The organism is Terrirhizobium terrae (assembly GCF_030323265.1).
Taxonomy (GTDB): domain Bacteria; phylum Pseudomonadota; class Alphaproteobacteria; order Rhizobiales; family Rhizobiaceae; genus Neorhizobium.
The window spans coordinates 742305-857647 of record NZ_CP104992.1 but is presented as its reverse complement, the minus strand read 5'-3'; the positions used below and the strand labels follow the sequence as shown (position 1 = coordinate 857647).

The following is a 115343-nucleotide window of genomic DNA, read 5'->3' as shown; positions in this document are numbered from 1 at the left end:
GACATGACCTTCTACGGGCTGGGCAACGGCTTCGTGCGCGAGCAGGATCGCTGGGGCGTGACGCAGGTCTGGAGCAGTCCGCTCGGCCGCGGTCGCACCAGCAAGCAGTGGCACGAAGCCTATACGGTCGGGCGCGATGCCGGCAGGCTCGTCCTTTCCACCCCCACTGCCGTCTTCGAGGGCGATATCCTCGCCGACACGGTCGAGGGGAATATCAGACAGACAAGCGCGACGGCGCCATAGCCGACGGCTACAAGGCGGCAATGGGCACGGTCGCCAAGAACGGCACGCTCACCTTCGGTCGGTACGGAGCGCTGGGCCGCATTGGCGTGACGGATACCGAGATCCTCATCGGTGATGTAGCCGGCGTGACTGAGGGACTTGATGCCGACGCAGCGCTGCCGAGCGAGCGGACCAATACGCTCCGGCTCGATTCCGCCTGGCTCAGCGCGCAGCAGCTCGGCGAGATCGATCTTGCCACCGGCGGTGACATCGCGATCGACGGCGACGTCTCGCTTGCGAATGGCGGCGCCGTCAAGCTGACGGCGGCCAATATCGACATTCGCGGCGACATCGTCGCGCGCAGCGGCAGCGTGACAACCAGCAACGTCTTCACCGCCGCCGGCGGGACCGGAACCTCGGTGCTCTTGAAGGATGGAACGTCGACGACGACACTGCATGCCGGCGCAACGATCGATCTTCGCGGCAACTGGATCAACGGCTTGCTCGGTGCGGATGTCTCCGGCAGGAATGCCTATCTCGATGGCGGACAGGTCAACCTGTCTTCGAGCCGCGACATCAGGATCGAAGCCGGCAGCGTCATAGACGTCTCGTCAGGGGCCGGGATTCTGGCTGACGGATCACGCGAAGGGGGCCACGGCGGCGACGTGACGCTCGAGGCGGACCGCGCGGTCTCGAGTGCGAGCGCCAATGGCCGGCTCACGCTCGACGGCACGATCAAGGCTTACGGCACCGAGGGCGGAGGCACGCTGAAGATTGCCCACGGCCCGGAGATCATCATTTCGGATCGCGCGGAAGAAGGTGCCGGCGACGGCGACACGGGCTTGCGGCTCGGCACGGCGTTGTTCCGCAGCGGTTTTTCCCATTACGATATCACCGGCAATCGCGGACTGACGGTAGCGGACGGCACCGTTCTGGACGTCGCCATGCCGGTCTATCGCCAGACGCCTGAAGCTTTCGGCAGCACCGACATCGACACGGCATTGACCGTGTGGACACCGCCGCTGCATGAGGAGGATCCACGTACGGGGCTCCTGACCCGACGCGAGGGCGCCAGCCTGGCGCTGCGGGCGGGAGCGGACATCTCCTCGCCTACCGACACCAGCACACCCAGCCTGCGCATCGGCGCCGGATCGGTCATCAGCGTCGATCCCGGCCAGAGCATCGAGATTGCCGGCGCCGGGCAGATCACGATCGACGGCAGGCTGAATGCCTGGGGCGGCGAGATCGCGGTACGCGGCACCGGTCTTGCCAGCAACAGCCAGAACGGGACAAACACGGCGGGTCATGGCCGTTCGATCTGGATCGGCGAGCATGCGATGCTGGACGTGGCTGGCCGGGCCTATACCGCGGTCGATCTGCGGGGCCGCCGTTATGGCGAGGTTCTGGCGGGCGGCGAGATCACGATCGGCGGCGAACTCGATAGCGCAACCGGTCAGGCGACCGCGCCGAACCTGTTCGTGGTCGTGCGTGACGGCGCCGTGCTCGATGCGTCGGGCACTGCGGCGATGCTCGATCTGCGGGAGGGCGGCGAGACGCTGGTTGCCGGCAATGGCGGTACGATTTCGTTTGCGAGTTCCAACGGCTTCGATCTCGGTGGCACCTGGCTGGCGCGAGCCGGCGGGCAGGGAGCTGCAGGCGGTACGCTCACCGTCGCTCTGGAGACGCCGATCTATGCGGGCAATGCGACGTCGCGCGTCATGCAGGCGCGTGAACTGGTGCTGACACAGACCCGCAACGCCAGCGCAATCGCGGCTGGCGCAACACCCGAAAGCGCCGCAAGCCAGCTGATCTATGGGCGCGGCAGCGTCAGCGCGGAGCAGATCGCGGCCGGCGGCTTCGACAATCTCAACCTGCTCAGCCACGGCACCATCGGTTTCGGCGGCAACCTGTCGCTGACCATGCGGCAGAATCTGCAGCTGTTTTCCAATACATTCGGCCTCACCGAGGCCGCGCGAGGCGACAGTCGCGTCACGCTCGCGGCCCCTATGTCCGGATCGCCGGCATCACCCGTCGCATCGTCACGGAAGGCCTGGCTGCCCCGGTCAGCTATCTCGACGCGCCGTCCGCGCGGGCAAGCGAGGCGCTGTTTGCGGTGAATGCGGATCTGCTCGATGTCCAGCGCGAGGTGCGTTTCGGCATGGCGTCGACTTTCGGCACCGCTTCATCGGGTGGCGTCGTCACGGTCGATCGCCGCGGCTTCGATGATGTCGAACTGACCAGCAGCGGCGACCTGCGCTTCCTGCCGGGCGCCGACAGCAACGGCACCTCGCTGCGGACGCGCGGTGATCTGGTAATGTCCGCGCGCCAACTCTATCCTACCACGGGGGCTAACGCGACGATCCGTGCCGGCGTCCTCCGCGGCAACGGCGCCAATATCACGTTCGATCCAGCCCGCGCGCTTACCATCCGCAGCACCGGCGCGGCGCCCGACCAGCAGCCTCATTCGGTGTTCGGCTCGCTGAGCATGGAAGCCACCACGATCAATCAGGGCGGTACGATCCGGGCACCGCTCGGCCTCATCCAGCTAGGCTCGGGCAACTCTTCCGCCACCGCGGAGATCAATCTGCTGCCGGGCAGCATCACATCGACTTCGTCTCGCGGGCTGGTGATGCCCTATGGCGGCACGGTGGATGACATCGACTGGTTCCACGCGGGCAAAGAGATCGCGCTGGAAGGCGTCGTCTCGAGCAACCAGGGCGTGGTGCTGAGCGCCGGGCGCATCGATATCCAGGGCGGCGCACGGATCGATCTTTCCGGTGGAGGCGACCTGCTCGGCGCCGGGTTCATCTCCGGTCGAGGCGGCTCGGTGGATGTGCTGGCCACCGCGCTCGCCAATGCCAATCCGGCTTATGCGGCGAGCCGCGACGGCAATGCCGTCTATGCCATCGTGCCGGGCTATACTGCCGGCCAGGCGCCGGTCGGCGGCAGCTCTGCCGCGCCGCTCACCGGTCAGCAGATCACGCTGGACCGCGGCCTGCCGGGTCTTCCGGCCGGCACCTATACGCTCATGCCGGCAAGCTATGCGCTGATGCCCGGCGCATTCCGCATCGAGATCGGGGCCGCCGATCCGCGCGGCGTCACCGGTGGTGTCACCATGGCCAACGGCTCGACGGTCGCCGGCGGCACGCTCGGCTATGCCAATAGCCAGGTGCGCGAGAGCCTGCAGCGCCAGGTAATCCTGACGCCAGCCGATACCGTGCGAAAGATCTCGCAATATAACGAGACGACCTATGCCGAGTTCGCGCTCGCGGATGCCGCACGGATCGGCGTGCCGCGCGCGATGATCCCGCTCGACGGCAAGACGCTGACGCTTCGCTTGACCAGGAACGGTGTCTCCGATGCGTTCAGTTTCGACGGGAAGGTCGACTTCACCGCCGCCAAGGGCGGTTTCACCGGATCGGCGGCGGTGATCGGCAGCTCCGGTGGTGCGGCGTTCGAGGTCCTGGCGACGGGGGCTATGCCGACAACCGGCTTCGATGGCGTGTCTCTCCATGCCGGCGACCTCAACGCGCTCGGTGCCGGCCGGCTGGTGGTCGGCGGACGTCCGCAGGTCAATTATGGCCAGCAGGGCAATTACTTCACTTTCAATCCAGCTGGGCTGAGCAGTTCCGCAAGCATCACCCTGCGCGAAGGCGCTGTGCTTCGCGCTCCGGAGGTGATGCTGCTCACGGCGTCGGCGTCGGGCGCGATCACCATCGAGGCCGGCGCGGGCATCAACACGCTTGGCATGGGCGCGACCCCATTCGATTCCCGCGACGGGTTCATCTATTCGCCGCAGCCGAACAATCTCATAGGCGCGTCGATGCTGGCGATTTCGAATGGCTGGCTCGACGTGCTTCCCGCGGATGCGACCGTGACCTCTCAGGGTGCGATCCTGATCGGCGCCTGCGGCGCCAGCGGCAATTGCGCGGCGCCGACGACGCTCTATTCCGAAGGCACCATCGCCTTCGCCACCACCAATCGTTTCGAACTTGGCGACAATGTCCGCTACGGCACCCGCAATCTGTCCTTCGGCGTCGGCGCGGTGAATATCGGCACAGAAGCTGCGCTCGCCGCAGCCAGTGCGAGCAGTGCGCTGCCGTCCGGCCTCACGCTCAACCAGGCTGTCCTCGACCGCCTGCTGCGCGGCGACACGTCCACCGGCGCGCCTGCGCTGGAAAGCCTGATCCTCAACGCCAGCGAAGCGGTCAACATCTTCGGCACGGTGACGCTCGACACCTATGATGCCTCGGGCAAGTCGCGCATCGCCAATCTCGTGCTCGGCACGCCGGCCATCTATGGTGCCGGCACCGCATCCGACGTTGCAACGATCCGCACCCAGAACCTTGTCTGGAGCGGTTCGACACGGGCGCCGGGCGCTATCATCACCGGCGGCGCCGGCAGCGGCAGCGGTTCGCTCACCGTCGATGCCGAGCGCATCACGCTCGGCTACGGGCCGAGCGTGCAGATCAGCGGCATCGACACTGTCACGCGCCTCGCGCTCGGTTTCGCCAATGTCACCTTTGATGCCAGCGATCGCATTACCGCCAATCACAAGGGCAGCATCGTCGTCTATCAGAGCCGGGGCGCCTATGCGCCGGCGACCGGCTACAGCTACACAGGCGGCAATCTCACGCTTATGACGCCGATGCTGACCGGCGAAGCCGGCTCCAACAGCAGCATCAAGGCAGGCGGCACGATCACGGCCGTCACGCCGGGCGGCGCGGCACCCGCCAAGCTCACCGACAACAAGGGCCTCGGCGCGGAACTGAAGCTGGAAGGTCAGGCGATCACGCTTGCCACCACCGTGGCGCTGCCGAGCGGCCGGTTTACGGCAAGCGCGGAGGGCGACGTCATCCTGACAGATGCGGCGCAGCTCGATCTTGCAGGCCGCAAGATCACCATGCACGATGTGGCAAAATACAGCTGGGGCGGCGAGGTGATCCTCGAGAGCCGCAGCGGCAACGCGCGCCAGTCGGCGGGTTCCGCGATCGACCTTTCGGCGCAGCACAACCATGCCGGCCGGCTCTCGGTGGCGGCGCTCGGCGCAGGCGCGGGCACGGTCGACCTGCAGGGACGCATCCTCGGCTCGACGTCGGGCGAATATGATGCAGGCGGCACGATCGTGCCCTATCTCGGGGGCTATATCGACCTGCGGGCGCAGAGGCTGGGCGACAGCGGCACGCTAACGGATCAGTTCGCGGCCCTCAATGCACGGCTCAACGCGAACAGCATGTATGGCGGTCGCAGCTTCCAGTTCAAGCAGGGCGATCTCGTCATAGGCGACGGACTGAAGGCGGGCGAGATCGGGGTTTCCGTCGATGGCGGCAGCCTTACCGTGACCGGCACGGTGGATGCGAGCGGCGCCGAAGTCGGCGTCATCCGTCTTGCTGCGAAGCAGGGGCTTACCATTGCCGGCACGGCGCTGCTCGATGCCCATGGCAAGCGCCTGCGCGTCGACAGCTATGGCAAGATCATCGACAGCCCGAACCGCGCGGTGGTCGAACTCAATTCCGGTGACGGGCTGCTGACGCTCGGCTCCGGCATGCGCGTCGATCTTCGCCACGGCACCGATGTGCCGGTCGGCACGAGAGCCGGCATGAATGACGGCGCGGCGCGCGGTACGCTTGATCTTTATGCGCCCCGTCTCGGCGGCGCCACGGCCGGCGACATCGCGATCGATGCGTCGGGCACCATCAACATTACCGGCGCCCGCTCGATCGCGGTCAATGCGGTGCAGCGCTACGAGGATGCACCCGACGGCACCGATCCTGCGGCAAGCGGCCGGCCCTATCAGGTCATCGACCAGGCCTATCTCGATGCCAAGCATATTGAAAGCACGGCCTTCATCGGCAATGCGCTCGCCAATGGCGGGCTGATGAACGGCAAGCTTGCCGGCCTCAACAACGCCACCTATCGCGATGCCTTCCATCTGCGCCCTGGTGTTGAAATCGTCAGCGCCACGCCGGATGGCGATCTCGTGGTGCAGGGCGATCTCGATCTGTCGGGTTATCGCTACCAGAGCGTCAATCCCAATTTCCCGCGCACTGGCGTTATCGGTTCGGGCGAAGTGGGGTCGCTTGCCATCCGCGCCGGCGGCAATCTCGCCATCCACGGCTCGATCAATGACGGTTTTGCGCCTCCGCCCGAGACGCCGGATGACGACGGCTGGATGTTGCGCGAGGGGTTGTTGTCCTACGGCAGCGACGTTGTTGCCCCGCGCCGGCTGACGCTTGCCGACGGTACCGGCTATCCTGACGGGCGCGCGGTCAATTACGACCTGCCGCTAAAGCAGATGCAGGCTGCGGCCGGCACGCTGCTTCCGGTCGAGGCAGTCACCGCCACAGTGGTGACACTGCCCGCCAACACCATTCTCGGCGGCGATATCCGCGCCGCCGACGGCACTCTGCTGTTTGCGGCCGGCACGCGGCTCGCCGAAACGAAGACGCTGCCCGCGGGCACACGGCTCGGTGCCGGCTTCGTGCTGCCGGTCATGACCACGCTGAACGCCCTGACCTGGCCGAAGGGTGTGCCGTTGCCCACCGTCATGGAATACAACGAGTATAACGTCCTGGTGGTCGGCAAGGTCAGGATCGCCGGCAGCGTCGATGTGCCGATGGGCGGGCTGATCCCGTCACAAGCCGAGATCGAGCTGCCGGGAAATGCCATCTCGTTGCCGCTGCGGCCTGTCGATGGCAATGGCAGGCAAGGCGCCAACTGGGCAGTCGCCTCGATGCTGCCGGCCGGCTCGCAGAGCTGGTCGATGCGCATGGTCGCAGGCGCCGACACCGCCGCCGCCGACCAGCGTGCGCTGCGGCCGCGCGATGCCAACGGCAATCTCACGCTCGCCGACACGCACTTCACCGTATTCGACAAGCGCGAGGTCATTGTCATTCCCGGCACGCCGGAAGTGCCGGGCTTTGTCTGGTACTGGTCCGAAACAAATGAGTTCGGGATGCCGGCCGGGACCGAGATCACGCCGGATTGGGGGCCTGACAGCCTCTGCGCGGACGTACCAGACTGGTGCGTCAAGGTCAGCTTCGTGTGGGATGAGTTGGGTGCCGAACTGGGCATGACACCAGGCACGCCCGTATCCGCAGATTGGGAAATCATCTGTGCCGATCCCGGCTGGTGCATCCGGTTGCGCGATCCTATCCCGGGCACGCCGCCGACGACCATCATCGGCGATGTGATCGAGAAACAGCCCGCCAATCCGATCTTCAGCGTGCTGCGCACCGGCACCGGCGATCTCGACATCGTCGCCGGCGGCAATATCTCGATGCGCTCGCCCTATGGTGTCTACACCGCCGGAACCCAATCGCAGAACGTTCAGTCCGTCTTCAACCAATCGCGCGCGACGACAACCGATGGCACGGTGCTCGGATCAGCCGGCGCCGACTATGAGGCGATCGTCAAGGGAACGAACAGTACCTATCAGGCCTGGTACCCGACCCTTGGCGGCAATCTTCTGCTGCGGGCCGGCGGCGATATCACCGGCGACGCCTGGACTTCGGGCAACAGCTCTGGCACCGATGGCAATCGCAACGTGCAGAAGACCAGCGCCGATCCTGCCAACTGGCTGTGGCGCCAGGGCGATGTCGCTGACAGCGCCAATGGCGCGGCATGGTGGATCAATTTCGGTACATACGTCCGTTCGGATACCTATCCGACCAACGACGTCGACAGACTGCCTTATCTCGTCGGCTTTACCGGCTACGGCACGCTTGGAGGCGGCGATCTTCGTCTCGAGACCGGCGGCAATGCCGGGACCGTCGATGTGCTCAGCCCCGGCGGCTGGGGCAGCGGCAAGTTCCCGCGTAGCCAGGCACTGACTTTGGCGGTAGCCTCGACTGGCCGTGTCGGTGCCGATGGCAACCTCACCCTGACCGGTGGCGGCGACATGGATGTCCGCATCGGCGGCGCGCTCAATCCCGCACGGGACGCGACGATCACCGTCAGCTTCGAAAATCGGGAGCAGAATCTCGGTCTGAATGGTCTGGTCGCCAATCTGCGCGGCCATACCGGGATCACCGCCGCCAGCCAGGGCAGCATCGAATTGCGTTACGGACCCTTTGCCGCCCATCAGGATGCAAAGGAGGTGCGGGCCTATGATGCCTTCACGTCCACCTCGTCTTATGCCGGCGGCGGGCTGATGCTGATGCCGGGCGATTCGACTTTCAGCCTGGCCGCGCGCGGTGATCTCGTGCTGGGCGGTGTTCGCGACGGAGGTCGCACCAACAGCATCGATCCGAACATAGTCGATGCGACGGGCAATCTATTGGCGCCCTGGTTCACACTGTGGACCGACCGCACCGCGATCGACCTGTTCGCGGCCGGCGGCGATCTCACTCCGAGCACCCAGCTCGGCCAGACCTCGGGCAGCGGCGATGGCATCACGCCTCAAGCCGATACCGGCGCTACTGGCGGTCGCTTCGTCTATCCGTCCATCCTGCGCGCCGCAGCGCCGGCCGGCAGCATCTATATGGGACCATCGGCGGTCTATCAGAACAGCGCCGCAAACCAATACTCGCTGCTGCTGGCGCCGTCGGCGAATGGCCAGCTCGAGCTCTTGGCCGGCAATTCGATCTATGCCGGCGGCTACGCGGTGACGCGTTCCGGCGCCGATCCGGCGGTAATGCCGACGCCGTTCAACCCGGCGACCATGAACAATCTGAGCTCGCTCGCTTTCCAGGTGGCGAACAATCTCTTCGCCTTCGGTACGAATACGGCGTCCGGACTCTACGATCTCGCTCCGGCGCGCTACTACGCCGTCAACGGCGATATCGTCGGCCTGCGCACCGGTGAGGTCCTGTCGAACTTCTCCAGTGTCAGCAGTCTGGCCGGCCGCACCATCTACGAAGCAGGTGGTCCGGTCTGGATCAGGGCCGGCCGCGATATCGTCAACAGTGGCACCAACCTGTCTCAGTTCACCCATCTGCCGAACAATGGCGGCGCGGGCGGGCAATCAACCGGCAACCTGATCGTCCATTCGTCAGAGACCGACGTGTCGGTGGTCTCGGCCGGGCGCGACATTCTCTACAGTTCCTTCAGCATTGCCGGCCCCGGCTCGCTGGAGATCAGCGCCGGCCGCAACATCCTGATGGAAGACCGCGCCGGGATCGTCTCGCTCGGCGCCATAATCCCCGGCGATACCCGCCCGGGCGCCAGCATCCACATGCAGGCCGGTGTCGGTGCCGCCGGGCCGGATTATGCGGCGATCGCCAAGCGCTATCTCGACCCGGCCAATCTCGCCGCGCCGGATCTGCCGCTTGCCGACCAGCCCGGCAAGACGGTCAAGGTCTATGCCGAGGAACTGGCCGAATGGCTGGAGGCACGCTACGGCTTCGAAGGCAGCGGAACCGAGGCGCTCGCCTTTTTCGGCACCCTTGCGCCGGAACAGCAGGCGATCTTCCTGCGGCAGGTCTATTACGCCGAACTGACCGCGGGCGGCCGCGAATACAATGATGCCGATGGCCCGCGCTACCTGTCCTACCTGCGCGGCCGTGAAGCGATCGCGACGCTCTTCCCGGAGAAGGATGCCGATGGCGCCACGATCGCCCGCGGCGGCGACATCATCATGTATGGCGGCGCCGGCGTGCGGACCAATTTCGGCGGCGACATCAGCATGCTCGCCCCTGAAGGCCGCATCGTCATCGGCGTCGATGGCACCGTGCCGCCGTCGACGGCGGGCCTCGTCACCCAGGGCGCCGGCAATATCCACCTCTATTCGAAGGGTTCGCTGCTGCTCGGCCTGTCGCGCATCATGACGACGATGGGCGGCGACGTTCTCGCCTGGTCGGCGGAAGGAGACATCAATGCCGGCCGCGGTGCCAAGACCACGATCGTCTACACGCCGCCGCGGCGCGTCTATGACAATTACGGCCTCGTCACCATCTCGCCGGAAGCGCCGAGCTCCGGCGCCGGCATCGCCTCGCAGAGCGCCGTGCCGGGCATTCCCGGCGGCGACATCGACCTGATCGCGCCGCTCGGCACGATCGATGCGGGCGAAGCCGGCATCCGCTCGGGCGCCAATGTCAACGTCGCGGCGCTGCATGTCGTCAACGCCGCCAATATCCAGGCGCAGGGATCGACGACCGGCGTGCCGCAGATCCAGGCGCCCGATATCGGCGGGCTGACGGAGGCATCGAATACGTCGGGTGCGGCGGCCCAGCAGGCCACCGGCCAGACGCAGGAGCGGGAGGCCGGCCCCGTCTCCGTCATCATCGTCGAGGTGCTCGGTTTCGGCGGCGGCGACACCGGCGTGGCCGGCGAGGACGACGAACGGGACGACGACGATGACAGCGCCCTCTGATCCCGGCAGTGGGCCGAGGTCTTCGGCGGGGTGGCTGGGCGTTCTCGCCGCATGTCTCGGGATCGCGGCGGGACCGTCGTCCGGCCGCGCCGACGAGACCGCATTCCATCGCGCGAATGCGGCGCCACAGGCCTGGAACGCCTTCGCGATCCGCCTGCAGCAGGATCTGCAGGCGCGTCTTACGCAGACGGTGTCGAAGGATGCGGCCGCCGCGCGGATGCTGAGCGAGGCGGGTGGCGGCCCCCACGGGCGCATCCTTGCCGAACTCTGGGTGTCGCCCCGAGGACGGATCGACAGGGTCGTCGTCACAGGCACGGGACAGGCGCTCGGCTCGGCCTTGCACGGGGCGCTTTTCGGGCAGGAGATCACCGCCATCCCGCCGGCCGACATGCCGCAGCCGATACGTCTGCGGCTGTTGCCCGACGAGCCCGCAAGGGTTCGATAGCAATGCGGCAGGCAGTGACGATCGGCATGGCACTGGTTATATCCGCGCTCGCGGCAGGGCCGGCCATGGCCGAGCCCGTCGCCTCCGCCCCGGCCGAAGCGGCGCCCGGTGTAGGGCAGGCGACCGGCCGCGACGCGATCGTGGCGCTGATCACGCAGGAGGCCAACAGGCAGGGGCTGCCGCCCGAGATCGCCGAGGCGGTGGTCCATACGGAGAGCGGTTTCAATGTGCATGCGGTCGGTGCCGATGGCGAGATCGGGCTGATGCAGGTGATGCCATCGACGGCGCGGATGCTTGGCTTTTCCGGCGGCCTCGACGCTCTCGCGGTGCCCGAGACGAATATCAGCCTCGGCGTCACCTATCTGGCCCAGGCCTGGCGGCGTGCAGGGCGCGATCTCTGCACCACCGTGATGAAATACCGGGCGGGGCACGGCGAGACGCGGTTCTCGCATCTCTCGGTCGATTACTGCCTGAAGGTCCGTGCCAGGCTGAAGTCCAGAGGTTTTGCGGTCACCGGCTCGGTGCCCGCCGCTACCTTCGGCAGGCCGGGGACGCCTGGCCACTGTCGCGGAACCTGCCTTGCGGGATCCGGCGGCACAGCGGACATCGAGGCCTTCAACCGGCGCATCAACGAGATCGTGCTCAAGGTGACGGTCAAGCAATTGCCCGGGCGATGACCGCTGCAGACGACCAGGGACGGGGCTGCTCGGGATCATCCCTCGCTGCCGTCCTCTCACACCCGCGGGCCTTGCTTGAGCGTCAAGCATCGCGAGATCGAGATATCCGGAAGAACAGGAGAGCCTGATGCGCATTTTGATCCTCGCTTCGCTCGTCATGGTCGCGACGGCAACAATGGCGCAGGAACCGCCGCCGCTTCTGTTGGGCCCGGATGAAGAGGCGGGCGCGGTCCTGCCGGAAATCACCATCGGGCGGAGATCTTTATCGGAAGATGCCGGATACGAGCGCTGCGTCGATGTGGAGATCGGCGGAAGCCGAGCTTATAATTGCCTCAATGACAGGATCCGTCGCGCCGTCGACAAGGTTGCTCCCACCGCGACGGTTCCGCCGATCGATGCCCGTTCGGCCGACGTGCGTCTCGGCATCGTCAATGTGCCGGCGGTGCAGCAGCAATATGGCCGCAATTTCGGCGTCTCCGTGCGTCCCTATCGCCCGCCACCGGCATCGTTTACCTCGCCCCTTACGCCGCGATGAGCCCGGCTTACGAGCGGGCGACCAGATGGCAGAGGTGGACATGTTGAGACGATGTCGGAGGAGGCAGTCAGGGCCGCTGCGATTCCAGCCTTCTGTCTTGGCTGCGACAAGCCTTGCCGACGACTGAAATCCCCATGTCTCCGCAGCCCGCGGCTTGTCCGGAGCAACGGTTACACCTCGTCTCCGAGCGCCTCCCTACCTTTGCAACCGGAAATCGTCAGCAGGTCGTACTTGCCGCATCATGTCTCTATTCGCGACGAAGAGGACGTGGTATGGTCTTTTGGCTTAATAATTTTCTTTTTTATACAAGATATTGCTTTGTTATTGTTGCGGAATATGCGCTCACCGAATAACTGCTCCCTCTTATTTCAGGACAGTGACCACTGTCGCAGGCAAGCGGCAGGCGGGCTTTTGCTGGCCGATGCAAAACGGATAACCATCCGGCTCTCTGACCATTGGCGGTTACCAGCTCTTGCCGCCTGCGCCTTTCTGGCAGGCAGCCTTGTCCTTGCAGATTCCCGACCTGCTCTTACGCCTACCCTGGTCTTTGATATCGCAGAACAGCCTCTCAGCAATGCACTCGAGGCCTATAGCGCAGCGAGCGGCGTTGCCGTGCTCTACGAAAGCGATGTCGGCACGCACCATGTGTCGGTCGCGGTCAAGGGCGAGTTTTCGCGAGAATCCGCCCTGCGCCAACTGCTCGGGAATACAAGTCTCGTTCCGCGCTTTTCGCGTGCCGATGCCGTGATCCTTGCCGATCCGTCGGCCGTGGATCCAGACGAACCGCCGGCTGATCTGCAACGGCAGGCGGATATGGAACTCGACACGCTTCTGGTCGAGGGAAACTCCGCCAAGCGCACGGACCGGTCTGCGATCACGGCCTATATTTCCGCTATTCAGATCGACATTCAGGAGGCCCTGCGCAAATCGATGGTTGCGCGGGGCAACGGTTTCCGCGTCGGCCTTGATATATGGGTGGATGCGTCCAATGCCGTTACGCGTACGGAAGTTTTTCGTTCAACCGGCAATCCCCAGCGGGATGGAGCGGTCATGTCCGCCCTGCAGGGCATTCGCTTCCGGCAGAACGCCCCGGCGGACACACCCAGGCCAGTTCGCGTGATGATCGTCGCGATGACGATGTGAGGAAGTCACTTGAGCTCGGATGATAACGACAAATGGGAGAAGGCCCGCAGCCTGACGGAAGGGCCGCAGGCGGCGCCGCTGCCGGTCTTGAACACGAGATGGCTGTGGGGTGTCGTCGTCGTCGTTCCAATGTTCCTGTCTGCCGGCGTATACTGGCTGCATTCGGTGCCGGCGGGACAGGAAACGAAATTTCAGACGACGACCGTAAATCTGATGCTTGTCGACGGCGCGGATGCGGATGTTCCGGTTCCCGTTATGCCCGAGGCGAAGGCCGAGTTCAGTGAGGGCATCGACGAGCCGCTTGTCGACGCGACCTACCGGGCCATTCCCGAGGAGGCAAAGGCCGCTTCCCATCCGCCCGCGATCGAGCCTCAGGTGGAGCAGGAGATTGCACCCACGGCCGCACCGAGCATTCCGCGGCAGACCGCTGCCGGAGCGTCTTCGTCGGTCTTTCGTCAGAAGCTGCTCAGCCATATTGCCCGGTATCGCCGCCACCCCGGCACAATTGTATCGAAACAGCGGCAGGTCGTGCAAGTCATGTTCGCGATGCGGCGCGATGGTGCGGTGAGCAAGATCTGGGTTCGGCAAAGCGCGGGCTATGCAGCGCTTGATCAGGCGGCGATGGAAACCGTCCGTCAATCCCAGCCTCTACCGCAAATACCGAATGACCTGCCTGGCGAATTGACGGTCATGATCCCGATAGCGTTCGATCCCAATTGAGCCGGATAATTCAGTCTTTTCAAATATGATTCAATGTCATGTTGACGTCACGGAGATGGTTTAGCGGTACCGTCGGCGCCGTGGGGACGGCATTATCAGGGCAAGTTGTGGGGCAGGGTCGTGAGCGCGTCTAACCGCAGCATTTTACAGGCCGTTCTGGCTGCCGACTACGATGGGCTGGTGCGCCGGCTGACCCGCAGATTTGGCTCATCCGACTTCGCAAGCGAAACGCTGCACGAGGCTTATGCCCGTCTCGAAACGGTCTCCGACGGTATCGAGGTCCGAAGCCCGCACAACTATCTCTTCCGCACGGCCGTGAATGTCGGCAACAATCGGCTTCGCGCCGAACGCCTTCGAGCTTCTGCGGCAGACATAGAGGCAGTCTTCGACATTCCCGACGAACAACCTGGTCCTGCGCACATTGCGGAAGCCAGATCGGAGATGCGCGCCTTGCTCAAAGCTATCGAGGAATTGCCGTCCCGGTCACGACAGGCGTTCGAGGCAGCCCTGTTCGAAAACACGCCCTATAGCGTCATCGCAACGGATCTCGGCGTATCTCTCCGCACCGTCGAAAGAGATATTCAGCTTGCGATAGAGCACTGTGCCCGGCGAGTGGGCAAGGGCGTGCTGCAGTCTTAGACATTCATGATCAGTCGCTTGTCCAAGCGTGACTTCTCGCGACTGGGAATGGAAAGGCATCCATTCGCAGGTTGCTTTATGCCTGGACATTGCTGACCGGCAGTTTGTCGATTTCACCCATTCATCTCCAGCATCATGGCGGATTACCCGTTGCCCAGGTGTCTTCTTCTCAGAAGAATATTCACCGACGGTCATGAGCTGCGCACCTCACGCGATGAGCTCTCTATCGGGGCCGGGGGATGCGAATGCGCGAACTACGCCTGACAGACGATGTTAAGGCGGGGATAAGGTCAAGACAGATGTTCCAACCCTTGCCTGTTCATCCGACACAGGCAACGGTAATCGAAGTCAGAATCATATTTGGCCGCATGGGCGGCGCGATGCCTGTCGAGAGATGGATCCGTGACTGAGCCGGACGACGAACACTCCGATTTGAGCCCGCTGATGCGGGAGGCTCTGGCATGGGTCGTTCGGCTTCGATCCGGATCCGCCACGAAAGCGGATGTCAATGATGTCACCGCCTGGCGTGCTCGCAGCCCCGATCACGAGGCGGCTTTCCGGCAGGCCGTGAGCCTGTGGCGTGACCTGCAGGCGACGGAAAGCCAGACCGTTGTGCTCGATCATGTCGGGCACCCGCGGATCTCGAGACCAGGCCTAACGCGGCGGGCTCTGATCGGCGGCTCAATCGCTGCCTCGGCGGCGGCTTACCTCATCTACCGGCCGCCACTGGACTTATGGCCGTCCCTGCCGGAACTGCAGGCCGACTATCGGACAGCGAAGGGAGAGCGGCGCGAAATCAAGGTGGCCGAGGGCGTTGCGATCACCCTCAACACGTTTTCGAGCCTATCGATCCTTTCGAGCGACATTCACAGGCCTGAAATCGAACTGCTGAAGGGCGAGGCGTCCATCAAGACCGCGAGGTCCCCCGACAGCCCGCTCGTGGTCCAGGTTCTTGATTTGAAGATCCAGGCGTCCAGTGCGGCATTTACGGCGCGATGCGTGGACGGCAGGGTTTCTGTTACCTGCCTCGAGGGCTCGGTTGATGTGGAAAACGGGGCGAGAATGGTCGCGCTCGATGCAGGACTGGAAGTTGCCTTTGAACAAGAGGAAGGGCTGGGTACGCCCTTGGCCGTGGATTCAGAGCAGGCCAGTGCATGGCAACGCGGTCTGCTGATCTTCCATAGCAGACCACTACGCGAGGTCGTCGCCGAGGTGAACCGCTACAGGCCCGGCAAGATCATCGTAACCGACGACCGGCTTGGAAACAGACTTGTCAACGGCACGTTCCATCTGGACCGTCTCGATCTTTTCCCAGGTCAGGTGCAGCAGCTTTTCGGAGCCTCGTTGCGCACATTTCCGGGCGGCATTGTTTTCCTGAGCTAACCCGCAAAGTACGCGGCTGTCGAAACCGCCGCCCCGCTCTCCCCGAACGCGCAGAAATATTTCTTCAGATTCTTTGGCGGCTTTCGTCGCGCTGAGGTGTCTTCCAGACAGAAGACCTCCAGCGCGTCGTCCCGCCGCGTCCGAGGCATCAGTGCGTTTGTGGACGGAGAGTGTTCTTGGCGATTTTGGAAACCAGTAGGGTGGCTGCGGAAAGTCCACGGCCGGACCTGTCGAAGCGCGCACCGCTCGTCGCATTGGTGGCAGGCGTGCTGGCTCTCACGTCCCCGGCCTCGGCACAATCACCAGAGCCTGCACCGGCTGAAACCGCCGATCCTGCTGCATCTGCTCCGGCGCCGGCCGCGACGCCATCGAAATTCGATATCGACGAGTTTCGCGTCGATGGCGCGGAACGGCTGCCGCAGATCACGCTCGAAGAAGCGATCTATCCCTTCCTCGGCCCGAACAGAAACGCCGAGGATGTCGAGAAGGCGCGTGTGGCACTGGAGAAGGCCTATCACGATCTTGGTTACCAGACGGTTAACGTTGCCATTCCGCCGCAGAACGTCGGTGAGGGTCTCGTGGTCCTCAGCGTCACCGAAGGCACGGTCGGGCGCCTTCGCGTCACCAATGCGCGCTATTTCGACACCGACAAGATCAAGAAGGGCGCGCCCTCGCTGAAAGAAGGCGAATTGCCGAATTTCAACAAGGTTACCGCGGATCTCGTCGCGCTGAACCAGATGTCGGATCGGCGGGTCACGCCGGCTCTGCGGGCCGGGGTTACGCCCGGCACGGTCGACGTCGATCTCAATGTCGAAGACAAGCTGCCCTTTCACGGAAGCCTTGAGCTCAACAATCGCCAGTCGCCGAATACGACGATGACCCGGCTCAATGCGAACGTGCGCTACGACAATCTCTGGCAATTGGGTCATTCCGTCAGCCTCGGATTCCAGGTGGCGCCGGAGAGACCCGATGATGCCACAGTTTTCTCGGCATCCTATCTGGCGCGCCTGACGGATTGGACAAGCGTGCTTGTTTACGGCGTCGATTCATCGAGCGACCTGGCGACCGTCGGCGGCATGAATGTCGTTGGTCCGGGCGAAGTGCTCGGCATCCGTGCCATCATGACGCTGCCGTCGCGCGAAAACTATTTCCATTCCCTGTCGGTCGGGATGGACTACAAGCATTTCGGGCAGACCGTCCGGCTCGGTGAAGACGCGTTCGACACGCCGGTCACCTACTATCCTCTTACGGCCAGCTACGACGCAACCTGGCAACAAGAAGATGCGCTTACGCAGTTCAGCGCCGCCCTGACCGGAAGCCTCAGAGGACTGGGCAGCGGCTTCAACGAGTTCAGCGACAAGCGGTACAACGCCAACGCCAACTTCTTCCATGTCAATGCGGACATCTCCCACACCCGCGACATCGTGAAAGAACTCCAGCTGTTCGGCCAGGTTCGCGGTCAGCTGGCGTCGGGGCCGCTTGTCTCGAGCGAGCAATTCAGCATCGGCGGCCTGGACACCGTTCGAGGCTATTACGAATCCGAAGCAATCGGCGATTCCGGCCTGTCTGCGACCTTCGAATTTCGCAGCCCTGACTTCGGCGGCTGGCTTCAGGAACGTGTTGCCCAGGCCCATGCGCAATCCGACGCGCCCTTCACGGTCGTCAATGAATGGCGGGTGTTCGGCTTCATCGACGCCGGCTTCACCAGCATAGACGACCCTCTCGCGGATCAGGATTCGACATCCAACCTCGCCAGCTACGGGGTGGGAACGAACTTCAAGTTCTTCGACCACCTCAACGGGGCGGTCGCGCTCGCCGTACCCTTGATCACGCAGGGCGATACGGATCGCAACGACCCCCGCTTCCTTTTCAAATTTACCGGAGAATTCTGATGACCTCTCAAACCGGCCATCTTGCGGGGCATGGTCCTTCGCGACGATCCGACGCGCGCCGCTCGCTACGTGGCAAGATCGCGGCTTTCGGCTTCACCATGGCGATTGCTACCCTTTCGCTATCTTCCAATGCACTGGCATGGTGGAACGAGGAATGGTCCCTGCGCAAGCAGCTTACCCTCGACACGAGCGCGACGGGAGCGAACGTTACCGACCCGATCGGCACCTCGCCGCTTCTCGTGCGGCTGCATTCGGGCAATTTCCGCTTCGAGGCCGCCAAGCCGGATGGCAGTGATCTGCGTTTCGTCGCCGGAGACGACAAGACGCCGCTGGAGCATCACGTCGAGCATTACGATTCTGCTTCTCGGAGAGGCGCTGGTCTGGGTGTCCGTGCCGGATATCCAGCCCGGTGCCACGATGAACCTGTGGATGTATTACGGCAACGAAAAGGCGCCGGCCCCTCAGATCCCTCGGCAACCTATGACGGCAGCACGCAGCTCGTCTACCATTTCGCCGAACGCGGCACGCCCGCCATCGACGTATCCGCATGGAAGAACAATGCCCAAAGCGCGGGGCAGGCGGCCGAAGGCGCCATCATCGGCACGGGCCTGCGTCTCGACGGCCAGACGCCGCTCACCCTGCCGGCATCTCCTTCGCTCGCAATCGCGGAAAACAGCGCTCTCACCTGGTCTGCCTGGATCAGGCCCGCCAACCTGCAGCGCAATTCGGCAATCTACAGCCGCCGGGAAGGACGCAACGCGCTGGTGATCGGCCTTGATGACGGTTCGCCCTTCGTCGAGGTGACAGTCAATGGCGCAAGCCAGCGCACGACGAATGGTGCGCCGGTCGCGCCGGGCGGCTGGCACCACCTTGCCATGGTCGCAACGCCAGGGCTGGTGACGCTCTATCTCGACGGGGCCGCCTATTCGACATTGAACACATCGCTGCCGGCGCTCAACGCCGTCGCGTTTCTCGGAGGAGATACGGCGCCGGCGGCGCAGCCTGCTCCGCCTGCACCCGTAGCGCCCGCTCCGGATGCCGGTGTGGCAACCACGCCCGGCGCCGAAGGGACATCCGCTTCCGATCCGGCGGGCTCCGCCGTTACTCCCCCAGCAGCGGCACCGCCTGTCGCTGCACCCGTGCAGGCCGTATCGGCCCGTCCAGGCTTCGTCGGAGAAATCGACGAGCATTCGATCTCCAAGATCGCGCGCAGTGCGGGCTTTGTCCGAATGGCTGCGGTCAGCCAGGGACTGGAAGCCTCCAAGCTCATCGCCTTCAGTGTCGATGAGGAGACCGCAAGCTGGCTATCGGGCCATTTCGGCGTGCTGATCCGTGCCGTCACGCTCGACGGCTGGGTGGTCATCGGCATCCTGATGATCATGGCTCTCGCCAGCTGGGTCGTGATGGTGGAGAAGCACGGCTATCTCAAGAAACAGAAACGCGCCAATGACGCATTCCTGCCGGCTTTCAGGGCCCTTGATCGTGACCTGACGGAACTGGCGGATGCCGGGACCGCGGCCGAAGAGGGCGTGGACGCCGCAAGGCGGACAAGACGCAAAGCCGAATCCGCCGATACTCGTCGCATTATCGCATCTATCAGATCGGCGCCCAGGAAATTCGCCGCCGCTTTCCCGATGATGCGACGGGCGGGTCGCATGTGCTCCACGCCGAGGCGATTGCGGCGATCCGCGCAGCTCTCGATGCCGGACTGGTCCGCGAACTCCAGGCGCTCAACCGTCTGATGGTCATCCTGACCATATCGGTCTCGGGCGGACCGTTCCTCGGTCTCCTCGGTACGGTTATCGGGGTCATGATCACATTCGCGGCGATCGCCATGTCTGGTGACGTCAACATCAATGCGATCGCGCCTGGCGTGGCCGGCGCTCTCGTGGCCACAGTGGCGGGTCTCGCGGTCGCGATCCCGGCCCTGTTCGGCTACAACTGGCTGACCCTGCGCATCAGGGACCTGACCAGCGACATGCAGGTCTTCGTCGACGAATTCACGACGAAGATGGCGGAAGTCTACAGCAGCGAACGGCCGGGTCCGGCGGTTCATCGCATGGCGGCGGAGTAAGCACGATGCAGCTCCAGGCCGACAACAAGCCCTATGACGATATCAATGTCACCCCGATGCTCGATCTTGCCTATGTGCTGCTGATCATCTTCATCGTGATGACCACGGCGACCGTGCAGGGCATGAAGGTGAACCTGCCGCGTGCATCCTCTGCACCAAGCCTTGCCGAACAGACGACGAAGGCGATCACGGTCGGAAACGACGGCCGCATCTTCCTCGACACGATGCCCGTCTCGCTGGCCGAGCTCGAGCAGCTTCTCATCCAGCAGAAAGCGATAAGCCCGGATTTTCCGGTCGTCCTGCGCGGCGACGCTCAGACGCAGTATCAGAACGTGATGGACGTTCTCGACCTGTTAGGACGGCTGAGCATCACCAAGGTCGGGCTCGCGACCAAGGCTCTGGTCAAGTGATGGTGGCGGCCGTGTCCAAAGACATCCTTCGCTGCAGCCTCGCCTTCGGGCGGTCACAGCGTTTGTCGCAGGGGTGATGCGTGGCAAGGCGCTGACCGTGCTGCTGCCCGTGAGCGTCCTCTTCGTCCTCCTCGCCTTGCTGGCAGACGGCAAGATGAAGCGCGACGCCGAAGGCCGCGACGTCCTCGCCACCGTCAGCAGTGCCCCCGGCCAGGGTGACGACAATAACCGGCAGCCAGTGCCATGACGAAACAGCTGACCGCAACCCCGGGAGACATCGGATGAACCGCGCGGCCAACCGCCAGTCGACTTCGCCGGGTGACACCGATTTTCTCCAAAAAACACGGCGTGGGAAACGATCGAACGGCAAGACGAAACCGAGGCGCCGGGGCTGCTGCGCCGTCATGGTCCGGCACTTGCGGCCGGTGCCGCCGCAGTTCTGCTCATTGCCGGGGGCGTTTTCCTGGTGATGTCAACCAATGCCGCGCCTCCGACCAAGCCCGCGCAGGAATTCCAGTTCGTCCAGGTCATACCTCCTCCTCCGCCACCTCCGCCACCGCCAGAGGAGCAGCCGCAAGAGCCTGAGCCCGAGCCGGAAGAGGAGATGATCGAACAGCCCGAGGTCACCGAGACCGATGTCAAGGAAGAGGCTGAAGCCGAAGAACCGGAGGAGGCACCGCCTGCGGAAGCCGATGAGCCACCTCCGGGGCCGCTTGGCCTTGATGCGGAAGCGGAAGGGCCTGGAGACAGCTTCAACCTTGCCGGCCGTCCCGGCGGCCGCGGGATATTTTCCGGCGGGGGCGGCGGCGGCAGTCGTTGGGGTTGGTATGCGTCGATCGTGCAGCAGCAGATTGAGGCCGCGTTGCGGGCTAACCCGAAGACACGCAGCGTCGTCATGCAGATACAGGTGCGGCTTTGGGCGGATAGTTCCGGTCGGGTCACCCGCGTCCAGCTCGTTTCGTCGACGGGCAATCCCGAAGTCGACGCTGCGATCAGAGGCGAGGCGCTCGCCGGCATAAGGCTAAGAGAGCCGCCTCCATCGGACATGCCGATGCCCCTCGTCGCCCGTGTCACCGCACGACGGCCGGGGTGAGGCCGATGATTAAGAGCCCTGGAACATCCATCCGAACAAATTCGAGCAGCAGCAAAAGAGGCTGGAGACTGATGTCTAAATTTTCATGTGTCGCGTATTTCCAATCAGCCAATCTTGCCTCGGCGTCGCTTCTTGCGCTTGCCGTCATGATCTCGGCTTCATCATCACCTGCGCTCGCTCAGAGCGAGGAGGAGGAGCGGCCGACCGTTTCCCGTGAGAAACCGGCCACATCGAATTCGACCATCGGTCTGGTGAACATTCTTGTCGAGCAGGGTATCATCAGCAGCGAGCAGGGCGAAACGCTGATCCAGCAGGCTGAGGACGAGGCCTATGTGGCACGGGAGGCCGCACGCGAGGCGACCGATGCTGCGGGCAAGGCGACGACGGCGGCCTCCGCCGCTGCCGCGGCCGCTGCACCATCCGGCTCGCGGCGCGTCACCTATGTCCCGGATATCGTCAAGCGCGAGCTTCGCGACGAGTTGCGCAAGGAAGTCATGAGCCAGGCTAAGGACGAGGGATGGGCCTCGCCGGGCAAATATCCGGAATGGGCTTCGCGCGTTCGCTTCTACGGCGATGTCCGCGGGCGATTCGAGGGGCTTTATCACCCGAACGGCTATAATTCCGGCTATAACCTCTGGAATTTCAATGCCATCAACAGCGGCTCCCCTATGATGTCAACGACATCACGAACCCGTTCTGGGCGCCGAGCTACAACACATCCGAGGACAGGAACCGCGCAAGACTGCGTGCGCGCCTTGGGCTGGAAGCCGATCTCTATGACGGCTTCACCGCCGGTCTGCGGATCGGCACCGGCTCGGACAATTCGCCGGTATCCACCAACCAGACGCTTGGTGGCTCGGGCGGCAATTTTTCCAAATACGCCCTGTGGCTCGACCGGGCCTATCTGGAATGGGAGCCGCTCAAGAACCCGTATTTCGGTAGCCGCGTTCCGGAGACCTCGCCTGATGCGCTTTCTCTGACCCTCGGACGGTTCGACAACCCGTTCTTTTCCACCACCGATCTCGTATGGGATGCAGATCTCGGCTTCGACGGCATTGCCGTCAAGGCACGCCGCGAGGTGTCGCCGGGTGTGACGCCCTTCGTCTCGGTCGGCGCGTTTCCGATCTTCAATACCAGCCTCGATTTCGCAACGACGGAGCCGGTCAAATACGGCAGCGAGGACAAGTATCTTATCGGCGCACAGGTGGGGATGAACTGGCAGGCCAGGCCCGATGTCGGCGTTACCTTCGGTGCCGGTATCTTCGAATTCTCCAACGTGGAGGGCCGCCGCTCCAGCCCATGCGATCTCAGCATTCAGGAATCCTGCGATACGGATCACCTGAGGCCTTCCTATGCCCAGAAGGGCAATACCTACATGTATCTGCGCGACGTGATGCCGCCAGCGGGCTGGAATGGCGTCGATCCTTATCCGAACGATCAGTATTTCGGCCTCGCCACCGAATATCGGCCGGTCGTGCTTTCGGGTCGCGTGGATCTCGGGCAGTTCGATCCGGTTCACGTTGCCCTCGACGGCGAGTTCGTCTGGAACTCGGCCTTTGACAAGAGCGAGGTTCGGAAGAAGGCCATCAACAACCTCGGACCGGATGGCGCCGACGGTTCTGCCGGCTCCTACGAGGGCGGCAACATTGGCTGGATGACCAAGCTCACCGTCGGCCACAAGAAGCTCGACGCATTCGGCAAGTGGAGCGTCAATGTCGGTTACAAGTATCTGCAATCCGATGCCGTGCTGGATGCTTTTGCCGACAGCGACTTCGGCCTCGGCGGCACCAATCTCGAAGGCTATTTCCTCGGCGGCGATCTGGCTCTGTCCGAGAATGTCACCGCCTCCGCCAAGTGGATGAGTGCCGATTCCATCGCGGGTGCTCCCTATGCGGTGGATACGTTCCAGCTCGATGTCACGGGGAGGTTCTGATGCCGCGATTGAACTCGGTCGCCATCATCATTCTCGCGGCCACGCTGTTCGGCGCATTTCCCGCCGGCGCCCAGGAAAAGTCCGAGGCGGATCGCCTGCGCGACGCTCTGCGCACGATGACGACGCAGGTCCGGGCGCTGGAAGACGAGCGGACGGGCCTGCGCGCCCAGATCGCCGAGGTGACCGGCGCTCGGGACGCGCTCATCGTGGAAGTCGAGCAGGCGAAGGCCGAGGCCAAGAAATCCGAGGCGGATTACCGAACGGCGGTGCGCGAGTTCAATGCACGCCTGGAAGAGCGTAACCAGGTCCTGGAAAGATGGCGCGACGCCTATGCGGAGGCAGCCGACGTTGCCCGCACGAAGGACGCCGAAACGGCACGCCTGGAGACGCAACTCGCCAGCGCCAAGGCCAGCACGAATGCCTGTACCCTCAAGAACCAGGAGCTGGTGAGGGTCGGGCGTGATCTTCTGACGCGCCTGGAGGGCGTGACCACGGGCGACAAGGTCGCGGCGCGTGAGCCTTTCACCGGCATCGGCCGGGTCAAGGTCCAGAACCTTCTCCAGGAATACGGCGACAAGATCCTCAACCAGGTCGTCCAGCCCGTCGAACAGAAACAGTGAGTGAGAGAGCAAGATGAGCACTTCACCCAGCGATTATCATCAGAATATCGCGAAGCCAGCGGACAAAAATGCCGGTAATCGGCGGCGGCGGTATGTCTCCGGTGCCGCGCTCGGGCTGGTCCTGCTCGGCGCCGGTGTCGCTGCCGTTCCGGTCATCAAGGCAAGTCCGCAGTTTCAAACACTGATGCCCAAGGCAAGCGACCTTCTGCCTGTGACGAGTGCCGAGGCGGCCGAGGTGGATGATGTCGTTGCGCGGGTGGGCGACAAGGATGTCAGCATTTCCGAAGTGCGCGCCTTTCTCGGCGGTCTGACACCCCAAGAGCAGTCAGCCCTGGCGCGTGACCCAGCGCTCCTCAGCCAGACGCTGCGCATGATCCTTGCAAACCAGCTTGTGCTCAAGGAGGCCAACGGCAAGAACTGGCAGAACGAGCCGGCCGTCAAGGCTCAGCTCGAGCAGGTGAGGGATGCCGCGATCGTCGAGACCTATCTGCAGTCCGTATCCCGCCCGCCGGAAGCCTATCCTGCCGAGGCCGAGCTTCGTTCTGCCTATGAGGCAAACAAGACCGCCTTTCTCGTGCCACGCCAGTACAGGCTGGCGCAAATTTTCGTAGCATCGGGAACCGACGAGGCCACAAGGAAGGCGGCCAGCGCCAAGCTTGCGGAGATCAAATCCAAGCTCGGCAAGCCCGGCGCCGATTTCGCCAAGATCGCGGCAGAAGCCTCAGATCAGAAGGAGACTGCCGCGCAAGGCGGTGAACTGGGCTGGCTGGCGGAAAGCCAGGTGCGGCCCGAGATACCGTCCCGGGTCACAGGGCTTGGCCCGAACGAGGTGAGCGAGCCGGTTCAGCTCGACGACGGCTGGCATATTCTCCGCTTGCTGGAGACAAAGCCTGCCGAGACGCTGCCCATGGATAGCGTTCGCCAGGTGCTCGTCCAGCAACTGAGGGCGCAGCGCGCGGACCAGCTCAAGCGCGCCTATCTCGCGCAGCTTCTCGAGCATAACCCTCCCGCCATCAATGAACTGGCGCTCGGAAAGGTCCTGGACCCAACCGATGCCAAGCCGGGGAAGTAGTGGCCGGATGAAATCATTCCGGTCGTCGCATGTCTTTATTCCAGGCGGGGCCGGCTGCTGCCGTACCCGGAAACGTTTTTAGTCAACCAGTCGAGGTCGTCATGTCTAGTGAAACCATAACCACCACGCCCGAAGCCAATGCGGCGCCTGCAGCCGCAGCCGAAAATGCGCCGCGCCCATCCGTTACCTCGCCACCAGCGCCAGCGCCGAGGTCCGAACTGGTAGCGGAAGCGACGATCGAAAACTTCCGCGATCTGGTTCAAAGCTGTGGCTACAGGGTCGAGATCATTCGCGATGGCAAATTGACCTACCTGCGTTCCGCCACCAACGGTCTGTCATTCGACATTCGCCCAGGCAATCTCGCACCGAACTTCACCAGCCGCTATGCAGACATGGCGTTCATGACATTCTTCAACGTGCGGGGAACGCTGCCACTCGATCTCCTCAATCGCTGGAATGGGACACGTCGCTTCAGCAGGTTGTTCCTCGAACAGGCATCGCCCGATCAGCAGTTTCTGGTCTTTGCCTTTGACGTCTCGATGATCGGCGGCGTCAGCCGCAGCCACCTTCGCGCCAATCTCGAAATATGGGACAACCTCATCCAGCAGTTGGTGCCTTGGCTGCGCGAAGAACTCTCCCGCCTATCGCCGGAGATCGATACGTCGAGTTCGGCAGGCAATCCACCTGTGCAGGCGCAGCAAAGCTGAGGCAGGTCGAAAGGGCCGCGTCGACACGCGGGCGCGGCCCTTGCGATGCCCGTGAGTGGAGTGCTCTCGGGCCGAAACAGATTTGGTCGACGCGTGCCACCAAATCGAGGATATATTCAGGTACGCGAGCGGAGCGGGTATGTTTTATCTCGCCAAACGGTCGATGGCGGGGAGCCGGCAAGGCTGATGCGGGTTCCGGCTCATAGGCATGCCTTATTCTGGACCGACACTGGCAAACGCGTGCGAGCAACTTCGAAACGGGTCAAAGCGACGATAGGTCTAGCCGGTTCAAGGCGCAATGTTACAAGTCCCGTACATCCAGGCGCCTCGTAACCACCCCCGTTTTCCTCATATCACTTCAGGAACCCCTCGGAATCGAAATCGTCCCAACCGCGTAGCGGCGACGCGCTCGATGTCTTTTTCTGCGCAGGCATTTTCTTACCCGCGCGAAGAGATCTCGTCAGTTTTGCCTTCATGGCCGACTGACGACGTTTCTCTGCTGCAGTCGCAACATCGTCTTCGCGCCATTCGTCGACGGCGCCCTGATCAAGGATATCCTTGACCACTGCGGGATCGAACACGTGGAAGGTGATCTGACGCGCCCGTCCGCGAAGTTTCACGGTGCGTGTGCCCGCGGAAGGGAGACGGCCGTCCTCAAGCCAGCGGCGTCGTTCCCCGCTGGTGATCGTCAGGATGTCCTCGATTTCCCGGGGGATTACGGGGAGAGTCTCCATCTCGCCGAGCATGTCGGTGATCGAGGCCGATGTCGCGCGGAAGATCGCTCTCGATGTCTCAGGCATTGCGAGCGTCAGGACACCAGTTTCGAGATCCAGCGCCTTGCGAAACGCAAAGGGAAGTCGGGCTCGGATCTCCTGCAGAACTCCCTTCGCACGGACCGCCGATCCTAGCGTTACCGACACGGGCAGCGACCAAGTCCTGATCAGTTCCAGACCGCTTTCTTCCGTTTTTTCTTCATGAGCAGGTAAATGGATGTGTCTTCCGGAAACTGCAACTGCACCCGGCACTCTATTCAGCGGATCATTGTGCAACCAGTTCTCCATATCCGCCGGCGACTTGTCCAACAGTTCGCCGGAGCGTCACCACGTGTGGTCGCGGTTGCGCGCTTTGCCACTTATACGGCGCCTCCCGCTACGGCATCTATCGCGGCCAGCTCCATACGTCCGTTATCCTCACCGTCCCAATATTCGATCGCGCGCGCCGACACCTTGATGAGGATCAGGCCGGGCGTATCGATCCCTTCTGGAAACCAGCGCTCGAGATCCTTGGCCCAATGCTTTTCAAACTGGGCCTTGTCTCGGATCAGGTCAGCTTCTCCATCCACGGCTATGAAAATGCCCGGCTTGCCAAGCAGGCTGGGTGGTGCGGTGAAGGTCAAGGTGACAGCATTATTGCGATTGATGTCGCCTACCTTCTTCGTGTCCTCGTAGGAGAAGAACCAGGAATCGCCGTCATACTCGACATCGCCGTTATTGCTCATTGGTCTACTGACAATGCTTCCGGGACCACTCGTGTTGAACATGCAGAAATCGATCTTGCCGAGCTTCTTCGAAAGCTCTTCCATTGCCATCGTCGCCATTGGGATCTCCTGGAGCTGACACAGCCCCCAACCTTTCGGGATCGACTTGGTTCCTCCCAAGCGCAGAGGATTGCGACCCGGTTCAATGGCTCTACACGGATCACATTCACGCAAATGTGGTCGATCGCGAGTGATTTATATCTACTTTCCTCTGTCGGGACCCGATTTGCGACTTGGTGTCAGTTGCAAGCGACGATCGCAGACCGTAGCGTGCGGAATGCGCGGAAGATTACCAGCAGACGTTCCACTTCGTCCTCAGGACCTGGCAATGCTCGAAAGGGTCTTCGCCCAGGTGATACCTGAGCATGACACGCATCCCGATGAGCTGGCCATGCTGCTGGTCAGGCTGTTTCAGGATGGGGTCGATGATGAACGCGAACTACTCGCTGCCGCGGAGAAGTGGTTTCGCTGAGCCGCCGCTCCGGTCTTGAATATCCGTATCGCCATCCTCATCTATTGCTTACCACCCACAGTGACGACGGCCTGCAGCGACCATGATGGTCGCGCGTTTGCTGTCGCGGGTGACGAGGGCGCTCCCCATGATGGGTTGAGCGCCCTCCGTTTTTTCCGGAAAACGGTTTTTAGGCGAAGTCCCCAATAGTACCCACGCTCAAAAAAAGACCTCGGCCTTGAGCGGCGTTTGCGGCCGGGATGCTCCCCGGCCGCGGTTTTGTCCTATGCAAAGGCAACATTTAGGCTGATCGGAACGGCCGAAAGCGCCTTCGATACGGGGCAGGCGGATTTTACCTGCTCGGCAATTCCGACAAACGTTGCTTCATCCGTTCCGGGAACCGATCCGCGCAGATTCAGCTCGACACCCGTGATTTCGAACCCGTCGCCGACCTTATCAAGGGAAACGACGGCCTTGGTCTCAAGGCTTTCAGCCGTCAGGCCAGCCTCTCCAAGCGACTTGGAGAGCGCCATCGTGAAGCAGGCCGCGTGTGCGGCACCGATCAGCTCTTCCGGGTTAGTGCCCGGCACGCCTTCGAACCGCGTGTTGAAGCCATAAGGCTGCGACTTCAGTGCGCCGCTTTCCGTCGAGACCTGCCCCTTGCCGTCTTTCAGTCCACCGACCCAGTGTGCAGAGCCATTCTTGTTGATCGCCATTGTGTGTCTCCTCGTCTTTTCGTTGCGATGGGCCAACGGACCGTCGACGCACAACGTTCCGGACGATCCGACAAAATCTCCGCGCCGGGACATGTCGACGGCTGTAACTTTTCGACCTCTCGCGCGTTGGGCAGCACGCCAATGCGAGAGGAACAAAATGGAAAGACTGGTTCACACGATGATGGAAACGCTTGGGCCATTCGGCATTGCGCTGCTCATGTTTCTGGAGAACATCTTTCCGCCTATCCCGTCGGAACTGATCATGCCGCTTGCCGGCTACCTTGCGACGCGTGGCGACTTGAATATCCTGGTGGTCATCGCCTCGGGCACCGTCGGCTCGCTGCTAGGGATCCTGCCCTGGTATTTTCTTGGCAAAAAGCTCGGTCATGAAGGAGTGAAGCGGTTTGCTTCGCGCCACGGTCGATGGCTTACCATGTCCCCATCGGACGTAGATGCGGCGGCGGAACGTTTCAAGCGCCACGGCAAGGTCTCCGTCCTCGTCGGCCGTCTCATTCCAACCATACGAACACTGATATCCGTGCCGGCTGGCATCGAGTCCATGTCGCTCGGACAATTCCTCGCGCTGTCGGCCATCGGCACATTCATCTGGACCACGGGGCTTGCCATGGCGGGATATTTGCTGGGGCAGGCCTACAGCGTCGTCGCGGACTATGTCGATCCGGTTTCGACGGTGGTCCTTGTCCTCCTCATCGCCATCTACATCTACCGGGTCGCAACCTACAAGCATGAGCACGCGTGAACGATTGGTCCGCTGCCTCAGGTGATGCTGGAGATGTGGTCGGTCAAGATAGCATTCTTCTCAACCACAGGCTGCGTCGTTGAAAGCTGAATCCACGCTATTCTTCGGTACCTGCGGCAGCGTCACTTTGGTTCGATTGCGGCCGGCGAGTTTGGCTTCGTAGAGCAACGTGTCTGCCTGCCGATAGAGTTCCGCGAACCCCATTTCGGCATCCAGCGGCGAGCCCGCTATGCCCATGCTGGCCGTGACAGGATGTCCAAGGCCTGAAACGGCGTTCGCGACCGCGGCGGGGATTGCCTGACGCCGGCGCTCGGCCCGCAGATGAGCATCCTCGCCGCGCACAAGCAATACGAATTCCTCGCCGCCGAGGCGGAATGCATGAACCTGCAGGTCAGCCTGAAGGACTTGCGCCACGGCAACCAGCACGGCGTCGCCGGTCCCGTGGCCGTGCAGGTCGTTGATGGTCTTGAAATGATCAAGGTCGAGAACCGCCAGGGTGTGATAGCCATCGGCCTGGTACTTTTCGAAGTTCTGTTCGATCGCCCGCCGGTTCAGCAGCCCCGTCAACGGGTCGCGCTCGGACAAGCGCTTCAGGACATCGGCTTCGAAACGCGCATTGTCGCGCTGATGCTTGATCGTCATGAAACGGTCGGCCACGCCGAGCGTGGTGAAGAGCACTTCGCAGGCGCAGCCTGCATAAAACAGGAGCATGGCATCGTTGCTTTCCAACCATGGAACCACGCCGGTGACGAGACGGACCAGCCCTGTAATGATTATCGGTATATAGCCGACCGCCTGGAATTTGGCTGCGCGGCTTCCGCGCCACAGGGCATCGGTTACCGCCAAGAGGAAGATCGCGAGAATTGGCGCGAAGGCCGCCGTATATACGGTCGAATGCATCGGGCGCGCGACGAAGGGAAATGCCGCGTGAAATGTGCTCAGCAATATCGCCCAGCAGGCACAGTAAGGCAGTGCCCTGCGCAGCAAGGGATGCATGCGGCCGGGTTCAATGAAGCTGTAGGTGAACATCGCCCCCGATGCGACCGTCAGGCCGAAGGTCACCGTCGTCATCCAGCTCAGCGTCATTGCCGGTGGATCGAAGAGAACGACGGCAAGCGCGGATGAGATGAAAATCGTCAACAGCAACGAGATCGTCAGCGCCGAATGCCAAAGCACGAATGGTTCGCGCAGGATTCTGGTAAAAGGCCGCGTTGAAGATGAGCGGCATGAATAGCATGCCGGCGAGCATGGCAAGGATCAGCAATGGACGCAGGAAATTCGAGCCGAGGGCGAGATCCGTTGGCGCCAGATAGGCTCTTTCAAGCGTCATCCGATGGCTCGGCAGATCGAAGGCCACGACGACCTGACGCGTGTCGCCTGTCACACCAGGCAGGTGGGCCTTGAAATAGCCCCCGCGCAGGGAGCTTTGCAGGTCACCAGCGGGCAGACTGTTCTGTCGCATGGCGCCGTCCTGATCGATTGCCAGCAGATGTATGGCCTCAAGCGCGCTTCGTCTTGAGAAGAGGTATTGGGGAGACGTCTCACCGCCCGCTATATCGAAACGCAGCAGCACCCGCTCGCCTGAGAGCGAATAGGTCTGATCCCCGCAGATCCAGCGCTCGGGCGTCCGGGCGACCGCGGTGACATCCTCCGACAAACGGCTGGATGCCCAGCAGGAGCTTCCAATGCTCACGGGTTCGGCGGCGGCAAGCGGCGTGGCGGCCAGAGACGCGAGTATCGCAAGGCCCAGCACGGTCGTCAAAATTGCTTTTTGTAAATCGTCCCAAAACATGGGCCGACGCTACACGGCAAACGTTGCAATGCAGTTACAGGAAAATGTGGAGATCGAACGGATCGCAGTGAGGCTTCGGCTCTGTCAGGCGATGGCAGAAAACTGCAAGAAGCCGGCCTGGTCTTGAGCGTCTGCTCCGTGTCGTCGAGGGGCTTATGCGCCGCCTAGGCTTCGTGACCGGATAACGCGGTCTCAACAGGCTGAGGGGCGTCGGGCTTCGATTGGTTTCCCATACCGATGCGGCGATAGCGAAATTGATCCCCGTCCGTGGCGAGGGATTTTTCAATCAGGCTTTTCATGCGGTTATGCAGCGGGGATTTGATGCAAGCCGGGTCCGTGGCAGCGGCATTGCCGGCAATCGCCATGGCCTGGCAGCGACAGCCGCCCCAGTCGATCTCCCTGCGATCGCAGCTACGACACGGCGCAGCCATCCAATCCGTACCGCGGAAGGCATTGAAGGCTGGTGAATGGCGCCAGATGTCGGACAGGCTTTTTCGCCGTAGCGATCGAAGGTGAGGTTCGGGATGGTTCCCGCCGCATGGCAGGGAAGGACCGTGCCATCCGGGGCCACCATGAAGGCGTCGCGTGCCCAGCCGCCCATGCAGGGTTTCGGGTAAATGGCGAAATAGTCCGGCGGGACGAAATCGACGGTGAGAATGCCATGCAGTTCCTCCTGCGCCTGCTGGACGATCTCGACCTCTCGCTCCACCGTCTCCCTGTCCGGCATCAGTGCTTCGCGGTTGAGCAGCGCCCACCCGGCATATTGGACATTGGCGATCTCGATCCGTTCGGCATCAAGCTCAAGAGCAAGCTCGATGAAGGCAGGGATTTCGGCGATGTTGTGCCGATGGATCGGCGCATTGATGGTGAGTGGCAGGCCGGCGGCGCGGATTTGCCGGGCAGTCCGGATCTTCTTCTCGTGGCTGCCGCGGTTATTGCCGATCTTCTCCGTGGTAGGCGCATGGGCGCCCTGAAAACTGATCTGGACGTGATCGAGCCCGGCATCCGCCAGTGCCTGAATGCGGCCCTCGGCGATGCCCACACCCGCGGTGATGAGGTTGGTATAGACGCCGCGCCGGGCCAAGGTGGCGACAAGCAACTCGAGATCGGACCGCAATGTCGGTTCACCACCGGAAAGGTGGATCTGCAGCACGCCGAGATCGGCAGCCTCCTCGAAAAGCGAAAGCCATGCCTCGGTCGGCATTTCCCGGTTGGCCTTCAGGAGTTCGATCGGATTGGAGCAATAAAGGCATTGCAGCGGACAGCGATGCGTCAGCTCGGCCAACATTCCGATAGGGGTAGAATTGCCGTGCTCATAGGGTCACCAGCGCCCGGTCGGACCATTCCTGCAGGAATATCTCGACGTCTTCGGCGATTTCAGCGACGGGTGCATCGTATTGGCTGGACAGGTCCTGCAGAATGCGGTCGAGCGGCGTTCTGCCGTCGCAGAGTCTTAGAATGTCGAGGCTTACCTCGTCCGGCCAGAACACCTTTTCCGGTGAAAGGACGGCCCAGGCTCCGCGCACGGGATCGAACTGCAGCCGCACATGGGGCTTCAATGCGGGTGTGGAGTGGGGTGATACGATGTGCCGTGTGCGGTTCAGATTTCTCATACCTACCAGCCCCTATTCTGCGCAGGTGGCTGCCAGCCACCACCGCATGTGGCGCAGCTTTTGAACCGCACGTGCACCGATTTCATGGGGCGTCCGGATTGCAGCCACTACAATACCTTCCCGCCTTCGTGGCAGTTGATATAGTCGCGCTCGCCGTGGGTGTGCCGCCCCATCCGATATACCGGAGAGGACGGCGGACAGTGCCTATTTCTTCGCTGGCAGCTGAGCAGGAAAGTAACGGGACATTTCCATGCCGACGGCCACGGTGCACATTGCAGGCTTCTTCCAGGTCTTTTTCATGGGGCTCCTCCTTCCTCATAAAAACATTCTGACAAGATCATCCTACTCCAATATTTCTCATATCCAAGATCAGAACGCCACCATCGCGCGAATTTGAGCGAAGGCCTCTGTTTTCAGGTTGAAATTTCGATCGTCTTGGATAGGCTGACCTAGGCACCGAATGAAACGTACTGATCCGGCCCCGCGTCGGAGCTGCTGTACGATGTCCGCCGGAGGATGGGTCGCGGTGCTTTATGTGTTTGTTCTATCCGTTTCTTTCTTTCTTACTCTTCTCATTGGCGGCAATGCGGTCGCCCAGCGACCTTCCAAAGGCGAGCCGCCTGTTGAGTTGAGGCTCGGCTATATCAGGGCCTATGAACCTCAGCTGACGCTCTCCGTACTAGATGTAGCGCCCCGCGACGAAGGCGTTGCGGGCGCCGAGGTGGCAATCACCGACAACAACACGACCGGCCGTTTTCTCGGGCAGGCATTCTCGCTCGATGTAGTCGAGGTGAAGCTCGATGCGGATGTGATCCCGGCATTCGAGGACCTGCGGAAGAGAGGCGTTACCACCATCGTCGCGGATGTCTCTGCCCGCCAGCTTCTTTCCATCGCAGATGCGGCCAAGGCCAAGGGTATCTTAGTCTTCAATGTCGGTTCAGCTGACGACAGTTTGCGCGAGGAGAACTGCCGCGCCGATGTTTTTCACGTCGCGCCGACGCGCAGCATGCTGGCCGACGGGCTGGCGCAGTATCTTATCTGGAAGCAGTGGCGTCGCTGGGCGCTGATCTATGGATCGCATGAGGGAGACCGGCTCTTTGCCGATGCCCTGAGACGCGCGGCTACCCGTTTCGGCGGCGAGATCGTTGCGGAAAAAGAGTTCACAGACACGGGTACTGCGCGGCGGACCGATAGTGGCGTGGTGCAGATCCAGCGGCAGATGCCGGTTTTTACCCAGAGCCTGCCGGACCACGATGTCCTGCTGGTAGCTGACGAAAGCGAGGTTTTCGGTACCTACGTGCCGTTTCGCACCTGGCAGCCGCGGCCGGTGGCGGGCACGGCGGGGCTGATCCCGACCGCATGGCACCCCGCCAGCGAACAATGGGGCGGCACGCAGATCCAGAACCGGTTTGCCAAGGCCAACGGCCGGCGCATGCTGGCGAAGGACATGTCGGCCTGGACTGCCGTGCGCATCATCGGCGAGGCGGCGACGCGGACGCGCAGCACGGATGTTGGCCAGATTGCAGGGTTCATCCGCTCGGAGGACTTTTCGATCGCCGCCTTCAAGGGGCAGAAGCTGACCTTCCGGCAATGGAACTGGCAGCTCAGGCAGCCGATCTTTCTCGGCGATGGGCGATCGGTCGTGTCGACCTCACCGCAGGAGGGGTTTCTGCATCAGTTTTCCGAGCTCGACACGCTCGGCATCGACCAGCCGGAGACGAAATGCGTGCTGAAATAGGGTGATTGCGAACGAGCCTTGGGAGGGGCCGACATGTCGAACAGAACGACCTTTGCTGCCATCGCATTTGCTGCCGGGATTACCTGCACGGCGCCGGAAGCGGAAGCTTTCATGGCCTATGTCTCGAACGAGAAGGATAATTCGGTCACGGTGGTGGACACGGCGACCGGCGCGGTGGTGAAGACGCTTCCCGTCGGCCAGCGGCCGCGCGGCATCACCATCTCTCATGACGGCAAGTTCATCTATCTCTGCGCCAGCGACGACGACACGATCGAGGTGATCGATACCGAGACCCATGAGATCGTCGGCCAACTGCCTTCGGGGCCGGACCCGGAACTGTTCGTTCTCTCGCCCGATGGCAAGACGCTCTATGTCGCCAACGAGGACGACAATCTGGTCACCGTTATCGACATCGAAAGCAGCGATGTGCTGGCTGAAATCCCGGTCGGTGTCGAGCCGGAAGGCATGGGTATCAGCCCCGATGGCAAGACCATGGTGAATACGTCGGAGACGACGAACATGGCGCATTTCATCGATACGGACAGCCACGAGATTACTGACAACGTTTTGGTCGATTCACGGCCGCGGTTCGCCGAATTCAAGCCGGACGGGTCGGAAGTCTGGGTTAGCGCTGAGATCGGCGGCACGGTCTCGGTGATCGACAATGACAGCCGCGAGGTGAAGCACAAGATTACCTTCGAGATCGCCGGCCTGAGATCGGAAGCGATCCAGCCGGTCGGTGTGCGCATCACCGCCGACGGCAAGAAGGCCTATGTGGCGCTCGGTCCGGCAAACCGCGTGGCGGTGGTCGATACCGCTACCTACAAGGTGGAGAAATACGTGCTGGTCGGCCAACGGGTGTGGCAGCTCGCCTTCACCCCCGACCAGAAGACCATCATCAGCACCAATGGCGTCTCCAACGACATCACCTTCATCGACGTGGCGACCGACGAGCCCGTGCAGTCAGTGACAGTCGGCGCGATGCCATGGGGTGTGGTGGTCTCGCCGAAGTGAGCACGGATTTTGAGGAGCGAAGAGGAGGAGAAGATAATGCAGGCATATCGGAAATTTGCAGTCGCGACACTGGCGGTAATCTTTCTGTCGGCAGGCATGGGCCTGGCGCAGGACAAGGATGACGACGACGATGATGACCAGCCGGCTGCCAAGCCCACGGCGGCAACGGAGAAGGTCACCCGGGCCAGCAAGGATGTGCCGGAACTCATCCTCGGATCGTCCAAGGACAGTTTTGTGGTGAACCGCAAGGATTTCGAACTGGTCGCAGGCCAGGGCTATCGCTGGAAAATCACCTCTGCGGCTGGGCTCGAATACAAGTTCGTCACCGATCTCTTCCGCAATGTCTGGATGAACCAGATCGTCATCAACGATCTCGAGGTTCACATGAACGGCGCGCCAGCCTGGCTGGAATTCGACAGCGAGGGCACCATGCAGGTGCAGTTCACCGCGGTGCGGCCCGGGCAATACACATGGTCCGTGCCGGATCTGGCGGACAAGGGCATGAAGGGAACGATCACGATTAAATAGCGCAAGATGATGGGCAGCTGGCGGCTTCGGGAGGATGTCGCCAGCATGCTCGAACATGGGAGGAGCGGAAGAAATGCATGCCGATATGGAGGATGGCAGGGTGGAAGCGCTGGCTCTTGAAGTCATCGAGGTCAGCCATGCCTATGGGGGCAAGAAGGCTCTCGACGAGGTATCCTTTTCCATCCCAGTCGGGCGTTTCACGGTACTGCTTGGGCTGAACGGTGCCGGCAAGACGACGCTGTTCTCGCTGATCAGCCATCTCTATGACACAAGGCAGGGTGTAATCCGCATCTTCGGCCGGGATGTGCGGCGTGTGCCGGGAGAAGCCTTGAGACGGCTCGGCATCGTGTTCCAGGCGCGTACGCTCGATCTCGATCTCAGTATCGCGCAGAACCTGTCCTATCACGCAGCCCTGCACGGCATCGGCCGCAAGGAGGCGCTGGCACGGACCAAGGCCCTGCTGGCACAGGTCGACATGGGCGACAAGCTGCATGAGAAGGCGAGAAACCTTTCCGGTGGCCAGATGCGTCGCGTCGAAATCGTGCGCGCTCTCCTGCACCGGCCCTCGCTTCTGCTGCTCGATGAGGCAACCGTTGGGCTCGACATTCGATCGCGGGCGGAGATCCTCGCGTCGATCCGTGCGCTAGTCGCGGAGACGGGCGTCAGTGTGCTCTGGGCTACCCATCTCATCGACGAAGTGGATGACGGCGACGACGTCGTGATCCTCGATCGCGGCAAGGTACTGGCTTCGGGCGCGGTTGCCGAGATCATCGCCAGCACCGGAACGGGCGACATAAGGCAGGCATTCGCGGCTCTGAGCGGTCTGGCTGCCGGCCCCGCCGGTCCCGGATCCACCGGCGGATTTTCTCCGTTGCCGGCAGCGAGGGCGAAGCGATGACTGCGAGCGCGGGCATCCATCATCAATCCGTAGAGGTCGCTCCACGCGGTTTCGGCCTTGGGCAATATCTGGCCTGTCTCAGGGGCATTATGCTACGCGAGGGACTGCGCTTCCTCAATCAGCGGGAGCGGTTCGTTTCCTCGCTGGTGCGGCCGCTGCTGTGGCTGTTCATCTTCGCCGCGGGCTTCCGCCAGGTGCTCGGGGTGTCGATCATTCCCCCTACAAGACCTATGTGCTCTACGAGGTCTATATCACGCCGGGTCTCTGCGGCATGATCCTGCTGTTCAGCGGCATGCAGTCGTCGCTGTCCATGGTCTACGACCGGGAGATGGGCAATATGCGCACCCTGCTCGTCAGCCCGTTTCCACGCTGGTTCCTGCTGGTCGCGAAGCTTCTGGCGGGTGTCTCGGTCTCGGTTGTGCAGGTCTATGTGTTCCTGGCCGTCGCCTGGTTCTGGAGCGTCAAGCCGCCGCCGATCGGCTATCTCGCCGTTCTGCCCGCGCTGTTTCTCGCGGGCATGATGCTGTGCTCGCTCGGCATGCTCCTGTCGTCGATGATCCGGCAGCTGGAAAACTTCGCCGGCGTCATGAATTTCGTGATCTTCCCGATGTATTTCGCCTCCTCGGCGCTCTATCCGCTCTGGCGCATCCAGGAAGCGAGCCCGCTCCTTTTCCGCATCTGCCAGGCGAACCCCTTCACCTATGCGGTCGAGTTGATCCGCTTCGCGCTCTATGGCCGGCTCGACTGGATATCGCTTGCGGTCGTCGCCGGCTTTACAGTGCTTTTTCTCGGCGGCGCGATCCTAGCCTATGACCCGGCCAACGGACTGCTCAGCCGCAAGCGCGATACGGGAGGTAACGGCTGATGGTCTCGATCAGGCACATACTCATTGCTGCCGGCTTCGTCTCGCTCTCCTGTCTGCCTGCCAACGGCGCCCAGGGTGACGATCCGGACTGGCCCTGCATCCAGCGCAAGGTGCCGGAATTGTCGCTCGGCCAGATCTGGACCGGGCCGCCGCTACCGGCAGAGGCAGCGGACTGGGAGAATGACGAAGTCCTGTCCGAAATGGTCGAGGAGCTTGCGGCGCGCCGGATGCCGCTGGCCGAGGCTCAGGAACGGCTCAAGGCCTATCGGGATAGTTTGCCACCCGAGCAGCGATCGCTACGCGCCGCGATGCTGATCCAGGGGCTGTTCGACAAGATGAATGGGGAGCGCAGCCACGTCATCTCCGGCATCGCGCGCTATGCGCATCGCCAGCGGGACATGGCGGCCGATCTACGGCGGAATCCTCGGCCGTTGATGCACTGCGCAGCAAGGCGGGAGCCGACAGCAACGAGGTTGCCGTCCGTACGGAGCGGCTGACATTCCAGACACGCATCTTTCAGGAGCGCGTGCACTCGCTGACCTACGTCTGCGAAGTGCCGACACTGATCGAGCAGCGCCTCTATGCCCTGGTGAAAACACTGGCCGAGGCGCCGCCGGAAAAGTGATGATGCTCGCCGCTCATGGAGAGAACTGTTTGAGATAGGCGATGACATCGGCCACGTCCTTGTCCACCTTCAAGCCGACGAACGCCATCTTGGTGCCTTTGACCGTGGCTTTCGGGTCGTGAAGATAGGTTGTGAGGGTCGTTTCGTCCCACACCATGCCGCCCTTGCCGGCGTCCGCCATGGCCGCGGAATACTTGAAGCCGGCATGCGAGCCGGCTGCCCGCCCGATGACACCTTTCAGCGATGGGCCGACCTTGTTCTGGTCGGTATCGGAGACATGGCAGGCCTTGCATTTGGCAAATACCTTTTCGCCCGCAGCCGCATCCTGGCCAAAGGCATGACCCGCCATCGGCAACATGAAGCCGATGGCGCCAATAAAACAGATGGCACGCATAGAGTTCCTCCCAAAGGCAGTTACGACGAAGGGGATCTCCCGGTCCTGATGTCGTGTCTGCACACGCAAGGGTAGTTCGCGTGGGCCCCAAGTCAACATCGGCAAACGAAGCAATGTTACAAAATTAGGTTGTAGGCGCGTGTGCCTGCCTGCATTGACGCGCTTTTGGGCTGCGCGTAGTCTGGCACTCCATGGGGCTCCCGTAGTGAGGCCGCGGCCTTGCGGAGCTGAGCTGCTGTGGAGTTTGCCCGATGAACCTGGTCGATCTCGTGCTAACGGTTTGCCTGCTGAATGATCCGGCCCGCTGCCGTGAGGAGCACCTCTATTTCGAAGATCGTGGCTCGCTTTTCCAATGCATGATGCTGGCGCCGACCTATATCGCCAAGTGGTCTCAGGAACACCCGACCCTTAAGATTAAGCGTTGGACATGCGGATTTCCCGACAGGGGACGCGATATCTGACAGTTCTGTACCGGTCTTGATCGCGTCGCTCAGAAGCAGCGCACGTCCGCTTCCGCCTGGGCGCGGCGCAATTCGGAAACTGCTGCCTTGGCCACTGCGCCTTGCCGAAACAGCACGCCACGCTCCCCCGTTTGAAGCCCGAGGCTGATGAATGTCTCTGCCGCCTCGTATCGCTCGTAGGGCACGATCGAGGCTATGACATCAATCGAGCATGAACAACTCTGAAGTGCAGTTCGTGTTTCGCCGTTGGCTTTCATGCAGCCGTGAACATAGTCAAAAACTGCAACCGTAGGATAGTCGGTGTTCGCCAATGCCGTCGCAGCGCAACCGAGTGAAGCGAAGAAAAACGTAAGCCGCAAAGTCCCGATAGACATCGAAAATCTCCCAAAGTGACGACGTTCTACTCTCGATATTCAAAATATGTTCAATGATCATCTTTCATTTTATGCTTTGAGTTATTCAGTATTATTTATGAGCATCCGCAATAAATTATGTCGCATGGCAGCAATTGTACTTTGACCTGAATGTACTGTTAATAATACACTTGCCGGTCATGATGTAATACCCTATCGTCGTCACAGTTTCCGACTTCAAGGTTCTGTCTTTGGGAGGGGCAGGATCCGCAGGTCTGTTGGATTGGCAGTAAGGTGCCCTCTGTTCATCCTTGGCCGTGACACGCTGACGGAAAGCATTTCCCGCACATTGAGAAAATCACTTGGCTGCGCTGAAGCGCGCGACGGTTGGCGATGGCGAACCCGCGCGAATTAAAAAGCATCGGGAGGATTTCACATGCGGCTATCTGTAAAACCCATTTTTGCAACAAATGCATTCCTGCCACTTGCGACCGCGAGCATCCTGGTCGCCGGCCTGGCCGGAACGACGCTCGCCAATGACGATCTCGGCAAGCTTTCCGCAGATTCGAAGAACTGGGCGATGCCGACCGGCAACTATGCCAATCATCGCTATTCCGAACTGAAGGAAATCACCAAGGACAACGTGAAGAACCTGCAGGTGAAGTGGACCTTCTCCACCGGTGTCCTGCGCGGTCATGAAGGCGGGCCGCTGGTGATCGGCGACGTGATGTATATCCACACGCCCTTCCCGAACATCGTCTATGCGCTCGATCTCAACAATGACGGCAAGATCCTCTGGAAATACGAGCCGCGGCAGAATCCGAACGTCATCGGCATCATGTGCTGCGATACCGTCAACCGCGGCGTCGCTTACGGCGACGGCAAGATCATCCTGAACCAGGCGGACACGACGGTGGTGGCGCTCGATGCCAAGACCGGCAAGGTCGTCTGGTCTGTCAAGAACGGCGACCAGGACGATGGCGGCAAGGGTGAATCCGGGACGGCTGCGCCCCTCGTCGTCAAGGACAAGGTGCTGATCGGCATATCGGGTGCCGAATTCGGGGTACGCGGCTGGACGGCCGCCTATAACCTGAAAGACGGCTCGCTGGCCTGGAAAGCCTATTCGACCGGGCCGGATGCCGAAACGCTGATCGATCCGGAAAAGACCACCCATCTCGGCAAGCCGGTCGGCAAGGATTCCGGCATGAACACCTGGGAAGGGGAGCAGTGGAAGACCGGCGGCGGGACGACCTGGGGCTGGTTCTCCTATGATCCGAAGTCGAACCTGATCTATTACGGCACCGGCAATCCCTCTACCTGGAACCCGGTGCAGCGCCCGGGCGACAATCGCTGGTCGATGACGCTGATGGCGCGCGATGCCGACACGGGCATGGCGAAATGGCTCTACCAGATGACCCCGCATGACGAGTGGGATTATGACGGCGTCAACGAGAACATCCTCGTCGATGGTATGGAGGTCAACGGCAAGAAGCACGACGTGCTGGTGCACATGGACCGCAACGGTTTTGCCTATACGCTGGATCGAGTGAGCGGCGAATTGCTGGTCGCCAAGAAATACGATCCGAAGGTCAACTGGGCGACTGAAGTCGTGATGGATCCGAACAGCGACCAGTATGGCCGGCCGCAGGTGGTTGCCCAATATTCCACGCATCAGAACGGCGAGGATACCAATTCCACCGGAATTTGCCCCGCTGCTCTCGGAACGAAGGATCAGCAACCGGCGACTTATTCGCCGAAAACCGGTCTGTTCTACGTGCCGACCAACCATGTCTGCATGGATTACGAGCCCTACAAGGTGAGCTACACCGCCGGCCAGCCCTATGTCGGGGCGACGGTGTCCATGTATCCGGCACCGGACAGCCATGGCGGCATGGGCAATTTCATTGCCTGGGATGCGGCCAAGGGTGAGATCGTCTGGTCCAAGCCAGAACAGTTCTCGGTCTGGTCGGGCGCGCTCGCCACGGCCGGAGACGTCGTCTTCTACGGAACGCTGGAGGGCTACATCAAGGCGGTCGATCTGGACGGAAAGGAACTCTACCGGTTCAAGACGCCGTCCGGAATCATCGGCAACATCAACACGTTCGAGCACAAGGGCAAGCAGTATATCGCCCTGCTTTCGGGCGTTGGCGGATGGGCGGCGATCGGCCTGGCCGGTGGTCTCCTGTCTCCCGAAAATGCCGCTGCCTGGCACGATGCCGTCGACCAGGGCCGCGAACGGGGCGATGAAGCAACGACCGTCGGAACGGCTGGTCTCGGCGCGGTCGGCGGTTACGCCGCGCTTGCGGACTACACGACGCTCGGCGGGCAGCTGATGGTCTTCGGCCTGCCGGACTGACGCATCCACGACAATAACGCAGGGTCGTGCCCACCGGGCGCGGCCCGCACTCATCATAAAGCGACTTTTCCGATCAGCCTGCTTGCCGGCGGGCACACATGTGACGTCGACCTGTATGAGCTATGAGGTTCTCAATGAATTTTCGCACAGCCGCTTTTGCGCTTGGCGCCGTAGTCCCGTTTTTGATCGCCGATGCCGCTTTGGCGGAGGATACCAAGGAAAAGGCCGCCGCCGTGACGGAGGAGGACGGAAAATACATGGATGCGGAGGGCAGTCCGACATTCAAGTTCCAGCCGGATGGCACCGTCGACTGGTACACATTCAGCGGTTACCGCCGCTACCATTCGGACTGTCATGTCTGTCATGGTCCCGACGGGATGGGCTCAAGCTATGCGCCGGCGCTCGTCAACAGCATGAAGAGCATCGACTATGCGAGCTTCCTGTCGATCGTGGCGGAAGGTCGCAAGAATGTCGGCGGCGGCAAGGAGAATGTCATGCCGGCCTTCGGCGACAACAAGAATGTCTACTGTTACATGGACGATCTCTACGTCTATCTGCGGGCCCGCGCGGTCGGGGCAGCACCGAGAGGGCGGCCGCCGAAGAAAGTCGACAAGCCACAAGGGGCGAAGGATTTCGAAGCCTCCTGCATGGGAGGCTGATGTGCGGGAGCGAGGCGGGTTCGCAGCACGGGTTTGGACGGCAAGGGCCGGGGGCAGGGTTGCCTGTCTGGCGGTTGCGCTTACCGCATTGATCGCTGTCGGCCCGCAGATTGCGCATGCGCAAGGGGCAGGTCTCGGCGCCGCCGGCGAACTGGTCGATCCGGATGTTCTGCGTGTCTGTGCAGATCCTCAAACATGCCGTTTTCAGACGAAAGCGGAGAAGGGTTCGAGGACAAGCTGGCGAAAATGGTGGCGGAAGAAACGGGCCGCAAGTCGGTTGCCTATACCTGGTTTCCCACGATCATGGGCTTCGTGCGCAACACGCTCGGTGCCAACAGATGCGATATCATCATGGGCTACGCTCAAGGCGATGAACTGGTGCAGAACACCAATGCCTATTATCGATCCGCCTATGTGCTGATCTACCGCAAGAGCAGCGAGCTGGCGGGTGTCGAAACGCTGGCCGACCCGAAATTGGCGGGCAAGCGTATCGGGGTGGTCGAGGAACGCCTCCGACCGCGAACATGGCGGCGGCCAAGCTGATGGGGAAGGCCAAGGTCTATCCGCTGATGGTCGATACGCGCGCGCTTCCTTCCATGGCGGAGGTCGCTATGCGTGATCTGCAGGCAGGCGCGATCGATGCCGCGGTGCTTTGGGGGCCGATGGCGGGATACTATGCGGCGCGTGCCGAGAGCGAGATGATTGTCGTGCCGCTGATCCACGAGAAGGGTGGCCAGCGGATGATCTATCGCATCACCATGGGCGTGCGTCCGTCGGACCAGAGCTGGAAGCGCGTGCTGAACGCCTTCATCAAGGACAACCAGCCGCGGATCGAAAAGCTGCTGCTGGACTACAATGTGCCTCTGCTCGACGAGCACGATCGGAGGATCAACTAGCGGGCACGATGGTCAGCCTAAGGTGGTTGGCCGACAATTGAGGACAGCGGCGGATCGCCGCCAATCGTGTGGGGAGGAGTGGGGAAAGATGGATGTCCGCGCCGCAGTTGCCGTACAGGCAGGCAAGCCCTTGGAAGTGATGACGGTCCAGCTTGAAGGCCCGAAGGCGGGCGAAGTGCTGATCGAGGTCAAGGCGACCGGCATCTGCCATACCGACGATTTCACGCTCTCTGGAGCCGATCCGGAAGGTCTGTTTCCGGCCATTCTCGGGCATGAGGGCGCCGGCATCGTCGTCGATGTCGGACCCGGCGTCACCTCTGTGAAGAAGGGCGACCACGTCATCCCGCTCTACACGCCGGAATGCCGCGAGTGCTATTCCTGCACCAGCCGCAAGACCAATCTCTGCACCTCGATCTCGATCAACCCAGGGCCAGGGCGTCATGCCGGATGGCACGTCGCGCTTCTCGATCGGCAAGGACAAGATCCACCATTACATGGGCTGCTCGACCTTCTCGAACTACACGGTGCTGCCGGAGATCGCGGTCGCCAAGGTCAATCCGGACGCACCCTTCGACAAGATCTGCTATATCGGTTGCGGTGTGACCACCGGCATCGGTGCCGTCATCAACACGGCCAAGGTCGAGATCGGCTCGACGGCGATCGTCTTCGGCCTCGGCGGCATCGGCCTCAACGTGCTGCAGGGTCTGCGTCTGGCCGGTGCCGACATGATCATCGGCGTCGACATCAACCCTGACCGCAAGGCCTGGGGCGAAAAGTTCGGCATGACCCATTTCGTCAATCCGAAGGACGTCGGCGACGACATCGTGCCTTATCTCGTCAACATGACGAAGCGCGGCAACGACCTGATCGGTGGCGCCGACTACACGTTCGACTGCACCGGCAATACCAAGGTGATGCGCCAGGCGTTGGAAAGCTCCCATCGCGGCTGGGGCAAGTCGGTCATTATCGGCGTTGCGGGAGCGGGCCAGGAGATCTCGACGCGTCCGTTCCAGCTGGTCACCGGCCGCAACTGGATGGGCACGGCCTTCGGCGGCGCGCGCGGCCGCACCGACGTACCGAAGATCGTCGACTGGTACATGGAAGGCAAGATCCAGATCGACCCGATGATCACCCACACCATGCCGCTCGAAGAGATCAACAAGGGGTTCGAGCTGATGCATTCGGGCGAAAGCATCCGCGGGGTGGTGATATACTGAGGCTTTCGATTGCCTGCGTGGCGTCTGCCTGGCGGGCATCGGAAGCAAATGAACGAGAGCCGCAGGTTTCTCAGCAGAACGTCATCAAGATCTCTGCGTCACATGCGGATCAGGCGATGACAACAGAGGAGGCTGAGCCGGGAAACTCTGGTCTCGAGCCGATATCTCAAGTTGGAGGCGAGGCAGCCGCCGATAAGCCGGACGGACCTCGAAACAGGAGGAGAAGCGCAATGGACAGTGCAGTTCAGATCCGTATTCATCCCGCGATTGATGGCGGTATCAAGCCGGAAGGGGCCGGGTTTTCCGGCGGCACGCTGGTCTGCGAATGCACCGACCGGCCGGTCAAGGTGAAGATCGAGGGACAGGTGGCCCATAACCATGCCTGCGGCTGCACCAAGTGCTGGAAGCCGAAGGGGCAGACTTTTCCATCGTCGCCGTCGTGCCGCATGACAAGGTGACGGTGCAGGAAAACGGCGACAAGCTCGCGGTCGTCGATCCGTCGGCGCTCATCCAGCGGCATGCCTGCAAGCAATGCGGCGTGCATATGTATGGGCCGGTTGAACGCGAGCACGCATTCCAGGGGCTGGATTTCATCCATCCCGAGAGGTTCCAGGAGGCCGGCTGGGCGCCTCCGGGCTTTGCTGCCTTCGTCTCTTCGATCATCGAATCCGGTGTCGATCCGGGTCGCATGGATGGCATTCGCGGACGGCTGAAGGAGCTGGGGCTGGAGCCCTATGACTGCCTGTCGCCAGGGCTGATGGACTACGTTGCCACCTGGGTGGCCAAGAAGTCCGGGGCGCTTCCGGCCTGATCAAGGCCTTGGTAGCTGGTTTCGACGGCTAGCGGCCATATGGTGCAGATGCGCCATATGGCCCGTCTCGCCATTTGTCGGCCTTTTCCGGGGTGAGGGCTGGCGTCCGATAAGCCAGTGTCGCCTTTTTCATCCAGCCGTGTAGGGTCGGGCATTTCGCGCTTACGGCATCAGTCGAAGCGCGACAGGAACTCGGAGACCGTCTTCAGGCAGAGCGCCTTTTCCTCCACATGCGGCATGTGGCTGGAGTTTTCGAACAGAACCCATTCGCAGCCTTTGACCTTGTCGACATAGGGCTTGACGACCAGCGGCGTGGCCTCGTCGTATTTTCCCGAGATCTTGAGGGTCGGCGCTTCGATCAGGTGCAGGCGATCCTCGATCGTCCAGTCCTTCATCGTGCCGATGACGTGGAATTCCGTCGGACCGTTCATGTTGCGGTAGACGGTATTGTCCTCGTCCATGATGGCGAAGGTGCGGGCCACTTCCGCCGGCCAGGGTGAAACGCGGCAGACATGGCGGTCGTAGAAGACGCGCGATGCCGTGATATATTCCGGATCGGTGATCGTGCCGGCTTGCTCGTGCTTCAACAGCGTTTCCTGGACGTCCTGCGGCAGTTCCTCGCGCAGGCGGTTGGCCTCTGACACCCAGGTGCGCATGTTGGCTGGCGAATTGGCGATGACGAGGGCCTTCAGGCCCTTCGGCTGGCGCACGGCATGTTCGGCCCCGAGCATGCCGCCCCAGGACTGGCCGAGAAAGGCATAGCGATCCTGAATGCTGAGATGGGAGAGAAGCGCGTCGAGTTCTTCGAGGAAGAGGGCAGGGGTCCAGAAATCCGGCCCCTTTTCCGGCAGGCGGGAGGAATTGCCATTGCCGAGCTGGTCGTAGTGGATGACGGCGCGACCGTCGATTTCGGTAATGCCCTTGAAGCTGTCGACATAGTCATGGGTGCAGCCGGGGCCGCCATGGGCGACGACGAGCGGCAGCTTGCCGCTGTCGAGCGAGCCGGTGACGCGATACCAGGTCCGGTATTCGCGAAAGGGCAGGAAGGCTTCCTTCGACGCTGTTGCAGGCACGTTCATCTCCATGTCGTTACAGTCCATGGGAAAAGCATAACGTGGCGACAGGAGGTGCGGCAGCTATCACAAGTTATAGGATGGGCGGTCTTCGAGCAGGCGGTAATGGGTGGCGCGCACGACGGCCTGGGTGCGGTTTCGAGCGCCCAGTTTTTTCGCCGCCGCATTGAGGTGCATGACGACGGTCGGCACCGATCGGTCGATGATGCGCGAGATTTCCTTGGCTGAAAGGCCCTCGGCGGAGTGACGCAGACATTCGCGTTCCCGCTCCGTCAGCCTCGCTTTGCCGGCGCTGAATGTCGTCGGATCGAAGAGCGAATAGGCCGTCTCATGGAAGACGTGTGCGAGCAGGTTGAAGTCGGCGATGTAGCGCAGCGCGTGGCGTTCGAATTCCCGGTTGCCGCCGAAGCGTACGCCGGTGACGGTCGCATAGTCGCCGCGCGGCATATGGACGGGCACGGTAACGCCGGTCGACATGTCGCGCTCGCTGAGATAGCGCGCGACAGGGGCGGTATCCTCGGTCATGAAGCGGCGGATCAGCGTGTCGACATCTGCGTCGTAATTCCAGAAAAACGGCGTCGACGTGCGCAGCGCCACCTGCTGTACCGGGTCGATGCGGAAATAGCCGCGATCGAACCAGTAGTCGTGCATGTCCTCGGAAATATTGCGCAGCTTCAGCAGCGACGGGATCATGATCGCGCCGTCGAGATCGTAGGGAACCGGCGTGTAGTCATAGATCAGTGCCTCGAAACCGATCGCCTTCATCGCTTCGAAGATCTGGTCGATACGGCCGTCCAGCGTCTCATGAGCCGTGAACTGGCTTCTGATCGTGCCGATTTGGTCAAGCATTCCGTGGCATCCCCGGCTCCACAGCCCCTTAATGCGCCGATCCTATCACTTCTTATAGCTGGCGCCCAATAACGTTTGCGGTAAAAATTAGCGGTGCTCAAATATTGAGCAAGCGAAATTTTGCCGGAGTGCGCGATGTGGCGTGAGATCGAGCCCGATGCTCGACATGAGGTCGAGGTCGACGGCCACAAGGTCGTCGCTTACAGTTTCGGCGATGGGCCGGAGACGGTTTTCTGCCTCAATGGCGGGCCGGGCCTTCCTTGCGACTATCTGCGGGAAGCCCATTCCTGCCTGATCGACAAGGGTTACCGCGTCGTCGCCTTCGACCAGCTGGGGACCGGCGCCTCCGACCGGCCGACAGACGCGTCGCTCTGGACGATCGGCCGCTATGTCGAGGAGACCGAGACGGTGCGCAAGGCACTCGATCTCGGCAAGGTCCACATGCTCGGCCATTCCTGGGGCGGATGGCTCGCCATCGACTATTCGCTGACCTATCCGGAAAACCTGCAAACACTGATACTCGAGGATACGGTGGCGGACATGCCGCACCTCATTTCGGAGCTGGAGCGGCTGCGCGCGGCACTCGGACCGGAAACGGTGGCGATGATGCAGAAACACGAGGCGCAGGGCACCTACGACCATCCGGAATATCTGGCCGCCGTGACGATCCTCAACTACCGCCACGTCTGCCGCCTGCCTGAATGGCCGGCACCGGTCAATCGGTCGCTCGACGACTGGAACATGGGGCCTTACGGCACGATGCAGGGACCGAACGAGTTCCTCTATATCGGCAACCTGAAGGATTGGAACCGTATCCCCGACCTGCCGGGCATGACCGTGCCGACGCTGATTACCTGCGGCGAACATGACGAGCTGACCCCGGCCTGCGCGCTGAAGATGAAGCTCGCCATCCCGAATGCGGAGCTCATGGTCATCGCCAATGCCAGCCACATGCCGTTCTACGAAAACCCGACGGATTATTATCCGGCGCTTCTCGATTTCCTCGCCCGCAACAGGCCGAACTGATGCATAGATCGATGAAAGACAGCATCAGACGACGGGGGCGCCATGCACCGCTATAGGTTCGTTCTTTTAAGGCCGTTGCAGTTCCTGCCGGTCATTTTCGGCATCAGCATCATCACCTTCATCCTGGTGCGGCTGATCCCGGGAGATCCGGCGCGCGTGCTGCTCGGCACCCGCGCGACACCGACGGCGATCGCCAATATCCGCGCCCAGTTCGGCCTCGATGAACCGATCTGGCTGCAATATCTCTATTTCCTGAGAAATCTCGGCAATGGCGAGATGGGCAAGTCGATCCTCTACAAGATCGATGTCCTGAAGCTCATTGCCACCCGCATCGAGCCGACGCTCGCGCTCGTCATTGCAAGCGTGGTTCTGTCGATCGTAATCGCCGTGCCGATGGCATCGATTGCGGCGCGCAATGCCGGCCGGGCGCCGGATCACGCGGTGCGGATCATATCCACTTTCGGCATCGGGTTTCCGCCCTTCTGGCTTGGGCTGATGCTGATCATCCTGTTCAGCGTCAAGCTCGACCTGCTGCCCGTCTCCGGTTACGGCTCGACGCTCGGCGACAAGCTTGCGCATCTGATCCTCCCGAGCCTTACCATTGCTCTATCGCTTTCGACCGTGCTGACCCGCAGCCTGAGGGCGGCGATGATCGAGGGGCTGAAGTCTGATGTGGCGACGGCCGCGCGTGCCCGTGGGATGCCGGAGCGCATCGTCTTTTGGCGGCATGTGCTGCCGAATTCGCTGGTGCCGACGATCAATCTCCTGGCGGTCAATACCGGCTGGCTGATCGGCGGCACGGTGGTGATCGAAAGCGTTTTCGCGCTTCCCGGGATGGGGCAGTTGCTGGTGCGGGCCATCTTCTCACGCGACTATGGTCGTGCAGGGCGTCGCCATGGTGTTTGCCTGCGCCACCGTACTCGTCAATTTCCTCGCCGATATCGCCACCGTCGCGGCCGATCCGAGGGTGAAGCTATGAGCGCTGGTGCCATGTCTGTGTCTGCCGCCGGTTGGAGGAGCTTTCTCGGCAAGCGGACGATGCTTGTGGTCGGTGCATCGATCCTGTTCCTCTTCCTGCTGATGGCGGTCGCAGCACCGCTGATCGCGCCTTATGATCCCATCCTTCAGGATGGTTCCTCGCGGCTGCAGCCGCCGTCGTTCTTGCATCCGTTCGGTACCGATAATTTCGGCCGCGATATCCTGTCGCGCATTATCTGGGGTGCGCGGATCGACCTGCAGATCGCCTTTCTCGGCGTCGCCTTTCCCTTCGTCATCGGCACGGTGGTCGGCACGATTGCGGGCTTTTTCGGTGGCATCGTCGATGCGGTCTTCATGCGGATCGTCGACATCATCCTGGCCTTTCCCTTTCTCGTGCTGATGCTGTCGATCATCACCATTCTCGGGCCGGGGCTTTCCAGCTTCTACATCGCCATGGCGCTGGTCGGCTGGGTCTCCTATGCGCGGCTGATCCGGGCGCAGATCCTGGTGCTCAAGACCAGCGATTATGCGGTGGCCGCCGTCAGTCTCGGTTTCGGCCGGATGCGGATCATGTTCCGGCACCTGCTGCCGAATGCGATTGCCGGTTCGATTGTGTTTTCCATGTCGGATGCGGTGCTGGTCCTGCTCTCCGGCGCGGCCGTCAGCTATCTCGGCCTTGGCGTCCAGCCGCCTGTCGCCGAATGGGGCGTGATGGTGGCCGAAGGGCAGAGCTTCATCACCACCGCATGGTGGATCACGCTGTTTCCCGGCCTCTCCATCGTCTTCCTCGCCTTCGGCTTCAGCATTCTGGGCGATGCGCTCGGCGAATTGCTCGGGGTGCATGAATGAACGCTCCCATCCTTTCCGTCCGTGACCTGACGGTCAAAGCCCATCTGAATGGCGAGACGCGCGTCCTGCTCGATGCCGTCTCGCTCGATCTGGCGAAAGGCGAAATCCTCGGTCTCGTCGGCGAGAGCGGATCCGGCAAGAGCCTGTTCTGCCGGTCGCTGGTGCGGCTGCTTCCTTCCTCAAGACTGAAAATCGAGGACGGTGCGGTGCTTCTCGAAGGGCGTGATCTGACGTCCCTCAGCGATGCCGAAATGCTGAAGGTACGGGGCAGCGAGATCGGCATGATCTTCCAGAACCCGACCAGCCATCTCGACCCGGTGATGCGGATCGGCGACCAGATCTCGGAAGGTATCCGTTATCATCAGGGGCTCGATGCGCGGGCAGCGCGCGCGGCTGCGACCGAAATTCTGTCGCAGGTCGGTTTCCCGATCCGCTTCGCCAGTATGACAGCTATCCGCACGAATTTTCTGGCGGCATGCGCCAGCGGGCAATGATCGCCGTCGCGCTGTCCTGCGATCCCAAAATCCTGATCGCCGACGAGCCGACGACCGCGCTCGATGTGACCATCCAGGCGCAGATCTTGGCACTGCTGATGGATCTGCGTGAGAAGCGCGGCCTGTCGATCATCCTGATCACCCATGATCTCGGGATCGTGGCGCAGACCTGCGACCGCATCGCGGTGATGCGCGGGGGCAAGCTGCTGGAACAGGGAACGAAGCGGCAGATCCTCTCACAGCCGAAAGACCCGTATACGATCCGGCTGATCCACAGCCATCCGTCCATGCCGGACGTGGAGCCGGTAACCGAAGCTGCTGCTTCCACCGTTGCGGCGCCAGTGAAGCCGATCCTCGAAATCGATGACCTGCATGTCCGCTTCCCGGTCGGCGGAAGCTTCTTCCGGGGAGCCAAAGCGAAGACCATCAGCGCCGTTTCCGGCATCAGCCTGCAGATCATGCCGGGCGAGACGGTCGGCATCGTCGGTGAATCCGGCAGCGGCAAGAGCACGCTCGCCCGTGCGCTGCTGGGCCTAACGCCTATCTCATCCGGTCATATCAGCTTCGAGGGCATCGATCTTGCTCAGCAGAAGACGGCCGGCCTAGCGAAGCTGCGGCGCGAGGCGGCGATGGTGTTCCAGGACCCGTTCAACGCGCTGAACCCGCGCATGACCATCGGCCAGACGATCGGCGAGGTGCTTGCCGTGCAGGGCAAGGTCGCACGGGCCGATATTCCGCAGCGGATCGGCGAGCTGCTCGATCTGGTCGGGCTGGAGCGCGAATTTGCCAATCGCAAGCCGCGCTCGATGAGCGGCGGCCAGTGCCAGCGGGCGGGTATTGCCCGTGCGCTGGCAGTCGATCCGAAGCTGATCATCGCCGACGAATGTGTGGCAGCCCTCGACGTGACCATCCAGGCGCAGATCATCGACCTGTTCCGCGAGCTGGCCGCGAAAATGAACCTCACGCTGCTGTTCATCGCCCATGATCTGGCGATCGTGCGCAATCTCTGTGCCCGCACCATCGTCATGTATCGCGGCGAGGTGGTCGAGGATGGGCCGTCGGAGCAGGTCTTCTCGCAGCCGAAACATGCCTACACCGCATCACTCGTCGCGGCGATCCCGGATATCGATCCGGACAAGCCGCTGCTCGGCGATGCCGAAGAGACATCCGAAAGCATCCGATCCATCAAGCGAATGCCATAACAAAGAAGGGAACGACATCATGAACAGGAAGTGGAAATCGATCGGGTTTGCGGCCTTTGCCGCGGCTCTCTCACTCAGCGCCAGTTTTGCCGAAGCCGCCGGCGTTCTGACTATCGGCCGTCGCGAGGACTCGACGACGTTCGATCCGATTAAGTCGGCTCAGAATGTCGACAACTGGGTGTTCTCCAACGTCTTCGACGTGCTGATCCGCGTTGACAAGACCGGCACCAAGCTGGAGCCCGGCCTTGCCGAAAGCTGGACTGTGTCCGACGATGGGCTGACCTACACGTTCAAGATCCGCGACGCGAAGTTTTCCGACGGCTCGCCGATCACTGCCGAGGACGCCGCGTTCAGCCTGCTGCGCATCCGCGACAATGAAGGGTCGCTGTGGAGCGACAGCTACAAGATCGTCGAGACGGCCGAAGCGACCGATGCGAAGACGCTGACCGTCAAGCTGAAGACGCCGTCGGCACCGTTCCTCTCGACGCTGGCGCTGCCCAACGTCTCGGTTCTGTCAAAGAAGGCCGTCGAGGCGGGCGAAGATGCTTTCGCAGAACTGCCAACGGCCTCTTCCGGTGCCTTCACCGTCAAGGAGTGGCGACGCGGCGATCGCGTCATCCTCGAAAAGAACCCGAATTTCTGGCAGGCGGATCGCGTCAAGCTCGACGGCGTCGAGTGGATCTCGGTTCCGGACGACAATACCCGCATGCTGAACGTGCAGGCCGGCCAGCTCGACACGGCGATCTTCGTGCCCTTCTCGCGCGTCGAGGAGCTGAAGAAGGACGCCAATCTTAGCGTATTGATCGACACCTCGACCCGCGAGGATCACCTGCTGATCAATCACGAGCATGGGGCGCTCGCCAAGAAGGAGGTCCGCCAGGCTATCGACATGGCGATCGACAAGAAGGCGATTGTCGATACTGTGACCTTCGGTCTCGGCACGGTCGCCAATTCCTATATCCCGAAGGGCTCGCTCTATCACTACGATGCGAACTACCAGTACCCGTACGATCCGGAAAAGGCGAAGGCGATGCTGGCGGAAGCCGGCGCTTCCGATCTGTCCTTGAACTATGTCGTCAATGCCGGCAACGAGGTGGACGAACAGATTGCGGTCCTTCTGCAGCAGCAGCTTTCCAAGGCGGGCGTGACTGTCAATCTGCAGAAGGTCGATCCGAGCCAGAGCTGGGACATGCTCATTGCCGGCGACTACGATATCTCGGTCATGTACTGGACGAACGACATTCTCGACCCCGACCAGAAGACGACCTTCGTTCTCGGTCACGATACCAATATGAACTACATGACCCGCTACAAGAGCGACAAGGTGAAGGATCTGGTGGCCGCAGCGCGTCTGGAGCTCGATCCGAAGAAGCGCGAGGCCATGTATGTCGAGATCCAGAAGACCGCCAAGGACGATGTCCACTGGGTCGATCTCTACTACAGCCCCTATATCAATGTCGCCCGCAAGAACGTCGAGAATTTCTATCAGAATCCGCTCGGCCGCTTCTTCCTGGAAGACACGGTGAAGAACTGATCATGCGAGGAAGCCGGGCGCTTCGCGTCTGGCTTCCCGTTTTGCACAAGGGGTCGAGGGCGCCAAGCCGGGCGATCGCTCGACGATCCGCAAGTTCCATCTCTCCGGCGTCGGCTGGGCAAAGCCCGGGCGATGTCGCGGTTTCGGGAGGAATCGTCTTGCGATCTCCGAGCCTATATCTGGGACCGCACCACGTCCGCCACGGGATGCAGGATCTGCGCCGGGATCGATCCGACGATGCTGTATCCCATGCCCTCTTTGGCCCAGCTCCAACCGTTGACACCTCCAGCGGTGCTGGCGACCATCGGTCTGTTCTGGTCGACGAGCATGCGTCGCGACAGCATGACGAGGCGGTTGCCCTTGTCGTCGTCATACATGAGCATAAAACCGGCGCCGTGCGTCGTTGGGATGACACGACCGCCCATCAGCCGGTAACCAGATGCGCCAAGATCGGGGATGACCACCGAACTGCCGAGTGTTGTCGAGGCAAGCTGCTGCAGGGTACCGCTGCCATCGGCCCTGACTTCCACCGGCCTCAGCCTGTCGGCGGCAAACGCGCCGTAGCTGGCGGAGGCTTCCAAGGCCAGCGCCGCCACACCTTCGGTCGGAGGCAGCATGTAGCCCTTCGTCAGCCAGCCGCCCGTCGCGCCGACGGCGAGAAGTACAGTGGCTGCAGCTGCCAGGCGTAGGCGACCGGGCCTTGACGTCGTCGCGTTGTGCGCGGCCGCGATGTTTTCCAGATTGAGCCTGCTCGGCACCGGTTCCTCGGCGACCGGATCCAGAGATTGCCGCAGCGCCGACGCCTGTTTCCGGTAGGCGGCGACGCGCCCCGCCGCATCCGTATTTGCCAGAAGATATTTCGATACTTCGCCACGCCGTTCGGGAGAGAGCGCATCGTCGACGAACGCCTGAATGTCGTCTTCGGTGATGGGTCTCCTGCTCATTTCACTCTCCGAATATAAGGGCCGCCGGGTAAGTGGCCTCGATGCCCTGCTTCGTTTTGCGGCGCGGTCTCGAGAAGCTTGCGCAATTGTTCACGGGCCCGGGACAGGCGTGACATTACCGTGCCGAGTGGAATGCCAAGGACCTGTCCGGCCTCGGCGTATGACATGTCCTCAACCGAGATCAACAGGAGGATCGCGCGGTGGTCCGGCGGGAGGCGGTCGATTGCCGACATGACCTCGTGGCCGAACACGGTTTCCTCCTGCGTTGCCTGAAGTGCCCCGGTCGCCTCGGGCATGTCGTCTATCGGCATGGCGGCGCCCCGGCGCGTGTTCTGTCGCAGCCTGTTGACCGCCAGATTATGCAGGATTGCAAATGCCCAGGAGCGGGCGTCCTCGTTACGCCGCTTCTGCCAGTTGGCAACGATCCTTACCAAGCAGTCCTGGACAATATCGTCGGCCGTTTCCGGATCTCGGAGCAGGCCCCGGGCGTAGCGCCTGAGGGCCGGGATCATCGGCTCTATCTGCGACAGCATGTCGTTCATGCCACACCATCTCCATCGAAGGCGATCCGCGCAATGAGCGCGGATCGCCGCGCTTCCCGTCAATCGGCAGCCTGGACCTGCAGCACCTTGCCGGGCTTGCCGTCCTGTGATGATGCGACGACCAGATAGCGGCGCTCATCCTTGTGCTTTGCCTCGACGATCTGGCGGATCGGGCCGACCGCGTTGACGATCGCCGAACCCGCCGGGTTGGTCATGAAGTTCGAAAGGCCTTCCAGCATGCCGCTGCCGTCAGGTTTGTCCGACAGGGCCAGAATATAAGCCTTCTTCGGCTCAAGTCCGGTGACGGAGGCCTGCAGCACTTGGGTCAGTCCCTGGTCAAAGAGGAGACCGTCGTCGGGGCCTTGTCCTTCGAGCCTTTTATGGCAAGCCTGAAATGGGCGGCTTCTCCGGCCTTGCCGAGCGGAACGAGGTTCTCAAGCCCGTTGCCCTCGGAAACCGCGTTCGGGACGTAGGCGACGGCCTGCGGCGCCTGGCCGATCGGAATGGTGGAGATCACCTTGTTGGTCAGCGTATCGATCACGGCGAACTGGTCGGCATTCTCGAGGCCGACATAGACGCGGCTACCATCGCCCGACGGCCAGATCCCGTGCGGCAGGTTGCCGACGGGGATCGTCGCGACCTGTTCGAACGTATCGGTGCGGAACACCTTCACCTCGTTGAGGCCGCCGACCGTGACATAGGCAAAACTGCCGTTCCTGTTGGTGGCGAAGTTGACGTGATTGGTGATCGGGCCTGTGTCGATCGTCTTGATCAGGTCGAAGGGGGCCTCGGCGTTGAAGACCTGTGCCTTGCCGACATCCTTCAGCGTGAACCAGACCTGCTTGCCGTCCGGGGATGCCGCGATATTGGGGCAGAACGGGCTTTCCTGCTTTACATTGCCGACGATCTTGTGGTCGGCGACGGAAACGACGACCGTTTCCGGGTTGAAGGACGAGCAGATGTAGCCGTATTTGCCGTCCGGCGAAAAGATCTGCATTCCGGGCCCGGCCGGAACCTTGATCCGCTGCTTTTCCTCGAACGTGCTTGCGTCGATGACCGAGATATAGTCTTCGCCGCGCACGGTCACCCATATCTCCTTACCGTCGGGCGTGAAGAATGCCTCATGCGGTGAGCGGCCGATATAGGTCGTATGCTTGACGGCATTGGTGGCGGTGTCGATGAAGGTCACGGAGTTTGAACCGATCGAGACGACGGCGAGCGTTTTGTGATCGGGCGAGAATCCCACCCCGTGAACGAGAACCTGCCCCTTGTAGAGCGGGCTGAGATTGCCGGGCTGGGGATCGCCGAGCTTGATCGTGCCGAGAAGCTTGTTGGTCGACGGGTCGCTGACGGAGACCGTGTTGGAAAACTGCTCGGCGGCATAGACCCGGTCCCTGCTGCTGACCGGGATATCCGGGGCGGACGCGGCTTCAGGGGCCTGGCCTGCAAGGGCGCCTATGGGCGCAAGGAAGCTGCCCGCCAGCAGAGCGGCGGCGGTAATGGTTCTGCGAATTTTCATCTTGGAAGACCTTCGGTTACATCTTCATGTCGGGATCCATGCCCTGCATGGAACCGGCGGGGGCATTTTCCGGTGCAACCTGTGTCGGTGCTGCGCCGGAAGGCGGAAGCGGATCGCCGATCGCGAGCTTCATCGCAGCGATCTCCTGCTGCTGTTCCACGATGATCTCCTGAGCGAGGCGCTTGAGCTGTTCGTTCTGGCCGTATTTGAGGACGGCAAGCGCCATGTCGATCGCCCCCTGGTGATGGGGTGTCATCATCGCCACGAAGTCGCGATCGACATCACCGGTCGGCTCGATCTCCATCTTCTCCATCATCCGATCCATCGCCGCGTCGTTCTCGGTCCAATAGGTTGTTTCCTGGGAGACGGCGGCAGTGGACGAATGACCGTGCTGCGATGGATCATGCGCGAAGGCGGTGCATGCGCCTGCGGTCGCCAGCATGAAGGCGGCGAAGGCTGCGGACTTTCTGTGTGACCAAATCGTCATCGGCTGTTTCCTTCTGGTTATGGATGGGTAGACAGCCAGAGGCGGCGCCTATTCCATCGGGGCTGGAATTTTTCACGCCACCGGATCATCGAGGCCGAAAGAGGCGACGAGGGAGAGGGCAATTGCGCCAAGTACGATCTCTGCTCCTGCGCCCAGCACCAGCAGGCGCTGGGACCGGAGTGGATCCCGTCGATAGATCGGCACGACAAGGTAACGGTTCGCCACGGCAAGGCCTGTCATCGCCAGCGCGACGGCAATCTTGAAAATGAGTTCGCGCTGATAGGGCGAGGCCGGATCGGTCGGCAGGTGGCCGAGGATGAGGAGCGTGTTGGCAAGGCCGGTAAACAGGACGAGCGCCACGACGACATGGCCGACCTGGGAAAAGCGGAGCATCGACACCATGGCTGCACCTCGAAGCTCCGGACGCGCGGTCATCGGTATTATCAGGATGAATGGCACGAGCGCGCCGACCCATGCCGTCGCCGACAGGACATGGACGATGTCCGAAAACGTTCGGACAATGCCATCGGCCGCGTGCCCGTTTGCGGCAAGGCTGCCGACGGCCATTTCGGACAGCAGGACCGAGAGGCGGTCCAAGCCGAGGGATGCTGCCACAAGGAGAGCGAGACAGACCGCGAGATGAGCAAGCATTCCATGACCAGCACTCGTGCCAAATGCCACGGCCGACCACAGATCCGGCCGAAACATCGGTGACCAGGCAGAGGTGATTGCCACGGTCTGCAGGGGAATGGCGATGGCGCTCGTCGATGCCGCTATGGCGGTGCTGAGCAAAAGCGATTTTCGCATGGCGGCGGCGAGGGCAGGGCGTATGCCCACGTCAGCCAGGATGACGGCAAAACCGCCTCCTCCCCATAGGTAAGCGAGAGAGGCGTCGTGAACGGTGCGCTCCAGTGCGAGGGCCTGAAGCGGTGTCATGGCGTCACGCGGAACCGGTAGGAACCCGAGGATGGATGGCCGTCCGTGGACAGCACATGCCATTGCACGATGTAGCCTCCTGGGGGCAGAGGAGTGGTCGGCACGATCGAGAGGGTGGCAGAATCTTCACCGCTAATAACGGGTGATGCCGTTGGCGCGAGGTCACCTGTTTCACCGGTCAGGGTGATCGTCGAAAAGGCAGGTTCAAGGCCTTCGGTAAAGCCAAGCGAGATCTCGGACGGCGATGTGCGTAGCGTTGCGCCATCGGGCGGTACCGCGCTTTTCAGATGGGCATGCGCCAGGGCTGGCCCGGAAATTGCCATTCCGCACAGAAGTACGGAGCCGAGAAGAGATATTCTGTAAGGCATGCTGGTCGTCCTTTCTCCAAGAAAGCTTCCGACACGGTAGACACCCTTCCCGGCTTTATATTCCTCGTGATGCGAGAGGATTGGATGTTCCTTCTGCAGCCGCCTGCGTTATTCACGCAACGGCAGAGCCGTGCTTCATTTGCGATCGGGGTGCAGTGTTTCGCCACGAGCTTCGAAGATCGACAGCTGCTAAAGGCGGGCGCCGTTTTCTCATTCTCAAACTAAGCGGCCTGACGAGGGATGAAACACTCGCGACCGGTATCGTTCCTGTGCCATACTGGACGCGATAATGAGCAAGGGGCGTCATGCAGGGCCAGCCGAACTATGTTGATGCTTTATTCGATGGCCGCGGGCAGCACGATCCGGTCGAGGTGCTGCAGAAGGTCTACGGCTATTCGTCGTTCCGCGGCCAGCAAGGGGATGTCGTCGAGCATGTGATCTCGGGTGGAGACGCTGTCGTGCTGTTTCCAACCGGCGCCGGCAAGTCGCTTTGCTTCCAGATCCCTGCTTTCTGCCGTGAAGGTGTCGGTATCGTCGTTTCCCCGTTGATCGCGCTGATGCGTGATCAGGTGGAGGCGCTGAGCCAGGTCGGCGTGCGGGCGGCGGCGCTGAACTCTTCGCTGTCGCGGGAAGGCTTCGACCAAGTGCGGCGGGACCTGAAGGCAGGCGCGCTGGACATGCTTTATGTGACGCCGGAGCGGATCACGACACCGGGGTTCCGGGAATTGATCAGCGGTGCCAAAATCGCGCTCTTCGCGATTGACGAGGCTCATTGCGTCTCGCAATGGGGGCATGATTTCCGCCCTGAATATCGTCAGCTCGGCGAACTTGCCGATCTCTTCCCCAACGTGCCGCGGATGGCGCTGACGGCAACGGCCGACCCGCATACGCGTGACGACATCATCGACAGGCTGGCGCTCAACAATGCTCGCGTGTTCACCTCATCTTTCGACCGGCCGAACATTTCCTATGAAATCGTCGAGCGGGACCAGCCGCGCCAACAACTCCTGCAATTCCTTTCACGCCACAAAGGCGAGAGCGGCATTGTCTACTGCCTATCGCGCGCCAAGGTGGAAGAGACGGCCGACTGGTTGAACGGGCAGGGCATTTATGCCTTGCCCTATCATGCCGGGTTGGAGCGGCAGGTGAGGGACGCCAACCAGGATGCGTTTTTGAAGGAGGATGAGCTCTGCCTTGTCGCTACCGTCGCCTTCGGGATGGGGATCGACAAGCCGGATGTGCGCTATGTCGCGCATCTCGATCTGCCTGGATCGGTCGAGGCGTATTATCAAGAGACCGGCCGTGCCGGACGCGACGGCATGCCGTCCGAAGTGTGGATGGCCTATGGCATGGCCGATGTCATCCAGCGCGGGCGGATGATCGACGGCGGAACCTCCGGCGATGCTGTGAAGCGCGTCGAGCGGGCCAAGCTGAATGCGCTGCTGGGCATATGCGAGACCGCGGGCTGCCGGCGCCAGGCGATCCTCGCCCATTTCGGTGAGACCCATGGCGGGCAATGCGGCAATTGTGACACGTGCCTGAAGCCAGTCGATACATGGGACGGCACCGAGGCGGCGATCAAGGCGCTTGCGGCGGTCTATCGCACCGGCGAGAGGTTCGGGACCGGTCATGTCATCGACGTGCTGGTCGGCAACGACAATGAGAAAACCCGGCGTTTCGGCCATACCGAGATGCCGGTGTTTGGGGCAGGAAGCGATATTCCGACCAAGACCTGGCAATCGGTCTATCGCCAGCTTCTCGCCGCAGGCCTGATCAGCGTCGATCACGACGCATTCGGCGCGCTGAAGCTGGAGCCGGAGGCGCGGGCTGTGTTCAAGCGCGAGCGTGAGGTCCATTTTCGCCGCGACCGGCCGACGCGTGGCAAGGCGGGAAAGAGCCAGTCATCCAGCGCAAAGAATGCCCGTTCACAGCTGGACGAGGCCGATGCGTTGCTGTTCGAGGCCTTGCGGCGCACCCGCATGGCTATCGCCAAGGACCTTTCCATTCCCCCTTATGTCGTCTTTGCCGATACGACGCTGGTCGCCTTTGCGACGGAGCGACCGAGCACGCGCGACGCACTGCTCGGTATTTCCGGTGTCGGCGAGGCGAAGCTTGAGCGTTATGGCGAGACCTTTCTTGAGGTTATCCGGGAGTTCGACCAATAACGGGACAGCGCAGCCATTCGGAGCCATTCGAGTGGTGCGCCTTGTCTTAGAGGTCGTGATCGTTTGACGATGCACCCGCCGTCTAAGAGGAGGGACGGTGGGCGGGCTGCTTGGCGATGTTTACCTCGCGGAAGATGAGTAGGTTTCAGGGAGAGAGAGATGAAGATCAGAGCCGCGACGCTTCGTCAGATGGGCTTGAACATGCCTTACGCGGAGAGCAGACCGTTGGAAATTGCGGAGCTTGATCTGGAGCGCCCGGGGCAGGGAGAGGTTCTGGTACGTATTCGCGCGGCCGGGCTGTGCCATTCGGATCTCTCCGTCATCAACGGCAGCAGGCCGCGCCCGATGCCGATGGCGATCGGTCACGAGGCAGCCGGCGAAGTGGTGGAACTTGGTGAAGGGGTCGATGATCTCGAAGTTGGCGATCACGTTGTCCTGGCCTTCGTGCCGAGCTGCGGCCATTGCCTGCCGTGCTCGGAAGGGCGGCCAGCGCTCTGCGAACCGGGGGCTGCGGCCAATGGCCAGGGCACATTGCTGACCGGTAGCATTCGGCTGAAATCCCACGGGCAACCGGTGCATCATCATATCGGCTGTTCGGCCTTTGCCGAGCATGCGGTCGTTTCACGCCGTTCGATCGTCAGGATCGACAAGAATCTGCCGTTCAACGAGGCAGCGCTTTTCGGTTGCGCGGTGCTGACCGGGGTGGGGGCCGTGGTGAATACGGCCAAAGTCCAGGCGGGTCAGACGACCGTAATCATCGGTCTCGGGGGTGTCGGCCTGGCGGGTCTATTGGGGGCGGTTTCTGCCGGCGCCGCGCAGATCATTGCCGTCGATCTCTCCGACGAGAAGCTTGAGATCGCCCGTCAGCTCGGGGCAACGGCTATCGTGAATGCGCGTGATGCGGATGCGGTCGAAAAGGTCCGTCAGCTCACCAATGGCGGCGCCGATTTCGCCTTCGAGTTCGCGGGCTCCGAAAAGGCGCTGGAAAGCGCCTACAGGATGACGCGGCGTGGCGGTACGACGGTGACAGCTGGATTGCCTGCGCCGACGGCGGCAATGCCGCTCAATATTGTCAGTCTGGTTGCCGAAGAGCGGACGGTGAAGGGCAGTTATATCGGCACCTGCGTGCCGGTCCGCGATATTCCGCGCTTCGTCGCGCTCTATAAGTCAGGCCGCTTGCCGGTCAACAAACTGCTCAGCGGATCGATCACGCTCGACGAGATCAACGAAGGCTTCGATCGTCTACATAGGGGTGAGGTGATCAGACTGGTCGTCGAGATGTGACGAAGATAAGCGGGACCGGGCGGGAGGCCGATGCCATATCGGCATAGCCGTCCTGTGCGAGCCAGTCGCAACATTCCTGCCAAACCCACGTGCCGGCCTTGCGCTTGCAGACACGTTGAAATTCCACGCGATTTCAACGATAAGCTTGCTTCGCACCGGGAAGGGTTGCCCATCGGCCACAGGTTCTGCCACTAAGCCGTCACAATTGCCTTTTTTCGCGTTCGCACGGTTGTCGCAGGCGCTTCCGTTGATACTTTGCGCACTATAGATTCTCTTAAAAGGATACGTGATGCGAAAGCTTGCGCCCTTCGTATTTATTGCTTTGCTCAGTGCCTGCGCCCGCCCTTCAGATGGTCCCTCCGCCGGAGCTTTTTACAACACGGTCGATCCGAACACGAAGGAACGTGTTCCGGTCGTTCGTCTTGCCGATGCGCCGATGTCGCCTCCGGTTGCTCAGCCGCTTTCCTATGCGCCGACCGACCAGGGCCTCAGCGTCATGCGCTCGGCCGGTTATGCCGATAACCGGTTGCGCCGCGGCGATGTGATCGAGGTTACGATCCTCGATACCGGCGAAGAGGGCATGTTCTCTTCCACCCAGGCAAAGACGCTCAATCTCGGTCGCTTCACCGTGGATTCCGCCGGTACCGTCACGCTGCCCTTCGTCGGTCGCCAGCGGGTTCTGGAATCCTCGCCCGAAGCGCTGCAGAGCCGGATCGTCAATGGTCTCAAGGGTTCGGCTGTCAATCCGCAGGCCGTTGTAACCGTCGTCGACAAACCGACCTCGGGCTTCACGGTCAATGGTGACGTGCGCGCTGCCGGCCGATTCCCGCTGACGGCGCGCCGCGAACGCGTGCTTGATGCGGTCGCGCTTGCGGGCGGTGCTTCGTCCACCCCGGCAGCCGCGAACGTGACGCTGATCCGCGGCAATAAGCGTGCCAGCGCCCCGATCGAACGGGTGATGAACGACAACAGCCAGAACGTCTATCTGCTGCCGGACGACCAGATCTATGTCGGCAAGGATGCGACGACCTTCACCGTATTCGGTGCGTTCAAGAGTGTCGGCGAGTTCGAGTTCGAGCCCGGCAAGCTGACGCTATCGCAGGCCTTCGGTCGCGCCGGCGGTCTGCTTGATGATCGCGCCAATGCGAGCCAGGTCTACCTGCTGCGCAACCAGACGGTCTACAAGCCTTACCCGACCGCCAGCGATGCCAAGGCGCCTTCCACCTACAGCGTCTCGAACAAGCCGGCCGTCTATCGCATCGACATGAAGGATATTGCCAACCTGGCGCTGATGCAGCGCTTCCAGATGGCCGATGGCGACATGCTCTATGCCGCCAATGCCGGCATGGTCGATTTCGCCAAGCTCTTTACCATCTACCAGAAGAGCGCGCCGTCTGCCGCGGCACCGCTGCCCGGTTCGAACTGAGCCGGACAAACTGCAAGCTTTTTCAGAGGCCGCCGAGCATCCGCAAGGCGGCCTTTGCATTTTCGGGCCTGTCTGCGGGATCGGGTTGCGAAAGCAGGTAGGCGAGACGGCGAAGGTGAGTGGCTGCAACGCCATCGGAGCCTTCGAGCAGGAGAGAGAATTTTTCCGACGGCGTAGAGGTCTGTGCGCGCATCAACCGGGCCGCCGTCCTTCTGTTCAGGTGCCGAAAAATGCGCCTGACCGGCAAAGCGGATGTCCAGTTCCGCGTGTCGATGTCCTGACTGTAGCGCTATGCCGAAGTCAGCGATCCTGAGGCTTTCAACGCCATCATCAGCGAAGAGAATGTTGTCGGGCGAGAGATCGCAATGGACGATAGAGTGCGCATGAACGGCCGAAAGACCTTCCAGCAATGATCTGGTGAGGAGCAGAATATCGTTGAGCTGGAGCGGACCGTTCGACAGTCGATCGGCCAGGCTGGACGTGCACCATTCCATCACCAGCGCAGGCCTACCATCCTCCAGCCGCAGCAGGATCTGCGCTGCCACGAGATGCGGATGGTGCAGCGACAGGCCGATCGTCGCCTCCTGAAGCAACAGCCTGCGTGCCACCGGATCATCCGCGTGATCGGCGTTCAGCGTCTTGATGGCGTGCAATGTGCCCAGATCACGGTGCCGGGCGCGATGGACGCTGGCCAGTTCCCCGTGATGGATGAGGTTTTCCAGGCTGAACGTATTGCCGATGATGGAGACAGGATTCCGCCCAGGCGGCTTTCGCCGCGATCCAGGGCATCGCGCACTTGCTCTACAAGAACTCGCCGTTCATCCTCCGGCCGATCCGTGTCGCCATCCCTGACCAGTGTCCGCCAAAGCGCCGAAAAGCGATCGGAAATCGCGGCCATGCTGGAGGGCATGGCAGGCTTGGGCTCATCCACCATGGTCGGTCTTGATGTCGATGACGACGGCGCTGACATTGTCACGGCAATTGGCGATCAGGGCTTCCTGCACCAGTCTTTCCGCCGCTTCTTCGACATCAAGCGACAGTAACAGCTCGGCGATGATCCGCTCCGAGATGGTTCGGGCCAACGGATTACTGCAGAGCAGAAAACGGTCACCGTCCTGCAGAGTGTCGATCAGCACTTCCGGGGAGAGCTGTCCCTGGAGGCCGATGGCGCGGGACAGCGAGCGGCGCAGGCCGATCGAGACATGGTCGCGGGTGATACATCGCATCATGCCGTCGCGCACCAGATAGCCCCGGGTGTCTCCGGCCCAGACCAGCGCGAAGCGATCTTCGACGGCAGCGAGCGCAACGATGCTGGCGCAGGGTGGCGTGATACCCTTCGAAGCCGCCGTCGATTGGAGCAAGCCGTGGGCGCGTCCAAGCTTGCCTTTGATATCCTGTACCAGTGTCTCGATGCTGTCCTGCGGTGCAGTATCCGACAGAAGCGCGATCGTCGCCCGGCTGGCCTCGACGGCATCGCTGCCATCGCCGAGACCGTCCGCGACGGCGAAGATGGCAGGTTCGGCCCTGACCAGCACCGCGTCCGCATTGATGCTCAGGCGGGTGCCCGGATGGGTCGCATGGCTATCCGATAGGCGGAAGCTCGCAGTAGGAGAGATAGGGATCGTGGGCGTCGAGGCGGGCTCCTGCTGCGGGTTCAGCAGCAAGGCAAGGTCTGCATGGGCCGCTGCCATCATCTCTTCGAGATCGAAGTCGATTGGGATATCGGGCTCTTCGACCGTCTCGATCTCTATCGATTGAGATGGGATCCGTGCGGGCTGGATCGGTTGCGGAGCTGCCGCCTCGGGCACGGCCGGCGCGGCACCGGCCATGACGAGTTCGAGGAAATCGACCGGCTGCGGCACACCATTGCTGCGAAAGCCCTTGGTCTGGCGATCGTCGGGATCGAAACGCCACCAGAAGGCGGCGGCCTTCGGTTTGCCTCTGCCGCGCTCGTCATCGAAATCGAAATCGCCGGGCCTGAGGCTTCTCAGCCGCTTCAGGTTGGCGGTGAAGGCGTCGAGCTCGAAATCGCGCTGGGCGGATGTCTCGGCGATGCCTTCGAGCGCGATGAACCAGGTGTCGTCCAGGCAGAGTTTTCGGGAATCTCCGGCAAAGTCATGCAGCTGCGTCGCGACGACGAGCGGAAAGCTGCGCCCGACGCGATCCCTGCTTGGAACGATGACGCCGGCCATCGTCATCGGCCCCCAAAGACCGCGCTCGACGATAAAGCGCCAGGCCGGCATGGCGCGAAAATCCTTTTCCCAGCGCTCGCCGAAATGATGCTGGGCCTTCGCAAGTCCGGTCTGTAGCCAAGCGTCGAGTGCGTCCTGCACCGACCGGCTGAAGCCGGTCGAAACGAAATCGCCATGGGTCGGAAGCTTGCCGAAGAAGCCGATGCGATCGGCTTCCAGGGTCGCCTGGTCCAGGGCTTGGCGCTGGTTCATCGCTTCCGCCCTCAGAATTGCGTCGGGCAGGCGAAGGCGCTGAGCGCTTCGAGCCGGAACGGGTTGAGGACGGAGCCGAACTGCACTTCGAATTCGGCGGTCCGGCCTCCTTGTTCGAACCGCGCCCGGAAGATGTCGTTGCCCTGCATGGTGGTTGAGGCGGCATCGAACAGGCGGAAGGGCGACCAGTCGCCGTTTTCCGTGATCGCCTGTTGCCAGCCGCCGGGCTGGAAGGCCAGGCGGGAGAGGTTGCTTGCGTCGTCCGAGGGCCAGCCGATCGACTTCGACTGGACCGGGCCGTGGAAATAGACGACGCGCTCGCCTTCGATTTCCAGCATCACGGCATTGGAGTTTTCCGACAGTGACACCGGCTTGATATTGATCGCAACCGACGGGTTCTCGCTGCCGGCCGGGAAGAAGGCGCGGTTGATCTTGTCGGCATTCTCGAACTGGGCGATCGCCTCGCTCGGAATGCTCTCGGATCCGAACGTGCCCTTCCAGCCCCAGGGGAGGCGCTGGTATCGACAAAGGCTGCCAGTTTCTCGCTGAAGAAGGTCTTGAACATGCCTTCCGGACCGAACAGGCGGACGAAATCGCTCATGGCGACATCGCGCGGGGATTCGCGATCGAAGGGATAGCGGCCGGTGATGACGCTGGAGCAATAGCTCGCGCCTTCGGCTGCCCAGGCCTCGCCGAGACGCGTCCGCGCCGACTTGACCGCAAGCGAACCGACATCGGCGGCAACGCCTGCCATCCAGACATCGACCGGTGCCGGCATGCGCCGCGCCTGCTGCAGCAGGTTCTGGTTGGCTTCCGTCAGCTGGCTGTCGACGTCGAAGACCTTGGCGACTTCGGCGCTGGAGGTCGTTGCACGGGCCAACTGGTCATGGACCTGACGCAGCACGGGCTCGAGCTGGGCGATCTGCGAACGTGGTTCTTCACCGGACGAGGAGCCTTCGTCGGAGCTGCCCTCGGTCGGTGCAGCGAGTGCCGCCCGCAGCGAGCCGAAAGGGTCCGGCGCGTCGGTGGCGCCCGCCAGCGCAGTTGAGGAAAGGGACAGGTTGTCCCCGGCGGATGCGACTTCCGCACCCGCATAACGGAGATCGGTGGAATCGACGATCGACCGGGCGATCGCTTCGACCGGGCTCGGTTTTGCGGCCAGGATGCGGGTGGTCTCGGCGGCATCGTTGATCGTCTGCGATGGCTTGACCCGCATGTCCGAAAGCAGCGTCGTCCAGCGTCTCTCGAAATTGTCGAAGTAGAGCTGGAGTGCGGCTTGGGAGGTCGTGTCGACCGTGCTGCCGGCGGGATTGTCCTCGCCGCGCACCCAGGTTTCGCCGAGTGCTTCGCGTGCCGCATCGGTGATCTTCGACAGGACGACGGTGCGGTAGCCGGTGCTGGAATAGATGCCGGGTATGCCTTCCCGCAGAGGGGCGCCGGAATTGCGCTCGAAGGCCTTTTCGCCGAGCGGTCCGAGCGCGCTTGCAGCACTCCAGGCCGGAAGCGCGCGTGAAGCGCGATAATCGACGAGGATATCGTAGGCGCGGTTGGCGATGCTTTGCGAGCGGATCGTCTCACGCGCCTTGGCAATCAGGGTGGCATCAAGTTCAATCGGGGGCAGAACGCCCTTGGCCATCGTGCTCGCATGGGCGATCAGCGCCTGGCGTGCCGCCGCGCGGCCATCGCCCGGATAGAGCGCGGTGAACATGTCCTCGGCTTCCAGTGTCACGAAATCCGGGTCCATCGTGCCCATGCCGCCGAGCATGGCGTAGAGCTTGAGGGCGTTGAAGGTGTGCGGAACATCCTTGGCTTCACCGATCTCCTTCTGCAGCTGTACGAGAACGCGGGGAAGAAGCAGGGCGTTCAAGGCCCGCTGGTAGGCGTCGCGCTGACGTCCGGCGATCTTGTTTTCCTGGTCGAGGCCGAAGCTGATCGGCCAGACGCGCTTGGCGGAAAAGTCCGTCGTGACGGCGGCGAGATTGTCGAGCGCCGGCAGGATACGCAGGAAGTCGGCATCCGTCACGTCGCGGACGCGGATGTCGCGGGACAACTGCTCATAAGCATTGATCCGCTGCTCGGCGCTAGCGAGTGCCGCCTGGTTCTGGAAATAGGTCGCGGTCCAGCTGGTCAGGACGACGGCAAAGACCAGCACGGCTGCGGCATAGGCGGCACGGCGCAGCAGAAGCTGGCGGCCGGAAAGGCGCTTGTCGCGGGCAACCAGCGAGGCTTCGTCGAAGATGACGTCCTTGAACAGGCGCGACAGGAAGTAGCTGCGACGCGCGCGCGCAGCGGAGGATGCGGCGGGAACGGCGTCTTCCACCTGGGTGCCGGAGGCGAAATAGATACCGCGCAGCAGCGGCGGTTCGACCAGTTTGGAGCCGGAGCAGAGCTCGGTCATCACGTCGTGGAGACGTTCCTTCAGCGCCGCGAGTTCTGCCGGGAAGCGGAAGATGCGGCCGCGCAGTTCGGCATTCGGTTCCTTCTGCAGGCGCTCGATCAGCATGGCGCCGACGCGTTCCTGCAATAGGGAGAATTCCTCGACGAAGCGGTCGGGCAGATCCATCGCCTTGTAACTCTCGTCGAGCCCGAAGGTCGTGCCCCAGACCTGTTCGCGGTCCGACTTGTTGAAGCCGTCGAAGAATTCGACGAAGCCGGTCAGCAGATCCGCCTTGGTCAGCACCAGATAGACCGGAATGCGGGCCTGCAGCTTCTCGTCGAGTTCCGAGAGACGCTGGCGGATGACGCGGATTTCCTCCCGCTGCGCTTCGGCGTCGCGGGTCAAGAGATCGCCGATGGAGAGGGTCACCAATGCGCCATTGATAGGCTGCGAGCGGCGATATTTGCGCAGCAGGCCGAGAAAACCTTCCCAGCCGGCCTTGGCGGTGCCGTTCAGGTCGTCCTGGGTCGTGTAGCGGCCAGCGGTGTCGATCAGGATCGCCTCGTCGGTGAACCACCAATTGCAGTTTCGCGTACCACCGATGCCCTGCACGGAATTGCTGCCGAGCGCATCGCCGAGCGGAAACTTGAGGCCGGAATTGGTGAGCGCCGTGGTCTTGCCCGAGCCCGGGGCGCCGAAGATCACGTACCAGGGCAGCTCGTAGATATAGTTGAAGCGTCTTTTGGTGACGCGGCGCAGAAGCTGCAGCGCCTCCTTGAGACGATTGTGGATCTCGGCCACTTCCGCCAGCTGGCTGGAAGCCGCTTCCGCTTCGGCATCGCGCTCGATGCCCTCGACCAACTGCTTGTCGCGGCGGCGGTCGCGAATGACCGTGAAGATCATGTAGCCGGCCCAGGCGGCGATGATCACGCCGATCAGGATCAGCCGGTTGGTGCTGCTCGCCAGCGGCTTGAAATTGCCATAGGCGGCCAGATAACCGTAGAACCAGATGACGACGCAGATCGCCGCCACCCAGATGACCGAGATGAAGCGCCGACCCAGAAGTCCGGCATAGGCCTCGACATAGGAGCGGAGCGTATAGAAACTGCCCAACGGGTTCATGGCGCGGTGCCCCTGCGGCCGGATTGACCATATCTCGAATATCCATCTCGACCGGCGGCGACTTGATACCGGCACCGCTCAACTGCTCTTCCGGATCCGCGAGAACCAGGATTTCCGTACGGCGGTTCTTTTCACGGCCTTCCGGTGTGGTGTTTTCGGCGATCGGGTCACTGTCGGCGCGGCCTTCGGTGAGGATCGCTTCCGGCCCGGTGAAGCTCGTCAGAATATCGCCGACGGCCTTGGCGCGAGCTTCCGACAGATGCCAGTTCGACGGGAACTGGATCGTCTTGATCGGCACATTGTCGGTATAGCCGACGACCACGGCGCGGAATTTCTCCTGTGCCAGTGCGCCGCCGATCTTGGAGATCAGGTCGTGAAATTCGGAGCTCACCTCGGCGCTGCCGACATCGAAGAGACCGGCATTGTTGATGCGCACCAGGACGCGGTTATTGTTTTCCGACAGCGAGACGAGCTTCTTCTCGACCTCCGGTTGGAGGAAGCGCATGAAGTTCTGCAGGCGCGTCGGCTGCGGAGGCGGCGGTGGCGGCTGAACACGCGGCGGTTCGACCGGCGGCGCCTGAGCGACCACCGGCTCCTTCGGTTTTTCGATGAGGATGCTCGGCGTATCGCGCGGCGGCAGGTTGGCCAGACGCTGGAAGGTGTCGTCCGAGGCGCCGTTCAGCGACAGGGTGAAGAAGAGATAGCCGAAGGCGAAGATCAGCGCGAGCACGGAGAGCAGCGTCCAGAGCGCTGCGGCAGTGCGCAGCGGCTTGTGGCGGGCGGCCACGCCCTTCCAGTGCGGCGAGAGCTCGCGTTCGAACACGCCATACTGGCCGAGCAGCGTCTTGTAGAGACTGTCGCGGATGCGGCTGAGTTCGAGATTGCCGCGCGGAGAAACGCGCGTGCGGCCCTCGAAGGCGAGCGACAGGGACAGGTAGATGAGAAGCAGAAGATCCTTGTTGGCGCCCGGCGTCTGGTGGAAATGGTCGAGCAGGTCGAACACCCGGTCGCCGCCGGTCACATCCATGTGGAAGGTCGAGACGAGGCCGGAGCGGGCCCATCCGGCGCGCACGCCCCACGGCTTGCTCAGGATGACATCGTCGACCGTGGCGCAGATGATGTAATGGGCGGCGCGGGCGCGTTCGGGACTGATGCGGGCACCGGCGAGATCACGCTCGTAACGGCCGACGGCTTCCACCGCGACACGGCGCAGCTGTTCGATATCCGGCTGTTCCTCGGTATAGCGCAGCGCGTGGGCGAGGTTCAGCAGAGGTGCCGCGGACCGCACCAGTGTTGGCACTTCCTCGCCGCCGAAGCGGAAGTCGCGGACCAGCGTCTCGACCGACCATCCGCCCTTGGGCAGAGGCTTGGGCGCAAGGCCATCGATGCCGGGCGTGTCGAGCACGTCGTCCAGCATTTCGGCCATGCGTGCGGCCGATTCCTTCTTCTTCTTGCCGTCTTCGGTCAGTTCGACGACGGTCGGCAGGTTCTGCCATTTCGATGCGGGTTCGTTGGTCATTCTCTAAGGGCCCACATTTCCATTTCGAGACCGGGGAAATCGCCTGCCAGGTGCAGGGCGATGGCGCCCGAGGTTTCGAGTTGCTTCCAGAGAGGATTCTTGGTGTCGAGTTCGAAATAGATCGTGCCGGAGCGATAAGGCAGCTGGCGCGGCAGGACCGGCAGCGGCCGGACTGGGATGCCCGGCAACGCGACGTTGACCAGTTCGGCAATGCGCTCGACCGGGCCGACCTTGATCTGCGCCGGCAGCTTGCGGCGGACATCCTCTGCCGACATTTCGGCGCGCACGGCCAAGACGAAGCCGGCATCCTTGAGCAGCGACCGATCGTTGATCGTGCCGACGCGCACGCCATGGCGGCGTTCGGCAAGTTCGATCGAGACGGCGGCCTGTTCGAGGACCGAGGAAAGCGAGGCGCGCAGGTCGTCATAGACGGCGGCGAACGTGCCTTTCAGGTCGTCATGGCGATAGGGCGGGAAATCGGTGGCGCGCTTGCGCTCGGCGGTGAAGGTGGCGAGTTCACCGGCAAGCTGGATACAGGTCTCGTAGAAATCGATCGGATGGATGCGCGTCGCGTTGGCGGCGATATGTTTCAGCATCGGATCGGCACGATTAAGGATCTGCAGAAGGAAATAGTCGCCGACTTCCGCGGTGCCGCGAATGGTCGGGTCGCCGATGCGTTCTGCGATCGCCTCGGCGCGGTGCCGCACGATGCCAAGCAGTTCGGTCATCAGTTCGGAGAGGCGTGCCTCCGCCGCGCAGTTGAGGCTTGGCGCGATGAAATCGGGATCAAGAATGACGGCGCGATCGGAGCGGACCTCGATGACGCGGGCAAGGCCGATCAGTTCGTAGCCGGCGAGATCGTCGCCGGTCTTCAGATAGCGCAGGCTCAAGCGGCCGACATCGATCGGCGCCATGAAATCGGTCTCGACATTGGCGTCCGGCGCTTCGTAGTTGGAGGCGGTCATGCGCACGCTGTTGAAGCGGGCGCCGCCGTTCAACGCGACATCCGGCTTGCCGGGCTGGCGGGCCGGCAGGGCGAGATAGATGACGGCGTTCTTGACGCTTTCGTCGAGGTCGAGTGCCGGCGGCAGGTCGGTGTCTATAGGGGCCTCGAAGGGGTGCCGTCGGGCAGGATGCCCCGCAGGTTGGAGAGCGCGAACTGGCCGATCGCCAGCGCACTGCGGTCGATGCCGATTTCGGCCACGCCCCAGGGATACGGTGTGAGGCCACGGGTCGTGGTCCTCACGAGCCTTTCGGTCCAGCGGTCCGCCTGCTGGAAATGCTGGACGCGGAGGAACATGCCCTCGCTCCAGGCCACCCGATTTTCATTTCTCATCGTCGCGGTCTTCTCTCTGCTGCGGGCCGGTTCGTCATCAGGGTCGTTTCTTCCGTTCGCATCATGGCGTCGCGGAAGACATCACGGACCGACAGCGTCCTGCCGTTCTTTTCGAATTGTGCTTTGTAGGCCTGCCAATAGTCACGCCCGCGCAGGAAGCTCAGCGATCCGAGCGGACCTGCATTGGCATCGGCGCGGGATTCGATAATGCGCGGTTCCATCGTCTTTTCAGCATGATGCAGGAGACTTTCGAGCGCCGATTGCAGCTTCTCCTGGCGGGCGACCAGTTGCTCGATGCGCGTCACCTGGGGCTCTTCGCCGTCGCGGGCAAAGAAGTCCGGTGCGGCTTCCTCTGCCGGGAGATCGAGGCCGAGCGTGGTGAACGACGATTCCAGTGCCTCTTCCAGGCGGTAGAGCAGGGGATCGAGCTTGCGGCCGAGTTCGACGGAGCGGCCGAGCGGGAAGGATGAAGGGGACGTCTCGCTTACAGCAGGCTCAGTGGGCGGCGCATTGTCGTTGACGGTCTGCAGCGCTTCGGGAGCCCGCGTCTCGACCGGCCGGATGCGTGATACCGGCACGGCGACATGGGTGGCCGAGCCGTGTTCCAGATGGCTGCTGTAGTCGGAATGGCCGGTGGATGTCTCTTCGAGATTCCAGTCGTCGGGCAGGATGTTACCCGTCGCACGAACTTCCGGCGGGCCGTTCCAGCCGATATCGACATTGCGCGACGGGGAGGGGCCTTCCTTCTTGGCGATCGGCTCCAGCCAGTCTTCCGAGACTTGATTGCCGAGAATGCCGGTAGCGGTGCGACCGCCGGGCGTGATGTCGGCAAGGATGGCGGAGATGGTCAGCGGCTCGTCGCTGATCGCATAGCTGGTGTCCGGGTCTTCGAGATCCCGTTGGGGCTCACCGGAAATGTGGACGGAAAACGCCATGCCGCCGACTTCCAGCCGGGACTGGTCGGACAGGCGCGCGGTCTCGCCTTCATGCACGACGATGCCGTCGACGCGCGAGCCATTGGCGCTCTGGTCGCGCAGGATGAAGCCCTGGGCGTCGCGTTCGATTGTGCAGTGGAGCTTGGAAACGGAGCGCTGGTCCTCCGGTGTCTGCCAGTCGCAGTCGGGCGAACGACCGAGCGTGCGGCGACCGCGTTCGAAGAACCATTTGGGCCGGCCGGCCGGCATCGCGCCGCTGGCGGATTTCAGTTCAAGCCGCATGCTGGCCTCCCGTCGATGCCGCGGGCACCGGTTCTACGATCACGGCATCGTCGCTGTCCTTCGCGGCCGGCGCGACCCTTGCCCAGCTGTTCCAGCCGAGGCGGGGCTGATCGCCGGCTGCTCTATCCGCTGATTGGCCGAGCTGGCAGAAGGGCACGTCTTCCTTCCTGAGAATGACCTGGATGTCGAAATCCAGCGCCGAGCCGACATAGAGCCGGGTCAGGGCGAACAGTTCCGTGATGTTGCGGCCGCCTGGCGTCAGCGACAGGTAATCCCTGTAGGCGAGCGGGCCGATGATGACGCGGAAACCACCGCTGAAATCATGGATGGCGGTGCCGGCGGTGGCGTTGATACCGAGCTGCACGCCCTGCGGTGCGCCCATCCGGCTGCGCTCCTGTTCCGGAATGGTCAGCCAGCGCGGACGGAACAGTTCGATTTCCACCGGCAGACCGCTGAACTCGGTTAGCATGGCGCGGAGATTGGAAGCATTGCGGTTGCGCGCGGCGAAGAAGCCGGAGAAACGCAGGATAACGTCCTCGTCAACGCCGCTCTTTTCCTTCAGCTTGCGAGTGCCGAAGCCGGTCAGGGCGAACAGCGTAGTGATGAAGCCGTTATCCTCGCGGCGCTGGCCCCAGCGCAAGCGGCGGGCGATGCGATACTTTTCCGCGGCGTCGGCAAAAGCTCTGCCATGCGTGCGCTGAACAGGTCGAAGAAGCTCGCGAGCCCCTTCGACCTGTTCCGCTCCTCGCGCATGATCAGTTCATTGTAATTGGCCGGCATGGAGCCGACCGGGCCGGTGAGGCCGGCAAATGCGCTGCGCAGGAAGGTCCGTGCGCCCTTCTGCCGGAAGCCGCTAACCGGCAGCGGTGCGGGTGCAACACCCATATGGGCTGCGATCTCCAGCGGGCCGGATGCCTCGCTTGCCGCCACCGCCGTCTGCGCGACACGGAATGCCGTCACCGGTTCGAAGCGGCCGGGGTCGCGTTCGAGCAGGTCGACAAGCGTGTCGCGTGTTTCGGGTTGGCGCAGCGTCGAGAGATCCATGGGGCGATCGCAGTCCTTTCGTTAAAGCAGTGGGTCGTTAAAGCAGCGGGCGTTCGGCGGCGCGGGCCGGCCAACGGGCGATGGGTTTCGACTGGCCCTTCATCGAAATGGTCAGTCGGGTAAAACTGTTGACGGATGTGTAGAGGCTGAAGAACCGGTCGAGCACGGAACCGAAGAGGAAGGCCGACGGCCGATCTATCGCTGCCGGGTCGAATTCCAGCTCGATTTCCGTTCCCGGCACCATGCCGCCGCTGCCGAGCCGAGCGGTGGAGGTCGATGCGTTGATGCGGATCAGCGCATCGACGAGCTGTTTTGTTTCGGGGCTGTCGCGGAACGCGTAGAGCGACAAGACATCCTTCAGCGCCGCGCCCTGGTTGTCGAACAGCGAAAGATGGTTGAGCAGGAGATGCGAGACGAGGCGCCAGTTGCGACCGTCCTGGTCGTTCATCCGCACCGAGGGCGTCGGCGGCATCAGCGCTTCCGCACCCGATACGGCCTCGTGGCCGGAGGCGAGCTGCAGGAACGGGTGGCCACCGCCGAAGGGAAGCTGTTCGGGCAGTTCGCGGTTGAGGCATAGCGTATCGACGCTTGCGACAGCATCGATCGGCCCGGCAAAACGGCGGTCGCGATCGACGAAGGCAATTTCCATGTCGCTCGTGCCGTCATCGTCGTCGAAGCGGCGATAGGCCTGCCAGTAGCTGGTGCTGTTGCCCGCCCGCTGGCTGCGACCGAAGAATGGCTGGCAGAACTCTTCCTGGCCGCGCGAGCCCGTCAGCAGGACACGGTCGATCGCGTAGATCTCGCGGGTCTTCTGGCGGCGGGCATCGGGAAGAAGCCGATATTCGGTGCGGGTGCCGTCGACCGAGATCGGCTCGCAGGTCTGGCGGAAAAGATTGACAACCGGCGTCGAGTTCAGCGCGAAATCGCGGGCAGATACGGTACGCTCGAGCTTGGCGTCGGTTTCCTTGAGATAAATGAAGATCTCGAGTGCCTGATCCCTCCAGGCGCCCAGGCCTTCGATGTCGAGGAACAGGTATTTCTGCGGCAGCGCGAAGAATTCGGTCAGCATGCGGTAACCGATGAAGCTCGGCGCCGGGTAGGGCAGCATAGCCTCGTCGGGCTCGAAGCCGACTTGCTTCAGGTTACGTGCCGGCAGGAAGACAGGTTCGCGATCGTCGCCGTGGCGCGCAAGGGCGATGCCGAGCGTGTGGTTGGCGAGCAGTTCGTAGATGGCAACCGCCTGGCTCCAGGCCGAGGGAATGTGCAGGCGCAGGCGATCGACACCGAGATCGCCGAAGGGTTTTCTGACATCGAGCGGGCGGATCGACAGGCGCAGGCAGCCGGCGACACCGTTATAGGGCGAGAGCGGCGCGTTGATCGGCTGGCCGGCGAGCGTTGCGCCGGTGATTTCGATCGGCGCCATTTCCACGTCCTGCGTGGTGCGGAAGCGGCAGGCCTCGCCACCGATCGGCTCCGCCAGGATTTCGGTATGGCGCGGGACGGTCTGGACGGAAGCCAGCGTATCGGACGGTTTGAAGCGGACGATGCTCATCGACGGCAGCGGCGCGAGGTAATGGGGGTAGAGTGTTTCCAAGAGGCCGTCGGTCAGTTCCGGAAACTCGTCGTCGAGTTTTTGACGCACGCGGGCGGCGGAATAGGCAAAGCTCTGGATCAGTCGTTCGACATGCGGGTCGTCGGCGACGTCGCCGGTCATGCGCAGGCGGCCGGCGATCTTCGGGAAGGCATCGGCAAAACGGGAGGCCCGGCGGCGCAGCGCCACCAGTTCCTCGTTATAGCGATGGAGAAAACCTTCAGCCATTCGCCGCCTCCACGAGGAAACGCTGGGTCGACGGGTCGATGGTGGATTCGAAGCTGATCGGCGGCATGCCTTCATGCAGGCGGAAGGTTGCCTGGATGCGCATGCGCAGCGCGCGCTCTGTCATCGTCCGGCTTTTCAGAATAGTGACGCGCACGTCCGACAGGCGCGTCTCGAACATCGAGATGCGGCGTTCGATCATGCGGGCGAGCTGCAACTTGGCTTCGTCGGTCACGAGATTTGCCGACACCATGCCGTCAACGCCGTAGCTGACCAGCGCACTTTTCAATTCGGCCAGTTCGGATGGCGGCGCGACGGGGCAGCGGCGGGTGTTCAGCAGAGCCTCCAGGTCGCGGCGGATCGATTCCCGAACCTCGCGGATCTGGTCTGTCACGCTGATCGGTGGGTCGAAGTCGCGGTCGGGCGCGTCGTCGATCAGCCTGTCCAGGATCGAACGGGCAAGAACGCGGTCACGCGGCCGGTAGCGCTCCAGCGGGTCAACCATGCGCAACCTCGCGGGCGGCGCCGGTGGTGATGGCTTCCAGGCTCTCCGTATCGTGGAAGGAGGCCAGATCGTCTCCGGCCAGGAAGCAGCGCTGGCCGCGCCCGGTGGTGATGCCGGTCGGCTCCTCCACCCAATCGGTTTCGCGGCCGAGGCGCAGAAGATCCTCCGTGCCGGTGCCGTGATAGATGGCCGGCAGCAGGACGGGGGCGACAGCGCCATCGACCAGCGACAGCTCGGCGCGGCGGAAGGCGAGGTCGCGGGGACGAGCGATCGGCTCGATGGTCAGGCCGGCGATCTTGGCGAAGTCGATCCACAGATAGGCGCCGCCGGTCATGATCACTTCCAGCGCATGGGGCGTGCGGTCGTCGAGATCGCGGAAGTCGGACACGCGCTTGCCGTTGAGCATCAGTCCGCGTTCGCCACGAAGCTCTTCGAGGCGTTCCAGTTCTGCCTTGGCCTCCGCGCCGTCACCCATCCGGTGGGCGATACCAACACGGATGGCGAGCTTGTCGAGTTCGGTCGGCCCCTGCGGAAATTCCGGCACGGCGCCGGTCTTGAACCAGGCGTCACGGGCGGCCATGCCGCGCAGCTCGTTGCGCAGCAATGCAAAGCCCATTGTCGCATCCGGCGCGAAGGTAACGGCGAGGCCGCACTGGTTGTCGGCGCGTTCATAGTCGCCTGCCAGAACCAGTAGGTCGATATAGAGATTGCGGCCTTCCTTGTCGGACGGGTTCGATTTCAGATGCGCCTTGGCGGCATCGAGCGCTTCGTCGAGAGCGTTTTCGCTGAGGGCGCGGGCGATGCTTTCGGACAGCGTCATGCGGAGATCCTTTCAGGTATGGAGGAGCGGCCACCGATCTGGCCGCCATTCACCGTTTCGGCGATGAGGTGGAAACTGGTCGAGACGTCGTCGAGCTGGAAATGCGGCTGCAGACGGACGGTACAGGAGAAGGTGCCGGGCTTGCCGGGGATCTCGGCGACGTCGATGCCGGCGGAGCGCAGCGGGAAGCGGGTGCGCAGCGACAAGTCGGCATCCTCATTGCCGAGCGTGTAGCCGGTCAGCCAGTCTTCCAGCTTCCGCTCGATCGAACGGGCATCGGAAAGCTGGCCGATCTCGTCTCGCATGATCACCTTCAGATAATGCGAGAAGCGGGAGGCGCAGAGCACATATTGCAGCATGGCAGCGATGCGGGCGTTCTGGCGCGCATGCTCGTTGGAATAATGCGGCGGCGCGTGCAGCGACTGGTTGGAATTGAAGATTGCCGAGGCCGAAAGATAGGTCGTTGCCACCGGCACAAGGCCGAGATCACAGAACTGTTGCTCCTGGCCAGTGGTGAGGCGAATTTCGACCGGCGCCTGGGCGGAGAGGCCGTTGCTCTCTGTGCCGAAATCATAGGGAGCTAGCTCGCTCGTGCTCAGCATGCCGCCGTCGATCGCATCCTGGCTAACGCCGCGGATATCGGCGAACCAGCCGGATTCGATGAAGTTGCGGATGACGACTGTGGCAAAGGCAAAGGCTGCATTGCCCCAGAGGAGCGAGCTTCCGTCCTCGGCAATCTCTTCGCGGAAGGGGAAACCGTCGTCACGGTTACGGGCATAGGGTTCGAATGGTGCCCGCATTAGCACGCGGGGTGCGACGAGACCGAGAAAGCGAGAATCTTCCCGAGCTCTCAGTCCGTTCCAGCGGATGCGGGTCGGATCGGTGGCGAGCCAGGAGAAGTCCTGAACACGGCTCAGCTCGTCGAAATCTTCGAGCCCGATCGCCTTCGCGGAGGCACCGGCGATGAAGGGGCAGAAGGCGGCGGCTGCCACCATGCCGACCTGGGTCAGCGTGCTCACCGGATCGCCACCCTCGGGCTCGTCCGGCGATAGCTGATAGTCGCCGACCAGAAGGCCATAGGGCTCGCCGCCCGGCATGCCGAATTCGCGGCTGTAGATCAGCTCGAAGAGATGGCTCTGGTCGAAATCCGATGCCCGTTCCATGCTGCGGGCCAGCTCCTTCCAGCTCATGCTGAGGAGTTTGATCTTCACATCGGCGCCACGGGTCGATTCACGCACGAGCATGGCAAGCCCGCGCCACCGCGCTTCCATGGCCTGGAAGTCGGGATGGTGCAGGATCACGTTTACCTGGGCGTTCAGGGCCTCGTCGATCAGGGCGATCAACTGGTCGGCCCGACGGCGCCACTCTGTGCTTGAACCTTGGGTCATCTTGTCGGGTGCTCGTTCGGAGGTTCACGCGCGGCGAGGGAGCGCCGCGCGTGCCGTCGCGTCAGGATTTCGAAGGAATCCGAGCGACCATCCGCAGAGAAGTGGTCAACTCCTCCATCTGCAGCCATGGGCGCATCCAGGCCACCGCGTTATAGGCGCCCGGCTTGCCCGGGATTTCCTGAACGGTGACCTTAGCATCGCGCAGCGGGTACTTGGCGCGGGACTCTTCGCCGGCAGCGTCATTGGCGTTGACGTAGTTGGAGATCCAGCGGTTCAGCCAGGCCTCGCAATCCTCCGCTTCCATGAACGAGCCGATCTTGTCGCGACCCATGACCTTGAGGTAATGGGCGAAACGGGACGTGGCCATCATGTAGGGTAGGCGGGCCGAGACGGCGGCGTTGGCCGTCGCTTCCGGACGGTCGTAGAGCTTCGGCTTGTGGGCTGTCTGGGCGCCGAAGAACACGGCATAGTCGGTGTTCTTGTAGTGGCACAGCGGCAGGAAGCCGAGCTTGCCGAGTTCTGCGTCACGGCGGTCGGTAATGCCGACTTCCGTCGGGCATTTCAGGTCGAGATCGCCATCGTCGCTGGAGAAGATGTGCATCGGCAGGCCTTCGACCTTGCCGCCGTTCTCGGCGCCGCGGATCGCCGTGCACCAGCCGCTCTTGGCGAAGGCGTCGGTCAGGCGGGTGCCCATGACGTAGGCGGCATTCATCCAGCAATAGTTCTCATGCGGCAGCTCGCCGTTCTTCGAACCGCCGGTTTCGTCGTAGTTGAACTCGTCGATCGGGCTGGTCTTCGGGCCGTAGGGCATGCGGGAGAGAACGCGCGGCATGGCGAGCGTGACGAAGCGAGAAGTCGTCGCTGTCGCGCAGGCCGCGCCACTTGGCGTATTCGACCGTCTCGAAGATCTTTTCGAGATCGCGCGGCTTGGAAAGTTCGCGGTAGTCATCGAAGCCGAACATGCGCGGGCTTGCTGCCGAGATGAACGGAGCGAAGGCGGCCGCCGCGATAGAGGAGACACCCTGAAGCGTCTGGACATCGTCGAAGGAGTTGTCGAACTCGTAATCGCCGATGATGGCGCCCATCGGCTCGCCGCCCGGGGTGCCGAACTCGTCTTCATAGATGGACTTGAACAGGCGCGATTGGTCGAATTCGACGGCCTTGGCCAGATCCTTGCTGACGTCTCGCTTGGAGGCGTTCAGCACGCGGATCTTCAGGTTGACGCTCGTCTCGGAATTCTTGACGAGATAGTTCAGGCCGCGCCAGGTGCCCTCAAGCTTCACGAATTCCGGTGCCTGCATGATGGCGGCAAGCTGGGCCGAGATCGTCTTGTCGAGCTCGGCGATCGCGTTGTTCAGGGTAATCGTCAGGTTGCGGTCATAGGTGACCGTTCCCTTCAGGGCCTGGTCGGTCAGCGTGCGCAGCAGATCCTGGGCACGGTTCGGTTCGGTCTGGCGGGTGGCCGAGACGACCTTGGAAAGCAGGTCCTGTTCCGATGCGAAACCGGCCTCTTCCTTTGTCTGCAACTGTGTATCAGCACTCATATCTCAAATCCTTCATTGCGAGCAACGGTCCGAAAAGCTCCTCCGGGACTGCGATGCTCAACCAAACGACAGGGCCAACTGGTCGGGATGCGCCGTCCCCATGATGGGGAGATGCGCGTCGCCGCCTATCAGTTGACCTGATCCTTCTTCTCTTCGGTCTTGTCGCCGCCGAGCTGGGCAACAAGCTGCGAGAGATCGGCCTTGTTCTGCAGGATGTCTTCGAGAAGGCGCTCCAGCTCTTCCGAACGGTCGGCCTTGCTCATCAGGTCGCGCAGTTCGTTGCGCGCATCGAGCAGTGCCTTCAGCGCCGGAACCTGGTTGACCACCGCGCCCGGCTCGAAATCGGCCATGCTCTCGAACTTCAGATTGACCGGAAGCTGGGTGCCGTCGCCCTTGAGCGTATTGTCGACCGACATGGTGAGACCCGGCGTCATGCGGCGCATCACGTCATCGAAGTTGTCGCGGTCGATCTGGACGAACTTGCGCTCACCGAAGGGCTTGAGCGGCTGGGTGGGGTTGCCCGAAAAATCGCCGAGGACGCCGACGACGAAGGGCAGCTCCTTGACCACCATCGCACCTTCGGTTTCGACTTCGTACTTGATATGGACGCGGGGCTTACGAACCCTTTCCAGTTTCTCGTGCACACTTGCCATCGGGTATCTCCTTCCTGCCATGGGCAGATAAAAATTCAGATTGGTGTGGATTGCTTACGGGCCGGAGCCGCGCGGTGTGTTGTCCTCAACCTCCCCTATTTTCGGTCGAGGGCTGGATGCCGGCTGCCGTCAGCACCGCATGGCGTGCGTGCTGCTCGGGCATCAGCTCGGCAAGAAGCTCGGAGAAATCCATGCGCCCGCGTCGCACGAGCGTTTCTATCGACATGGAAATCGGCGAGTGTGGTTCCGTGCGCCTGAAATAGCGGGCCACGGCGACGAGAATTTCGAAGGCTTCCTCGCGAGAACGGATGGCATCCGCCGTAGGAAGCCGCGCTGGAGCGGGTGCAGGGATATCGTCCTGGGGCAGATCGCCGGAAACAGGTGCCGTTTCGACGCTTTCTGCCGGGGACGAAACCGGATCGGCATCGCCGATGCCGGCGAGCACGCGGATGGCAGAAGCCGCCTCATGCAAAACATTGCGTGTATTCGAACTGGGGGGCGGTACTGCCGCACCGTTCGTCAAGTATTTCGACCATTCGGTCAAAAGCGGCGATGCAGTCCGTTAGCACGCTAAGATGTGCTGCCATATTCGCGACACCCGCATCGGTCGCTGCCTGCTGCAGTTCCTCGCGCTGCGCCGTCTCGCCCGGACGCTGGGCAATCTGGAAGTCCCATAACGTGTGCTGAGCGAATTTTCCCCGGGAATCAGGGATGTGAGGCGGATGGCCTGGATGATCGTGCCTTCGCTTCCTAGGCCGTTCAGGCCGGCAAAAGGCGCGAAACGCTCCTCCGGATCCTCGTCGTCAATGGAATGAAGGTCATCGAAATAATTGTCTAAAAGCGACACGGCCGACAGGTAGACGTCGCGCAATCCTTCGAAGCCGCGCAGCCTGATCTGGGCCTCCGCCAACCAGGCCAGAACCTCTATATCTTTACTTGTTGAAGAAAGAATTCGCAATCCCAGGTTGCTAACGTCGTGCCAGATAGGTGAAAGTGCAATAGTTTCGCCTGGATTTATTCCACGTTCAGCAGCTCTGGCGGCGTTTCTGGCGTCCTTAATTCTATAGTATATTTCACGTGCGGAAGTATTGTTCCGGACGTTTTCTCCGCATGGGGCGATTTCATTAAGTGGATCCACGATATGCCGCACATTCACGCGAATTTATTCTCCGTATTGGATAGCAAAATTAAAAATGCCCACATCTTGTTGGGCTGATATTGGGTTGTCAACCTCGTATCCGAGGTGACATTTTTATGACGGCAAGCTGAAATTCTATTTTTGGAAATAGTGCGCTTTTCAGTCTAGACAAGCCTGTATGATCGCCCTAGTTGTCTCCACGCATTTCTAAGAAAGTTGATTGTCAAACACGAATACAAGGTTCTCTGCATGTCGCATGTCGATCTCAATCGGCTGATAAGAACCCTTGAGCCCAATTTGCGTGTCGGTCTTGAGACAGCCGCGTCGCTCGCCGCGCGGCATCAACATTCATCCGTCGAGATTTCCCATTGGCTGCGTGCACTGCTTGACGACGCCGCCTCGACTGCGGTTTTCGAACAGCTCGGGATCCAGTCTGAAATGCTGCGGACCGAGCTGGACGTATCGATCGGAGACCTGCCAAGGTCCGACGGTTCGTCGCTCTCCCTTTCCCAGAATTTGATCTCTCTTGCCAGGGAAGCCTGGCTCATCACATCCCTCCAAGCTGGACGTAAAATGATCCAGTTGGTTGATTTACTTGCTGCACTAAGTACCGACTCTGCGCTGCGTGTCGTTGCTCGCGGCATCGCGCCTTCGCTTCGCTCGCTCGACCGAGCGACGCTCGAGACCCTGCTTGAAAAGGCGGGGTCGGATGCGAATGCGAAAACCTCTGATGAGCCGGCGTTTGGATCGCCGGCTTCTTCGTTCGCCCAGAACGAATTCCTTCGGCTCTATACCCGCGACATGACCGCTGAGGCGCGTGAAGGACGGATCGATCCGATTATCGGTCGCGACCGCGAGCTTCGACAGGTCATAGACATCCTGATGCGCCGCCGGCAGAACAATCCGATCCTCGTGGGTGAGGCAGGCGTCGGCAAAACGGCCGTCGCCGAGGCTTTTGCTCAGGAAATCGCTGCCGGCCGAGTGCCGGATCGGCTGAAGGACGTGAAGCTGCTGCTGCTGGATCTCAGCCTTTTGCAGGCGGGCGCCGGTGTGAAGGGCGAGTTCGAGCGGCGCCTGCATGGCGTTGTCGACGCGGTGAAGACCTCCGAACAGCCCGTCATCCTCTTCATCGACGAAGCGCATGGCCTGATCGGCGCCGGTGGGCAGGCCGGGCAGGGGACGCCGCAAACATCCTCAAGCCGGCTCTGGCGCGTGGTGAACTGCGGACGATCGCGGCGACGACCTGGAGCGAGTACAAGCGCTATTTCGAAAAGGATGCTGCGCTGACCCGCCGTTTCCAGACGGTCATGGTGCAGGAACCGGATGAAAAGACGGCGATCCGCATGCTGCGCGGCGTGGCCGACAAGCTGAAACTGCATCACGGCGTGCGTATCCGCGACGAAGCGATCGGCGCTGCGGTTCGCCTGTCGATGCGCTACATTCCCGACCGGCAATTGCCGGACAAGGCGATCAGCCTTCTCGATACCGCTGCCGCAACGGTGGCGCTGGCGCGCCAGACCCAGCCGGAAGCGATCAAGCTCCTGGAAAACGAGCGCGATCTTCTGGAAGCGGAAGAACGCTGGCTTTCGGCCGAGCCGGAAACCGAAGAGATTGCCGCGCGCCTTGCCCGAATCGCCAGCGAGCGCTCCGATGTCGTTCGCGAAATCGAGCTTCTGTCCGTAAAGTTCGACGATGAGATGCGGCTTGCCCGTGAGGCCGACCGACTGGAAGAAGTGTTTTCCGAGGACGCTGCCGTCTCGCCGATCGCCAAGGCGGTGCCGGAGACTGGCGAGGCTCCGGGCGAGACCAATGTCGCGCCGTTCCCGCCGCATGCCATGACACCGGAAAGTGCGCGATCGGCGTTGCTGTCGACTGAGCGCAATCTTGCGACGGTGGCCGGTGAGGCGCCGCTCATCCCGCGCGTGGTGAACGAGGATGTCATCGCAGCCATCGTGGCGCGCTGGACCGGCATTCCTGTCGGCAAGCTGCTGTCCGACCAGGTTGAGACGGTGAAAACGCTCGATGCCAGGCTGAAGGAGCGTGTCCTCGGGCAGGATGCGGCGCTTGAGAGAATTGCTGCCGCCATGCGTGCTGCGCGCGCCGGTCTCAACGACCCGCGCCGACCACCCGCCGTCTTCCTGCTGGTCGGCATGTCCGGCACGGGCAAGACAGAGACTGCGCTGTCACTGGCCGACATGCTCTATGGCGGCAGCCAGCACCTGACGACGATCAACATGTCGGAATTCAAGGAGGAGCATAAGATCTCCATGCTCCTCGGCTCGCCCGCCGGCTATGTCGGCTATGGCGAGGGCGGCGTGCTCACCGAGGCGGTCCGCCGCCGGCCCTATGGCGTGCTCCTGCTCGATGAGATCGACAAGGCGCATCCAGGCGTCCAGGAAATTTTCTACCAGGTGTTCGACAAGGGCGTGTTGCGCGACGGCGAAGGGCGCGACATCGATTTCAAGAACACGACCATTTTCATGACCGCGAATACCGGCTCGGAACTGCTCACGTCGCTTGCCGCTGATCCGGACACGATGCCGGAGGGCGAGGCGCTGGAACAGCTGCTGCTGCCGGAATTGCAGAAGCACTTCAAGCCTGCCTTCGTCGGCCGCACCACGGTTCTACCCTTCATGCCGCTGAACGGCGAGACGTTGGCCGGTATCGTCGATCTGCAGATCGAGCGGATCCGCCAGCGTGTCTACGCAAGCTACGGGACGGCGGTGACATTGTCTCCGGAGGCGCGCGAGGCACTCGTGTCCCGCGCCAAGAGCAGCGAGATGGGCGCGCGTGCGATCGAGGTGATGATCGCTCGCGATCTCCTTCCGATCCTTTCGACTTTCTTCCTCGATGCAATCGCGGATGGACTGCGTATCAAACACATAATCATTGCATTCGACGGGCAGCGTTTCGGCATCGAAGCCGAACAGGCGGCGCCGTCCACGAAATTCGCCGAGCAGGCCGATGATGGCCACAAGGCGGATGAAGAAGCCCGGGGCCGTAAACGTGCTCGGGGATCAGCGAGAAAGGCAAATGCGCCTTAGCCGCAACTAGGGAAAACCGATAATTAGGAGAGCTTTAGCATGCCGATTTATCTGCAGATTGATGGTATCCAGGGTGACGCAACCCACGAGCAGCACAAGCAGTGGATGGACATTGAAGCCATTCACTGGAACGTGTCCCGCAACATGAACACGTCTGCCGGTTCTGCGGCGAACCGCGAAGCTTCGGAGCCGACCATTTCCGAAGTCATCCTCACCAAGGTCAGCGATTCCTCGTCGACCAAGCTTTTCGGTGAAGCGTGCTCGGGCCGTACCGGCAAGCGCGCCACCATTCATCTCGTAACGACCGGTAACCCGGGCGACACCTATATCGAATACCTGCTGACCAACACTCTGATTGCCAGCTATTCGATCGATTCCAACGGTGACCGCCCGGTCGAAACGATCAAGCTCAACTTCACCAAGCTTGAAGTGAAGTACACCCCTTACGACGACAACCATGCACCAAAGTCGCCGATGATCGCATCCTACGATCTCGCGACCACGAAGGCTGCCTAATACGCAGACCGGAAAGCGCCGCTCCGTGCGGCGCTTTCTTCTTCATCGCGTAAGCCGGGTTCGCGCCGGCTGTTGTTTCATTCAGATCATTGCGGGGACCCGATGCCCAATTTCAGCGTGCAGAGCGACAAGCTTATCGTTCGTCCGGTTCAGCAGAGCGACATCGAACCGCCGAAGGGCATGAAGAGAGGTCCCGATCTGCGCTACATGACGCTGCAGGACGGTCCCAGACAGTTCAACGATCGCATGCAGCGCGGCGGTGCGGTTGCCGCAGCCGTGCAATATGCCGCCACCAGCCTCAACGAGGCATCGGTCTCGGTATGGGTGCGCAAATGGCTGCAGGCGCATGAGGTCGAGATCCAGGAAAAGATGCTGAAGGAAGGACACGGTGCCTTCGTTCTGCAGGTTAATTATGCTGTCGGAAACTCCTTCGGCACGCAGGTCTTCATGTCGCGCGACATCTATCTTCTCGGCACAATCCCGATGACGACGGATGCCAAGCAGATCCTGACGCCGGAAAAAATGTTCGGTCCGTCCGTCGACGCGATCCCGAACAAAGCCACCAAATATCATTACGCCTATCTGATCGGCCAGCGCCGCTGAGGCTTTCAGCAGAGGGCATCACCATGATCGCTGCGGCACGAACAGGAGGTAATGACGGGCTTCGTGTCGTGCTGTCGCTACCGCAGCTTCTCGCGGTGTTCGCCGGAGAGACGGCCGGTGGCGAAGCGGTATCGCAGTCCGTGATCCGATTGCCGGATATCATGGTGCCGATCGCCGGGGCTGCCTTTGCCGGGGCAGTGCGCGTCTCTGCCGTGACGGCCGGGCGCCCCGAATTGATGAAGCACGAGGTATTTTCCGGCGTCAAACTGGGTATTTGTCCGATCGGCCTGGGCGATAAAATGCTGCGTCGGCCGGATGGTGCTGCTGGAGCGGCAGATGCCGGGCGCTTTACGTCAACCTTTGAAAATCTGCTGATCGCCGAGCGGTCGCTGGCCCTGGCACTGCGAATCAGGAGCGCGATGGTCAGCAACTGGTTGCGTACCGCGCCGAGAGGAAAGCCCATCGATTTCGGCATCGATGTCGGGCGTGCCATCGGCAGGGGGCTTGCCGTCAACGGCGGCGGCATCCGTTCGATGACGCGAATTGATGTTCGGCTGACCAGGGAAACCTATAACGGCCGACCTTTTGTTGTCGCCATCGCGCGGCCGGTGGCCTGAGGGCGGTGAGTGCCGGGTCACTGATCGGGCATGGTGCCGGCAGCGATCCTGCGCATTTCCGGTAGAAGCGAGTTTCGGTTGTCCGGGCTCCAGATGGCGTGAAGCTCTGCAACACATTCATCCTGAATATCCATCGGGCGAAATACGATGTCGTCAGAAGCATGCGTTCTGGGTGCCTGCCGGTACGATCGCCAGGCCAATGCCCGCGCTGACCAACGAAAGTATCGCCTGCGAATGCGTCATGTGCTGCACGACCCGCGGCGTGATCGTCCTGTTTACCATCAGCTTTGTCAGTTTCTCATGCAGGTAACGCGCCTGCGGGGAAAACATGATGAAGGGTTCGCCGTCGAGCATCTCAAGCGATGGTCGGCGCTTTGCGGCGAGTGGATGGGCGCGGGGAATGGCGAGCATCATCGGTTCCCGGGCGACGGACATGCTTTCCAGATGGTGCGGGCCACTGAGCGGACGTGACAGGCCGAGGTCGACATCGCCGGCGTTGATGGCCTGCAACTGCTCGGCGGTTTCCATCTGGACCAGCTCCAGTTCGATCTGAGGCGCAAGGGTCCTCGCCCTGATGATCAGCTTTGGCAGAAAATTGTAGGTCGTGGCGCCGACGAAGGCGATCTTGACCGATCCGGCATTGCCGCGGGCGGTGCGCCTTGTCGCAACGATCGCCGCATTGCTCTGGTCCAGGAGCTTCTGTGCTTCCGCGAGGAATGCGAGGCCGGCCGGCGTGAGGACAACCCGCCGGCTGGTTCTTTCCAGCAGCGTGACATCCAGTTCCTGCTCCAGCAGCTTGATCTGCCGGCTGAGCGGAGGCTGGGTGATGTTCAGGCGTCTGGCGGCACGGCTGAAGTTCAGCTCGGTCGCCACAACCACGAATGACCTTACCTGACCTAGGTCCAGCATCCATTCAAATCCTGTATAGATTGTCGTCAATAATCGATTTGGACTTAAATTGATCGACGCCGTATCAGTCAAGGCCAGAGGAAACATCGACAGGCAGGAAGCGAATGGACACGCGCTCGAAAACCACAGCCTCCCAGCATCAGAGCGGCATCGGAGACAGCATTGCCTGGGTCAAGCTGTCATCGATCTTTCTGCCGTTGAAGACGCCCATCAGCGACGCAAAGGTGCTGACCGGGCGGCAGAAGCCACTAACGGAAGTAGCATTCCTTTTCGCCGAGATCGAAACCAAGGACGGTCATAGCGGCATCGGCTTCAGCTATTCCAAGCGCGCCGGCGGCCCGGGGCAGTACGAGCACGCCAAGGAAATCGCCAATGTGCTGATCGGTGAAGATCCGAACGATATCGGCAAATTGTGGAACAAGCTCTGCTGGGCAGGGGCTTCGGTCGGGCGCAGTGGTCTCGCCGTCCAGGCGATCGCGGCTTTCGATGTGGCGCTGTGGGATCTCAAGGCCAAACGCGCCGGCCTGCCGCTTGCCAAGCTGCTCGGCGCCCATCGCGATAGCGTGCAGTGCTACAATACGTCCGGCGGCTTCCTGTCCTCGCCGATCGAGGAGGTTCTCGACAATGTCGAGCAGTCGATCGCGGCCGGCATCGGCGGCATCAAGATCAAGGTCGGGCAGCCCGACATGGCGGTCGATCTCAAGCGCGTCGCGGCCGTGCATGATAAAATCGGCGGCCGTGCTGCCATGATGGTCGACGCCAACCAGCAATGGGATCGCCCCAGCGCCATGCGTTTCGGCAGGCTGATGGAGCCCTATAACCTGACCTGGATCGAGGAGCCGCTCGACGCCTATGACGTCGAGGGGCATGCGGCGCTGGCAGCTCAGCTCGATACGCCGATTGCGACCGGCGAGATGCTGGCAAGCGTTCTGGAGCATATCGCGCTGATCCAGAACAATTCGGTCGATTTCATCCAGCCGGATGCGCCGCGCGTCGGCGGCATCACGCAGTTTTTGAAGATATGCGCGCTGGCGGAAGCGAAGAAGCTGCAACTCGCGCCGCATTTCGCCATGGAAATCCACCTGCATCTGGCTGCAGCCTATGAGCTGGAGCCATGGGTCGAGCATTTCGACTGGCTGGATCCGCTGTTCAACGAGCGGCTTGAGATCAAGGATGGCCGCATGATCGTGCCGACACGCCCCGGACTTGGCATCACCCTTTCCGAACAGGCTGGCCACTGGACGCGGGCAACGGCGGAGTTCGGCAAGCGGCCTTGAAATCTACGCCGTGCCGCGGGCTACGATGTGGAAGCCGATATCGATCATCTGCTCCACATCCTCACCGGCGAGCTTTCTGAGGATCGACCTTGCGGCCTTCGTGCCGATCTCGCGGCGATCGATGCGCACCGTCGTGAGCGGGGGATGTGTGCGGCGTGAAGTCGAAATCGCCGAAGCCGATGATCGCCAGATCATCCGGCATGCTGCAGCCACGGGAATTGGCTTCGGCCAACGCGCCATGCGCGACCACGTCCGAGGAACAGAACACGCCAAGCGTGCCACTTCCGCTATCGAGAAGCTGCGCCATGGCCAGACGGCCATCTCGGAATGTCGACGGCGAGTTCATTTCCAGCGCCGGTAGTTCGACCTCGGCAATTCCTTTCAAACGCCCGATAAAGCCATCACGGCGCTGGACGGCACGTGGATCATTGGCTCCGACCTGAGCGTAGCGATCGTACCCCTGATCAACAGATGCTCGGCGACCAGTGCCCCGACGGCGCTATGCGAGAAGCCAACTGCGGTATCGAGCGGGGAGGGCGTCGAATCCCATATTTCGACGATGGGCAGGCCTGCGCCCGTCAACATGGCCCGCGTTTCCTTCAGATGCGTAATCCCTGTCAGGATGATCCCGTCAGGGCGACGCGCCAGGATGGCGCGGGTCAGCTCCAGTTCGCGGCCGGGATCGTAGCCGGAAAGGCCGAGTAGAAGCTGGTAGCCCGCAGAGACGAGTTCGGCGTTCAATCCTTCAATGGTCTCGGCAAAGATCGTGCTTGAAACAGAGGGCACGATGGCGGCGATCAGTCTCGTCCGTCTCGATGCCAGTCCGCCTGCGAGAAGGTTGGGCACGTAGCCAGTTCTCGCGATGACCTTTTCAATCGCTTCCAGTGTACGCGGCTTGACGAGCGCCGGCGTGTTTATGGCGCGCGACACCGTGACCGGCGAAACGCCGGCCAGCTTCGCGATATCGGCCAGGGTGACCGGGCCGCTCGATGATATAAGGTGGTTCCGGTCGCTGTCAGCCATATCGCCTTCCTATCAAAATGAGTTACGCTTTCATTTTGAATGTAATCAAGTGCTTTGATGAAGTGATTTGTTGAATTATTCTCAAGTAATTGATTTTTATTGATTTAATTTTTCCCTCCTGCGGTTGCGGCAAGAGAATTAGAGGCTAAAATGAAAGCGCTTCCATTTCTTCGTTCAGGAGGGTTCGAAGGGTGGGTTGGTGATGCTGGCCTGGGGCCGGACAAGTGGAGGAAGATTTATGTACCTCAAGCGATTTACGACAATCGCGGCCGTTTCGGCCGTCATGTGCGTGGCGGGCCTGCAGCCTGCCCGCGCCGATGACTATCCATCCAAGACCGTAACCGTTGTCGTGCCGTTCGCGGCAGGCGGTAATACCGATACGTTCGGCCGCCTTGTGGCCGAGGAGCTCGACAAGCGGCTCGGCCAGCGCTTCATCGTTGAAAACAAGCCCGGTGCCGGCGGCAATATCGGCCTCGGCGACCTCGCTCGCTCGAAGCCGGACGGCTACACGATCGGCATGGGCACGGTCAGCTCCAATGCAATCAACCAGACGCTCTATCAGAAGCTTCCCTACGACAAGGAAAAGGGCTTCGCGCCGATCTCGCTGATTGCCAGCCTGCCCAACGTGCTGGTCGTCAACCCGGACAAGATCAAGGCGAACAATGTCGAGGAACTAATCGCGTTCCTCAAGACGGAGCCGGGCAAGCATACCTATGCGTCCTCGGGCGTCGGGACATCCATCCATCTGGCAGGCGAGCTTCTGGCCACCAAAACCGGCATCAAGATCACCCATGTGCCCTACAAGGGCAGCAGTCAGGCGATCCTCGATGTCGTGGCCGGCCACGTCGACATGATGTTCGACAACATTCCGACCGCCGCCCAGCAGGTGAAGGCCGGTAAGGTCAAGGCGCTTGCCGTGACAAGCCTGGAAAAGGCCGATCTGCTGCCCGACGTGCCGACGATGGCGAGCGTCATTCCCGGCTTCGAGGCAACCTCGTGGCACGGTCTCTTCGCTCCTCCCGGCACGCCACCGGAAATCGTCGAAAAGCTCTCGAAGGAAGTGCAGGCGATCATCGCCGAGCCGGCGATGCAGGAAAAGCTCAAGGCGATGGGCGTAACGCCGGTCGGCAATACGTCCGCCGAGTTCCAAGCCTTCATCGACAAGGAAACGGCAAAGTGGGCCGAGGTCATCAAGGCCGCCAACGTGCCGCTGCAGTGAGGCAATCTGCCGGCCGGATCTGATGCCCGGCCGGCACATCTTTCACACGCGAGTATCATGCCATGCTGAAAATTAGAAACGGCCGCGACTTCGTCGGCGGCGTGACGATGATCTGTGTCGGCCTCCTGTTCATCTGGTTCGGCCGTGAACTGGACGTCGGCAACTCCTTCCAGATGGGCCCGGGTTACTTCCCGACAATGCTGAGCCTGCTTCTGATGGTGATCGGTGCGCTGATCATCGTGCAGTCGTTGATTATCGATGCCGAGGAGGGCGAGCCGGAAGCCTGGAACTGGAAGGCCTATTTTCTGGTGATCCTGGCGCCTATCTGCTTCGGCCTCCTGCTTGCGGGGCTCGGCCTGGCGCCCACCATGTTCCTGCTCATCGTCGGGGTGGCGACCGCCAGCCGCTATGCCAGCTGGCGTCATTCGATCCTGCTCGGACTGTTTCTCGCGGTCTGTTCCGTGCTGCTGTTCACGAAGCTTCTGTCGCTTCCCGTCTCAGCCTTCGGACCCTGGATCCCCTTTATCGGCGACCTCTTCTAACGCCAGCATCTAGCCTCTTCGGGCCAGCCGACGAAACCGGATTGGATTGCATATGGACATTTTCGCTAACCTCTGGCTCGGTGCCTCGACCGCCTTCCTGCCGATGAACCTGCTTTACGGCTTTATCGGCTGTCTTCTCGGTACGGCGATCGGCGTCCTGCCGGGGCTTGGGCCGACGGCCACCATCGCCATGCTCTTGCCGATCACATTCGGCCTGCCGCCGGAATCGGCGCTCATCATGCTGGCCGGCATTTTCTACGGCGCGCAATATGGCGGCTCGACCACAGCCGTTCTCATCAATCTGCCGGGTGAAAGCTCGTCCGTCGTCACCGCGATCGACGGCTACCAGATGGCGCGCCATGGGCGCGCCGGCGCAGCACTTGCGACGGCCGCGCTTGGCTCCTTCTTTGCCGGCACCGTCGCGACGATCCTGCTTGCCGTTGCGGCTCCGCCGCTTGCTGCGGTCGCGCTCAATTTCGGTCCTGCGGAATATTTCTCGCTGATGGTGCTGGGGCTCGTCGCTTCGGTCGCGCTCGCCAGCGGATCGCTGCTCAAGGCCTTTGCGATGATCGTCTTCGGTCTGATCCTCGGCACGGTCGGCACGGACGTCGAGAGCGGCACACCGCGCTATGTCTTCGACATCCCCGAACTCTATGACGGCCTGAATTTCGTTGCTGTCAGCATGGGCATCTTCGGGATCTGCGAGATCCTGCGCAATCTTGAAAACGAGCAGGAGCGCTCGGTCGGCGTCAAGCGTGTCACCGGGCTGATGCTGACGAAGGACGATTTCAAGCGGATCATTGCGCCTGTCCTGCGCGGCACGGCACTCGGCTCCTTCCTCGGCGTGCTGCCGGGCGGCGGAGCGATGCTTGCATCCTTCGCGTCCTATGCAATGGAAAAGCGCATCTCGCCCAACCGCGCCGAATTCGGCAAGGGCGCGATCGAAGGGGTTGCCGCACCGGAATCCGCCAACAATGCCGGTGCGCAGACCTCGTTCATCCCTATGCTGACGCTCGGCATTCCCGGCAACCCGGTGATGGCGCTGATGGTGGGCGCGATGATCATTCAGGGCATCACGCCCGGGCCGAATGTGATCACCGACGAGCCGGATCTGTTCTGGGGCATGATCGTCTCCATGTGGTCCGGCAATCTGATGCTCGTCATTCTCAACCTGCCCCTGATCGGGCTGTGGGTGCGGATGCTGACGGTGCCTTACCACCTGCTGTTTCCGGCGATCATCGGTTTCTGCTGCATCGGCGCCTACAGCATCAACAACAGCGTCTTCGATGTCTTCGTCATGGCGGGTTTCAGCGTCGTCGGCTTCGCGCTCTCGAAGATGCGCTTCGAGCCGGCGCCGCTTCTGCTCGGCTTCATTCTGGGGCCGATGCTGGAGGAGAATTTGCGCCGCGCCATGCTGATCAGCCAGGGCGATCCGTCGATCTTCGTACGCAGCCCACTCAGCCTGTCGCTGCTGATCTTTGCCGTCGTGGTTCTAGCGCTCGTGCTGTCGCCGAGCATCAGCCGCAAACGCGAAGAAGCTTTCACGGAATAACGGATCATCTCGATCCCGCAGGAGTGCTGCAAGGCACGGGAGTTTGGAATGGCAGACAAGAAAAAGACTTACGAGGAACTGCGCTCGGCGCGCTGGATGATGCCGGACGACCAGCGGTCGTTCGGTCATCGGTCGCGCACCATGCAGATGGGCTATGCGCCAGAAGATTGGGAAGGCCGGCCGATCATTGCGATCATCAACACATGGTCGGATGCGCAGCCCTGCCACATGCATTTTCGCGAGCGGGCGGAATGGGTGAAGCGCGGCGTCCTGCAGGCGGGCGGGTTCCCGATGGAACTGCCGGCGCTGTCGCTGTCGGAAAACTTCGTCAAGCCGACGACCATGCTCTATCGCAACATGCTGGCGATGGAGACGGAGGAACTGCTTCGCTCTCATCCGATCGACGGGGCGGTGCTGATGGGCGGTTGCGACAAGACCACGCCGGGCCTCGTCATGGGCGCCGTGTCGATGGGTATTCCTTTCATTTACCTTCCAGCCGGGCCGATGCTGCGCGGCAATTATGCCGGCAAGGCGTTGGGCTCCGGTACCGACGGGTTCAAATACTGGGACGAGCGGCGGGCCGGGACGATTTCCAAGGAGGAGTGGCAGGGCATCGAGGGCGGCATCGCCCGCAGCTACGGTCACTGCATGACCATGGGCACCGCTTCGACCATGACGGCGATTGCCGAGGCGATGGGGCTGACGCTGCCGAATGCCTCGTCGATCCCGGCGGCCGATGCCAACCACCAGCGCATGTCGGCCACCTGCGGCCGGCGGATCGTCGAGATGGTGTGGGAAGACCTGACACCGGACAAGGTGATCACGCAGGCTGCCGTCAACAATGCGGTGACGGTGGCGATGGCGACGGGCTGTTCGACCAATGCGATCATTCACCTGATCGCCATGGCGCGTCGCGCCGGTGTGCCGCTGGAACTCGACGATCTCGATCGCATCGGCCGCACGACGCCGGTCATCGCCAACATACGTCCTTCGGGCACGACCTATCTGATGGAGGATTTCTTCTATGCGGGTGGGCTTCGCGCGCTGATGAAACAGCTTGGTGACAAGCTTGATCCAAGTGCGATCACCGTCACCGGCAAGCCGCTGACGGACGGGGTGGAGGACGTGAAGATCTGGAACGAGGATGTTATCCGGCCGCTTTCCAACCCCGTCTATCACGAGGGGTCGCTGGCCGTGCTGAAGGGCAATCTCTGCCCGGATGGTGCGGTCATCAAGCCGGCGGCCTGCGATCCGAAATTCCACAGGCACACCGGCCCGGCGTTGGTGGCCGACAGCTATCCGGAGCTGAAAAAGATCATCGACGATCCCGATTATCCGATGACGCCGGAAACGGTGCTGGTGCTGCGCAATGCCGGGCCGCAGGGCGGGCCGGGCATGCCGGAATGGGGCATGATCCCCATGCCGAAGGCGCTATTGAAACTCGGTCTTCGCGACATGGTGCGGATTTCCGATGCCCGGATGTCGGGCACCAGTTTCGGCGCCTGCGTGCTGCATGCCTCGCCGGAAGCGTTCGTCGGCGGGCCGCTGGCGCTCTTGAAGACCGGTGACATGGTGGAGCTCGATATCCCCGCTCGCAGCCTCAATATGCTGGTGTCGGAGGAGGAACTGTCAGCGCGCAAGGCGGCATGGGTGGCGCCCGAGCCACGCTATGAGCGCGGCTACGGCTTCATGTTCTCAAAGCATATCGAGCAGGCCGACAAGGGCTGCGATTTCGATTTCCTGAAGACCGAGTTCGGCGCCAAGGTGCCCGAGCCGGCGATCAACTGATTACGCATCGAGGAGAGACAATGAACCCTGCAACCCGTGACAAACTGATGGGCGTCTCCGTCGCGACGCTCTGCTCGGCGCTCTACAAGCGCGGCCTCAGAAACCAGACGATCCAGGATGTGCGTCCCGTGCGCGCCAAGGGCCGCAATATGGTCGGCCCGGCCTTTACGCTGCGCTATATGCCGGCGCGTGAGGATCGCAATCCGATGACGGTGTTTCGCGATCCCAAGCATCCGCAGCGCCACGCGATCGAGACCTGCCCGGAAGGCCATGTGCTGGTCATGGACAGCCGCAAGGATGCGCGGGCGGCGTCCGCCGGTGACATCCTGATCACGCGGCTTATGGTGCGCGGCGGAGCGGGGGTGGTCACCGATGGCGGTTTTCGCGATGCGATGACGATCGGCGAGCTTGACATGCCCGCCTACCACCATCGGCCCTCCAGTCCGACCAATCTTACGCTTCACGAAGCAATCGACATCAACGTGCCGATCGGCTGCGGCGACGTGGCGGTCTTCCCGGGCGACATCATGGTCGGGGATGACGACAGCGTCATCGTCATTCCCGCAGAGATCGCCGACGAAATTGCCGACGAGGCGGTCGAGATGACGGCCTATGAGGATTTCGTCGTCGAGCGGGTGAAGGCAGGCCATACGATTATCGGCCTCTATCCCGCAACGGACGAGAACAATCTTTCGATGTTTGCCGAATGGCGCAAGGCCAACGGCCGTTAAACATCTGAGAGCTGTCCGGCGCAGGCGATTGCGGTCTACGCCGGACAGTAAATATGACCGGCGCCCCCGCGCTGAGACTTTGCGGATGCAACTCAATGTCGGCGGCTATCACGTGGCAGCGAGCCGGAGCACGCCCGCGCCCGATCTCCTTTTCTTGATCGATATTCCGTCGCCGCGCCATCTGGCGATCGGTGGCTGATATGCATCTATCGGCGCCACGCCGGGCGCTTTGGTAGCTCTCCTATACATCCCAGCAGCGTGAACCATCTGCGCCTCCGGCGCATGGGGGTGAGTTCGGGTGTTGACGGAGCGGTGGATTTTCAATATTCTGTATAAGTTCAATATACTGAACGATCAAAGGGAGGAGTGATCGTGAGCGGACGCGGTGTCGAGCGTGTCTTGGATATGATCGAGTGGTTTGCTGCCTCACCGGAGGGCGCAAGCCTGTCGGAGATTGCGGCTGCGCTCGCCATGCCCAAGTCGAGCGCGCTCCTGATGCTGCAGTCGCTGACCGAGCGCGGTTACATTCAAAAATTGGGAAGCGGCGGGTATCAGCTTCTGAGACTTCCCGGAGAGATTTCTCCTGACGGGCGCAACTATGGCGCCTTGATCGCGCTGGTCTCGCCATATCTTTATGATGCCGTGCAGGAAACCGGCGAGAGCGGCTTTGTCGCCGTGCTGGAAGGATCGTCGATCCGTTACCTGAACAAGGTGCTGCCCAAGCGGGAAATCCTCTACGATCGTGACATCGGGCCGACGCGTCCAGCGCACAAGGTGGCAAGCGGTGTCGTTCTGCTCGCTGCCGGCAGCGATGCAGAGGTCGAAGCCTATGCGATGGCGGTCTCCTTTCCGAAGAAGAGCATTCGAAGCTTCGAGAAGCCATCGCCAGCGCGCGCGCATCCGACTTCTATCTCAATGCCATGGGGGTCGTGGAAGGTGCTGCCGGTGCTGCGGCCCCGATCGTCGATGCAAACGGCAAGGCAATCGCAGCACTCAACATTTCCGGACCGCAGGTCCGGTTCGTCAAAAATTCCGGCCGCATCAGTGACGTGGTCCGGGAAACTGCAGTCGCGATCAGTGAGGAGCTGGCGCGTCGCAGCCGTCGTTTATCCAAAGGGAGGTAAGACATGAAATTCGCAACGCTTACGGCTTTGGCCGGGCTGTTTGCCGGCATCGCCGGTTTTGCCCAGGCACAGGAAGTACCGGCCGGTTATCCAGCCGATTATTCACAGATCATCGAAGGGTCCCGCAAGGAAGCTGGTCTGATGATCTATTCGAACATGGCCGACAATAACTGGCAGCCGATCATCAAGGGCTTCAATGCCAAGTATCCCTGGGTCAAAATCGAGACCGTCGATCTCGGCTCCGGCACCGTGCATTCCCGCTGGGAAGCCGAAAAGGGTTCGAGCGCCCGCACCGCCGACGTACTGGTTTCCGGCGCCAACGACCGCTGGGCTTCCTATGGCAAGGACGGCCTGATGGAAGACTACAAGAGCCCCGAGCTCGAAAAGCTTCCGGAATTTGCCCATCCCTATCCGGGCGTAAACGTGCTTTCGACCGACCCGTTGGTGATCACTTACAACGCAGCACTCCTGACGGAAGATCAGCGTCCGAAGGGTTTTGCTTCGTTGGTGGAGGCCGCAACGGCCGATCCGGATTCGTTCAAGGGCAAGATCACCACCTATGATGCGGCCCGCAACAGCTTCGGCCTGACTGCATGGTGGGCCTATATGGACAAGAAGGGCGAGGAGGGCTGGAATGCGCTTCGCAAAATCGGCCCGATGATCCGCGGCGAGACCTCTGGCGGCCCGATGAACGAAAAGATCGCCACAGGCGAGTACACGATGGGCATCGCCGTTTCCGGCATCACCATCTTCCCGCGCCTGGAGCAGCCCGGCGGCGAGATCCTCGGCTTTGCCTTCCCCGATGACGGCACGATCATGATGCTGCGCGGCATGGGCATCCCGAAAGGCGCGGCCAACCCGAACTCGGCCAAGCTGTTCGTCGATTATGTGCTGAGCCAGGACGGCCAGACGCAGGTCGGCAAGGGCGGTCTCGTTCCTTACCGCGAAGACGTGCCGGAAGATCAGGTTCGCTACACCTTCCAGAAGATCGGCGAAATCGTCGGCAAGGACAATGTGATCACCGCCGGCTTCGACCAGCGTCTCATCACCGAAGCGGGCCCCTTCGTCGAGAAGTGGAACGCAGCAATCGCCGGCAAGTAAGCCGAGCCGAAGGGCTGGCCAATCGTCAGCCCTTCAACCAACTCTGACAGGAAAATTCGATGACGGATATCAGCCACGCCGGCGCGGCCGGACGGGGGATAGACCGATCGCGTGCGATCTACTGGGGCGTTGCGGCGCTGACGACGATCCTCGTGTTCGGTCCGATCACCCCGATCATCTTCCAGGCCTTCCTCGACAAGCCGCTCTATGACGACACGGCTGTCCCGACGATCGGCAATTTCACCCGCCTCGTGAGCGAACCGGGCATGGCCGGCGTCTTCTTCAACACGCTTTATTTCGGCGCGTTGACCATGGTCGTCGCGCAGGTGTTCGGGGCCGTCATGGCCGTGCTCGTCGGGCGCACCAATCTGCCGGGTCGCAAGTGGCTGGGCGAGATCTTCATCTGGCCGCTCTTCGTCTCGAACCTCGTCATCGCCTTCGGCTGGTTCACCATGTACGGCCCGTCGGGCTTCATGACGCTCGCGGCAAAAACCTATCTCGGTGGTGCGCCGTGGAACCTCTACAGCGTCACCGGCATGGGCATCGTCGCGGGCTTGAGCCAGGCGCCGCTGACCTATCTCATGTGTCTTGCGGCCGTCACCAAGGCCGATCCGTTGCTCGAAGATGCGGCGCGGTCAACCGGTGCCGGTCCGTTCCGTGCTCTGTTCTCCGTCACGATCCCGATGATCCGCCCCGCGATCATCTACTCGGCCGTGCTGAACTTCGTCGTCGGCATCGAGATGCTGGCCATTCCGCTTCTATTCGGTGGGCCGTCCGGCATCCAGACGGTCACGACCTTCCTCTATAATGCCGGCATCAACGCAGCCGTGCGGCCGGAATACGGCATCGTCGGCGCCGCCGCGGTCATCCTTCTGATCGTCGTCGCGTTCCTCGTCTGGCTGCAGGGCTTCCTGATGAAGGGCGCTGGCCGCTTCGTCACCGTGCGCGGCAAGGCGAGCCGTCCTTCGACGCTCGATCTCGGCGCCTGGCGCTGGCCGGCATTTCTGTTCGTCTTCGCCTTTGCCTTCCTGACGATCATCTCGATCTTCGGCGGCATCTTCATGCGCTCGGCGGTGAGCTTCCTCACCCCGCTCATCCCCTTCTGGAAGGTGTTGACGACAGCGAATTTCGAGCATGTGCTCGGTTCGGCCACCTATGTGCGCTCGATCGTCAACTCCGTTCTCGTGGCGACGATCGGTGCGGCCATCGGCACGTTCTTCATTCTCGTAATCGCGCTCGTTGCCCGCCGTTCCGACTTCAAGCACAGCCGAGCGCTCGAGTATATCGCGCTCTTTCCGCGCTCGCTGCCGGGCATCATTGCCGGCCTTGGCTTCTTCTATGCCGTCATCTGGCTGCCTGGGGCGGATGTCATCCGCGGCACGATCCTCGTTCTGATCCTCGCCTTCATGATCCGCTACATCCCGGTCGGTTTCGGTGCCATCGCGCCGGCGCTCGCCCAGGTCGGCGAAGAGCTTGATCGCGGTGCCCGCATCTCCGGTGCCGACTGGTGGACGACGGTGACGCGCATCATCGTGCCGATCCTCAAGCCCGCACTGTTCAGCTGCTACGCGCTGCTCTTCATCCACTTCTTCAAGGAGTATGTGACGGCGGCCTTCCTCTATCAGCCCGGGTCCGAAATCATCGGCACCACCATGCTGCAGCTTGTCGCCCAGGGCGACAACGGCCCGGTCTCCGCCCTCGCAACCATCCAAGTCGTCATTACCGCCGCGTTCGTCATCATCGCACGCCGCGTCATGGGAGCCAAAATCTATGGCTGATCTCGTTCTCGAAAACCTCACCATCAAATACGGCGCCGTCACGGCTGTCGACAATCTCAACATCCATGTCGCGTCGGGCGAGTTCCTGACGCTGCTCGGACCGTCCGGCTGCGGCAAGTCGACCTCGCTCTTTGCGGTCGCTGGCCTCAACCATGCGACGTCGGGCACGATCCGCGTCGGTGACCGGGTGCTGTTCGACGGCAATCCGAACAACACGGTGCCGCCGGAAAAGCGCAATATCGGCCTCGTCTTCCAGTCCTATGCGCTCTGGCCGCACAAGACAGTCGCGGAAAACCTCGCCTTCCCGCTGACGCTCCGCAAGATCGGCAGGGCGGAACGTGACGAACGCATCAAGGAGGCGCTCGGCCTCGTCGAGATGCTGCCCTATGCGGACCGCTATCCGTTCGAATTATCCGGCGGCCAGCAGCAGCGCGTCGCGCTTGCTCGCGCGCTCGTCTACCGCCCGCCGCTTCTGCTGCTCGACGAACCGCTCTCCAACCTCGATGCGAAACTGCGTGAGCGTGCCCGCGTCTGGCTGCGCGAGCTGCAGGAACGGTTGAACGTCACGACCATTTACGTCACCCACGACCAGGCCGAAGCGCTTGCCGTCTCCGACCGGATCGCGGTGATGAGTATGGGCCGGATGCGCCAGCTCGGCACACCGCGCGAGATCTACGAGCGTCCGGCCGACAGCTTCGTCGCCGATTTCATCGGCTCGTCCAACTTCTTCGACGGTACGATGGTCGAGAGCGGCACGGACAAGGCGCGCATCCGTCTCGCCGATGGCAGCGAGATCGTCACGCCACCCGGCCCGGCCGGCAAGGATGGCTCGGTCGTCGTCGCCATTCGCCCGGAAAAGATCGAACTCTCCAGCGCGACTGGCCCCAATACGATGCGGGTGTCGATCGATCAGCGCACCTATCTTGGCTCGGTCTGGCAATATGCCGTCCGCTCCGGCCCGATCGAGTTCCGCATTCAGACGCCTTCCGAGCTGAAGGAGGACACGATCCTCGTGCGCATCCCTCAGGAACATTGCGCCGTCTTCCCAGACAAGCCCGGCGCGAATTGAGGTCCCCATGGCAGAGACAAAGAAAACCGTTCGCTTTCAGCCCGAGCAGAAGGGGCCGCTGCACGGCATTCGTGTCGTAGACCTTAGCCGTGTCGTCGCCGGCAACATGTTGTCGCTGCAGCTTGGCGATTTCGGTGCCGATGTCGTCAAGGTGGAGCCGCCGCAGGGTGATGCGTTGCGTGAATGGCGTGACAACGGCCATTCCCTGCATTGGAAGACCTATGGCCGCAACAAGCGCTCGATCGCGCTCAACCTGCGCCAGCCGAAGGCGCTGGAAGCCCTGAAGAAGTTGCTCGAAAAGGCGGATGTCTTCATCGAGAATTTTCGTCCGGGTACGCTTGAGGAAATGGGCCTGTCGCCGGAAAGCCTGCTGGCGCTCAATCCGAACCTCATCATCGTGCGGATTTCCGGCTTCGGCCAGACCGGACCCTATGCCAAGTATCCAGGCTTCGGCACGCTGGTCGAGGCGATGAGCGGTTTTGCATCTCGCACCGGCTTTCCCGATCGCGAGCCGGTGCTGCCACCGCTGGCTTTGGCCGACATGATCTCGGGTCTCACCGGCGCCAATGCGGTGATGATGGCGCTGTTCGCCCGCGAACGCGGCGATGCCAAGGGCCAGGTAATCGACCTCTCGCTGCTGGAGCCGATCTTCGCCTCGCTCGGACCGGAAGCGTCGATCTACCACGTCACCGGCAAGGTCAAGCAGCGCTCCGGTTCCGGCTCCAACACGGTTTCGCCGCGCAATGTCTATCTGTGCAGCGACGGCAAATACGTCGCGCTGTCCGGCTCGACCCAGGTGATCGCGATGCGGATCTTCGACATCGTCGGCCGCCCGGATATGAAGGACGATCCGCGTTTCTCCACCAACATGGAGCGCGTCAGGCACCGCGAACTGGTCGATGCCGCGCTCGGAGCATGGTTCGTCACCCGCACCCGCGACGACGCTCTGGCAGTGATGCGGGCGGCCGGTGCGACCGTCGGTCCGGTCTATGACATCGCTGACATAAGCACCGACCGGCATTTTGCCGAACGGGAGATCGTCGTGGATGTCGAGGACGTCGATCTCGGCAGCATTCCGCAGCACAACATCTTCCCGCGCTTTTCCGCCACTCCCGGCGTCTTTCGCCATCCGGCACCCGATGTCGGCGAGCAGACTGAGGCCATCCTTGCGGAAATCGGCATGACGCCGGCTGACCTGGAGGAGAAGGCATGATTTGGTCGCTTCTCTACGTGCCGGGCAATGCTCCCCGCTTCCTGGAAAAGGCAGGCCAGCGCGGCGCCGATGCCATCATCATCGATCTCGAAGACGCCGTGCCGGAAAATGCCAAGACCGAGGCTCGCGATGGCCTGGCGAAATGGGTGCCGGAGATTAAGCAGAGCGGCTGCAAGGTCTTCGTGCGCGTCAACCATACCGATCGCCTGATCGATGACGCGGTCGCGGCGACAATTGCAGGCGCCGACGGGCTCTATGTCCCGAAGGTGAGCAGTCCGGATGTCCTTGCGCGTCTGGTCGAAAGTCTCGAACCGCACGAGAAGGATCGCTCGCCGATCGCCTTCGTGCCGCTGATCGAGGACATGACGGGCCTGTTCGAAGTTCGCGCCATTGCAAAGGGGCCGCGGGTTCTGGCCTTGGCAGCCGGCGGCGAGGATCTTGCGACCGCCATGGACGCCAGGCCGACGCCGGAAGTACTGCGCTATCCGAAGCTGATGATCCATTATGCGGCCAAGGAAGCCGGCGTGCTGTCGATGGGGCTGCTGCGTACCGTCGCGGACTTTGCCGACAAGGATGCACTCCGCGCTGCGGCCCTGGAAGCGCGCGAATTCGGCTTCGACGGAGCGAGCTGCATTCACCCTTCTGTCGTGCCGATCCTCAACGAATGTTTCGCTCCGAGCCAGGAAGAGATCGAATGGGCTCAGAAGGTCATCGCGGCCAATAGCCAAGAGGCCGCCGCAGGTCGCGGGGCCTTCATGCTGGACGGCAAGTTCGTCGACGCGCCGATCGTGACGCGGGCACAAAATTTACTTCGCAGATCTGAGAAAGGACGGGCCACCTCATGACCCCACTTGTGACCCATGACATCATCCAGGGGGCCGAGCACGGCAAGCGCGGCCGACGCATCCTCGTCAGTCACAACAAGATCGCGGAAAAAGCGATCCGGCTGTTGAACGCCCACGATATCGACGTGTTCTTCTCGCCGCCTTACGATCCCTCCGACGTTGTCGCCAAGCGCGCTGCCGACCTCAAGATCGACGGCCTGATGGTGCGCCAGGGTCGCATCAATGAAGAAGTGATTTCCGCCTCGCCCAACCTCAAGGTCATCGCCAAGCACGGCGTCGGTGTCGACAATGTCGATATCGCTGCCGCCGCCAAACTCGGCATTCCGGTGCTGCGGGCGATGGGCTCCAACTCACGCGCCGTCGCCGAACATACGATCGCGCTGGCGCTCTGCCTGATCAAGGAAGTGCTGCCGCTCGACAAGGCCGTGAAGGGCGGCGAGTGGCCGAAGCCGACCTTTACCGGCAAGGATTTTCTTGGCGCCACGATCGGTCTCATCGGTTATGGCGGGATTGGTCGCGAGACGGCCCGCATGGCGGAAGCACTCGGTATGGAGGTCGTCGTCTACGATCCCTTCGCGCCGGGTGCTGCTGAAGCCGAAGGTTTTGCCTCGGCGAATGATATCGATGCCATGCTGCCGTCGCTAGACATCCTCAGCATCCATTGCCCGCTGACGGCTGCCACGCGTGATCTGATCGATGCACGCCGTCTCGGCCTGATGAAGAAGTCCGCGGTTCTGGTGAATACCGCCCGTGGCGGGATCATCAACGAGACGGACCTGGCGCAGGCGCTTACAGCCAGCACAGTCGCAGGGGCGGCACTCGACAGCTTCGCCACCGAGCCACCGGCCGCTGACAGCCCGCTCTGGGCTCTGAACACGCTGATCGCGACGCCGCATATCGGCGGCGTCACCTATGGCTCCGCCGACGCGATGGCGGTCATTGCCGCCCAGCACATCATCAGCGTTCTCGATGGCAATGCGCCGGACGAACGCTCTATCGCCCGTCCAACCGAACTTTCCGCCTGAGGTTTCCATGACTTACGGATTTCGCGTCAAACTGAACTGGGATCGTATCGAGCCGACGCTCGTGGATGCCTTCCGCAGCCTTCCGGTCGCCAATGTCAGCGACTCCATGTCGCGCATCTGCGCGCTCGGCACGGGCATGCGGCCGATGCATCGCTCCGGCAATCTGGCCGGTCCGGCGCTGACTGTCCGCACCCGCCCCGGCGACAACCTGATGCTGCACAAGGCGATCGACATGGCCAAGCCCGGCGACGTGATCATCGTCGATGCCGCCGCCGACATGGCCAATTCGCTGATGGGCGAGCTGATGCTGGCCCATGCGATCCACCGCGGCGTTGCCGGTTTCGTGCTGAATGGCGCGATCCGCGATGCCGAGGCGTTTTGGAGCGCAACGTGCCGACTTTTGCCGTGGGCGTGACCCATCGCGGTCCCTATCGCACCGGACCAGGTGAAATCGGTCTTCCGATCGCAATCAACGGCACCGTCATCGAGCCGGGCGACCTCATCCTCGGCGATCTCGACGGTGTCGTGAGCGTCCCGAAGGCAGATGCGGCCGATATTCTCAAGGCGACGATCAAGAAGCATGAGGCTGAGACGAAGCAGATGGCCGAGACCGAGGCCGGCACGGTGAACCGCAACTGGGTTGACAAGGTGCTGAAAGAAGCTGGTTGCGAATTCGTCGACTGATGTAACTGGCTGGGAGGGCAAGCGGGTCGCGGCAATGTCGATCGACCCGTTTTCTCCTTCGATCGAGCCCCTCGACTATCCGGTGCCGGATCCTATCTATCGGGATCTCGGCAACGGACGCCGCGTAAGCCTCGCGCCTCACGCATTTGGTCCAAGATTGCCATCGATTTTCATGCCTTACGTTTTCGAGTGAAATCCAAACAAGAGGAGACATCGATGCAGATAAACCGAACGGGATCGGCACACTGGGAAGGTGGGCTGAAGGATGGCAAGGGCAAGATCTCGAGCCAGAGCGGCGCGCTCAAGGAATATCCCTATGGCTTCGCCAGCCGCTTCGAAGGCGTGCCGGGCACCAATCCGGAAGAGCTGATCGGCGCCGCCCATGCGGGCTGCTTTACCATGGCGCTTTCGCTTATCCTCAACGAGGCCGGATTCACGGCGACCGCGATGGACACGACCGCCAAGGTGACGCTGGAATCCGTGCCTGACGGATTTGCCATTTCCGGGATTGCACTGACACTCAAGGGAAGCGTGCCCGGTCTTGATGCGGCTCAGTTCACCGAACTCGCCAATAAGGCTAAGGCCGGTTGCCCGGTGTCCAAGGCCCTTGCCGCGGTTCCGATCACGCTGTCGGTCGAACTGGCCTGAGCAAGGCCTCGAGCTCAGGCAGGGCCAGAGCGGGATGCAACCTGAGCTCAAATTCGCATCCAGCCGACAAAGGCCTTCGTGGCCTCAGTCGGCTGGACCTCCCCATGTAAGCGATCAAAGGTCTGACTTACGCAATCGGTTCGTCGCGAACGACGAAATCGAGATAGTCAATCTGTAGTCCCTTGCCGATCGTCGCGAAGACGACTGCAGCCGCACCACCGGCACCGTCGGCATCGTAGAGAAGCTGCCCCGCATTGCTGTCGTAGATGATGTGGTCGGAGGCATCGAGAGCCTGGGTGCCCTTGACGAAATTTGCCTGGGCGAGCGTTCCGGCGGACAGGGCGGAGAACACCGACCGGCTCAGCAGGATCGTGTCATCGACCACCTTGAAATCCTTGATCTGGTCGATGTTGTTTGCGCCGAGGGCTGTCGTGAAAGCGAAGGTGTCGAGACCGTTGCCGCCGGTCAGCACATCGTTGCCGAGACCACCATCGAGAAAATCATCGCCATTGTTGCCTGAAATCGTGTTGGCGGCCGAGTTGCCGATCAGCGTGTTGGCCGAGCTGTTGCCCTTCAGCGTCACGGCAGAGGTGCCGGTTGCCTGGACGATCTCGACAAAGACGGTGTCCTCAAGCGTGAAGGAGGCGGTGGTGATGACCGTGTCGGTGCCTTCGCCCGCCGCTTCGACGACCTTGTCCTTGGAACTGTCGACATAGTAGGTGTCATTGCCGGCATAGCCGTACATCGTATCGGTACCCTTGCCGCCGTCGATGATGTCGTTGCCGGCGCTGCCATAAAGCGTGTTGGCGCTGTTGTTGCCGGTAACGACAAGGCCTGAGGCCGGGGGCGATACGGCGATGGTGAAGGTCTGCGGCGCGCTCTCGGCGCCATGCGCATCCTTGACCAGATATTGGAAGGTGAAGTCGCCGCTGGCATTGCTGGCGGGCGTGAAGCTGAAACTTCCATCCGTCGATAGGCTGAGGCCCGACAGCGCGCCGATCTGGATATAGCTCAGAGCATCTCCTTCGACATCCATGCCGGTCGGCAGATGACCGCTGATGACGGTGTTGGCATTGCCTGACGCGGCATTGCCGGTTGCTGCGGCCACCGGAGCATCATTGACGGCAGCAAGTGCGATCGTGAATGTCTGTTCCGCGCTGGTGAGGCCCTGCGGGTCGACGGCCACATATTGGAAGGTGAAATTGCCGTTTGCATTGGCTGCGGGCGTGAAGCTGAACGTGCCGTCGGCGCTGAAGCTCAGCCCGGCCACGGCGTTGACGAGGCGGTAGGTGAGGGGGCCGCCCTCCACATCCGTACCGGCCGGCACGGCGCCGGTGGCGACGACATCCTCTGTGCCGGGAAGGCTGTTGCCGGTGGCGGATGCGACTGGTGCGTCATTGACGGCGGCGAGCGCGATGGTGAAGGTCTGCGGTGCGCTCTGAGCGCCGCGGGCATCCTTGACGATATACTGGAAGGTGAAGTCCCCATTCTGGTTTGCTGGAGGGCAAAGCTGAATGTGCCGTCCGTGTTGAAGGTGAGGCCCGTGACCGGCGCGACCAGCGCATAGGTCAGCGCATCGCCATCGGCATCCGAACCGGTCGGCACTGCGCCGGTCAGGACGACGTCTTCCTGTCCGTTGGTGCTGTTGCCGGTCGACGAGGCGACGGGCGCTGTATTGGACGGTGGCGGTGCGCCGTCAAAGGAATAGTCGCTGAGATCGAAAGTGGTCTGGCCGACTGGCACCTTGATGCGGAAGGTCTCGACATAGGCGCCGTCCTGGACCTGCCATGTATCGCCGCCGACATTGACCAACACGGCATTGGCGCTGAAACCCGTGAATTGAATGCGGTCGCCGAGGGCCGTGCCGTTGCCGCTGAAATCCTCTATGACATCGCCCTGGAACTCGCCCTTGCGCAGCACGAACGTGTCGTTGCCGGCATCGCCATAAAGCTGGTCGGCGCCGAGACCGCCCTCGATGACATCGTCCCCGTCTCCACCGTGGATCTTGTTGGCGCCGTCATTGCCGACGATGGTGTTGTTCAGCGCGTTGCCGGTGGCGTCGCGCTGGCCGCTGCCGGTGAGGATCAGGTTCTCGATATTGTCACCGAGCGTGTAGCTCAGCGAACTTCTCACCGTGTCGATACCTTCACCGGCGAGTTCGATCACCACGTCGCCGGTGTGATCGACGATATAGGTGTCGTTGCCCAATCCGCCCCGCATGGTGTCGGCACCGGCCTGGCCGTCGAGGATGTTGTCACCCGAATTGCCGACCAGTTCGTTGGCCAGCACGTTGCCGGTCGCGTTGAGATTTGCCGTGCCCTGCAGGACCAGCTTTTCCACCTCGGCGGCCAGCACATAGCTCACCGTGCTGTAGACCGTGTCGTAACCGCCAAGGCCGCCATGGTCCTTTTCGATGATCACGTCGAGAGCATTGTCGACATAATAGGTATCGTTGCCGTCGCCGCCCTGCATCTTGTCGGCGCCCGCACCGCCGTCGAGAATATCGTCGCCACCGAGGCCTTCGAGTTCGTTATTGCCGGCATTGCCGAGAATATAGTTCGAAAGATCGTTGCCGGTGCCGCGGACTGCGCTTCCGGTGAGCGCCAGGTTCTCAACATTGGCGCTGAGCGTGTAGTTCAGGCTGGCGATCACCGTGTCAGTGCCGGCATTGGCCTGTTCGAGAACGGTGTCGCCACTGTGATTGACGATATAGGTGTCATTGCCGCCAAGGCCTGCGAAATTATCCGCGCTGGTCGTGCCGTAGAGATAATCATCGCCTTCCGTGACGCTGTAGGGCGGCACGTAGACGGCGCCGGACGCGGTGCCGGTAACCGTATTGCCATAGACGACCGTTCCGGAAGGGTTGGCGGCCGTCGAGTTGGTCAGCTCTTCGCGAATGCCGTAACGGCTGCCGCCGTCGGAATGGATATCGTTGTCGTAGATCCGGGTGTCTTCCGAATAATAAGTGCGCGGCGGATTGACGACGTCGTCGAGGCGAAGACGGATATTGATTTCGTCATAGGTCCCGGCGCTTTCGCGCGAGTTGTTGTAGATCTCGTTGCCGTGGATATCGCTGTCGGTAGCACCTTCCACCCTGATGCCCTGGCGCATGTTGTCATGCACCTTGACGCCGCTCACCTCGACATCGTCGGATAGCTTGATGAGGATGCCCTCGCGGCTGTTGCCGTAGTATTCGCCACCGATGATGCGAACATCGGTGACCCAGGGAATGGTATTCTCGCCTTCCGGAAAAATGTCGCTGCGCTGCACGACAACACCCGCGCCGCCGGTTGCCCCGTGGCCATTGTCGTAAGCGGTGTTGTTTTCCAGCAGGATGTTGCTGCTGCTGTTCTGGATGTTGAAGCCATGGCGGTCGTTGCCATAGGCGACATTGTCCCGATAGATGCCGCCCACGACATAATCGGCGACGAAGCCGTCCTTGCCGTTATCGTGCGAGACACAGTCCTCAATGACGAGGTTATAGGTAATCTCGTGCGGATTAACGCCATAGGCGTTGCAATTCATTACCTCGACGCCACTGATGGTGATGTTCTCGTGCACTCTGCCTTCGTCATTGGCTTTCACGCCCGTTATGATGCCAGCCTGGTGCTCTGTATTGTTGGCGCGGTTGCCATCCAGCGTCAGGTTGGAGATCGTTACATTGCTGGCGCTCTCGTCCACAGGTGTACGAATGATGCCGTTGATGCGGGCATTGAAGTCGTCGACGAGCTTGATGACGGTCTCGCCGGCTCCATCTCCGGTTAGCGTGACGTTGGAGCGAACCTCGATGCAGCCTGCGGAGGGGTTGTTCGTGTCGCCGCTGACGAGGAAGGTCCCGGTTGGAATATATACGGTCCCGCCGCCTGCTTCGTAGGCGGCGTCGATGGCTGCTTGAATGGCGGCGCTGTCGTCGGTCAGGTCGTTTGCGGTTGCGCCATAGTCCAACACATTGAAGATCGCCATTCTTGCCTCTATCGCTGTTATCCGGGGGATAGCTGGAGTTTCGGCAATACTAGGCTGAGCAACCGTCAGTGGATATAAATCAGGATCAATGACGAGTCTTTATTGTAGGAATATTTCATAAGGGCGCGATATTGGAAGATGACTTTCCGTCAGTAGTTGATGCCGCGACCTGAGGACATACCTGCCGGCGTAGTCGCGGCAAGCCTTGCCGCTGCCATCAGGTTCTTCCTGGCCGGGTCGTCCTGTCTCAGGCCGGTGCGTATCTCGAACCCGGCAATCCCGCCGCCGACGCGCTGGTCCAGCCAGGCGAGGCGTTCCTGGCAGGCGGCGGCAGGTGAATCGGGCGATGACTTTAGAAGATCGCTGAGAGAGCGTAAGGCGACATAGGCATAGAGATGATAGTCGTATGCCTTCGATCCCCTCTGTAATTCGAGTGGCAGGAAACCCTGTTCATCGATCTGACAAAGCCCGATCTCGAGGCTGTTTCTCGCCCAGGCTGTCATCCTGGTATCGCCGATCAGATCACCAATCCTGCCGACGGAAAGGCCGGCCCAATAGCGATGATTGTTGCGCCGGGAGATTTGGCCTGCCTTCCAGTCATAGAAGCGCATGGTTTTAGATGCGATGGATGACAGCCATTCCCGCACTGTCTCGTCGGATGTGGCGTCCGTGCCGCGTGCACGTGTGGAGACAAGCACTTCGGAGATCGCGGCAACAAACCTGTCGCGCGTCAGGTTGGCATCGGTCGATGCCATGTCCGTCAGCGATCCCGCCTCCGCCCAGCGCTTCACGTTCAGGGCCACGCACCTGTCGGCGAAATCCCGATCGGCGGAATTGGCCTGCGCCATTGTCTGCAGGCGTCGGACAGCCTCGTCGATCGGGCGCATGACTGCTTTTCGAGCGGCATCGGCATTGCCGTCGATCACGGATTTGGAGGCGATCGCCTGGTCGTATTTCGAAGCGGTCTCGATACGCCGGACCGGTGGCGCGATCCTCTCGCAGCGACCGGACACGATGCCTGTATTTACCGACACAATCGCTCGCGGTGTCTCGGCCATCGCGGAACGGCCAGGCATTATGGTCACCGCGACGGCGATCACGGCACAGACGACAATGGACTTCGGCAAACCGGACAACACGAAACCTCTTGCGGTGTTTCGTGCTTCCTATCGGAGCTGCGCTAATACGGACTTAATCGCTCCTCGAAAAGTCTATTGAAGTCTATTTTCTGGCTAACGAACTATAAATTCCATCCTCTATTGAATTTTCACTCCGGTCATTTCCTGTGCCTGCTTAACGGGCATTGTGCCGAGCTGTGCCACTGCTATGCCGGCCAACGAATTGCCGGCGCGTGCTGACAGCACCAAATAGGCCTGGGCCAGGGCGCGCTGGCCATCGTCAACATTGCTCAGAAGCATCAGGCCAAGTCGATACTGCGCATCCGCATTGCCATCCCGTGCCGCCTGTCGGAGGTAGTCCAGACCGCGTGTGCGAAGATCTTCGCCATCCGGCGAACGGAACAGATAGTAATTTGCAAGAACAACCCGCGCCTCCGTCGAGCCGTTGGCTGCCTTGTCCTCAAGGAAGGCGAGAGTGGAGGTGGCAGCAGCAGCGTAGCCGAGCAGGCGGCCGAGCGCTTCATAGGCGCCATCGGTATTCCGTTGCGCGGCAATGAGATAGAGGCGCATGGCCTCAGGCTTGTCCTCTGGCCGTTCGCCGGCATCAAGCCGTGTTGCGAGCACCATGCTGGCGGTGCCATTGCCCTTGACGACGAGAGGCTGCAGCCATACCCGCAACTCCTCATCTGCCTTGCCATCTATGGCAATGAGCCTCTCGGCGATCTCGTTTGCCTGCGAGGCGCCGCCGGCGTCGAGTGAGACTGCCCGTCGCAGCCACATCATCGACGGTTCCGGTTCCTGAACGCGGGTGTCGAGCAATGTGCTGCTGATCTGCAGCATCCGGCGTGCGCGCTGATCGGCCGGAAGCTTTGAGAGCATCTGCATCGCCGTGGCATTGTTACGCCGAACGCCCCATCCCAGCGCATAGGTGAGAGCGCCGTTCTTCGACGCGGACGCGTTGCCGCGGGCACTGCCTTTCGAATACCAGCCGGGTGCTTCCTTCGGCCTTGCCGGGCCGCCGATGCCGTGCTGAAGCATCATGCCGTAGGCCGTGGCGGCGGAACTCGATCCTCGCGCGGCCTCGGTCCGCAGCCGCTCGCGCATAGCGGCGGCGGAGTTGAACTGGCGAGGGCCGAGCTTGGTAATGGCCTTGGCGGCGCTGCGAAGCGCTTCACGGTCCCCTTGCAATGCGGCCGGCGAGACCTTCTTGAGTACGATCGAAGGGTTCTGCTCTACGGCAGCGGCATTCTCGACCGGCATTGTCCCTGCCAAGGCAACGCCGAGGACTATCGATGCCGGTAAGACTGACGCCTGCCGAAGGAGCTTGCGCCATGGGCCGCGCGGATAGGGATCTTTAACGAACAAAGCCATTTTTCTTCGCCTTCTCATGCCAGGAATGTGCCAGTTGACGATCGGGCGTGATGCCGAACCCGAGATCCAGCGCCACGGCAAATTGGAACATTGCCTCAGGATCGCCCTTCTCGGCTGCAAGCCGCGTCCATTGCGTACTTTCGCTCGCGGAGATCTGGCCGTTGATGCCTGCCGCGTAGAGGCGGGCCAGGGTCTTCATTGCCTGGATGTCGCCCTGTCCTGCCGCCCGCTCGAGGAAAGCCATGCCTTCGGCGTAGCGTTCAGGACCGAGGGTTGCCAGCAGAGCGCCATAGGCCTGCATCACGGATGCGTCGCCGCTTTCAGCGACCTGCCGCAAGGCGCCGAGAGCCAGGTCGGAGCTTTTCTGGCCCGGCTGCCCGGAGGCGTAACGAACCAGTTCCTTCACCGCCGAAGACTGACCGCCAAGGGCAGCCTGTCGGTACCAGTCGATCGACTGTTCCATATGGTCGCCGAGACGGCCGCTCGCATAGAGGTTTGCGAGCGACAGAGCTGACTTGATGTAACCGCCCTTGGCGTTGCGCTCCAAAGAGCGGCAGCCTTTGCTGGATCGTTCGCGGCGCCCGCGCCTTGGGTCGCGTAGGCTTCCGCCAGAAGATGGATATCGCGCGGGCGACGCTCGGCTATCCGCTCGGCGGTTGCCATCACCTCTGTCGCGGCCGCACCGTCACCACGAAGTCTGTAGAGCCTTGCCTCCTGGACGAGCGCCGGGACATCGCAGACCTGTCTTTGTTTGAGTGCGGCAAGAATGCCGTCGAGATAGCCGGGGTCACCGGTCGGCAGTTCTGAAAGAGCTTCTGCATCTCCCGACCGGGCAGCCAGGGTGAGCCAGTCTCGGGCTTTGTCAGCATCGCCCGGCGTCGTTGTTGCCAGCCGTGAGAGCATGACCATGGCTTTCGGCTCGCCGGCATTGGCGGCAGCGACAAGCCGCATCTTCATGGCTTCCACATCCGGCTCGCCGGGGCCGCTTGCCTGTCGGCGGACGATCTCGACATCGACATCCGGTCGGTGGCTTTCGGCAAGCTCCTGAAGCAACCGGTCACCTTCCGCCGCCATGTCGCCAAAGCGGCCGGCGCGATAGGCCTGTGCGAGCGCGAGCCGTCCGTCGACAACGCCTGGCCCTGGGGCTGCAGCGCGCTTCGTCAACGTATTGTCGTCGATGTCAGACGCTATCTTGCCCTCGGATGCCAGGGCCGCCAGCTCCACCATGGACGGCCTGTCGCCGAGATCCGATGCCCGCTTCAGGAAATCCGTGGCCGAGACCCAGTCGCTTCGGTCAATGGCCAGCCGTGCCAGGCGACGCAATGCCGTCGCGCTGCCCTTGTCAGCGGCTTCGCGCATCAGCGCCTCGCCATCGGCGGCGCCGTTGCAGAGTGCAATCTCCGCCAGTTCAGCCGGCGCGGATTGCGATCCATTGGCGGCGGCGTTCGTCAGCCGGCTGGATGCTTCCGCGAGGCCGAGCCCGTTATCGATCATGTAGCGTGCATAGATGGCCTCGCCCTCTGCCCCGCCGCGTTCGAGCACGAGGTGGTAGAGGCCGTCGGCCTTCTCTCATCTACCTCGACGCCCTGGCCGGTGAGATAGGCATTGGCCAGCATCTCGATCGCCGCAATCGGCGCGTCGTCCTGGCTGGTGGCCTCGCCGAGAACCGCCTGCATGGCGGCAAAATCGGCGCGGCCGGTATAGTCGCCGCGGTGAAGACGGGCGGCGAGCACATAGGCATCCGTCTCGCCACTGGCCATTGCCTTGTCGAGCAGGCCGGATGCCGTTTCAAGCTCCTTGCCTTCGGCTAGCCGTGATCTTGCGGCTGGGAGAAGAGCCCGGACAAGGCCAGCGGCCGCTGCCCGGTCCCAGAGTTCTGAAGCCCTAGCCATGTCCCTCGGCCGGCCTTCGCCGTTTTCGTAGACGCGCGCAAGCCTTGCAATGCCGCGCGCGTCTCCGGACGCGGCAGCAAATTCGAACCATGCGGAAGCTGCCGTCTTGCCGCCCTCGGGGTCTATGTCGAGGAGATATTCGCCGACATCGACGGCAATGCCGCAGTCGCCGGCCGCCAACGCGGTCTGGATGTTGATGGCCGCGAGCGTCGCGAAATGCGTGGCGCCGCCGGCAAATGTACGGTCGGGATCCGGCCGGCTGTAAATGGCTGCCAGCTGCAATGCCGCGGCAGGGTCCCCGAGCCCGGCGGCGACGCTCAGATAGCGTGTCGCCTCCGTCATCGTCGCGCCCGGCAGGCGGCCCTCGCGGATGAGCTTGCCCATGGCCAGAGCTGCACCCGTTCGCTGTGATGCCGTTGCTTCCGCCAGGAGCCGTTTTGCGCGCTCGGCATCGGGCTCGCCCGCCTTCGGATCGAGAAGCAGGGTCGCGAGCCGCACCTTGGCATCCGGTGCCACGCCGCTTGCGCCGGCAGCCAGATGTTCCAGCATCTTGCGGGCGAGCTTGCGGTCGCGGGTCACGGAGGCGTCGCCTTCCGCAAGCCGGACAGCGTCGGAAAGCATCCTCTCAGCCATCACCTCGGTAGCGCCACCTTGCCAGGATCGCCAGTCGGTGGCTAGGGGAAGCGGGGGCTCCGCTGCGTTGCAGCTTGCGGCGACACTCACCTTGGGTGCTTCGCGCAGCATGGCGGCTGCCGTTATCTCCGGCTCCGGAAGCTGGGTCGCCGGTTGAGCCTGAGACTGAGCATAGCAGGCGCCGGCCTGCAGCAGCACCGCTGCGCTGACACTCAGTCCGAGCCTCCTGAGCAGCGATCCCTGCCTCGAACGCGATTTTCCTTGCATGCCAGCCTCCTCCGAAAGGATGGGGTGAACGGCGCGGTCGCGATGCCCGCCGGTGAGCTCGTTATTGGTGAGATCGCTATTCATGGGAGACCTCCGAAATGTCGGGCGCCGCGCCCTCGGCCATCTGCTGCCGCAGCGTCTCCAGTGTCCTCGCCGCCAGCAGATTGCCCGATGCGGCGGATTTGGCAAACCAGATGCTCGCCTGTTGTGTGTCCGGCTCCACGCGCTCGCCGCGCAGATAGGCCAGACCGAGCTGGTAGCTCGCGTTCGGATGGCTGCGCTCGGCAGCGCGTTTCAGCCAGTAGAGCGATTGCTTTTCCTCGCTCGCATCCTTCGGGCGTAACGCATAGATGCGCGAGAGTTCATACATGGCGGCTGTGTTGCCGGCCTCGGAGGCCCGGACGAGCCAGGCCAGCCCTTCCTCACGCGACTGGCTGACGCCGTAGCCGTTGAGCAGCAGGTGGCCGAAGGATGCCATGGCTTCCTTGTCGCCGGCTCTTGCGGCCGTGTAGAGGCGGCTTGCGGCGGCATCCGGCTCGAGCGATGGGCTGAAGCCGCTGAGATAGATTTCGCCGACTTCCCTTTCGGCGGCAACCGATCCCCGTGCTGCCTGGACGCGAAGCAGATCCAC

At 62.1% G+C, this 115343-nt stretch carries 88 protein-coding genes and 19 pseudogenes (2 of these 107 cut by a window edge); 64 read left to right on the top strand and 43 right to left on the bottom strand.

Features of this window, described 5'->3' with window-relative positions; all coding sequences use genetic code 11:
- From N7E02_RS12175 to N7E02_RS12075, 22 genes and pseudogenes are all read left to right on the top strand, one after another.
- On the top strand, positions 1-243 hold the final stretch of the coding sequence (locus tag N7E02_RS12175; RefSeq protein ID WP_286582202.1) for a hypothetical protein. It extends 411 nt beyond the left edge of the window; 243 of the gene's 654 nt are visible here — the last part of the coding sequence; its start codon lies off the left edge, out of view; its stop codon occupies positions 241-243.
- A 20-nt stretch (positions 244-263) separates the two neighbouring features.
- Positions 264-2339 (top strand): hypothetical protein, encoded by a 2076-nt coding sequence (locus tag N7E02_RS12170; protein WP_286582200.1) that lies wholly within the window; start codon positions 264-266, stop codon positions 2337-2339.
- Positions 2336-10534, top strand: coding sequence for a filamentous hemagglutinin family protein (locus N7E02_RS12165; protein ID WP_286582199.1), 8199 nt, complete (start codon positions 2336-2338; stop codon positions 10532-10534). Before N7E02_RS12170 ends, N7E02_RS12165 begins: the two co-directional genes overlap by 4 nt.
- Positions 10518-10979 carry a hypothetical protein gene (locus N7E02_RS12160; protein ID WP_286582198.1) on the top strand — a complete coding sequence of 154 codons (462 nt, stop codon included), beginning with the start codon at positions 10518-10520 and terminating at the stop codon, positions 10977-10979. The genes N7E02_RS12165 and N7E02_RS12160 overlap by 17 nt, the downstream gene beginning before the upstream one ends.
- Positions 10980-10981: 2 nt before the next feature.
- Positions 10982-11656, top strand: coding sequence for a lytic transglycosylase domain-containing protein (locus N7E02_RS12155; RefSeq protein WP_286582197.1), 675 nt, complete (start codon positions 10982-10984; stop codon positions 11654-11656).
- A 127-nt stretch (positions 11657-11783) separates the two neighbouring features.
- A complete protein-coding gene (locus N7E02_RS12150) occupies positions 11784-12191 on the top strand; it encodes a hypothetical protein (protein ID WP_286582196.1) in 408 nt (135 codons plus the stop codon).
- Between the two features lie 231 nt (positions 12192-12422).
- A complete protein-coding gene (locus N7E02_RS12145; RefSeq protein ID WP_286582194.1) occupies positions 12423-13334 on the top strand; it encodes an energy transducer TonB family protein in 912 nt (303 codons plus the stop codon).
- A gap of 9 nt (positions 13335-13343) precedes the next feature.
- Complete coding sequence (locus tag N7E02_RS12140; RefSeq protein WP_286582192.1) at positions 13344-14054, top strand: energy transducer TonB family protein; 711 nt, start codon at positions 13344-13346, stop codon at positions 14052-14054.
- Between the two features lie 120 nt (positions 14055-14174).
- The gene (locus N7E02_RS12135) at positions 14175-14693 is read left to right on the top strand and encodes an RNA polymerase sigma factor (protein WP_286582190.1); all 519 of its coding nucleotides are present in this window, start codon (positions 14175-14177) and stop codon (positions 14691-14693) included.
- A gap of 444 nt (positions 14694-15137) precedes the next feature.
- Positions 15138-15206, top strand: a pseudogene (locus N7E02_RS29675) (DUF4880 domain-containing protein); the annotation flags it as partial.
- 99 nt (positions 15207-15305) lie between these two features.
- Entirely contained in the window at positions 15306-16076 is a 771-nt protein-coding gene (locus tag N7E02_RS12130; RefSeq protein ID WP_286582188.1) for a FecR family protein, read from the top strand.
- 176 nt (positions 16077-16252) lie between these two features.
- Positions 16253-17968: a ShlB/FhaC/HecB family hemolysin secretion/activation protein gene (locus tag N7E02_RS12125; protein WP_353622881.1), complete on the top strand. Its 1716-nt coding sequence runs from the start codon at positions 16253-16255 to the stop codon at positions 17966-17968.
- Positions 17969-17998: 30 nt separating this feature from the next.
- Positions 17999-18736, top strand: a complete 738-nt coding sequence (locus tag N7E02_RS29670) for a DUF2341 domain-containing protein (protein ID WP_353622910.1) — start codon at positions 17999-18001, stop codon at positions 18734-18736.
- Positions 18631-19710: a LamG-like jellyroll fold domain-containing protein gene (locus N7E02_RS29665; protein WP_353622909.1), complete on the top strand. Its 1080-nt coding sequence runs from the start codon at positions 18631-18633 to the stop codon at positions 19708-19710. The genes N7E02_RS29670 and N7E02_RS29665 overlap by 106 nt, the downstream gene beginning before the upstream one ends.
- Positions 19626-20042 carry a MotA/TolQ/ExbB proton channel family protein gene (locus tag N7E02_RS12115; protein WP_286582185.1) on the top strand — a complete coding sequence of 139 codons (417 nt, stop codon included), beginning with the start codon at positions 19626-19628 and terminating at the stop codon, positions 20040-20042. The genes N7E02_RS29665 and N7E02_RS12115 overlap by 85 nt, the downstream gene beginning before the upstream one ends.
- 5 nt (positions 20043-20047) lie before the next feature.
- The gene (locus N7E02_RS12110) at positions 20048-20452 is read left to right on the top strand and encodes an ExbD/TolR family protein (RefSeq protein WP_286582183.1); all 405 of its coding nucleotides are present in this window, start codon (positions 20048-20050) and stop codon (positions 20450-20452) included.
- A 76-nt stretch (positions 20453-20528) separates the two neighbouring features.
- Positions 20529-20699: a hypothetical protein gene (locus N7E02_RS12105; RefSeq protein ID WP_286582182.1), complete on the top strand. Its 171-nt coding sequence runs from the start codon at positions 20529-20531 to the stop codon at positions 20697-20699.
- Between the two features lie 357 nt (positions 20700-21056).
- A complete protein-coding gene (locus N7E02_RS12100) occupies positions 21057-21545 on the top strand; it encodes a TonB C-terminal domain-containing protein (RefSeq protein WP_353622880.1) in 489 nt (162 codons plus the stop codon).
- A 5-nt stretch (positions 21546-21550) separates the two neighbouring features.
- Positions 21551-23478: pseudogene (locus tag N7E02_RS29660) on the top strand (putative porin).
- Positions 23478-24098: a hypothetical protein gene (locus N7E02_RS12085; RefSeq protein WP_286582180.1), complete on the top strand. Its 621-nt coding sequence runs from the start codon at positions 23478-23480 to the stop codon at positions 24096-24098. Before N7E02_RS29660 ends, N7E02_RS12085 begins: the two are co-directional and overlap by 1 nt.
- A 13-nt stretch (positions 24099-24111) precedes the next feature.
- The gene (locus N7E02_RS12080; protein ID WP_286582178.1) at positions 24112-25170 is read left to right on the top strand and encodes a peptidylprolyl isomerase; all 1059 of its coding nucleotides are present in this window, start codon (positions 24112-24114) and stop codon (positions 25168-25170) included.
- Positions 25171-25271: 101 nt separating this feature from the next.
- Entirely contained in the window at positions 25272-25877 is a 606-nt protein-coding gene (locus N7E02_RS12075; RefSeq protein ID WP_286582177.1) for a YbjN domain-containing protein, read from the top strand.
- Positions 25878-26230: 353 nt separating this feature from the next.
- On the opposite strand, the gene N7E02_RS12070 is transcribed toward N7E02_RS12075, so the two are convergent.
- Both N7E02_RS12070 and N7E02_RS12065 read right to left on the bottom strand, forming a co-directional pair.
- Positions 26231-26869, bottom strand: coding sequence for a hypothetical protein (locus N7E02_RS12070; protein WP_286583786.1), 639 nt, complete (start codon positions 26867-26869; stop codon positions 26231-26233).
- A gap of 140 nt (positions 26870-27009) precedes the next feature.
- Positions 27010-27474 carry a pyridoxamine 5'-phosphate oxidase family protein gene (locus N7E02_RS12065; protein ID WP_286582175.1) on the bottom strand — a complete coding sequence of 155 codons (465 nt, stop codon included), beginning with the start codon at positions 27472-27474 and terminating at the stop codon, positions 27010-27012.
- Between the two features lie 268 nt (positions 27475-27742).
- Between N7E02_RS12065 and N7E02_RS12060 the strand changes: the two genes are divergently transcribed.
- Entirely contained in the window at positions 27743-27886 is a 144-nt protein-coding gene (locus tag N7E02_RS12060) for a hypothetical protein (RefSeq protein ID WP_286582173.1), read from the top strand.
- 263 nt (positions 27887-28149) lie between these two features.
- Here N7E02_RS12060 and N7E02_RS12055 read toward each other — a convergent pair whose 3' ends face one another.
- On the bottom strand, positions 28150-28581 hold the full coding sequence (locus tag N7E02_RS12055) for an OsmC family protein (protein ID WP_286582172.1): 432 nt from the start codon (positions 28579-28581) through the stop codon (positions 28150-28152).
- Between the two features lie 157 nt (positions 28582-28738).
- On the opposite strand from N7E02_RS12055, the gene N7E02_RS12050 reads away from it, so the two are divergent.
- Positions 28739-29341, top strand: a complete 603-nt coding sequence (locus N7E02_RS12050) for a DedA family protein (protein WP_286582170.1) — start codon at positions 28739-28741, stop codon at positions 29339-29341.
- A gap of 60 nt (positions 29342-29401) precedes the next feature.
- On the opposite strand, the gene N7E02_RS12045 is transcribed toward N7E02_RS12050, so the two are convergent.
- The 4 genes and pseudogenes from N7E02_RS12045 to N7E02_RS30315 all read right to left on the bottom strand — a co-directional run bounded on the left by N7E02_RS12045 (position 29402) and on the right by N7E02_RS30315 (position 33046).
- Positions 29402-30517: a GGDEF domain-containing protein gene (locus N7E02_RS12045; RefSeq protein WP_286582169.1), complete on the bottom strand. Its 1116-nt coding sequence runs from the start codon at positions 30515-30517 to the stop codon at positions 29402-29404.
- Between the two features lie 780 nt (positions 30518-31297).
- Positions 31298-32421, bottom strand: a pseudogene (gene pqqE / locus N7E02_RS12040) (pyrroloquinoline quinone biosynthesis protein PqqE).
- Between the two features lie 25 nt (positions 32422-32446).
- Positions 32447-32746: a pyrroloquinoline quinone biosynthesis peptide chaperone PqqD gene (gene pqqD / locus N7E02_RS12035; RefSeq protein ID WP_286582168.1), complete on the bottom strand. Its 300-nt coding sequence runs from the start codon at positions 32744-32746 to the stop codon at positions 32447-32449.
- Positions 32747-32950: 204 nt separating this feature from the next.
- Positions 32951-33046, bottom strand: coding sequence for a pyrroloquinoline quinone precursor peptide PqqA (locus N7E02_RS30315; protein ID WP_510185307.1), 96 nt, complete (start codon positions 33044-33046; stop codon positions 32951-32953).
- 235 nt (positions 33047-33281) lie between these two features.
- Here N7E02_RS30315 and pedA1 point away from each other — a divergent pair, with 235 nt between their 5' ends.
- The 6 genes and pseudogenes from pedA1 to N7E02_RS12005 all read left to right on the top strand — a co-directional run bounded on the left by pedA1 (position 33282) and on the right by N7E02_RS12005 (position 38286).
- Entirely contained in the window at positions 33282-34484 is a 1203-nt protein-coding gene (gene pedA1, locus N7E02_RS12030) for a lanthanide ABC transporter ABC transporter substrate-binding protein PedA1 (RefSeq protein ID WP_374730719.1), read from the top strand.
- A gap of 33 nt (positions 34485-34517) precedes the next feature.
- Positions 34518-35498, top strand: coding sequence for a YVTN family beta-propeller repeat protein (locus tag N7E02_RS12025; protein WP_286582166.1), 981 nt, complete (start codon positions 34518-34520; stop codon positions 35496-35498).
- 36 nt (positions 35499-35534) lie between these two features.
- Positions 35535-36026: a cupredoxin domain-containing protein gene (locus tag N7E02_RS12020; RefSeq protein WP_286582164.1), complete on the top strand. Its 492-nt coding sequence runs from the start codon at positions 35535-35537 to the stop codon at positions 36024-36026.
- A gap of 73 nt (positions 36027-36099) precedes the next feature.
- Positions 36100-36924 (top strand): lanthanide ABC transporter ATP-binding protein PedB/LutE, encoded by an 825-nt coding sequence (gene pedB / locus N7E02_RS12015; protein ID WP_286582163.1) that lies wholly within the window; start codon positions 36100-36102, stop codon positions 36922-36924.
- Between the two features lie 89 nt (positions 36925-37013).
- Positions 37014-37789, top strand: a pseudogene (gene pedC, locus N7E02_RS12010) (lanthanide ABC transporter permease protein PedC).
- Entirely contained in the window at positions 37789-38286 is a 498-nt protein-coding gene (locus N7E02_RS12005; RefSeq protein WP_286582161.1) for a hypothetical protein, read from the top strand. Before pedC ends, N7E02_RS12005 begins: the two are co-directional and overlap by 1 nt.
- 141 nt (positions 38287-38427) lie before the next feature.
- Here N7E02_RS12005 and N7E02_RS12000 read toward each other — a convergent pair whose 3' ends face one another.
- Entirely contained in the window at positions 38428-38808 is a 381-nt protein-coding gene (locus tag N7E02_RS12000; protein WP_286582160.1) for a c-type cytochrome, read from the bottom strand.
- 251 nt (positions 38809-39059) lie between these two features.
- Here N7E02_RS12000 and N7E02_RS11995 point away from each other — a divergent pair, with 251 nt between their 5' ends.
- Positions 39060-39269, top strand: coding sequence for a hypothetical protein (locus tag N7E02_RS11995; RefSeq protein WP_286582158.1), 210 nt, complete (start codon positions 39060-39062; stop codon positions 39267-39269).
- Between the two features lie 29 nt (positions 39270-39298).
- Here N7E02_RS11995 and N7E02_RS11990 read toward each other — a convergent pair whose 3' ends face one another.
- Positions 39299-39643 (bottom strand): hypothetical protein, encoded by a 345-nt coding sequence (locus N7E02_RS11990; protein WP_286582157.1) that lies wholly within the window; start codon positions 39641-39643, stop codon positions 39299-39301.
- Positions 39644-40058: 415 nt separating this feature from the next.
- On the opposite strand from N7E02_RS11990, the gene N7E02_RS11985 reads away from it, so the two are divergent.
- From N7E02_RS11985 to gfa, 5 genes and pseudogenes are all read left to right on the top strand, one after another.
- The gene (locus N7E02_RS11985) at positions 40059-41978 is read left to right on the top strand and encodes a methanol/ethanol family PQQ-dependent dehydrogenase (protein ID WP_353622879.1); all 1920 of its coding nucleotides are present in this window, start codon (positions 40059-40061) and stop codon (positions 41976-41978) included.
- A 134-nt stretch (positions 41979-42112) separates the two neighbouring features.
- Positions 42113-42637 carry a c-type cytochrome, methanol metabolism-related gene (locus tag N7E02_RS11980; RefSeq protein ID WP_286582156.1) on the top strand — a complete coding sequence of 175 codons (525 nt, stop codon included), beginning with the start codon at positions 42113-42115 and terminating at the stop codon, positions 42635-42637.
- A 67-nt stretch (positions 42638-42704) separates the two neighbouring features.
- Positions 42705-43533 (top strand): annotated as a pseudogene (locus N7E02_RS30055) (quinoprotein dehydrogenase-associated putative ABC transporter substrate-binding protein).
- A gap of 88 nt (positions 43534-43621) precedes the next feature.
- A pseudogene (locus tag N7E02_RS11970) lies at positions 43622-44750 on the top strand (S-(hydroxymethyl)glutathione dehydrogenase/class III alcohol dehydrogenase).
- Positions 44751-44980: 230 nt separating this feature from the next.
- Positions 44981-45561 (top strand): annotated as a pseudogene (gene gfa, locus N7E02_RS11965) (S-(hydroxymethyl)glutathione synthase).
- 170 nt (positions 45562-45731) lie between these two features.
- Here the strand turns inward: gfa and N7E02_RS11960 are convergent.
- Together N7E02_RS11960 and N7E02_RS11955 are read right to left on the bottom strand one after the other, a co-directional pair.
- A complete protein-coding gene (locus N7E02_RS11960) occupies positions 45732-46646 on the bottom strand; it encodes a proline iminopeptidase-family hydrolase (protein ID WP_286582155.1) in 915 nt (304 codons plus the stop codon).
- Between the two features lie 54 nt (positions 46647-46700).
- The gene (locus N7E02_RS11955; RefSeq protein ID WP_286582154.1) at positions 46701-47483 is read right to left on the bottom strand and encodes a helix-turn-helix transcriptional regulator; all 783 of its coding nucleotides are present in this window, start codon (positions 47481-47483) and stop codon (positions 46701-46703) included.
- 135 nt (positions 47484-47618) lie between these two features.
- On the opposite strand from N7E02_RS11955, the gene N7E02_RS11950 reads away from it, so the two are divergent.
- From N7E02_RS11950 to N7E02_RS11930, 5 genes and pseudogenes are all read left to right on the top strand, one after another.
- On the top strand, positions 47619-48509 hold the full coding sequence (locus N7E02_RS11950; protein WP_286582152.1) for a proline iminopeptidase-family hydrolase: 891 nt from the start codon (positions 47619-47621) through the stop codon (positions 48507-48509).
- Between the two features lie 42 nt (positions 48510-48551).
- Positions 48552-49488, top strand: a pseudogene (locus N7E02_RS11945) (ABC transporter permease).
- Positions 49485-50336, top strand: coding sequence for an ABC transporter permease (locus tag N7E02_RS11940; protein WP_286582150.1), 852 nt, complete (start codon positions 49485-49487; stop codon positions 50334-50336). The pseudogene N7E02_RS11945 and the gene N7E02_RS11940 overlap by 4 nt, the downstream one beginning before the upstream one ends.
- Positions 50333-52032: pseudogene (locus N7E02_RS11935) on the top strand (dipeptide ABC transporter ATP-binding protein). Before N7E02_RS11940 ends, N7E02_RS11935 begins: the two are co-directional and overlap by 4 nt.
- A gap of 19 nt (positions 52033-52051) precedes the next feature.
- A complete protein-coding gene (locus N7E02_RS11930; protein ID WP_286582148.1) occupies positions 52052-53566 on the top strand; it encodes an ABC transporter substrate-binding protein in 1515 nt (504 codons plus the stop codon).
- Between the two features lie 173 nt (positions 53567-53739).
- Here N7E02_RS11930 and N7E02_RS11925 read toward each other — a convergent pair whose 3' ends face one another.
- From N7E02_RS11925 to copC, 6 genes and pseudogenes are all read right to left on the bottom strand, one after another.
- Positions 53740-54510, bottom strand: coding sequence for an anti-sigma factor family protein (locus tag N7E02_RS11925; protein ID WP_286582146.1), 771 nt, complete (start codon positions 54508-54510; stop codon positions 53740-53742).
- The gene (locus N7E02_RS11920) at positions 54507-55052 is read right to left on the bottom strand and encodes an RNA polymerase sigma factor (protein ID WP_286582145.1); all 546 of its coding nucleotides are present in this window, start codon (positions 55050-55052) and stop codon (positions 54507-54509) included. The genes N7E02_RS11925 and N7E02_RS11920 overlap by 4 nt, the downstream gene beginning before the upstream one ends.
- A gap of 59 nt (positions 55053-55111) precedes the next feature.
- Positions 55112-56571: pseudogene (locus N7E02_RS11915) on the bottom strand (YncE family protein).
- Between the two features lie 16 nt (positions 56572-56587).
- Positions 56588-57058, bottom strand: coding sequence for a DUF305 domain-containing protein (locus N7E02_RS11910; RefSeq protein ID WP_286582143.1), 471 nt, complete (start codon positions 57056-57058; stop codon positions 56588-56590).
- Positions 57059-57130: 72 nt separating this feature from the next.
- Complete coding sequence (locus N7E02_RS11905) at positions 57131-57994, bottom strand: CopD family protein (RefSeq protein WP_286582142.1); 864 nt, start codon at positions 57992-57994, stop codon at positions 57131-57133.
- Complete coding sequence (gene copC / locus N7E02_RS11900) at positions 57991-58362, bottom strand: copper homeostasis periplasmic binding protein CopC (RefSeq protein WP_286582140.1); 372 nt, start codon at positions 58360-58362, stop codon at positions 57991-57993. Before copC ends, N7E02_RS11905 begins: the two co-directional genes overlap by 4 nt.
- Before the next feature lie 305 nt (positions 58363-58667).
- On the opposite strand from copC, the gene recQ reads away from it, so the two are divergent.
- The 3 genes from recQ to N7E02_RS11885 all read left to right on the top strand — a co-directional run bounded on the left by recQ (position 58668) and on the right by N7E02_RS11885 (position 63237).
- Positions 58668-60527 carry a DNA helicase RecQ gene (gene recQ / locus N7E02_RS11895; RefSeq protein ID WP_286582139.1) on the top strand — a complete coding sequence of 620 codons (1860 nt, stop codon included), beginning with the start codon at positions 58668-58670 and terminating at the stop codon, positions 60525-60527.
- Between the two features lie 159 nt (positions 60528-60686).
- A complete protein-coding gene (locus N7E02_RS11890; RefSeq protein ID WP_286582137.1) occupies positions 60687-61811 on the top strand; it encodes a zinc-dependent alcohol dehydrogenase family protein in 1125 nt (374 codons plus the stop codon).
- Between the two features lie 289 nt (positions 61812-62100).
- The gene (locus tag N7E02_RS11885) at positions 62101-63237 is read left to right on the top strand and encodes a polysaccharide biosynthesis/export family protein (protein WP_286582135.1); all 1137 of its coding nucleotides are present in this window, start codon (positions 62101-62103) and stop codon (positions 63235-63237) included.
- On the opposite strand, the gene N7E02_RS11880 is transcribed toward N7E02_RS11885, so the two are convergent.
- The 14 genes and pseudogenes from N7E02_RS11880 to tssA all read right to left on the bottom strand — a co-directional run bounded on the left by N7E02_RS11880 (position 63186) and on the right by tssA (position 82178).
- A complete protein-coding gene (locus N7E02_RS11880) occupies positions 63186-63899 on the bottom strand; it encodes a serine/threonine-protein kinase (RefSeq protein WP_286583781.1) in 714 nt (237 codons plus the stop codon). The genes N7E02_RS11885 and N7E02_RS11880 overlap by 52 nt on opposite strands.
- 261 nt (positions 63900-64160) lie before the next feature.
- Positions 64161-65681, bottom strand: coding sequence for a type VI secretion system-associated protein TagF (gene tagF / locus N7E02_RS11875; RefSeq protein WP_286582134.1), 1521 nt, complete (start codon positions 65679-65681; stop codon positions 64161-64163).
- Between the two features lie 11 nt (positions 65682-65692).
- A pseudogene (tssM, locus tag N7E02_RS11865) lies at positions 65693-69180 on the bottom strand (type VI secretion system membrane subunit TssM).
- Between the two features lie 46 nt (positions 69181-69226).
- Positions 69227-70699: pseudogene (gene tssL, locus N7E02_RS11860) on the bottom strand (type VI secretion system protein TssL, long form); the annotation flags it as partial.
- A pseudogene (gene tssK, locus N7E02_RS11855) lies at positions 70696-71999 on the bottom strand (type VI secretion system baseplate subunit TssK). The pseudogenes tssK and tssL, both read right to left, overlap by 4 nt.
- Before the next feature lie 32 nt (positions 72000-72031).
- Positions 72032-73252 carry an FHA domain-containing protein gene (locus tag N7E02_RS11850; protein ID WP_286582131.1) on the bottom strand — a complete coding sequence of 407 codons (1221 nt, stop codon included), beginning with the start codon at positions 73250-73252 and terminating at the stop codon, positions 72032-72034.
- Positions 73242-74296 (bottom strand): annotated as a pseudogene (tssG, locus tag N7E02_RS11845) (type VI secretion system baseplate subunit TssG). Before tssG ends, N7E02_RS11850 begins: the two are co-directional and overlap by 11 nt.
- A 37-nt stretch (positions 74297-74333) precedes the next feature.
- Positions 74334-76115, bottom strand: a complete 1782-nt coding sequence (tssF, locus tag N7E02_RS11840; RefSeq protein ID WP_286582130.1) for a type VI secretion system baseplate subunit TssF — start codon at positions 76113-76115, stop codon at positions 74334-74336.
- The gene (tssE, locus tag N7E02_RS11835; protein ID WP_286582129.1) at positions 76108-76617 is read right to left on the bottom strand and encodes a type VI secretion system baseplate subunit TssE; all 510 of its coding nucleotides are present in this window, start codon (positions 76615-76617) and stop codon (positions 76108-76110) included. Before tssE ends, tssF begins: the two co-directional genes overlap by 8 nt.
- Positions 76610-77437, bottom strand: a complete 828-nt coding sequence (locus tag N7E02_RS11830; RefSeq protein ID WP_286582128.1) for a type VI secretion system accessory protein TagJ — start codon at positions 77435-77437, stop codon at positions 76610-76612. The genes tssE and N7E02_RS11830 overlap by 8 nt, the downstream gene beginning before the upstream one ends.
- Positions 77434-78825, bottom strand: coding sequence for a type VI secretion system contractile sheath large subunit (tssC, locus tag N7E02_RS11825; RefSeq protein ID WP_286582127.1), 1392 nt, complete (start codon positions 78823-78825; stop codon positions 77434-77436). The genes N7E02_RS11830 and tssC (N7E02_RS11825) overlap by 4 nt, the downstream gene beginning before the upstream one ends.
- A 61-nt stretch (positions 78826-78886) precedes the next feature.
- Positions 78887-80369, bottom strand: a pseudogene (tssC, locus tag N7E02_RS29645) (type VI secretion system contractile sheath large subunit).
- A gap of 128 nt (positions 80370-80497) precedes the next feature.
- Positions 80498-81022: a type VI secretion system contractile sheath small subunit gene (tssB, locus tag N7E02_RS11810; protein WP_286582124.1), complete on the bottom strand. Its 525-nt coding sequence runs from the start codon at positions 81020-81022 to the stop codon at positions 80498-80500.
- An 85-nt stretch (positions 81023-81107) separates the two neighbouring features.
- A pseudogene (tssA, locus tag N7E02_RS11805) lies at positions 81108-82178 on the bottom strand (type VI secretion system protein TssA).
- Positions 82179-82409: 231 nt separating this feature from the next.
- On the opposite strand from tssA, the pseudogene tssH reads away from it, so the two are divergent.
- From tssH to N7E02_RS11785, 4 genes and pseudogenes are all read left to right on the top strand, one after another.
- Positions 82410-85204: pseudogene (gene tssH, locus N7E02_RS11800) on the top strand (type VI secretion system ATPase TssH).
- Between the two features lie 39 nt (positions 85205-85243).
- Positions 85244-85720, top strand: a complete 477-nt coding sequence (locus N7E02_RS11795) for an Hcp family type VI secretion system effector (protein WP_092998656.1) — start codon at positions 85244-85246, stop codon at positions 85718-85720.
- 102 nt (positions 85721-85822) lie between these two features.
- The gene (locus N7E02_RS11790) at positions 85823-86323 is read left to right on the top strand and encodes a hypothetical protein (RefSeq protein ID WP_286582122.1); all 501 of its coding nucleotides are present in this window, start codon (positions 85823-85825) and stop codon (positions 86321-86323) included.
- A gap of 23 nt (positions 86324-86346) precedes the next feature.
- Entirely contained in the window at positions 86347-86940 is a 594-nt protein-coding gene (locus tag N7E02_RS11785; protein ID WP_286582121.1) for an RNase A-like domain-containing protein, read from the top strand.
- Between the two features lie 153 nt (positions 86941-87093).
- Here the strand turns inward: N7E02_RS11785 and N7E02_RS11780 are convergent, their stop codons facing one another.
- A complete protein-coding gene (locus N7E02_RS11780) occupies positions 87094-87849 on the bottom strand; it encodes a LysR family transcriptional regulator (protein ID WP_286582119.1) in 756 nt (251 codons plus the stop codon).
- A 104-nt stretch (positions 87850-87953) separates the two neighbouring features.
- Here N7E02_RS11780 and N7E02_RS11775 point away from each other — a divergent pair, with 104 nt between their 5' ends.
- Positions 87954-89126: an L-talarate/galactarate dehydratase gene (locus N7E02_RS11775; RefSeq protein WP_286582118.1), complete on the top strand. Its 1173-nt coding sequence runs from the start codon at positions 87954-87956 to the stop codon at positions 89124-89126.
- A gap of 61 nt (positions 89127-89187) precedes the next feature.
- On the opposite strand, the pseudogene N7E02_RS11770 reads toward N7E02_RS11775, so the two are convergent.
- Positions 89188-89535: pseudogene (locus N7E02_RS11770) on the bottom strand (substrate-binding domain-containing protein); the annotation flags it as partial.
- On the bottom strand, positions 89508-90149 hold the full coding sequence (locus N7E02_RS11765) for a LacI family DNA-binding transcriptional regulator (RefSeq protein WP_286582117.1): 642 nt from the start codon (positions 90147-90149) through the stop codon (positions 89508-89510). The pseudogene N7E02_RS11770 and the gene N7E02_RS11765, both read right to left, overlap by 28 nt.
- Before the next feature lie 238 nt (positions 90150-90387).
- Between N7E02_RS11765 and N7E02_RS11760 the strand changes: the two genes are divergently transcribed.
- The 15 genes from N7E02_RS11760 to N7E02_RS11695 all read left to right on the top strand — a co-directional run bounded on the left by N7E02_RS11760 (position 90388) and on the right by N7E02_RS11695 (position 105468).
- Complete coding sequence (locus N7E02_RS11760; RefSeq protein ID WP_286582116.1) at positions 90388-91368, top strand: Bug family tripartite tricarboxylate transporter substrate binding protein; 981 nt, start codon at positions 90388-90390, stop codon at positions 91366-91368.
- 62 nt (positions 91369-91430) lie between these two features.
- The gene (locus N7E02_RS11755) at positions 91431-91910 is read left to right on the top strand and encodes a tripartite tricarboxylate transporter TctB family protein (RefSeq protein ID WP_286582114.1); all 480 of its coding nucleotides are present in this window, start codon (positions 91431-91433) and stop codon (positions 91908-91910) included.
- Positions 91911-91962: 52 nt separating this feature from the next.
- Complete coding sequence (locus N7E02_RS11750; RefSeq protein WP_286582113.1) at positions 91963-93462, top strand: tripartite tricarboxylate transporter permease; 1500 nt, start codon at positions 91963-91965, stop codon at positions 93460-93462.
- A gap of 48 nt (positions 93463-93510) precedes the next feature.
- A complete protein-coding gene (araD, locus tag N7E02_RS11745; protein WP_286582111.1) occupies positions 93511-95250 on the top strand; it encodes an L-arabinonate dehydratase in 1740 nt (579 codons plus the stop codon).
- Between the two features lie 20 nt (positions 95251-95270).
- Positions 95271-95981 (top strand): ribonuclease activity regulator RraA, encoded by a 711-nt coding sequence (locus N7E02_RS11740; protein WP_286582109.1) that lies wholly within the window; start codon positions 95271-95273, stop codon positions 95979-95981.
- A 372-nt stretch (positions 95982-96353) separates the two neighbouring features.
- The gene (locus N7E02_RS30195) at positions 96354-97112 is read left to right on the top strand and encodes an IclR family transcriptional regulator (protein WP_286582108.1); all 759 of its coding nucleotides are present in this window, start codon (positions 96354-96356) and stop codon (positions 97110-97112) included.
- Entirely contained in the window at positions 97109-98206 is a 1098-nt protein-coding gene (locus tag N7E02_RS11730) for an ABC transporter substrate-binding protein (protein WP_286582107.1), read from the top strand. The genes N7E02_RS30195 and N7E02_RS11730 overlap by 4 nt, the downstream gene beginning before the upstream one ends.
- A gap of 59 nt (positions 98207-98265) precedes the next feature.
- Complete coding sequence (locus tag N7E02_RS11725) at positions 98266-99984, top strand: ABC transporter permease (RefSeq protein WP_286582106.1); 1719 nt, start codon at positions 98266-98268, stop codon at positions 99982-99984.
- Positions 99977-101053: an ABC transporter ATP-binding protein gene (locus N7E02_RS11720; RefSeq protein WP_286582104.1), complete on the top strand. Its 1077-nt coding sequence runs from the start codon at positions 99977-99979 to the stop codon at positions 101051-101053. Before N7E02_RS11725 ends, N7E02_RS11720 begins: the two co-directional genes overlap by 8 nt.
- Positions 101054-101060: 7 nt before the next feature.
- On the top strand, positions 101061-102266 hold the full coding sequence (locus tag N7E02_RS11715; RefSeq protein ID WP_286582102.1) for a CaiB/BaiF CoA transferase family protein: 1206 nt from the start codon (positions 101061-101063) through the stop codon (positions 102264-102266).
- A complete protein-coding gene (locus N7E02_RS11710) occupies positions 102263-103111 on the top strand; it encodes an HpcH/HpaI aldolase/citrate lyase family protein (protein ID WP_286582101.1) in 849 nt (282 codons plus the stop codon). Before N7E02_RS11715 ends, N7E02_RS11710 begins: the two co-directional genes overlap by 4 nt.
- On the top strand, positions 103108-104136 hold the full coding sequence (locus N7E02_RS11705) for a hydroxyacid dehydrogenase (protein ID WP_286582099.1): 1029 nt from the start codon (positions 103108-103110) through the stop codon (positions 104134-104136). Before N7E02_RS11710 ends, N7E02_RS11705 begins: the two co-directional genes overlap by 4 nt.
- A 7-nt stretch (positions 104137-104143) precedes the next feature.
- Entirely contained in the window at positions 104144-104551 is a 408-nt protein-coding gene (locus N7E02_RS29630; RefSeq protein WP_353622876.1) for an RraA family protein, read from the top strand.
- A complete protein-coding gene (locus tag N7E02_RS29625; protein ID WP_353622875.1) occupies positions 104527-104820 on the top strand; it encodes an RraA family protein in 294 nt (97 codons plus the stop codon). Before N7E02_RS29630 ends, N7E02_RS29625 begins: the two co-directional genes overlap by 25 nt.
- A 216-nt stretch (positions 104821-105036) precedes the next feature.
- The gene (locus N7E02_RS11695; RefSeq protein ID WP_286582098.1) at positions 105037-105468 is read left to right on the top strand and encodes an OsmC family protein; all 432 of its coding nucleotides are present in this window, start codon (positions 105037-105039) and stop codon (positions 105466-105468) included.
- 127 nt (positions 105469-105595) lie between these two features.
- Here the strand turns inward: N7E02_RS11695 and N7E02_RS30310 are convergent, their stop codons facing one another.
- The 9 genes and pseudogenes from N7E02_RS30310 to N7E02_RS11650 all read right to left on the bottom strand — a co-directional run.
- Positions 105596-106213 carry a calcium-binding protein gene (locus tag N7E02_RS30310; protein ID WP_286583780.1) on the bottom strand — a complete coding sequence of 206 codons (618 nt, stop codon included), beginning with the start codon at positions 106211-106213 and terminating at the stop codon, positions 105596-105598.
- Positions 106199-106810: pseudogene (locus tag N7E02_RS30305) on the bottom strand (cadherin-like domain-containing protein); the annotation flags it as partial. The pseudogene N7E02_RS30305 and the gene N7E02_RS30310, both read right to left, overlap by 15 nt.
- A complete protein-coding gene (locus tag N7E02_RS11680) occupies positions 106726-109431 on the bottom strand; it encodes a glycosyl hydrolase family 28-related protein (RefSeq protein ID WP_286582097.1) in 2706 nt (901 codons plus the stop codon). The pseudogene N7E02_RS30305 and the gene N7E02_RS11680, both read right to left, overlap by 85 nt.
- 149 nt (positions 109432-109580) lie before the next feature.
- A complete protein-coding gene (locus N7E02_RS11675; protein ID WP_286582095.1) occupies positions 109581-110570 on the bottom strand; it encodes an alginate lyase family protein in 990 nt (329 codons plus the stop codon).
- A 117-nt stretch (positions 110571-110687) separates the two neighbouring features.
- Positions 110688-111920, bottom strand: coding sequence for an SEL1-like repeat protein (locus tag N7E02_RS11670; protein ID WP_286582094.1), 1233 nt, complete (start codon positions 111918-111920; stop codon positions 110688-110690).
- Complete coding sequence (locus N7E02_RS11665; protein ID WP_286582092.1) at positions 111904-112383, bottom strand: tetratricopeptide repeat protein; 480 nt, start codon at positions 112381-112383, stop codon at positions 111904-111906. The genes N7E02_RS11670 and N7E02_RS11665 overlap by 17 nt, the downstream gene beginning before the upstream one ends.
- Positions 112323-113462 (bottom strand): SEL1-like repeat protein, encoded by a 1140-nt coding sequence (locus N7E02_RS11660; RefSeq protein WP_286582091.1) that lies wholly within the window; start codon positions 113460-113462, stop codon positions 112323-112325. The genes N7E02_RS11665 and N7E02_RS11660 overlap by 61 nt, the downstream gene beginning before the upstream one ends.
- On the bottom strand, positions 113411-114796 hold the full coding sequence (locus N7E02_RS11655) for a tetratricopeptide repeat protein (protein ID WP_286582089.1): 1386 nt from the start codon (positions 114794-114796) through the stop codon (positions 113411-113413). Before N7E02_RS11655 ends, N7E02_RS11660 begins: the two co-directional genes overlap by 52 nt.
- Positions 114789-115343: the 3' end of a tetratricopeptide repeat protein gene (locus N7E02_RS11650; protein ID WP_286582087.1), read on the bottom strand. Its footprint extends 2178 nt past the window's final position; the window shows 555 of its 2733 coding nt (coding positions 2179-2733); its start codon lies off the right edge, out of view — the gene reads right to left on this strand; its stop codon occupies positions 114789-114791. Before N7E02_RS11650 ends, N7E02_RS11655 begins: the two co-directional genes overlap by 8 nt.

Bases quoted from the DNA above. Each gene is read 5' to 3' on its own strand.
- N7E02_RS11695 (WP_286582098.1), top strand. From the start codon at position 105,037: ATGCAGATAAACCGAACGGGATCGGCACACTGGGAAGGTGGGCTGAAG.
- N7E02_RS11655 (WP_286582089.1), bottom strand. From the start codon at position 114,796: ATGAATAGCGATCTCACCAATAACGAGCTCACCGGCGGGCATCGCGAC.
- N7E02_RS11765 (WP_286582117.1), bottom strand. From the start codon at position 90,149: ATGGCTGACAGCGACCGGAACCACCTTATATCATCGAGCGGCCCGGTC.
- N7E02_RS11925 (WP_286582146.1), bottom strand. From the start codon at position 54,510: ATGAGCAGGAGACCCATCACCGAAGACGACATTCAGGCGTTCGTCGAC.
- tssE (WP_286582129.1), bottom strand. From the start codon at position 76,617: ATGGTTGACCCGCTGGAGCGCTACCGGCCGCGTGACCGCGTTCTTGCC.
- N7E02_RS11890 (WP_286582137.1), top strand. From the start codon at position 60,687: ATGAAGATCAGAGCCGCGACGCTTCGTCAGATGGGCTTGAACATGCCT.
- N7E02_RS11830 (WP_286582128.1), bottom strand. From the start codon at position 77,437: ATGACGCTGTCCGAAAGCATCGCCCGCGCCCTCAGCGAAAACGCTCTC.
- N7E02_RS30315 (WP_510185307.1), bottom strand. From the start codon at position 33,046: ATGAAAAAGACCTGGAAGAAGCCTGCAATGTGCACCGTGGCCGTCGGC.
- N7E02_RS11755 (WP_286582114.1), top strand. From the start codon at position 91,431: ATGCTGAAAATTAGAAACGGCCGCGACTTCGTCGGCGGCGTGACGATG.
- N7E02_RS11785 (WP_286582121.1), top strand. From the start codon at position 86,347: ATGATCGCTGCGGCACGAACAGGAGGTAATGACGGGCTTCGTGTCGTG.
- N7E02_RS11725 (WP_286582106.1), top strand. From the start codon at position 98,266: ATGACGGATATCAGCCACGCCGGCGCGGCCGGACGGGGGATAGACCGA.
- pqqD (WP_286582168.1), bottom strand. From the start codon at position 32,746: ATGAGAAATCTGAACCGCACACGGCACATCGTATCACCCCACTCCACA.
- N7E02_RS11760 (WP_286582116.1), top strand. From the start codon at position 90,388: ATGTACCTCAAGCGATTTACGACAATCGCGGCCGTTTCGGCCGTCATG.
- araD (WP_286582111.1), top strand. From the start codon at position 93,511: ATGGCAGACAAGAAAAAGACTTACGAGGAACTGCGCTCGGCGCGCTGG.
- N7E02_RS30310 (WP_286583780.1), bottom strand. From the start codon at position 106,213: ATGTACGGCTATGCCGGCAATGACACCTACTATGTCGACAGTTCCAAG.
- N7E02_RS12075 (WP_286582177.1), top strand. From the start codon at position 25,272: ATGTCTAGTGAAACCATAACCACCACGCCCGAAGCCAATGCGGCGCCT.
- tssB (WP_286582124.1), bottom strand. From the start codon at position 81,022: ATGGCAAGTGTGCACGAGAAACTGGAAAGGGTTCGTAAGCCCCGCGTC.
- N7E02_RS12160 (WP_286582198.1), top strand. From the start codon at position 10,518: ATGACAGCGCCCTCTGATCCCGGCAGTGGGCCGAGGTCTTCGGCGGGG.
- N7E02_RS11705 (WP_286582099.1), top strand. From the start codon at position 103,108: ATGACCCCACTTGTGACCCATGACATCATCCAGGGGGCCGAGCACGGC.
- N7E02_RS11905 (WP_286582142.1), bottom strand. From the start codon at position 57,994: ATGACACCGCTTCAGGCCCTCGCACTGGAGCGCACCGTTCACGACGCC.
- N7E02_RS11960 (WP_286582155.1), bottom strand. From the start codon at position 46,646: ATGGAGATGAACGTGCCTGCAACAGCGTCGAAGGAAGCCTTCCTGCCC.
- N7E02_RS11750 (WP_286582113.1), top strand. From the start codon at position 91,963: ATGGACATTTTCGCTAACCTCTGGCTCGGTGCCTCGACCGCCTTCCTG.
- N7E02_RS11720 (WP_286582104.1), top strand. From the start codon at position 99,977: ATGGCTGATCTCGTTCTCGAAAACCTCACCATCAAATACGGCGCCGTC.
- N7E02_RS12055 (WP_286582172.1), bottom strand. From the start codon at position 28,581: ATGGCGATCAACAAGAATGGCTCTGCACACTGGGTCGGTGGACTGAAA.
- recQ (WP_286582139.1), top strand. From the start codon at position 58,668: ATGCAGGGCCAGCCGAACTATGTTGATGCTTTATTCGATGGCCGCGGG.
- N7E02_RS11790 (WP_286582122.1), top strand. From the start codon at position 85,823: ATGCCCAATTTCAGCGTGCAGAGCGACAAGCTTATCGTTCGTCCGGTT.
- N7E02_RS11740 (WP_286582109.1), top strand. From the start codon at position 95,271: ATGAACCCTGCAACCCGTGACAAACTGATGGGCGTCTCCGTCGCGACG.
- N7E02_RS11930 (WP_286582148.1), top strand. From the start codon at position 52,052: ATGAACAGGAAGTGGAAATCGATCGGGTTTGCGGCCTTTGCCGCGGCT.
- N7E02_RS11990 (WP_286582157.1), bottom strand. From the start codon at position 39,643: ATGTCTATCGGGACTTTGCGGCTTACGTTTTTCTTCGCTTCACTCGGT.
- N7E02_RS12105 (WP_286582182.1), top strand. From the start codon at position 20,529: ATGCGTGGCAAGGCGCTGACCGTGCTGCTGCCCGTGAGCGTCCTCTTC.
- N7E02_RS11955 (WP_286582154.1), bottom strand. From the start codon at position 47,483: ATGCTTGACCAAATCGGCACGATCAGAAGCCAGTTCACGGCTCATGAG.
- N7E02_RS11665 (WP_286582092.1), bottom strand. From the start codon at position 112,383: ATGGAACAGTCGATCGACTGGTACCGACAGGCTGCCCTTGGCGGTCAG.
- N7E02_RS12060 (WP_286582173.1), top strand. From the start codon at position 27,743: ATGCTCGAAAGGGTCTTCGCCCAGGTGATACCTGAGCATGACACGCAT.
- N7E02_RS11795 (WP_092998656.1), top strand. From the start codon at position 85,244: ATGCCGATTTATCTGCAGATTGATGGTATCCAGGGTGACGCAACCCAC.
- N7E02_RS12000 (WP_286582160.1), bottom strand. From the start codon at position 38,808: ATGCGTGCCATCTGTTTTATTGGCGCCATCGGCTTCATGTTGCCGATG.
- N7E02_RS11680 (WP_286582097.1), bottom strand. From the start codon at position 109,431: ATGGCGATCTTCAATGTGTTGGACTATGGCGCAACCGCAAACGACCTG.
- N7E02_RS11980 (WP_286582156.1), top strand. From the start codon at position 42,113: ATGAATTTTCGCACAGCCGCTTTTGCGCTTGGCGCCGTAGTCCCGTTT.
- N7E02_RS29670 (WP_353622910.1), top strand. From the start codon at position 17,999: ATGGTCCTTCGCGACGATCCGACGCGCGCCGCTCGCTACGTGGCAAGA.
- N7E02_RS12080 (WP_286582178.1), top strand. From the start codon at position 24,112: ATGAGCACTTCACCCAGCGATTATCATCAGAATATCGCGAAGCCAGCG.
- N7E02_RS11910 (WP_286582143.1), bottom strand. From the start codon at position 57,058: ATGACGATTTGGTCACACAGAAAGTCCGCAGCCTTCGCCGCCTTCATG.
- N7E02_RS12155 (WP_286582197.1), top strand. From the start codon at position 10,982: ATGCGGCAGGCAGTGACGATCGGCATGGCACTGGTTATATCCGCGCTC.
- N7E02_RS12150 (WP_286582196.1), top strand. From the start codon at position 11,784: ATGCGCATTTTGATCCTCGCTTCGCTCGTCATGGTCGCGACGGCAACA.
- N7E02_RS11950 (WP_286582152.1), top strand. From the start codon at position 47,619: ATGTGGCGTGAGATCGAGCCCGATGCTCGACATGAGGTCGAGGTCGAC.
- N7E02_RS12050 (WP_286582170.1), top strand. From the start codon at position 28,739: ATGGAAAGACTGGTTCACACGATGATGGAAACGCTTGGGCCATTCGGC.
- N7E02_RS11885 (WP_286582135.1), top strand. From the start codon at position 62,101: ATGCGAAAGCTTGCGCCCTTCGTATTTATTGCTTTGCTCAGTGCCTGC.
- N7E02_RS12085 (WP_286582180.1), top strand. From the start codon at position 23,478: ATGCCGCGATTGAACTCGGTCGCCATCATCATTCTCGCGGCCACGCTG.
- N7E02_RS12020 (WP_286582164.1), top strand. From the start codon at position 35,535: ATGCAGGCATATCGGAAATTTGCAGTCGCGACACTGGCGGTAATCTTT.
- N7E02_RS11850 (WP_286582131.1), bottom strand. From the start codon at position 73,252: ATGCGGCTTGAACTGAAATCCGCCAGCGGCGCGATGCCGGCCGGCCGG.
- N7E02_RS11715 (WP_286582102.1), top strand. From the start codon at position 101,061: ATGGCAGAGACAAAGAAAACCGTTCGCTTTCAGCCCGAGCAGAAGGGG.
- copC (WP_286582140.1), bottom strand. From the start codon at position 58,362: ATGCCTTACAGAATATCTCTTCTCGGCTCCGTACTTCTGTGCGGAATG.
- N7E02_RS29630 (WP_353622876.1), top strand. From the start codon at position 104,144: ATGACTTACGGATTTCGCGTCAAACTGAACTGGGATCGTATCGAGCCG.
- N7E02_RS12170 (WP_286582200.1), top strand. From the start codon at position 264: ATGGGCACGGTCGCCAAGAACGGCACGCTCACCTTCGGTCGGTACGGA.
- N7E02_RS11730 (WP_286582107.1), top strand. From the start codon at position 97,109: ATGAAATTCGCAACGCTTACGGCTTTGGCCGGGCTGTTTGCCGGCATC.
- N7E02_RS12110 (WP_286582183.1), top strand. From the start codon at position 20,048: ATGCAGCTCCAGGCCGACAACAAGCCCTATGACGATATCAATGTCACC.
- N7E02_RS11940 (WP_286582150.1), top strand. From the start codon at position 49,485: ATGAGCGCTGGTGCCATGTCTGTGTCTGCCGCCGGTTGGAGGAGCTTT.
- N7E02_RS12065 (WP_286582175.1), bottom strand. From the start codon at position 27,474: ATGGCGACGATGGCAATGGAAGAGCTTTCGAAGAAGCTCGGCAAGATC.
- tssC (WP_286582127.1), bottom strand. From the start codon at position 78,825: ATGACCCAAGGTTCAAGCACAGAGTGGCGCCGTCGGGCCGACCAGTTG.
- pedB (WP_286582163.1), top strand. From the start codon at position 36,100: ATGCATGCCGATATGGAGGATGGCAGGGTGGAAGCGCTGGCTCTTGAA.
- N7E02_RS11710 (WP_286582101.1), top strand. From the start codon at position 102,263: ATGATTTGGTCGCTTCTCTACGTGCCGGGCAATGCTCCCCGCTTCCTG.
- N7E02_RS12025 (WP_286582166.1), top strand. From the start codon at position 34,518: ATGTCGAACAGAACGACCTTTGCTGCCATCGCATTTGCTGCCGGGATT.
- N7E02_RS11775 (WP_286582118.1), top strand. From the start codon at position 87,954: ATGGACACGCGCTCGAAAACCACAGCCTCCCAGCATCAGAGCGGCATC.
- N7E02_RS12100 (WP_353622880.1), top strand. From the start codon at position 21,057: ATGATCGAACAGCCCGAGGTCACCGAGACCGATGTCAAGGAAGAGGCT.
- N7E02_RS11780 (WP_286582119.1), bottom strand. From the start codon at position 87,849: ATGCTGGACCTAGGTCAGGTAAGGTCATTCGTGGTTGTGGCGACCGAG.
- N7E02_RS12005 (WP_286582161.1), top strand. From the start codon at position 37,789: ATGGTCTCGATCAGGCACATACTCATTGCTGCCGGCTTCGTCTCGCTC.
- N7E02_RS11670 (WP_286582094.1), bottom strand. From the start codon at position 111,920: ATGGCTTTGTTCGTTAAAGATCCCTATCCGCGCGGCCCATGGCGCAAG.
- N7E02_RS11995 (WP_286582158.1), top strand. From the start codon at position 39,060: ATGAACCTGGTCGATCTCGTGCTAACGGTTTGCCTGCTGAATGATCCG.
- tssF (WP_286582130.1), bottom strand. From the start codon at position 76,115: ATGGCTGAAGGTTTTCTCCATCGCTATAACGAGGAACTGGTGGCGCTG.
- N7E02_RS11920 (WP_286582145.1), bottom strand. From the start codon at position 55,052: ATGAACGACATGCTGTCGCAGATAGAGCCGATGATCCCGGCCCTCAGG.
- N7E02_RS11985 (WP_353622879.1), top strand. From the start codon at position 40,059: ATGCGGCTATCTGTAAAACCCATTTTTGCAACAAATGCATTCCTGCCA.
- tagF (WP_286582134.1), bottom strand. From the start codon at position 65,681: ATGAACCAGCGCCAAGCCCTGGACCAGGCGACCCTGGAAGCCGATCGC.